Source organism: Paenibacillus sp. JDR-2, from assembly GCF_000023585.1.
Classification (GTDB): domain Bacteria; phylum Bacillota; class Bacilli; order Paenibacillales; family Paenibacillaceae; genus Pristimantibacillus.
This window is the reverse complement of record NC_012914.1, coordinates 6,778,185-6,893,087: the sequence shown is the minus strand read 5'-3', so window position 1 is coordinate 6,893,087 and position 114,903 is coordinate 6,778,185. Positions and strand designations below refer to the sequence as shown.

Genomic DNA, 114,903 nt, shown 5'->3' with positions numbered 1-114,903 from the left:
ATGGACGCAATGCGTGTATTGGCTTCGCGGCTTAAACGATACCTACCGCGTGCAAACCGAAAAAGGAACCTATATATTAAGAATCTACCGGCAGGAGGTCGGAGAGAGAGAAGCCGCGTATGAGATGGCGCTTCTTGGTCAATTGGAAGACCTGCTGACAGGAACGGAAGCTTCAATAGCATCCCCGGTTATGAAGGCGGGTGGCACCCGCTACTCGGTTATTGCCGCACCGGAAGGGGAGCGGATCGCCGTTCTTTTCGAATATGTGGAGGGAATTGAGAACCGGCTGCAGGACGAAGAGAGCTGTTACGCGTTTGGGCAGTCGGCCGCACAGCTCCATCTAGCGATGGATCAGGTCCGGCTTGAGCTTCCGCGCCGGGAGCTGGATGCGGATTTTTTGGTGGAGGAATCCTTGCAGCTCATTATTCGCCATATTGGCAAGGACCATCCGGCGGCGGGTTTTCTCCGCGAGTATGCCAATGCTTTGAAGGATAGAGTTGCTTCCGCCGCCGCGGCGGGGCTCGATTGGGGCATCTGCCACGGCGATATGCATGGCAACAATAATGCCGTTGAGACGGACGGGCGATACACCCATTTTGACTTTGAGTGGTCGGCACCCGGCTGGCGGGCTTACGATCTTGCCCAGGTCCGCAACAGAAAGCGGCAATCCGCCGAGAGCAAGGAGCAGCTATGGCAGGCATTACTGGCCGGATATCGCAGCGTAAGGTCCTTTTCGGAAAAGGATGAGCAGGCGGTGGAGCTGTTTATGCTTGTCCGGCGTTTTTGGATTATGAGTCTTGATGTCCATTTCGTCCCGACCCAGTCCGGCGCGCTTGATTACGGCGAGGACTGGCTGAACGAATTCCTGGAGGAATTCCGCTCGGCAGGATTGGTTCAGCATACTTCGCAAACATAAAGCAAGGAGGCAATCATGTATCCAAAAGTACGAACGGGCAGGCAAATATGGCTCATGAGAACGGCAATTGCTATAGCGGTATGTTTTGTTTTATTTATTGGATTCGTGTATGCCTATGACCGGCCTGGCGGTATCTCGGATTGGCGATATGCGCGTGCGTCGGGTATATCAGGAACAATAAAAATTCCGCTGGGAGCTACCCCGGAGGAAGCCGTTCGAAAATTCAGGAGCGAAGCAACGACGCATATCATTTATCGGGAGCCCGTTGCCGGAGGTGCCCTGCTGTTTACGAAACTGAATGAGCAGAAAGAAGGAAACAACCTGGGGATAGAATTTGTTCAGAAAACCTTGCTGGGTTGGAAATGGGTCTATGGAGGAACCTATAGTTATTCCGCCGCTGATCGGAATGAAGCGTTAAACTTCATGAGCATACCGAAGTATAAAGGGATAAAAGGCCCGTTTCCGATAATATTCGGGCAGATTACGAACAGCGCTATAACGAGTGTCAAAGTTACCGTTGGCGGTGATAAGGCAGGAGTGTATAACGCCAAGATTATTAGCGAAGGCGTTCTGCAGAGAATCTGGTATGTCATCCTTCCGGCTGCAGCGGATAAACCGTACAAGTTAGAAGCTCTCAATAGAGAGGGAAACGCTGTAGCCAGCAAAACCTCTGATGATCCAACCGATTTCGGTAGCATTATGTTGCTTAAAAAGTAGAGCTACGTTGGATTTGATGCAGCGTAATGCGCTTTTATGGCTAGTAACTCACTCTACATTGGATCGGGTCCAGTGTAATTCGCTCGTTTCGGCAACGGAAGACCAATTCGGCCGTTTTTACTGTAGAGAATCCAATGTAGCCTCCGACACCCTCCATTTTAGTCCATTTTTATTGTAGAGAATCCAATGTAGCGGTTTTGCGTAAGGTAGGGAGCCGGAAGCGAGGCAGCGCACCAGAAAGCAATAAGGCGGCTAAAAACGGAAAGAAGCGGTGCAGATTTAATCCCTGCACCGCTCTTTTCTATGCCAGATAGTGGCTCTGAAGCTTCGCCCGGCGCTCGGCGTTGATGCCGAACTCCTGCTCGAGGTAGGCTTCGAAGGTGCCGTAGCTTTCTTCGATTGCGTTAAATACCGCAACGAGGAATTCCTCGCGGAGGCGCATTTTCTCCATCAATTCTTCGATCTTCTCCTCGGGGAGATGCGGCTTCATACGTTCTCTCAGTTGATCGTTCATTGGAGCCAGCGTCTCGTTGGAGATCAGATAGTCCGCGATAATCGTCCCGCGGTCCACGCCAAGCGTCGTAAGGATCAAAGCTGCGCCAACGCCGGTACGGTCGCGGCCGCCCATGCAGTGATGAAGGAAAGCTGCGCCTTCCTGCTCTTCGAACAGCTGAATCAGCGCTTTGAACGAAGGGTTATTCAGCGGCATTACGCCGTACATCTTAGTCATTTGCTCGAGCGACATTTGGTCCATCAGCTTAACCATATCCTTCTCGAAATCGGCGGAGGTCATGGCCGGATTATTAATCGCCGGCACGCGGATGTTCTTAACCGAAGGGATAGCCGGGTCCGGCTGCTTCTCCGATTCATGGTCGTCGCGGTAATCGAAGATAGCCGTGATGTTCAGCTCCCGCAAAAGAGCGATATCCTTCTCCGTCATTGCGGATAAGTCTGCCGAACGGAAGATCAGGCCAGGCTTTACTTCGCGTCCGTCGTTTGTTTTATAGCCGCCCATATCGCGGAAATTAAGTACGCGCTCCATCGGAACGATACGTTCGAATTGATTAGTTGTCATGATTTTCTCACCTTTCATTAGTTGAATATAGTTGGGTTAGACGGCTTGCATGGCATTGTGCTGCTGAAACATTTGATGCTCTTTGCCTTCATAAATATGCTGGGTCATACGCTCGGTCAGCTCCTCCGGCTTGCCGTCGAAGACCACCTTGCCGCCTTTGATCCCCACGATGCGGGTTGCGTATTGCTTGGCGACTTCAACCTGATGCAGGTTAACGAGACAAGCAATTCCCTGTTCCATGCAGTTCGTATGAAGCGAATCCATGACAATCTTGGAGGAGTTCGGGTCAAGGGATGCGATTGGCTCATCGGCCAGAATAAGCGAAGGCTTCTGGGCCAGCGCGCGGCAAATGCCAACCCGCTGCTTCTGGCCGCCGGACAATTCGTCAGCGCGTTTGTACACCTGCTCCGCAAGGCCAAGCTTCTCAAGGAGAGTAATAGCCTGAAGCTTATCTGCTTCCGAGTAACGGCTGAATACGCCGTTAAAAGCACTCATTTGACCAAGGCGACCATGCAGCACGTTTTCCAGAACGCTTAGCCGGTCAACCAGGTTGTAATGCTGAAAGATCATCCCGATATGGGAGCGGATCTGGCGGAGCTGTTTTTTGCCGGCGCCAACGATCTCCTGACCTTGGAACGAAATCGATCCTTCCGTAGGATCAATCAGGCGGTTAATGCAGCGGAGCAAAGTAGACTTGCCGGCGCCGCTTGGGCCGATAACCGCGATGAATTCATTTGGATATACTTCCAGATCAATGCCGTTTAAGGCTAAGGTGCTGGAGCCGTATCGTTTTTTTAAGTTGTTGATTTGAAGCATTGGTTTCATGCTAGTTGCCTCCTAAAAAGAATTGTTGCCTAATGAGCAACTCAAGTGCGAAACTGTGACAATTCTTGCATCGAAAGCATTAACTTAAAGCTATTTGTGGCTGCGTCCCGATAAGCTATGGCGAATGAGGTTAGTCGTCATTTCCAGTAAGAACAACGTAATAAAGACAATGAGAATGCCAAGCGTCAGCGGCTTGAAGTCATAAAAGCTTATATATTCCTGCAGCAGGACACCAATCCCCCCGGCACCTACAATCCCGAGAATGACGGTTTCCGCAACGGTAATTTCGAAGTTGAAGGCGATGCTGGCCAAAAAGGCCGTCATCAGCTGCGGGGTTACGCCGTTAAATACAAGATTCCACCAGCCGCCGCCGACTGCTTTTACGGCTTCGATAATGTCTTTGCCGGCCTCATCGATCTGATCCGAGAAGACGCGCGTCAAAAAGGCGACAGTAGGGAAAATCAGTCCAAGCACGCCGGCCATCGAGCCAAAGCCGATGCTCGCAACGGCAAGCAGTACCCAGACCGTAACGGGGATTGTCCGGACGATAACGATAATTGCCCGGATGAGCTTCGCAAGAAACGGAATAGGCGCCGTGTTGGTTGCAATAACGAAAGCAAGAAAGAACGAGATGACAACGCTAATGACCACCGTTAAAAACGCTATGATAAGCGAGGTAAGGAGCCCGTCCATTAAGGCCGGGAATTCCGAAAAGGACATTTGCATCATCATGCTGGCGATATGCGGGATCTGATGCAAGCCTTGTTTGAATTGATTCAGGTCAAGCTTTAAATAGAAAAAGCAAGGGATGAACAGCAGCAGCATAATGCCAATGAACCAGCGCTGCTGGCGCTGCGTTGCTTTGTGGCCAATCCGGATTTTCTTCAAATTACTCGCTCCCTTATCCGTTTCGTCATGAACTCGATGACCAGAATCAAGACGATTAGAATGCAAATCACGGTGGAGGTCCGGTTGTATTGGAACAGGTCCATCGTTAATTTGATTTGCGAACCAATTCCGCCGGCACCAACCAGGCCGAGGATGGAGGACGCCCGGATGCTGAGTTCAAACATGAACAAGGTCCACGAAATATAGCCGGGAATAAAAGCGGGAATAATGGCATGCTTAATTTTTTGAAGGTAGCCTGCCCCCATGGCATCAAGAGCTTCAGTCGCATGATTGTCGATCTCCTCAATCGCTTCCGCGTAGACGCGGGCAAGGAAGCCGCTGCCGAACAGGATCAGGGAGAAGATGCCCGGCATGCTGCCGACGCCGAAAATAACAACAAGAATCGATGCCCATACCAGGAACGGAATGTTGCGCAGCAAGGAGATAAAGCCGCGGAGCACCGTCCGGATTGCGGGATGCGGAGTTGTTTGGCGGGCCATCAGGAAGCCGAAAAGAAGTCCAATGATCGATGCCAGCACCGTTGCCACTACACCGTAAGCCAGCGTATCCAGCACAGGTTGCAGATAAGACGGTAAGTCCGATGCCTTCGGCGGCAGGAAGTCGGTGAACAAGAAGCGCAAGAAGATCGGAATACCGCTGACAAACTCCGAAAAGCTGAATTTAATGTACCAGAGCGAGAACACGACAGCGGCCGCAAAAAAAGCGAGCGAAACATTCCGCTTGAGCTTTTTTTGCTTCACCGCAGCTGCAGTTTGCATGAAGACAAGCCTCCTTCATTAATACCGAATGACGAAAGCAGCAATGCATGAGCCTTCATCATTCGGTTTACACCGTGCGGGTTATTTCAAAAGATCGTCCGGGCTAAGGTTCAATTTTTTCGCAATGTCGCGCAGACCGTCGAAGTCGCTGTCTTTTGCTTCAATGAATTTCGCGTCTTTCGAGCCTACGATGCCTTCCAGGTATTCCGGATTGTCATAGGAGAGAAGGAATTCTTTTACTTTTGCTTTCAGATCCTCCGGCAGGTCTTTGCGGATGCCAAGTGCCGTGCCCGGGAGCGATTGGGACTGGCCGATGACGCGATAGGAATCCTTTTCGATAATGCCTTTTGCCTCAAGCATAGCCGGCATCATGGCTGCCGTGCCGATTGCGTCATATTGTCCGCGGAGCAGACCGAGAATCGCTTTGTCGTGTCCGCCTGCGAATTGAACATCCTTGAAGAAGCCTTTTTCAACCTCGTCAGGAGTAATGCCAAGCTGATCTACGAGAATGGATTTCGGCAGCAAATGGCCGGTTGTCGATACCGGATCTACATAACCAAACGTTTTGCCCTTCAGGTCGGCAAGCGTTTGGATCGGGGAATCTTTTTTAACGAGAATAACGGATGCCGGCTGGTTTGCCATTGCGGGAATGGAGATCTCCGCGACCGGTTCTACGTTCGCACGGTCAACCGCTACGATATAGGAGAAAGGTCCAAACAAAGCGTAGTCGGCTTTGCCGTTTTTCATTGCTTCAATCGCTGCGTTGTAGCTTGTTGCTTTATAAGATTCAACCGGGATGCCAAGCTTTTCGGATAGTTTCTTTTCGAAGTCGCCATTAAGCTTCTGGGCTTGATCGGAGTTTTCGCCCGGCAGGTACGCGATAACGAATTTCTTGGGCGCTCCGTCCTTGCTGGTCGAGCAGCCGGCAAGCAGCGTAAGCGCGACGACGAACAAAGTCATAATCAGTACGGCTTTTTTCATTGGTTGATTTCCTCCCTAAAAGTGAACGATATCCTGTATACAGGTTGTATAATACGTGTGTTTTGTTATCGCATGGTTAGAGAAAATACAACGTTATGTTAAAAGATTGTTGAGGTATTGTAGACGCCATACCGGTGGCCTACAATAGGGACAGAACAGGAGAGGATGCTTCCGATGTCGCTTATTCAGAAGGCTTACGCGTATATAAGAGAACGGATTTTGCAGGGCGAATTCATGCCGGGCGCGTTGCTCTCCGAGGTTGAGCTGGCTGAGCAATTAGGCATGAGCCGTACTCCGGTAAGATCCGCGATGTCCCAGCTGGAGTCGCAGGGCTATGTCAGCGCGATTCAGAATCGGGGAATATTTGTGAAAGAAGTCTCGTTAAAGGAAATACTAGATATGATGGAAGTCCAGCACGCCTTTCAGCGAATGAGCTTGAAGGCCATTATGGAGAGCGGAGAGAAGCCTGACCTGAACGCGATGCAGGCGCACTTGGACGGGCAGATTGAAGCGACGGAACGCGTTGATTATTTCAGCTACCTACAGCACTTCTATAAATTTAACCGCTGCTTAATCGAAGCTTCGCGCAATACGGTTGTGCTTCAGATGTTTGATGCGCTGCAGGATAAGATGCTGCGGTTCTCTATAGTCGGCTACAAGAAAACGCCGCATATTCCGCATTTCTCGGCCAGCAAGATCAGCAGAAGTATTCTCGATCACCTGATTGCGGGAGAGTACGAGGAAATCCGCGAGATTATGGACCGAATATTGATTCAGGGCAAGAAACGTATGATTGAATTAAATTTGATGAAGATTTAACCTTTAACCGGGGAAGATAAGAGTGACATTAAGCAACGTATGCGGAGGCAGCAGGATGAACAGCATGAAGGCATTGGTGTTTGAAACGTTTGGCGGGCCGGAGGTGCTCGAGTACAAGGAGATCCCCGCGCCGGAGGTTAAGCCGGGAACCGTATTGGTGCGGCTCAAGGCCGCAGGCCTGAACTACGCCGATATTTACCGCAGGCGGGGCAATTATCATCTGGCGGGGAATCCGCCTTATATATTGGGTTACGAGGGAGCGGGCATCGTGGAGGAAGCCGCAGCCGATGCGGCGGGCTTAGCGCCGGGCGACCGGATCGCTTTCTGCGATGTTCCGCATGCCAATGCGGAGCTGGTTCTGGTACCGGCGGAGAAGGCGATACCGCTCCCGGACGATATCAGCTTCGAGACTGCGGCAGCGGTGCTGCTCCAGGGAATGACCGCGCATTATTTGACGCAGGACAGCTACCGCGTTCAGGCGGGCGACGAAGTGCTTGTCCATGCGGCGGCCGGAGGCGTTGGACAGCTGCTGGTGCAGCTCGCGAAGCGGCAGGGAGCGCGCGTGCTGGGACTTGTCTCTTCCGAGTCGAAAAGGGAAGCGGCGCTAGCAGCAGGTGCCGACGCAGCGCTGCTTTACGACAGCAATTGGGTAGCTGCTGCGAAGAAGTGGTCAACCGGCGGAGAAGGAGTATCGGTTGCTTATGATTCCGTTGGTTCTACCTTAATGGACAGCTTTGCGGCCGTGAAGACGAAAGGGACGGTTGTTTTCTTCGGCATGGCGGGAGGCGATCCGGCCTTTGTAGATCCGCGGATGCTGATGGATACGTCGAAGACGCTGACCGGCGGGGATCTGTGGAATCATGTCACGTCCCGAGAAGACCGCATCCGCCGGGCGGAAGAATTGTTCGCCTGGCTTCGGGACGGAAGCCTGAAGCTGGAGACGCCAAAAGCATTCCCGCTTGCGGAAGGCGCGGACGCCCACCGGCTGCTCGAAAGCCGCCAAAGCACGGGCAAGATTATTTTTGTTCCATAACCTCCATAATCGCTCGGCTAAGCCGGGGACGCTAATCATTAGAGGCGTACCCCGGCTTTTTATATGGAATGAGTTCATGGTGCGAAGGGCAACTTAATCCTATCCGCAGAGGAAGATGGCACCAGCTCTGTCATTTTTCAAAAGTTAACGTTGACGTTAACATTAACTTGGGTGTAGAGTATTTAACAGAGAGAGTAAAGGAAAGAGGCGATGAAGATCTTTTACAAAATCGAGGATGTTGCGAAGATGGTTGGTTTAACGAAACGCACGCTTCGTTATTACGAGGAGCTTGGCTTGTTAACTCCGCCGGAGCGCAGCGAAGGCGGCTTCCGCTTATATACCGACTATCATGTCGAGCGGCTGAAGAAGCTGATTAACGCGCGCGATGTGCTGGGCTTCTCCTTGCAGGAGCTGCAGCAATACGTGGCGATGAGCGAGGAATTTATTAATCAGCGCGATGAAATCCGGCAGACGGAGGACGCCCGGCTGCGTCTTCGGAAGATTGACGAGCTTGAGCAGACGGTTGATAAGCAACTGGAGCTGATTGACCTGAAGCTGGAGAAGATGAAGAACATGCGGTCGGAAATTCACCAGCTCAAGGACAGAATCAACGAAGCCAAAAAGAAATATAAACGGGAGTGAGAATGAGCGTGGCAAATTCATCTCAACCGGCAGCCTCTGCTGCCAATAAACCATTATCCGTTGAAAAAGGCGGTTTCTTTAATCAGCCCCGTGCGGTCTGGGCCGTCTTTTTCGCAGGCATTATCGCTTTTATGGGGATTGGTCTTGTCGATCCGATCCTGAAGGCTATTGCGGAAGAAATGCATGCATCCGCCAGCGAAGTAAGCCTGCTGTTCACCAGCTACAACGCCGTTATGGCGGTTGCGATGCTGATTACCGGCGTAGTGACGTCAAGAATCGGGATCAAATGGACGCTTCTTCTTGGCGTCGTCATTATCGCGGTATTCTCGCTCCTTGGCGGGATGTCGAACGATATTTGGGCGCTTGTCGGCTACCGGGCCGGCTGGGGTCTAGGCAATGCGTTTTTCGTAGCGACGGCGTTAACCGCAATCGTATCCTTGTCCAAAAGCGGCGTGACAAAAGCCATCATTCTTTATGAAGCCGCGATTGGCATCGGGATTTCGGTAGGTCCGCTGCTTGGCGGCGAGCTGGGCTCCATCTCGTGGAGAGGGCCGTTTATCGGCGTTGCCGGTCTCATGGTCATTGCCTTCCTGGCGATTATCTTTATGATGCCCAAAACAGCGGGAGCTCCCAAGGCTTCGGCCGCACCGGCGAAGAAAACTTCCCTGCTTGATCCGTTCCGGGCTTTGCGGCATCGTCCGCTTGTCGTCTTTGGCCTGACGGCTTGCTTCTATAACTTCGGCTTCTTTACGCTGATGGCTTATGCGCCTTTCGTAATGGGGCTTGGCATCCATCAGCTCGGTTACGTGTTCCTCGGCTGGGGCATTCTGCTGGCCGTTACTTCCGTCTTTATGGCACCATGGCTGCAGCGCAGATTCGGCACGGTCAAATCGATGGCGGTTATGCTGACGCTGTTTGGTCTTACCTTGCTTGCGATGGCCATCTGGACGAATACCCAATGGGTCATTATCGCGAGCGTTATCTTCGCGGGGGCTTTGCTGGGCAACAATAATACGCTTATTACAACAGGCGTAATGAATGCCGCTCCGGTCGAACGTTCGACGGCGTCGGCGGCATACAGCTTCCTCCGGTTTATCGGCGGCGCGATTGCCCCTTATTTCGCCGGCAAGCTGGCGGAATGGTTTAACCCGCATATTCCTTTCTATGTGGGAGCAGGTTTTGTTATCGTATCGGTTCTGTTCATCTTAGCGAACCATAAGCATGTGAAGCATGTCGATCATGCGGGAGGCCATTAATCCATCCCTTTTCTTTAGAAGAGCTATCCTTTGCGGATCACGAATCCGGTGATAGCTCTTTTCTTTCCTTAAAGCAAGGAAGGGTTTTCACCCGTTCCCGGCAAATAGATGTATCAGGATGCTCAAGACTTCTATTTATCTCCGGGAAGGAAGTGCTATTCTTGTCTAATCGAAAATCGCATTACGCCAGTCCAGCCGATCTGCCGCTCGTGAAGGAGCTTCCGGATCCTTTTGTCTTTGAGGACGGTCGCCGCGTGCAGACGTTAGCAGACTGGGAGGAACGCTCGCAGGAATTGCAGGATCTATTTCATTATTATATGTACGGTTACATGCCGGATGCTTCCGGAGAGCAGGTAACTTATGAGAAAACAGAGCAGGGTCTACGGGTTCATGTTACCCGGGGTGACACGGAAGATTCTTTTACGGCCCGCATCAGCTTTCCTCCCGAGGACGGTGTCATAGGCGGAACCTATCCGGTAATCTTTACGATTGGTTCGCTGGAGGGCTGGCGGCCGGACGGGCAGGACGCAACCAATTACGTGGAGCAGGCGAATAAACGGGGCTACGCCGTTGTGACTCTTCTCCCGCAGGAGATTGCATCGGATAATGCCGAACGCACGGGCGCCTTTTTCAAGCTGTATCCTTATGCGCAGGCACCGGATCAGAATGATGTTGGCATATTTATCGCGCTAGGATGGGCAGCGAGCAAAGTACTGGATGCCTTTGAACAACAGCTATATCCCGAAATCGATGCTGCCCGCGCCGCCGTGACCGGATTCTCGAGATGGGGCAAAGCAAGCCTTGTCGCCGGGATGACCGACAAGCGGTTTGCCTTGGTTAACCCTCATGCTTCCGGCGCTGGCGGCATGGCCCCCTTCCGGTATTCCTTTGAAGGAAAAGGTTATCCCTGGGGTATAGCCGGACGAAGCGAGCCGCTTGAAGCGCTGCAAAGCGAAGGCGAGGCGCATTGGTTTAGTTCCGTCTTCCGCCAGTTCAGCGATCTTGCAGCGCTGCCGTTTGACCAGCATGAGCTTGCTGCGCTGATTGCGCCAAGGGCACTTCTTCTGACCTGCGGTTATTCCGATGATTGGATTAATCCCGAAGGGATGTATGTCTCTTATGCGGAAGCCGAGAAGGTGTACCGCTTCCTTGGTGCCGAGGATCAGATCGGAATAGCCTACCGGCATGGCGGTCATAACCGGACCCAGGAAGATATCGACCATCTGCTCGACTATTGCGATTGGCGTCTCAAAGGGATTCCTCCGGTGCATTCGGATTTTAAAAGCTGTCTGTATGAACCCTGGAAATAGAGGGGAGAGTAAGTTTAAGCCGCTTGCAGAGGCCAAATTCTGCAGGCGGCTTCCTTTTTGACTTAACAACGTAACAATGTTATGTTATATTGAAAGCAAAGGAGGCTGAATCATGGAGGAAGAACTGATATCCAAGAAGGATTTATTGGAGCTTACGGGTATTTCGTATGGGCAGCTGTACCGCTGGAAGCGAAAGAACCTGCTCCCGGAGGAATGGTTTATCCGCAAGTCGGCGTTTACCGGGCAAGAGACTTTTTTTCCAAAGCAGAAAATCCTGGACCGAATCGATAAAATCGTCAATATGAAGGATGATCTTTCCTTGGATGAGCTGGCAGATATGTTCTCGCCGGCCTCAAAGGCCATTTCGATTTCGATGAAGGAATTAATAGAACGAAACATTGTTTCACTAAGTGCTGCGAAAGCAGCCGAAACCTATATCGGACAATCGGAAATGTACACGTTTGAGCAGACCTTATGCGTTTACATTTTGGATTATTGCCTGCAGACGGGGGAGATCAGCCTGGAAGAGGGCAAAACGATGCTGCCAACCTTCCTTGAGCATTACAAGAAGTTCAAAGAGCAGCAATGCGATCTGATTTTGCTTCGAAAGATGGGCGTATCCGTGTTTCTTCTTGTTTCATCCGGCGGCGAAATTCATTTCGAGAGCGGAGTAAAGATCATCCTCAGAGTGGATGTGCCGGCTATGATCGAGCAATTAAAATTGAAGCTAATGGCGATATAACGGAGGTGTAAAACGTACAATGGGAGAAAAACAACGAAAAATACTCATTACCGGGATCGGCAGATCCGGCGGCGGAGATGTTCATCTGGCGAAGATCGAGGGAGTCGGCAAGATTGAAGGGGATGTCCGGTGCTATGAGTTATCGATTAACGGCAAGGGCGATGTACAGGGGCATGTGAGGGCTGTCACGGCTTCCATCAATGGCATGTCTTCCATCCGCGGGGGATTGCATGCCGACAAGCTTAACATTGAAGGTAAAGTAAGCTTTGGCGGACCCGTCACGGGCGAACAGATGCGCATGAACGGAATGGTGACGGTGAAAGGCAGCTGCGAGACCGAAACCTTCGAAGCAAACGGACGAATGGACATCGAGACGTTAAACGCAAGCCAAATAAAGCTGACGCTGCAGGGAAGCAGTCATATCAACGAGATTGGCGGCGAGAGCATTCATGTCGGCAAGCAGCCTGGCAAAGGGTTCGCTAAATGGCTGCAGTCCGTTCCGGGGCCATTCGCCAACAAGCTGAGCGCTGAAGTCATTGAAGGGGACAACATCTATCTGGAGTATACGACGGCGGATATGGTGCGCGGAGGGGTCGTTCGAATTGGACCGGGCTGTACCATTGGCACTGTGGAGTATAAGCAAAGCCTTGACGTGCATAGCAGTTCCAAAATCATTAAGCATGTCCAAAGATAATAGAGGAGGAGGAGATCTTATGAATCAGCATGCAGCCGGGAACGCAATCAGAAACTTAAGAATCACCGGAAGCTCCAGCGTTATGGGCGGTACCTACAACAGCGTCAAGATTGTCGGAGAAGGCTCGATTGAAGGAGATACGAGCTGCACCAGGCTCAGCTGCGTCGGCACGCTGGAGATAGACGGCACGGTAACGGCCGACAAAATGAACATTGTGGGTACTTGCGAGGTAACGGGCGGACTGCGCGGTGGAGAACTCAAGACGTCAGGCACGGTCAGCGTTGGCGGGATTACTCAGCTGAGGGAGCTGAATATAGCAGGCACGATAGAATCGAAGAATCATGTCTATAGCGAGCAGATCAAGCTGAAAGGCATGCTGCAAACGTTGGGAGACTGCGAGGCCGAGCAGTTTACGGCGCGGGGCATCTTTGAAATCGGCGGTTTACTGAATGCCGGGAAGCTTCAAATCCATCTGTACCGGGACTGTAAGGCACATGAAATCGGCGGCGGTCATATAATAGTTCGCAAAGCCAAATGGCTGCATCCGCTCAGCTTCTTTTTTAAACCTTCTTCCAGCGCTAGGTTAACGGTCTCAGTTATGGAAGGAGATCATATCTATTTGGAAAATACAATTGCTGATATAGTAAGAGGGAATCAGGTTGTGATCGGGCCCGGCTGCGAGATCGGACTTGTCGAATTTAAGGATCATTTCGAGAATAGAAAAGACTCCGTCGTAAGAGATAACCGAAAAGTTTAGGCGATTTTGTGATGTTTTGGCAGACCGATTGACATCACCTCGGCCTTGCGCTAAAATTTCGCTGTGCGATCGTTCAGTGAAATACGAAGTAAGGAGGTGGCGACGATGACTCGCAACATCCGAAAAGAGCAGGCCGCTGAAACACGAGAAAAAATATTGGAAGCAGCAAAATCATTATTTGCGGAAAAAGGATACCATGGCACCCCTGTTCGAGAAATTACGAGGAAGATCGGGATGGGAGACGGTATCCTTTATCATTATTTTCCGGGCGGCAAGCGAGAGATTATGGCGGTGTTGCTACGTGAGAGCTTCGAGCACCGTAGAAAAGGAATAAAGCAGATTCAACAGGTTATCGAGGATCTCGAGCTGCGTGACGCGATGATCACCATTAAGCGCCGGTTGTACGAACTATTTACGGCGGATATGGCTTTGACACGGATTCTGTTCCGGGAGAATGACCTGCTGGGCTTCGAGGAAGCCGAGCAATTAACGGCGCTGCTCCGCGAGCAGTGCGCCATCTTTGAACAGTTTTTAAAAGACCGGCACGAGAGAGGCGAGATTCGCGATCTCGATTTCCGGATAGCGTCTAGACAATTCTTGTCCACGACCTTGCATGCGATTATGAGCAAATCGGTTGGGATACAGCTCCTGAACGAACCGGATGTTTATAAACATATGGAAGAGAATGTGGATTTTACAATAGATCTATGGAGAAATCCTTCAGCTACAGAGATAAAGCCGAAGGTTCTTTTGTTTGATTCACAATGAAATACAATGAAAGGTGATGACAAGGGTGTCTTTAATAACTAGATTTTTAAATAGAAGATTCTATTATTTCGTTATTATTCTGCTGATCAAAAGTATCGTTGCCCGCGATGTCGTCTTCGGCAACGGGTTCTCGTGGCTGACCATTATGACGGAGATTCCGTTCTTTGTTGCGGTATTCTGCCTGATTGAGTTTTTTGCCGGCAAGCGCAAGATGCTTTACTACATGATCGTCAATTTGCTGTTTACGGCCTTATATTTCGCCATACTGATGTATTACAAGTATTACGGCATTATCGTCAATACGGATGCGTTAAGCCAGGCTAACAAAATGGCTGAGGTAGGGGAAAGCACCTACTCGCTGATGGATCCTTATTATCTGCTTATTTTCCTTGATATTATCGTTATTTCGGTCGTTCTTATTCTGCCAAGATTCAGGAAAGCCCGCCAGGATGCGCAGCTGCGTCCGGTAAGAAGCAAAGCATGGATGGCGGTATTCGCCTTGTCCGTTGTCGTCTGCCTGGTGAACGTATGGCCGAACCGCGCGAGCATGAACGAGAACAAGCAGGCCGAAGAGATGGGCCTTCTCGATTACGAAGTATACAACATCATTGATAAAATGATGGAGAAAGAACCGGTTACGCCGATCGACCAAATTACGCAAGCGAAAATCGATGAGCTTAAAGGCATCACCGAGCAAACATCGCCGAAATATTTTGGTGCCGGAAAAGGCAAAAACGTTATTATTCTTCAAATGGAATCGTACCAAGACTTCCTAATCGGCTTGAAAGTAGGCGGCGTGGAAATTACGCCTAACATGAACAAGCTGGTTCAAGAAGCTACCCACTACAAAAACTTCTATACGATGGTCGGTCAAGGCACAACTTCCGACGCGGAGTATGTAGTGAATACATCGTTGTACGTGCCTAAGCACAAAGCAGCGACAGACGTAAACGTCGACAAAGCACTGCCAAGCTTACCGAAGCTGATGAGCGCAAACGGCTATTCGACCGCTACGTTCCATACGAACGCGGTTGAGTTCTGGAATCGTACCGAGTTGTACTCGGCTCTTGGCTGGGATAAATATTACGATCAAGCCTTCTATGGCGACGAAGACCATGTAGCCTTCGGCGCTTCGGACGAAGTGTTGTACTCGAAGACTCTTCCTGAGCTTGTGAAGATGGATCAGGCAGATAAGCCGTTCTATGCACAGGTGATCTCAATGAGCGCGCATCATCCTTACAACATTCCGACTTCGAAATACCGGATTGAGCTTCCTGCGGAATTCAAGGACGACAGCCTTGTAACCCGTTATCTGAAAGCACAAAACTACGCAGACTATGCGCTCGGCCAATTTATCGACGGTCTTAAATCAAGCGGTCTGTGGGATGACAGCATTGTCCTCATGTACGGTGACCACCAAGGTCTGCCTCTGTACTCGCTGGATGATGACGAAAAAGCGTTGATGAAAGAAATGCTCGGTACCGATTACGGTCACACCGAAATGTTCAATATCCCTCTTATTATGCACGTTCCGGGCGTAACTCAACCGTCCGAAGTGGATAAAGTGGGCGGTCAAATCGATATTCTCCCAACCGTTGCTAACCTGGTAGGCGCATCGCTGTCGAACCAGATTCACTTTGGCGAAGATCTTCTGAACCAAAGCTCGGAGCTGATTCCAATGCGTCACTTCCTGCCTAGCGGTTCGGTTATCGACAACGAGAACCTGTTTATTCCGGGTATCGAATATAAAGACGGCACGAACCACAAAGTGGTCGACGGCACGGAAACAACGGAAGGCGGCGTAACCGAAGACGAGTACAACAGAGCACTTGAGCTTCTGCACTTATCGGACAGCTACGTTCAGCAGCTTCCTCATAAATAGGATCTAAAGTGAAAGGCAAAGGCCCCCTTAGGATAAGGGGGCCTTTGTTTGTTCTTTTTTGCTGTAACGCCAAGTAGAGAAGAGCTGAATGGCAGCCGCCAGGAAAAAAGGAAGCATATGCTCGCCTTCATCGATCATGCGGCCAAAGGCACCGGGCCACAAAACGGCTCCAAGCCGGATAAGGAAAGACGCTAATCGCGAGGACCAGGTGCGCTGCTTCCGTATTGGCTGTTCGTTCATCATAACGGCATACCGGGTGCCTCGCGTGCCAAGGTTGAACATGCTGCTTAACACATAGAGGCTGGCGGCGGTAACGAAGGAAGGCGTGAGCGGCAGCAGAAGCACGCATGCCGCGCCGGCCAGCTGCATGCCGACTACCGGCTTGATTGGCCCCATTCGTTCTGACGCATGCATCAGGGCATAAGATAAAGCCCCGGCTAGCAGGTAAGACAGAGCAATGACCAATCCTACTTCGCTGGCGGATACCTGAAACCGTTCGGAAAACCAATAAGCACTCATGGTGCTGGTCAACGTGACGGCGACCGTCTGCACCATGTTCATCATGCCGGCCATCTCTTCCGGCGAGCCGCCGGCTACCCGGATCAATGCAAGGGCAATGAGCAGCAGGAAGAGCAGTACGGGCATTAACGCGGAGAGAAGCGGCAGATCGGCTTTGCCTCTGACAAAGAGAATGAGGAAGCCCAGCAGAATAACTCCGCCAATCAGCAGCAAGGACTTACGTCTGCTTATGACCGGTTTGACGGAAGGAGATAGAGTAGCTGATGCTGAAGCTGCAAGATTGGACTCCTCGGCCGTGGCTGCACGGCGCCTTGCTCCGCCTTGAATAGAGAGTAACAGCGCTGCACCGGCTGCGGCACATAGGGCGGGAAGGATAAATAAAAGCCGGTAGGCTTTCTCATCCGGCAGCCAGGCCAGGAGCAGAGGAGTCAGGCAAGCGACAAGTGCTCCAATTCCCATCCCCGCATAGCCGAGCAGCGCATGCTTGCCAAAAAGGATGTTCAGCTTGCGGGAGAAGGCGCCAAGCCATCGCCTTTCTATAGGGGCCGCCGGACCGCCTGAGCCGCTGTGGCCCATGCCAAAGCCGGCAATGATAACGGCTAGGCATAGCGGCACCGTACCGCTTGATAGAATGACAAGTAAAGCAGCGGCTGCCGTTAAGCATTCATAGAGCAGCAAATATTTTTTTGGACCTAGAAGAGCGTTTATTTCCGCGGTAAAGGTTGTGATGAGAGTACGGAATAGACCGGCTGCCGCGAATAATCCTCCGATCGAGGCTCCGCTCCAGCCTAGATCCTTCAAATACAAGCTTGTCTCGACCGCCGCAAAGCCTTGTCCAATACTGCGAAGCAGGGCAATCAGCTGCAATCTTCTTAATGTGGGATGGTGACCAAGCCAATTGTTCCATTTCTGTATCTGTAACCGTATTAGTGCCGGTATCATAGGAATCAGAGGCTCCGTTCTTAGGGCAGGATTATACAGCTAGTGTACAACATCCTCCTTGACATCTATTGTCAGTGATTAATAATAAGAGCAAGATTAACTGTCGGAAGGAGGGCTGGACATGAGGGCTGACCGGCTCATATCCATATTGATGCTGCTTCAGCTGGAGGGGAAGAAGACGGCCGCGGAGCTGGCAGAGCGCCTTGAGGTATCGGAGCGTACGATTTACCGCGACATGGATGCGCTCAGCCTGTCGGGCGTTCCGGTCTACGCAGATTCCGGCGCCGGTGGCGGATTCTCGCTCCCGCCTAATTACAAAAGCCCGATAGACGGCTTAACGACGCCCGAAATTCAGGCCTTGTTCCTATATGCGGCTGAGGGATCAACGGATCAGCTTGGGATAGTCTCCGCCCTTCGTTCCGCGCTGCTCAAGCTGATGCAGGCGCTGCCGGAGCAAAGCCGCGAGGATGCCGCCTGGATCCGGCAGCGAATTCATATCGACCCGGATTCCTGGCAGCGGGAAGAGAAGGCTTTGCCGCATTTTGCCGCCGTTCAAGAGTCAATCATGCAGCATTACGCGGTAGAGATCAGCTATCGGAGTCGTGACGGCGCGGAAAAAAGCTTAACCGTTAAGCCTTACGGCCTTGTAGCCAAAGCCGGTATCTGGTTTCTGATAGGAGAAGGCGATCAAGGGGTGCAAGCGTACCGGTTATCCCGCATACAGGGCTTAAAGATTACCGAAGAGAAGTTCGAGCGGCCCGAGAGCTTTGACCTGCAGGGTTTTTGGAAAGAGTGGGTGACTCGTTACGAAGCAAGAATCATCACGAACAGCTGAACTTATTCAGTTTATGTGATTATTCTTTTTAGGAGGCTCTAAACATGAACTATGATGCGATCGTGATAGGCGCTGGTCTTGCGGGACTTGCGGGTGCGGCAGAGATAGCGGATGCCGGGAAGAAGGTGCTGCTGCTCGACCAGGAGCCGGAGGCTTCGCTTGGCGGCCAGGCATGGTGGTCGTTTGGCGGCTTGTTCCTGGTGGATTCGCCGGAGCAGCGCCGTCTTGGGATTAAGGACTCCCTGGAGCTGGCCTGGCAGGATTGGCTTGGAACGGCGGGTTTCGACCGGGAAGAGGACGAGGATTATTGGGGCAGGAAATGGGCGGAAGCCTATGTCGCCTTTGCAGCCGGAGAGAAGCGGGAATGGCTGCGGGGGATGGGCATCCGCTTCTTCCCGGTTGTAGGCTGGGCGGAACGCGGGGGTTATCTGGCCGAGGGGCATGGCAATTCGGTACCGCGGTTCCATATTGTCTGGGGAACCGGCCCTGCGATCGTGGAGGCCTTCGAGACACGCATCCGCAAGCATACGGCGGCAGGGACGTTGACCTATCTCCCCCGTCACCGGGTGGACCGCCTGCTTCAAAAGGACGGTGCTGTCACCGGAGTCAGCGGCTCCGTGCTTGAGCCAAGTGCGGCGGCGCGCGGCGAAGCAAGCTCAAGAACGGCCATTAGCGAGTTTGAATACGAAGCGGCTACCGTACTGGTGACAAGCGGCGGCATTGGCGGCAATCACGAGCTGGTACGAAAAAGCTGGCCAAGCCGGCTTGGAGAGCCGCCTGCCTCTATGCTTTCGGGTGTTCCGGCCCATGTGGACGGGCGAATGCTTGGCATAACGGAGGAAGCGGGCGGGCGGATCGTGAATCGGGACCGGATGTGGCATTACACGGAAGGGATAAAGAACTGGAATCCAGTCTGGGCGGGCCATGGCATCCGTATTTTGCCCGGCCCGTCCTCCATCTGGCTGGATGCAAAGGGCCAGCGGTTCCCGGCGCCTAACTTCCCGGGCTTCGATACGCTTGGAACGCTGGAAACGATCCGGAAAACCGGCTATGATTATTCGTGGTTTATTTTGACGCAGAAGATCATAGAGAAAGAGTTTGCCTTATCCGGCTCGGAGCAAAACCCGGACCTGACGGGCAAAAGTATCCGGCAGGTGCTGTCGCGGGCATTGCCCGGAGCTTCGGGTCCCGTTCAAGCGTTTATGGATAAAGGCGAGGACTTTATAGTAGCGAATGATCTCTCCGAGCTTGTGGCGGGAATGAACCGTCTGACCGGCGAAAATCTGCTGGATTACGAATCGATTAAACGGCAGCTTGTTGCGCGGGACCGCGAGATCGACAACAAATTTACGAAGGATCTTCAAATTACCGCGCTAAGAGGCGCCCGCCATTACATCGGCGACAAGCTGATCCGGGTAGCCGCTCCGCATAAGCTGCTGGATCCGAAGAGCGGCCCGCTTATTGCCGTCCGCCTGCATATTGTAAGCCGCAAGACGCTGGGCGGGTTGCAGACCGATCTCTCGGCGCGCGTGCTGAACGCGGCGGGCGAGCCTGTTCCCGGCCTTTACGCCGCGGGCGAGGCGGCGGGCTTTGGCGGCGGAGGCCTGCATGGCTACCGCGCGCTCGAGGGAACCTTCCTCGGCGGCTGCCTCTTTACGGGCCGGACTGCCGGCCGCGCCATCGCAGAGGTAGCGGCCCGAAGCTGAATCCTATAAAAAGGCTGCCCGTAAGCCATTGGCATACGGGCAGCCTTTAAATTATTTCTTGAGCAGCAGGAACAGGAAATACGGCGCGCCGATCAGCGATACAACGATACCGGCCGGCAATCCGCCCGCGATATCGATTTGACGGCCAATCGTATCGGCCAGAACCAGCAGCCATCCGCCGAACAGAATGGATATCGGAATAAACAATTGATTTCTCGGACCTACAAGAGCCTTCGCGATATGCGGAGCAAGCAGACCGATAAAGGCGATCCCGCCCGTGACGGATACGGCGGATGCCGCAAGCGCAACCGCGGAGAAGAGCAGCACCAGGCGCTCTCTGGTCAGCGAGATGCCCACCCCAACCGCGACGGGTTCGTTTAACGCCAGAATGTTAAGGCGGTTTGCTTTGTAAAGCGTAAACGGAATAAAGATGGCGAGCCATGGCCACATGGCATTAATAAATACCCAATCCGTTCCCCAAATGCCGCCCGCGATCCACTTGGCGATAAAATCCACTTTCTGGCGGTCAGCCGAGGACATGAGCACGATCATGACGCCGCTAAGCGCCATTTGGAAGCCGATACCCGTCAGCACCATGCTGACCGGCTGGATGCCGACATGCTTCTTCCAAGAGAAAAGAGCAATAAGGACCGCGGTTGCAAGACCGCCGAGAAAGGCAACAACCGGCAGGGCATACACGAACGGACCGGCTTCCGTCGGGAAGAACAGGAAGAAGACCGTAATGGCAACGCCAGCCCCCGAGTTAATGCCAACAATGCCGGGATCGGCCAGGTCATTGCGGGATACCCCTTGCAGAATGGAGCCGGATAAAGCAAGCGCCATGCCGGCGAGTAAAGTAATGATGACGCGCGGCATCCGTATGTCGAACAGGATAAAGTTTTCTTTTTTCGTGCCATCCCCAAAAAGTACCGGGATCAGCCTTTTAAAGGTCAAGGTGGAGTAACCGAGACTAAGGCTTGCAATGATAGTCGCAAGAATAAGCAGAAGCAGGATCCCGAGAATAATGCGTTGTTTTCGAACCATATGCGATAAAATCATTTCAGCGCTTTGCCTCCTCTTCTAACGATGATGAGGAAGAAGGGCAGACCTACAACCGCAATCACGGCTGCTACAGGTGTTTCGTACGGCGCATTGATGGTCCGGCCGATCAAATCCGCAAGAAGCATAAAGGAAGCACCTGCAATAACGGACATCGGAATGGAGTAACGATAGTCCTGGCCGACAATAGCCCGCACGATATGCGGAATCATCAGGCCCAGAAAAGCCAGGTTGCCGACCAGCGCAACGGAAGCGCCGGCGAGCAGAATCGTAACCGTAAACAGGATGACTTTGATCAGACCCGTCTTTTGACCGAGACTGGTCGCCACATCTTCGCTAAGACTAAGAATGGTGAGCTGCTTCGACATGACAATGGCAATAAGAATGCCGGCTACGATTACCGGAACAATCGTCTGAAGCTGTCCCCAAGACGTTCCGATCAGACCGCCGGCGGTCCACATGTTGACGTCCTTGGATACCTTGAAGGTGAGGCCGATGCCTTCGGCAACGGCGTACAGAAACGTAGAAACAGCCGCTCCCGCCAGTACGATCCGAATAGGGGAGAAGCCGCCTCTTTTTGCCGCGCCGATTCCGATAACAAGGATGGAGCCAAGGGCCGCGCCGATAAAGCAGGCAATCATAATACCGAAATAATTGATATGAGGGAACAGCGCAACCGTTGCTGCAAGGGCGGCATTCGCTCCGGCCGATAAGCCGAGAAGCCCCGGATCGGCTAAAGCATTCCGGGTCACGCCTTGCATAATGGCGCCGGATACGGCCAAGGCCGCACCAACAAAGATTGCCGCGATCTCGCGCGGCAGCCTAATTTCGCGCAAAAGCGTCACCTTCTCACTTGTATCGTGAGGTGACGTCAGCGCGAGCCATGTATCATGGACCGTGGTGTCGGCAGCGCCGAACACCATGGCCAAGAAGAAGATTGCGACAAAGAAAACGATCCCTGCAAACAGTTTATATACAAATGGAATTCTTCGTCTCGTTTCCTGTATCATCGGCTTATTTCCCCAGGAACTGCTCTTTGAAGAAGTTCAGCTGATAGTCAAGGGTAAGCGCATCGTTGAAATAGAAGCCTTTGGCATCCGCCGTATAGACATGGCCGTTCTTGACTGCCGGGATGTTTTTATAGGTTTCGGTTTCCGTGAACGAGCTTGCCGTGTCTTTCGTCTGGCTGAAGATCAGATAATCGCCGACGTATTCAGGCAGAACCTCGAGGGAGAGCGAATACCAGCCGTCTTTCATAGCCATTTCCTTTACTTTCTCCTGCATCTTCAGGCCCATTGCCTGATACAGAATCTCTGTGCCGCGGCCCCAGGCATCGCCGAATACGTAAAGATCCTTGTCGAAGTTCTCGATGACCGTAACGGTAGCGTCCTCGCCAATCTTCGCTTTAATCTCGCTGCCGATTTGAGCTGCGCGGGCTTTGAAATCTTCCACCCAAGCCGTTGCTTCTTTCTCCTTGTTGAGCGCCTTGCCAACCTCAATGAACTGCGTCAGATAGTCGACTTTATTGTAAGTAAAGATAACCGTTGGAGCGATTTGCTTCAATTTATCCACGTTTTTTGTCGTGTCGAGGCCGATAATCAGGTCCGGATCAAGCTCGAGAATTTTCTCGGGATCCTCTTCGGATACAACCGCGACGCCTTTCAGCTTGTCTGCGAAATTCGGGTTATCCATCGACCAAGAGTCAACGCCAACCAGAGGAACGCCAAGCTGCAGGACATCCCCTACGAAAGAGGACAGAACAACGACGCGCTGCGGGTTAGCGGGTACTTCGATAGGGCCGCTCTCCGATTGGAACGTAATCGTGCCTGTCGCATCGGAAGCCGTGTCCGCCGACGGAGATGCGTTTGCCGCCCCGGCATTGTTTGTTGGTGCGGTGTTCTCCGCTCCGGCATTATTGCCCGAGTTGTTGTTTCCGCATGCGCTCAGAATAATAACGAAGAGCATCATGAGGGAGATAAGTGCTTTTTTCATGGGTGTGTAAACTCCTTATAATAGAATGGAATACATAAACAACGAAGGCTATATACTAAATTTAACACTCATTCAATGATAATGATTATCACTATTAGTGCCATTTACTAAATTATAGTGATTCGGCCCAATTGTCAACCGCTTATTGAAAAATATTCTCAAAGGACTTATACTATTGATAATGATAATCAATTACGACGGTGCTTTTCCGAGGAGGAACGTTCATGACGCAAGAAGAGTTGTATGACGTAACGGTAATCGGGGGCGGTCCTGCGGGGCTTTACTCGACTTTTTATAGCGGACTTAGAGAATTGAAGACAAAGCTGATCGAATTCCAGCCGTTTCTGGGCGGCAAGGTTCATGTGTATCCGGAGAAAATGATCTGGGACATTGGGGGGTTAACGCCAACGCCAGGCGCGCAGCTGATCGAGCAATTGGTGAAGCAGGGACTTACTTTCGATCCGGAGGTTGTCCTGAACGAAAAAGTCGAATCCATTACCAAGAACGAAGACAATATCTTTGAGCTGCATGGCTCGTCCGGACGCATCCATTATTCGAAGACCGTTATCGTTGCGGTTGGCGGCGGCATTCTGAATCCGACTAAGCTTACGATTGAAGGCGCGGAGAAGTTTGAGGTAACCAACCTTCACTATACCGTAAAATCATTGAAGAGATTTAAAGACAAGAACGTCGTGATCTCCGGCGGCGGCAACTCGGCCGTTGACTGGGCGATGGAGCTTCTGCCATTCGCGAAGAAGATCTACATTACATATCGCAAAGAGGCCTTGTCCGGGCATGAAGCGAATGTAACGACATTGCTGAACAGCCCGAAAGTCGAGTGTTTGTTCCATACCGAAATTTCGAAGCTGCTGGCGAACTCCGGCGATGAGCTTGTTGAACACGTCGAGCTTACGAACAGCAAGTCCGGCGAAGTATCCCGTCTTTCTATTGACGAGGTTGTTATCAATCACGGTTACGACCGGGACTCCTCGCTGCTGGAGAACAGCAAGCTGAATATCGAGATGGTCGACAATTGGTATGTGAAGGGCGATGCAAGCGGCGAAACTTCCGTGCCGGGCATGTTTGCAGCGGGGGATATCCTGATGCATGACGGCAAGCTGCATCTCATTGCAGGCTGCTTCCAGGATGCGGCGAATGCGGTGAACAGAGCGAAGTCCTTCATTCAACCGGAAGCCAATAAATACGGAATGGTCTCATCCCATAATGAATTATTCAAAGAACGGAACCGCGAGCTCGTGAAGCAGCTGATGGTCTAATATAGAGCAAGGACGGAGCAGCCCGATAGCTGCTCCGTCCTTTTTTTGTGCCTGCTTATTGCCTGTGCGATAATGGCTGTAGTACCTGCAAATAAGGGAGAGATCCGAGAGATGGAAGAGAAGCCGGCGAAACAAAAAATTAAAGCGATTGTGACCGGAGCGACGGGCATGGTAGGAGAAGGCGTCCTGATGGAATGCCTGAAACATCCCGATGTTGAGCAAGTACTCGTTATTACGCGCCGGCCTAGCGGCGTTGCGCACCCGAAGCTGAAGGAAATCATACATAAGGATTTTCACGATCTGACCCCTATTCAGCATGAGTTAAAAGGCTACAACGCCTGCTACTTCTGCCTTGGCGTATCCTCCATCGGCATGTCGGAGGCCGACTATACCCGTGTCACCTACGATCTTACGATGCATGTCGCCCGTCTGCTCTCCAGCCTGAACCCGGATATGGTGTTCTGTTATGTAACGGGCGGCGGCACAGACAGCACGGAGCAGGGCAAAAGCATGTGGGCGAGAGTAAAGGGAAGAACCGAGAATCACCTGCTGCAGCTGCCGTTCCGACGGGCCTTTATGTTCCGTCCGGGCTACATGCACCCGAGCAAAGGACAGGTAAGGGTTCCGAAGTGGGCCAAAGCGTTAACCTGGCTGTATCCGATCCTAAGGCCGCTCTTCCCGAACCATCTCATTACGCTGCGTCAGGTAGGCCTCGCCATGATTCAGACTTCGTATACCGATTATGACCGTCCTATTCTCGATCCGAAAGATATTATTGCTCTTGCGAAGGAAGGCAGCTGACGACCATCACATCCATATTCCGGCCGCCCTGCAGCAGCTTCTTCATGATGGATGGCCGGAACAGCCGCGCAAGCCAGCTGCTTTTTTCCTGGGCAACGATCAACTGCGTGCTTTTCCGGGCGTTGGCATGGGTGAGCAGAAAAGCCGGGATATCACGCGTCTGCTTCATTTCTTTCCGGACAAACATTCCGCCAAGCTGTTCCGTTAACTGCTGCAGCTCCTTCATGCGGCGGTCTACCGCCGCTTGTTCCGTTTTGCCGTTATGCACGGCCATGACATGCCATTCCGCCTTCAGCCGGTAGGCGATACGGAAGCCCCTTCGGATCAGCCGCTCTCCCTGCGCAAGATCGGTTATGGCTACAAATATGACCTCCTGCCTGCGCCAAGGACCGCGTAATGCTCCTGTACGCTCCCATGATTCCAGCCGTTCATCCACGTCGTCGGCGATTTCGCGTAAAGCCAGCTCCCGTAGGGCAATCAGATTGCCTAGCTGAAAAAAGGCGCCAAGCGATTCCTCGACCTTGTTCATCGGATAGATTTTACCCTGCCGCATCCGCTCCTGCAGCGCTTTGGGCGATACATCAATAAGCTCAACCTCATCCGCCAGGCGAAGCATACGGTCCGGAACGGTTTCTCTCACCTTTACTCCGGTAATTTGCTCAACGGCATCGTTTAAGCTCTCGAGATGCTGGACGTTTACGGTTGAAATAACCGAAATGCCGGCATCCAGAATGGCAAGGACATCCTCATACCGCTTCTTATAATGACTTCCCGGCACATTCGTATGGGCCAGCTCGTCAATGAGCACAACCTCTGGAAAACGGCTCAATATCGCGGAAACATCCATTTCTTTAAGCTGCGTACCTTTATAAGGGATAGCGGCTTTAGGAATCTCCTCAAGATCGCCGATCTGCTCCAGGGTCTCCTTGCGGCCATGCGTCTCGAGGAGGCCAATGACAACATCAATGCCTTTGCGGAGGAGGACATTTCCTTCCCTCAGCATCGTGTAGGTTTTGCCGACACCTGGCGCGGCTCCGATGTAGACCTTGAAGGTGCCCCGTTTGAGCCGATCCGTGGTTTGCTGCTGCTGGGCGGGGCTAAGTCTTTTATAAATGGGTTCCGGAGTAGTCCGATGCTTGGCAGGCAGGATCCGCTCGCCTTCCGCTTCGGTACGGTCCGCTACGAAAAAGACGTCGATACGGCGCGCATAGCGCAATATTCCGTTAACAACCGAGCCGTGAAGCAGCTCCTGCAGCGGCGTATGCTTCGAATGGCCAAGCACGATGCGGGTCACTCCGTGATCCATCGCGTATCTGGCCATCTGTTCGGACAGATGGCGCCGGTGCAGATGGGGAACGGCGAGCTCCTCAAAGCCTGCCCCAATCTTCTGGGTAAGCTTGATTATGGACCGTTTGAACGCAGTCGCTTCCTTCGTCATTGCTTTGTCCGCTTTGACGAAGGAGACGACAAGCAGCTCTCCGTTCAGCCTCCTGGCGACCTGCTGGCCCCGCCGGATATGGATTGAGCCATTCCAGTGATATTGCGCGGCAACCAGAATCCGCTCGGCCGCGCCTGACGGACCTACTAAGCCCTGCTGTCTCCGGTGGTCCTCAAGCGAATCGTTCACATCCTCCGCCATCAGCCGCAGCGCAAGCTCTCGCAGCTTGCCAAGATTGCCCCTAAGCAGCAAATGGGGGGAGCTTGCGTTGCGTAAATGCCCTTCATTCAAGCGTGTCAGTATCGTTTCCGGCGATACGTCGATTAAGCGGACCTCATCGGCCAGCTCCAGAATATCATCGGGAACCGTATGCTCGGCCTCGATGCCGGTCAGTTGATAGGCCAGGTCCGATACGCCGTTCAGCTCATACACGTTAAGCGTTGTAATCACGCTGATGCCGCACTCCAGCAAATGACGAATATCGTCAAGGCGGGTAGGAAGGAGACTGTCAGGCCGGTTTCGGTGCGCAAGTCCGTCCACCAGCACAACCTCGGGATTGCGCGCTTTAATAGCGGCCAGATCAAGATCTTTGCGCTGGCTGCCGTCCTTCTCCCAACGAATGCTGGGAATCCGTTCCAGCTCGGCAAGCTGCTCCATCGTCTCCGGCCGTTGCATCGTGGAGACGGCGCAGGTGACTACATCAATGCCCTGCTTCCGCAGCTGCTGGCCTTCGCGCAGCATATGATACGTTTTGCCGGCACCGCTGACCGCCCCGATATAGATTTTGAGCCGTCCGTGGTGCAGCTTCGTTATGGCTTTCAGGAGCTCTTCGGGTGTTTTGCGGCGATAGCTGTCGTTCATGTCCTGTCATACCTCCTCTCCGTAAACCCCGAGAAAGCCCCGCCTGCGCTACTTGCGGCAGGCGGGGCTTAATCTTATTTGCGGAGCTTGCTTAATTCGATGTTCAGCTCCAGCACATTTACGCGGGGGTCGCCAAAGACGCCAAGATCCCGTCCGTCGGTATGTTTTTTCACCAGCTCTTTCAGTGTATCCGGCGATAGACCGGTCAGCTTGCTGATGCGTGGGATTTGGACTTCGGCCGATGCCGGCGTAATATCCGGATCAAGACCCGAGCCGGAATTGGTAATCAGCGCAAGCGGAAGCTGGCTGACCGGCACATCGGGATTGGCAGCCTGCCATGCGGCAATCGAGTCTTTGGTCCGCTGAAGCATGTCGGGATTCGAAGGCGCGTAGTTGTTAGAGCCGGATGCTTCCGATTTATAGTCGATGCTGGATACCCGTCCTTGGAAATAAGCGGGGTCGGTGAAGCTTTGCCCGATCAAGGAGGAGCCGATAATCCGGCCGTTCGAATCCTTGATCATGCTGCCGTTCGCCTGATGAGGGAAGAGCAGCTGGGCAAGACCCGTTGACACTAGCGGGTAAATAATGCCGCATAGCAGAATAAACGCGATACTGGCTCTTAGGGCAATCATAAAGAGAGAGCCGTTAGATCCCGATGAAGATGTGGAGTTCGTCATGATTATCTCTTCCTTTCAGATCGGTCTATATCCATACATGAACAAGCAGGTCGATCAGCTTAATGCCGATAAACGGGGCCAGGACGCCGCCAAATCCGTAGATCAGCAGGTTTTTGCTTAACAGCTTCGACGCGCTCATCGGTTTGTACTGCACCCCGCGCATAGCAAGCGGAATGAGCAGCGGAATGATGATCGCGTTAAAGATAAGCGCGGACAGAATGGCCGAAGAAGGCGAGCCCAGCTTCATAATGTTCAGGGCGTCCATCTGAGGGATAGCGATCATAAACATGGCCGGAATAATGGCGAAATATTTGGCGATATCGTTCGCGATACTAAAGGTCGTAAGCGCGCCGCGCGTCATTAGGAGCTGCTTGCCTATCGCAACCACCTCGATAATTTTTGACGGGTCCGAATCCAGGTCGATCATATTGGCCGCTTCCTTCGCGGCAACCGTACCGCTGTTCATGGCAAGACCAACGTCAGCTTGGGCAAGCGCTGGAGCGTCGTTCGTCCCGTCGCCCGTCATCGCAACAAGGCTGCCTTCCGCCTGCTCGCGGCGGATCAGCGCGATTTTATCCTCGGGCCTACTCTCCGCTACGAAATCGTCAACCCCGGCTTCGCGGGCAATCGTTGCGGCTGTCAGCGGATTGTCGCCGGTACACATAATCGTCTTGATCCCCATGCGGCGAAGCTGCTCGAATCTCTCCTGCATGCCCGGCTTCACGGTATCCTTTAAATAAATAATCCCGTAGATGCGGCTATCAACCGCCACGGCGAGCGGCGTACCGCCAAGCACGGCAACTCCTTCGCCGGTAGCGTCGAGATCGGACGGGACGGTGCCTCCTTGGGAAGCTACCCATTTCTTCACGGCGTCAACGGCGCCTTTGCGGACTTTCCGTCCGTCCGGAAGATCCAGGCCGCTCATCCGCGTCTCGGCCGTAAACGCAATAATCTGCGCGTTCTCGGCAAGCGGGGATTGATAACTCAGCTGTTTGGTCTTCATCAGCTCCAGGACGGAACGGCCCTCGGGCGTCTCGTCTTTGGACGAACTGAGCGCCGCCCACTCGCCAAGCTCTTGAACGTTTACGCCTTTGACAGGCAGGAAGTCGCTGGCCATCCGGTTGCCGTACGTGATTGTACCGGTCTTATCCAGAATCATCGTATTTATGTCGCCGGCTGCTTCTACCGCTTTACCGGACATGGCCAGCACGTTGAACTGCGTGACGCGGTCCATGCCGGCGATTCCGATGGCTGACAGCAGACCGCCGATGGTGGTCGGAATGAGACAGACCAGCAGGGCGATAAGCACCGGGATATCAAGCTCTACGCCAACGTATTTGGCGATTGGAGCAAGGGTAACCACAACAATCAGGAAGATCAGCGTCAGGCTGGTAAGCAGCGTGTTCAGCGCCAGCTCGTTAGGCGTCTTTTGGCGTTTCGCCCCTTCAACAAGGGAGATCATACGATCGATAAACGATTCGCCGGGATCGCTTATAATCCGGACCTTGATCCGGTCACTGACAACGCGGGTACCGCCCGTTACCGAGCTGAAGTCGCCTCCGGCTTCCTTGATCACCGGTGCAGATTCGCCGGTGATTGCCGACTCGTCGACAGAGGCAAGGCCTTCGATGATCTCGCCGTCGCCGGGAATCATTTCTCCTTCGGAGACGACGACGATATCGCCTTTGCGGAGCTCGGTTGACGACACTTGTTTTATTGTCTGGCCGGTTACTTTGTTTGCCGTAATATCCTTTTTGCTCTTCTTGAGCGAATCCGCCTGGGCTTTGCCCCGTCCTTCGGCCAGCGCTTCCGCGAAGTTGGCGAACAGGACGGTGAACAGCAGGATCAGAAAGACCGTCAGATTGAATCCGGTCCGGCCCTCCGTTCCGAAGTAGCCGGGGAAGACCGTCATCAGCAGGACGACAAGCGTGCCGACCTCTACGACAAACATGACGGGATTTCTCATCATGGTCAGCGGATTTAATTTCAGAAAGCTGTCCTTCACCGCGCGACTTATAATCGCCGAGGTCAGCATGGATTTACGTTGTGTGGTCACGGTTATTCACCTCATCCTTATCCGTTAGCGAATCGTTAAATGCTCTGCAATAGGTCCAAGCACGACGGCAGGCAGGAACGTAAGCGCGCCAACAATAACTACGGTTCCTACAAGAATTCCGCCAAACAGCACGTTGTCCGTCCGGAATGTGCCGATCGTCTCCGGTACGGGCTTTTTACGGACCAGGGATCCGGCTACAGCCAGCATGGCAATCATCGAAACATACCGTCCAAGCAGCATGACGAGTCCGGTTGTAATGTTCCAGAACGGCGTATTGTCGGCAAGACCTTCAAAACCGGAGCCGTTATTCGCCGCTGACGAGGTGTATTCATAGAGCACCTGCGAGATGCCGTGGAAGCCGGGATTCGTGATGGCTCCCTGGCCCAGATCCGTCAAGAAAGCAATAGCGGTTGGCGCCAGAATGATAAACGGATGGACGAGAATCGCGATCGCAATCAGCTTCATTTCCTTCGGCTCGATTTTCCGTCCGAGAAACTCCGGTGTCCGACCGACCATTAATCCGGCGATAAAGACGGCAAGAATGGCATACATCAGCATATTGACGAGGCCAACGCCTTTGCCGCCAAACACGACGTTCAGCATCATTTCCGCCAGCGGGACAAGACCGCCGATCGGGGTCAGCGTGTCATGCATATTGTTGACTGAGCCGGTAGTAGCCGCCGTAGTCACCGCCGTAAAGAGGGAGGATTGGGCAATGCCAAACCGGACTTCCTTGCCCTCCATGCTGCCTTGCGAGGCGTCTACGCCAAGGTTGTTCATTACCGGATTGCCATGCAGCTCAGCTGTGTAGACCGTCGCAAGGAAAACCAGGAACAGCGACATCATGGCGCCAAACACAACCCAGCCTTGCTTGCGGTTACCGGCAAAGCGGCCGTATACATAAGGAAGACTGGCAGGCAGCGCCCACATGGACAGAATCTCGATCACATTCGTGAGCGGGTTTGGATTCTCGAACGGATGCGCCGAGTTGACGCCAAAGAAACCGCCGCCGTTGGTTCCTAAATGTTTAATCGATTCAAGCGACGCAACCGGGCCGATGGCGATGCTTTGCGCTGCCCCTTCCAGCGTTGTTGCCGTTACGTTAGGCTGCAGCGTCTGCGGTACGTGAAGAGCCACAAGAACCAGCGTAATAAGCGTTGCGAGCGGCAGGAAAATCCGCGTATGGGATTTCACGAAATCGCTGAAGAAGTTGCCGATTGTGCTGCCCCTGCTCGTTAAGCCGCGAATAAAAGCAATCGCAACCGAGAAGCCGGTAGCCGCCGAGGTGAACATCATCATCATGATGACGGCCATCTGCGAAAAATAGGACAGCCCGGTCTCGCCGCTGTAGTGCTGCAGGTTCGTATTCGTAATAAAGCTGATAACGGTATTGAACGACAGCGTCTCTTCCATAGCGCCAATGCCGTTGGGGTTGCCCGAAAGGCTGCCTTGCAGACGCAGAATTAGATAACTGAGCGCGACAAGCACGATATTCGTAAGCAGAAAGCTTAGCGCGTACTTTTTCCAGGTCATGCCCTCGCGCGATTTCAGTCCTATCACTTTATAAATGAACCGTTCGATGCCGCCAAATAGGCGGTCGGTCCGGTTCGGTTGATCCGAGTACACGTGATATACATACGTTCCGAGCGGTTTGACGAGCAGAATAAGCACGCCAACCACGATGATGAGCTGTAAAATATCCATTGCGGCCTCCCAGCGATCGATTAGGGTTTAGAACTTCTCCGGATTTATCAAGGCGTAAACTAAATAAAGAAAGAGAAACAAGGCAAGCACCAACGTGACGATCATCGCTTATCCTCCTCTTGTGTAGCCAGGTCGCACCACTGCATAAAGCCGGCGAAGAGTAAAAATATCGCTGCGAGAAGCAGCACCATATAGATATCCTGCATAGCAAATTCCTCCTAAAAGAATTGCGAATAACTTCGACCCTTACCTATTATCTTGGCTTGCCATGAGATCGTTTATGATTAGAAATGAAGTATCCGCATGGCTGGAGTGAATCACATAATTGGCGCCCATCCCTTTGTAGATCAGGCGTGGATTCGCGCTGTCCGTAACGACGCAAATCGATTTGGATGTCCAGCTGCGGCAGATCTGGATGTAACGACAGCATAGATTCAGGCTTCTCTCGAATAAAAAGATCCGTCCCACCGGCAGCTCAGGGACACGCCAGGTGCCTTCATCCGTTGTATTAATGACGATAATCGTTGACACGCCAAGCTCCAGCATCCGCTCATACTCGGTCTTGTTGTTCACGATGGCTGCGAATGGGATATGCCGGTGCAGCAGCTGTTTAATAAAATCCTCGCCCTGCACGTTAGGTGCGGAGACGAGTATATAATCGTCCATGGTTTACGCTCCTCTTTTCGTTAGAGGAATCAACGACAAACAAAAAAGCCGCGGAAGAGGGACTCTTCACGCGGCTTATAAGCGCAGCAGAAAAAAAACCGCGCCTATATTCACGATCATCGTTGCCTCTCTTGGTACGCTGACGAAGTTAGCTGACGGATTCGGGCGTAAGAGTCGCCCTACGCCGACATGCTCAGATGGAGCTGAGCCGGCGATTCACCCCGTGGATTGGCTGGCTGCGCTTAACAGCCGGCTGTCCGATTGGTTCCCCCGTTCCCCCGTAAAAGGGATTAAGCGATAAAGACAGTTGATTAAAAATGGGCATAAGAAAAAGCCGCAGAGGAAAGTTCCCCGCGGCCTTGGAAGGTCACAAGATCACATCATCCTCTCTACTTGGAAAATGCCCTCGCCTAATGGGCAGTGCATTTTCATCGCTTACGAGGTTAGCTGACGGATTCGGACGGTGAGAGTCGCCCTACCGGGTCCGGCCGCGCGCAGCCTTTTCCCGGATTCACCCCGGATAAGCATGCCGCGCCGGCTCTCACACCGTTGCAATGCCGCTTATCGATTGGTTCCCCCGTTTCCCTTGACGGAAACTCAGCGATTGTTACATTTGCTGAATCGTATATTACGCCTGACGGCCGAAGTTGTAAATGAACCGTGGAGGCGGCATATTGTCTAATTCTGACAAGGAGTTTGGTTAGAGCGTTTACAATTGAAGGGAGCTCTATCATACTCTTTGTTACGCTCTATATCTCTCGAATGCGGCAATTCGGCGTGAAAGTTAGGTTTATGGCAAGCCTAAATTGGGTTGTCCGGGGGCGCCAAATAAGACGGAAAAACCGTCTTACAGCGTGTTGGGCATGCAGCCAAGGGCCGAGTAGGGCCGAATAAGACGGAAAAATCGTCTTACAGCGGGTTGAGCATGCAGCCAAGGGCCGAGTAGAGCCGAATAAGACGGAAAAACCGTCTTACAGCGGGTTGGGCATGCAGCCGAGGGCAGAGTAGGGCCGAATAAGACGGAAAAAACGTCTTACAGCGTATTGGGCAATTACGGCAAGCGCGCTTGCCGGCAGGAAGTTGGAGCAGTAAAATAAGCGCGCGGGTTAAGTGCGAGCAATGAAAGCCCCTTGTTTTCATGCGCTAATTTTGGGACAATAGGAACAGTATGCGGTTTTGGCCGCGTTTCACGAAAAGAGGAAAAACGATGAGTACAGCATCCATATATGGATTTACATTAGATCAATTAACGGCATGGCTGGGCGAGCGCGGGCATAAAAAGTTCCGGGCGACTCAGGTGTGGGAATACTTGTACCGGAAGCGGGTTACGAGCTTTGCGGATATGACGGATGTTCATCCGGACTGCGTGAAGCTGCTGGAGGAGAACTATGCGATCCAGACGCTGGTCGAGCATACGAAGCAAGTGTCGAAGGACGGCACCGTCAAGCTGCTGCTCAAGCTGGATGACGGCAACCTGATCGAGACGGTGATGATGCGCCATAAGTTCGGCTTGTCGGTCTGCGTAACCACGCAGGTCGGCTGCAACATCGGCTGCAGCTTCTGCGCGAGCGGCCTGCTCAAGAAGAGCAGGGATCTGACAAGCGGCGAGATTGTCGAGCAGATTATGAAGATTCAGCTTCATCTCGACGAATCCGGCCAAGGCGAGAAGGTTAGCCATATCGTTGTCATGGGTATCGGCGAGCCGTTCGATAACTTTATTCACCTGAACGACTTCCTTACAACGGTGAAGGATCATAAAGGTCTGGCTATCGGACCACGCCATATTACGGTATCGACAAGCGGCCTCGCGGACAAAATCAGAGAGTTTGCCGACAAGGATCAAGGGGTTAATCTCGCCGTATCTCTGCATGCGCCTAATAATGAGCTGCGGACGCGGATTATGAAGATCAACCGCGCGATTCCAATCGAGAAGCTGATGGATGCGATCGATTACTATCTGGAACGGACGAACCGCCGTATTACGCTGGAGTATATTTTGCTCAAGGACGTCAACGACCAGCCGGAGCATGCGCTTGAGCTTGCCGAGCTGGTGGGCGACCGCCGCCGCTCCCTCGTGAACGTGAACCTGATTCCTTACAACCCGGTTGACGAGCATAGCCAATACCAGCGCAGCGAGAACGACTCCATCAAGGGCTTCTACGATACGCTGAAAAAGCAAGACGTCAGCGTCAGCGTCCGCCTCGAGCATGGCGCCGACATCGACGCGGCTTGCGGCCAGCTGCGCAGCAAGCAGATGAACAAGGAAAAAGCCGGCTAACAACCTGGCGGCATAATCAAAGCCATGATCAGAGGATCATGGCTTTTTGCTTGGGAGCGCTGCGGCCCCGGTAGCCGATGCAGGTTGCTATGCAGAATTGCGCGGCATAATAAGTCGTCATAATAAGCACGTCTGACCCCGCAATATCCGAAATAAACTTATTCCAGGCGAGAATAGAGTCGGAAGCCATAAAGAGCAGGGCGCCCGCAACCGCCCATGCGTTGCCGGACATGATGGCCGACCAGCCCATCAGCGAAATGGCCGTTAAATAGACAAGAACGGGGATTTTCAGAGCATCGTCTCCCGATTTCGTAAGCGCATCGAGCAGCTCGTAGCCCATATAAACGGCGTACGCACCGATTGGAACGATGGTAACGAGCCGCCAGAAGGAATACCTCCACTGCCCGAAAAATCCGCTTAAATAAAACAAATGGCCGATTAAAAAGGCGGAGAGCCCTACGACAAAGTTACCCAGGGTGACATCGCCAACAACGCTGAAAACAAGACCGGTTAGCAGGATCCATTGAAACCGCTTACCATTTTGCGCGGACTGCATGTAAGCATAAGCGATAATCAACAGCATCGGAATCGCTTTGAAAATTAGCTTGACGGCATGCGGTTCAGCAGGAATGATAAAAATGTAAAGCAAGCCTGTGAGCAGAATAAGGGCAGGCAGCATTTTATTCAATCGGCATCGCTCCTTTTTCCTAACTATAGCATAGAATTTCATTTTTTAAGTCTGGATTTATAACGAAAAGGCGGGGTATGACATGAACGGATACGGATCTCAATTGCTGGAGAAGCAGCGGCATTATTACGGGACCGGGGCAACCCGGAGTCTCGAATTCAGGCAGGCTCAGCTGGCCAAGCTGCGCCAGGCCATTACGGAACGCGAGGATGCTATTATGCAGGCGCTTCGGCTCGACCTGAACCGGAGCGAGCAGGAGTCCTATATGCTCGAGATTGGACTTGTCCTGAAGGAAATCTCTTTTGCGCAAAAGCGGTTGAAGCGGTGGATGAAGCCCGCCAAGGTCAAAACGGCGCTTACCCATATGGGCAGTAAAGGGTACATCATGCCGGAACCGCTTGGCACCGCGCTTATTATCGCTCCGTGGAACTATCCGTTCCAGCTCGCAATGGCGCCGCTTGTCGGAGCTATAGCGGCGGGCAATACCGCAGTCCTTAAGCCGTCGGAACTATCGCCGGCGGTGTCGGAGGTCATGTCTTCGCTTGTTCAGGATACGTTTGATCCCTCTTACATAGCCGTTATGGAAGGCGGAGTTGAGGTAAGCCAAGAGCTGCTGGACCTGCCGTTCGATAAGATTTTCTTCACGGGCAGCGTTAATGTCGGCAAGTTGGTTATGGCGGCGGCAGCCAAGCATTTGACGCCGGTTACGCTGGAGCTTGGGGGTAAAAGCCCGGCTATCGTGCACCATGATGCCAATCTCAAGCTGGCTGCAAGACGTCTTGCCTTCGGCAAATTTATCAACGCCGGGCAGACCTGCATCGCGCCCGATTACGTACTCGTGCATCACAGCGTTCTGGAGGAGTTCCTGCAGCAGCTCCGCAAGTCGGTAACGAAGTTCTATGGCCAGAATCCGCTTGAGCATAAGGATTACGGCAAAATCATTTCGGAGCGGCACTTCCGGCGGCTTGCAGGCTTTCTTCGCGAAGGGGAGGCTGTCATGGGCGGAGGGGCTGACGAAATGGCGCTCCGGATCGAGCCTACCGTATTAACCCGCGTGGACTGGAATATGCCGGTCATGCAGGAGGAGATTTTTGGCCCGATTCTGCCGGTATTGGTCTACGATGAGCTTCAGGAAGCAATCGATCAGATCAATGCGCGTCCAAAGCCGCTTGCTCTCTATCTGTTCAGCGAGAATGCGGCTATTCAGAAGCGGGTGACCGAAGCCGTACCGTTCGGCGGCGGATGCATCAACGATACGCTTATGCATCTGGCGACGCCGTATTTGCCGTTTGGGGGAGTAGGCGAGAGCGGGATCGGGGCTTATCATGGCGAGTACAGCTTCAAGACCTTCTCCCATATGAAAAGCGTTCTGAAGCAAATAACGAGGTTCGATTTCGCTTTCCGTTATCCGTCGGCCAAGGGTGGACTTTCGATCATCCGGAGGCTGATGAAATAACGGAATGCAGCTGAAAACGGTTTATGTATTTTTTACCAAAAAATCGATTGACTTCGCCCAATTTGCTCAGTAACATGGGGTAGCACACTACCATTACAGACTGCCGTTGTCCCTCTCAGCCTTGGCGTAATGGGGTATTCCATGTAGGAGGTTATACGGATGGAACAACGGTTAACGGATAACCCGCAGGAGCAGGAATTCAGCATAAAAAGCATTCTGCTTCCGCTTGTCGCGATTATTCTCGGCTGTTTTATGGTTATTCTCGATACAACGGCGATGAACGTCGCTTTATCGAAGCTCGTAGAGGATTTTCATACGCAGCTTCCCACTCTTCAGTGGACCGTAACGGGTTATATGCTGGCACAAGCCGCCGTAATCCCGCTTGCGGGCTGGCTGTCCGACCGGTTCGGCGCCAAGACGGTTTTTCTGACTTCGGTTATTCTCTTTACGATTGGCTCGCTCCTATGCGCGCTGCCGAATGACCCGCAGACGCTGATTATGTTCCGCGTTATTCAAGGGCTTGGCGGCGGATTTGTGCTGCCCGTTGCGATGGCGTACGTTTACCGGCTGAGTCCGCCCAATAAAGTAGGGCAAGTCATGGGGATGCTTGGCGTTCCGATTCTGCTGGCTCCGGCCATTGGCCCCATTCTCTCCGGTTGGCTGGTCGAATACCATTCCTGGCGCTGGATCTTCCTGATCAATCTGCCGGTAGGAATCATCAGCGTATTGTTCGGGTTGTGGAGTCTGCCGAAGCTGGCGACCAAGAAGCTTGCCGGATTGGATATTCCGGGCATGATTCTGGGGCCGCTCGCTTTCGCCTCGTTATCCTATGGCGTCAACCAGGGTGCGGAGAGCTGGACTTCGGACAAAACGCTCGCCGGTCTTATCGTTGGGGGCGCAGCGCTGATCGTCTTTATCATCGTAGAGCTGCGCGCGAAGCATCCGCTGCTGGATCTTCGGGTGTTCCGCTCGATTGATTTCTCGTTCGGCATTGTGGTGCAGTGGATTGTCCAGTTCTCGCTGTTTGGCGCGATTTTCCTGCTGCCGCAATTTCTTCAGCAGGGCCGCGGCTACGGTGCGTTTGACACCGGCCTTACGTTGTTCCCGCAAGCGCTGGCTTCGGCCTGCATGATGCCGATCGGCGGTTATTTGTTCGACCGTATCGGGGTCCGCTGGCTGGTTGTTATCGGGCTCAGCCTTGTATCGGGCGCGATCTTCCAGTATTCGCATCTCGATATCCATACGGGCAGAGAGGATCTGCTCCTGCCTCTTATCATGGCCGGCTCGGGAATGGGGCTTATGATGATGCCTCTTAATTCCCATCTGATCAACAAGACGCCGCGCGAACTGGTAAGCCGTGTCACCTCGCTTACGAGCGCGATGCAGCAGGTGATCAGCTCGCTGGCGGTTGCGCTGCTCGTTACGGTTCTGACGAAGCGGATTGCAAAGCTGATGGCTGAAGCAAACGTTCCGCCCGAAGCGCTGGCGAATCAGACCGCGGGAAGCGGTGCCGCGCAGGCAAGTCCGGAGCAGCTTCAGCAGCTTCTCGCCTTGGCGGTCGATGCATTTGACTACACTTTTGGCATTATGGTGTTTGTCGCTATTACGGGTGCCTTGTTAGGGCTTCTGCTTCGAAGAGGCAAGAAAAATTCCGGAGAGAACACGCAGGTCGAAAAGCCGGAAGCGGCTCTCGAAGGGCTTCATATGGGGTAATGGAAATCAATTAACCGCGAATAGGGTCAGTTTCATTAGCCAACGCTAGTGGAACTGATCTTTTTGAATATGCGGGGAAAGGACAAACGCTTATGTTACAGCCTTATACGCAGAGAGTAGTCGATATTATTAAGCAGATTCCGGAAGGGAAAGTGATGACCTACGGGCAAATCGCGGGATTGGCAGGCAGCAGCCGCGGGGCAAGGCAGGTCGTACGAATTCTGCACTCTTTGAGCAGCGCCCATCAGCTGCCTTGGCATCGGGTGGTGAACGCCAAAGGAGAAATCGCTATCCAGGAAGACGAATCGCGGATGCTGCAAAGGCATATGCTGGAGTCCGAAGGCGTGTACATAGGGATTAACGGACTGATTGACCTGGAGGAATACAGGCACGAACCGGATATCCCGCCGGACAAATAAAGCTCCTCGTATGTTAACCGATGTGATAAAATCGGGTTAACATATAAAGGGAGGAGCAGTTCCCATGCAAAGCATCGCGTTGAGAGGGCATCATCTGTTTTGTTTGCTTGGATACCGCGGCAAGGGATATTCGGAAGGCTTCTGCACGAACATGACAGCCGTTTATGAAACGCTGCGGAACGACCCGAAGACGATCATTGAAATTATCGAAGGCCCTGATATGATCTGCGCGGCTTTTCCATCAGATCAGCCGAATCATTGCCACAATTCTAGCGTGTATCGGAAGGACAGCGAAATATTAGGCGAACTACAGCTTGAGACCGGAAACCGGTTAAGCTGGGATGAGCTAATCGGACGCGTTGCTGCCGCTATTCAACCCGATGACATTCACCGGCTCTGCTACGATTGTCCGTGGGAGCCATACGGTCTATGTCAGGAAGGGGTTGCCCATATACGGCAGGCGAAAGCGCTGCGGGCATTGCCGTAATCCGTATTTACGCCCAAAATAAAGCGGCAGCTTAAGGCTGCCGCTTTGCTAATTTCTCCTGCGCCATCCGGATCATTTCACGGATCATGGCACCGCCGATTTTTCCGCCGACATGACCGGCATCCTCGGTTTTCATATTCCCGTTGTCGCCATTGCGGTTCATGCGGATTCCCATTTCGCTGGCTACTTCGTATTTCACGTCATCCGGACTGTTCTCGTCTACCGCGTAGCCTTCCTGGCGCATCACGTTCGCCTTTAAGGTCTGCATGGCCGCCCCTGCTTCAGGAACAAGTAATCTTCTGCTGCGTCTTCCCATTGTGCCGCACCGCCTCATCTTAATTTTGACGGTATTACTTTTCCCTGCCGCCCCGGCATTTATGAAGGAGAAGGATTAAATAAACTTGCCTAGAATGGCATCTACTTTTGCCTTATTGGAGATAAAGGTATGTCTGTTCAAAAGTCTCTGATTCAGCGTGTTTTTGTTGTGCACGACAACCATATAGTTGCGTTTGCCTGACTTGGTCAGAACCTCATGCTTATGTTTAATGACTCCGCTGTGCCCATCCACCGTCTTATATCGAAAGCCGCCAAAGTATTGCTCGGAATTGTAAATCCACGTATAAAAAGGCGGGGAGGATTTGCTGACCGTGGCCATCCGGTGCCGCACGCTGTCATAAATGTAGCCTGCTTGGTTAATCAACGCCCGAGTGCCTTGCTTTGGCTTGTATTTATGAAGCTGATCGATCATGGTGCGGTGATAGGTGTCATCGCAGTCAAGGCGGACAAGGTAGAAAATAGAACTTGCGCCGACCGTTCTCCGCAGCTTTTCGCCGTATTTCTTGTCCGCCACGAAACGGATATTAGCCGGCAGCTTCGGATATTTCGCGAGCTCGGCCCGTATAATTCCCTCTGTCCGCTCCGTGTAACGAATAAAAGCGTGGAAGTTCTGGTTCGTCTGCTTGAGCAGGCTTTGAAGCGTATATTTCATAAAGATGGACATCCGGTACTTAATCCACTGAGGGGTCAGTCCAATCCGGTAAACGCCGCCCCTGTTCGAACGGTTGTTAAATTCGATTTCTACAATAATGGCTTTGATCATCTCGCCCTCGTCCCCTTCTAAGTCTTGTCTGATAAACTCTCATTTGCTTATGAGATTACTATATTCGGAAGGAATGGATTGGATATAGGCGTCATTCTCTCCAGCTAAAAATCTGGCAGAATATCAGCGCCTCCCGCTCAGCACACTTATGGATGTACCAAATATCCGAGGGAGGTCTTCGCCAATGAAAAAGACATTGTTCTCAACGCTGTGCGCCGCAACTATTGTGATGTCCGCCGCTTCCGTACCAGCCTTTGCCGCTTCCGCCAAAGATGAAGTTGCAACGGATAACTTCCGCAGCACGCATTACGGTTCCACGACTTACGGCACTTACGGTACGGACGGCAACAGCACAACGCCTAGCCGTACGAACAATTACAATGGAACATTAAACGGAACGAACGGCTTCGGCACAAACAGCTACGGTATGAACACTTATGGCACCAACCCGTACGGCACGAACAACTACAGCACCACCAATGGTTACGGATTAAACAATTACGGCACTTATAGTACAAACAATGGCTACAATCCTAACCGGAACAGCTTCATTGGCAATACAAACCGGATGAACAGCTATAGTACGACAGGTACTACAGGTACGGTTACAGGAACGCGTGCCCTAACAAATGGCAATTACCGTACTTTGGCAACCACGAATGACCGCACTAATAATTGGGGTTGGCTTGGCCTTCTTGGTCTAGTCGGATTGTTCGGCCTCAGAAGCCGCGATCGCGAACGCACCTAATCGCTAAAAGTTGATTATTGAACTCATAAAATTAAGCAAAGCCCTGCTCAGTGAGCAGGGCTTTTTGTAGGATTGACGAATACATCAGATACATATAGACTGGGAGGAATTTCTTTGTACACGAACCATATGGAAAGGAGGAGTCGTGATGTGGGAAAGATTGCTGCCTGGCGAGCAGGCTATGGATGCTTTAAGATCGCCGTTATTTGTCACAGACGAGGTAAAGATGAATTTGCTGCACCGGATATGCGAAATGAGCCAGTCGGTCATCTATAGAGCCGCAGGGGGCTCCGCGATTTTTGCCGGTTCGCCTGGTCATAATGCCTGGTTGTGGGTGGATGAGGCACTTCCGGAAGAGGCAAGACTCCTTCTCCTTAAAGCCCTGGTGAGGCTCACCGGACATTCGCTTCGAGGAATTACGGCGGAGCCTAGGCATGCCAAGCTGTTTGCGGAGCTGTACGCTGTCCGATACCGTGTGCGCCCCGAGTATAAAATGGGGATGGAAGCTTATTATTGTCCGGATATCCGGTACCCGTCGGCAGTGAAGGGGGAGCTGCGGCCAACCGTTGCCTCGGACGCTCCGCTAATCGCGGATTTTATGGCCGGCTTTGCGGAAAGCGCCTATGGCTACAAGGTTCATCCGGCAAGCCAATTGCCCACGGCGGAAAATACGATTGCAACAGGCAATCTATACATATGGATCGTTGATCAAATGCCGGTATCGATGGCGCATATCGCTCACCGTTCTCCAAGCCATGCCCGCATTAATTATGTCTACACGCCGCTGGAGCTGCGCAAGCAAGGGTTTGCAAGCGCGACGGTTGCCGCCTGCTGCGGCCTGATCGTGCAAGAAAACCGGATCCCCATGCTGTATGCGGATTTGACCAACCCCGATTCCAATAAGGTGTATCAGAATATCGGCTTTGTGGAAAGCGGCAAGGTAGCCGACGTCAAGTTCGTATCCTAAAGACAAAACCCTCTCCGGCTTAAGCGGAGAGGGTTTGCTGTTGCTACCGTGAACCACGGTAGCTTTCCGGCGGGCCAAGATAGCTGGGCTTTAAGCCGCCGGTATCGATCACGATTTTTTGCAGGACAACGATTGGATCAACCATCCATATTTTTAGCTTATGATAACCGGTCTCCGGGAGCGTATGCTTCGTTACGACCGAGCGGATATTCAGAATAACGCTTTGCTCCCAATCGGGCTCCGAATAGCCGCCTTCGTTGGTTAGGCCGATTGCGCTTGCCACTTGAACGGGGCCGTCGTCAAACGAAACGCCAAGCCGTAAGCCTTGTCCAGGAATAAAGTCGATCGTTGGAGCGATCAGGGCGGTTACGGTAAGCTCGCCCGGCGTAGTCAGGTATACTTCGTATTCCAAACAAGGAGATGCGTCTGGCTCGGGTATGGGGGTCGAAGGGACAGTTACCGGAAATACCGCCATGGAAGACAAGGTTCTGCCGTAATTCGGAATGACCTGCCAGCTTGCTCCGCCGCCTTCGTTGTTCGTGCTGTAATGCTCCGCCTCGATAGAGATATATCCGTTAGTCTCCATAAAACCGGTCAAGGCTTCGCGGGAAGGCGATGCCGGATTCATGACGTGAATCATGACGGAGAAAGCTTTGCTGGTTAGCAGATCAATTAAGGTGATGCTTCCGGTGATTTTATCGCTGAGCGGCACCTCGTTCCAATCGATCTCTATCCATAGTCGTTCTTCGATTTCAACGCTGCCAGTCGTGCGGCTTAACTTGATCCAAGGCAGATCGGCTCTCGCGCAGAAGTTGAACGCGTCCGTTCCCTGGTTGAACAGATCGATATAACGGCTTTCCCTCGTGTACGTGTCGAAGGAAAGGGCAGGAAGCTGCGGGTCACGCGGCCATGCCAGCTCCGAGCCTTCGACAGCAACGCCTAATCCCGATTTTTCGCGTGTCAGCTTAACCGTTCCAACCTCCGGCATAATGTGTTCCTCCGGCTGGTTCCAGTACGTATAGCCGATATGAAGCTGATCCATCATATGGTTCCATTTGCCGCTTGCGATCTCGTGATTATACATAAAGGTGAGCGAGGCATCAGCTTCGAATAGCTGCTTGGCGAGCTTAGCCTCAATGTTCGCTGAAGCCCGTCCCTGGGCGGCATACAGCTTGCTCCTCGCGACGCGGATATACATCTCGAGTACCTGGGCAGATGCTTTGGCCGGATAGAGCACCGTCTGGAAGAAGGCGTCTTTGGCTGCAGCAGGAATGTCCCGATACACCTGCTCGGCCAGCTTGACGGTCCCATGAAGCTCGGCCAGAAGGTTGTCCGCCTCTTTATAATGCACGGAGCTGTATAGCGAAACGGCGTTTAGCAGCTCCGGCTTCAGCCTTCCGTTCCATTTGGAATACCGGTTAATGATAAGCGCGGCCTCTTCCGCATAGATGGAGCCGAATTGCCGCTCCGCCCAACCGATGCTGTAGTCTCCGATGTTGTCCTTATTCCATTCGTCCATGTTCCATGCCATCCGAAGAAAGAACTCCAGCTGGCATTCCATCGGCTTCAAATCGCCGACGTTCAGTATCCAAATCCGGTCTGCGCCGTACTCGTAGGCTTTGTGCATCTGCTCCCAAATTTTCTCTAGCGGCACTGTATTAACCCATTTATAGGAACGCGGACCACCCATGTAGTCTAGATGGTAGTAGATGCCCGCCCCTCCGGAACGGCGCCGCTCCTCTTCGGCGGGTACTCTGCGCAGATTCCCATGATTGTCGTCGGACCACAAAAGCGTAATGTCATCCGGCACGCGCATGCCGTTCTCGTAATATTCCTGAACCTCTTTATACAATGCCCATAACTGCGGAACTTCCGAGGGATCGGTCTGCATCTGCTCGCCAATAATATGGCGCTGGTCCTGGACGATCCGCTGAAGCAGTTCGATTTTCTCCCGGAACGAGAGTTGACCTCCCATTGCCTCATCGCCGTCTCCCCGCATCCCAAGCGAAATGACATTCTCGTAGCCGGCGCTCCGGCGAATGCCTTCCTCCCAAAACTTGTAGAGCACTTCCTCATTAATGCAATAATCCCAAGGCCCTTGCTTATGTTTCTTCCAGTCGCCATGCGGACGCTGCATAGGCTCGTGGTGGGAGGTGCTGATTACGATGCCATACATATCCGCAACCGCGGGATTCAGCTCGTCATCTTCGTAAAAGGTATTATCCCACATGGCCGGCCACAGATAGTTAGCCTTGAGTCGGAGCAGCAGCTCGAATACGTGTTCATAAAAATTGTGCTTGAAGTCCCCGAAGTTCTCCCGGACCCAGGCCATAAGAGAAGGACCTTCGTCATTCAAGAAAATACCTCTGTATTTGACGGATGGCTCGCCTTGTTTGTAAATGCCGTTGCGGAACATTAATGCCGTTCGTTTGCGGACCGGAGCATCAGCCCAATAATACCAAGGCGATACGCCAATCTGCTCGCAAATATCGTAAATGCCGTAGATCGTGCCTCGTTTATCGCTTCCCGCGATGATAAGAGCTTCGTGCACGCCCGGCAGAGGATTAGCAACCGTCTGCAGCACAAAGGACTCCCATTTGCCCGTCAGACTGGCGGCATCCAGTTTTCCTTCCGCGATAAGCTTCTCGATCAGGGCGGACTTTCCGATTGTGCCTATAATAACCGTGCTGTACTTCAGCTCTTCTGCCTGACGAATGATTTGCGGTTTCGTTTGCGTGACTTTATAAATATCCTGTTGCAAGTCTGATACTGCCCGGATAACACCTGCGTAATCTTGTTCGGATACGTAAATATCGGCCGCCTTCCCATCATGGGAAAGCGGAAAATGGCCTTCGTGATAACTGAATGCGATATAGTTGTCGTTCAGCATGCCAAGACCCCCGTTCAATAAATGTAATGAAAGCGACATCATTATATAACAAGGGTTCCGGAGAAAAATCAGGGTTGGCGCAACATGTTTAATTTTCACGATAAACTCTTTAATTTTTTAAATCGAAAAGGCGCCGTATGAAATTTTGAATTGGGGAATAGTAAGGCGTGGAAATACAATTTAATGAGAATAGGAAGGTGTAGTAACAAATGAAATGGGATTGGATGTTGTCTTCCCGTGAGGGCGAGAATAAAGGGAAGGCTAAAAAGGCCGGAAAAATTCTGGGTGCGGTTGTTTTGTCTGCTGCACTTATGTTTGGCGGTGCCGGAACGACTCTTGCGGTCGGCAAAGGAGCCAAAGGACCGGACATCTATGTTATTCAAGGGATGCTTAAGGGAATCGGCAGCTATTCCGGCAAAATCAACGGTTATTATGACAATACAACCGTAAGAGGCGTCAAGCATTATCAAAAAACGCATGGCCTTCCAGTGACTGGCTCGGTAGATTCGAAAACATTCCAGTCGATTACTTACTCGTACAACACGGCAAAATACGGTAAGAAGGTAAGCGCTAAAGGCGTTGGCAAAGCTAGAGGTCTTGGCGTTGGTCAAGGCGGCGGCGCAGGAGCTGGCGGCGGCGCAGGAGCTGGTGGCGGCGCAGGAGCTGGCGGCGGCGCAGGAGCTGGCGGCGGCGCAGGAGCTGGTGGCGGCGCAGGAGCTGGTGGCGGCGGCGGAGCAGGCGGCGGCGCAGGAGCTGGCGGCGGCGGCGGAGCTGGCGGCGGCGCAGGAGCTGGTGGCGGCGCAGGAGCTGGCGGCGGCGCAGGAGCTGGTGGCGGCGGCGGAGCAGGCGGCGGCGCAGGTATCGGTGGTGGCGCAGGCGGCGGCAAAGGCTTTGGCGGCGGAGGCGGCCAAATGCAGGAAGGCGGCAAAGGCGGTAAAGGCTTTGGCGGCGGAGGCGGCCAAATGCAAGAAGGCGGCAAAGGCGGTAAAGGCTTTGGCGGCGGAGGCGGCCAAATGCAGGAAGGCGGCAAAGGCAACAAAGGCTTTGGCGGCGGTGGAACTGGCGGTACGGGCGGCGGCAAAGGAATCGGCGGTGGCGGTACCGGCGGCAGCAATGGCGGCGGCAACAACATCGCGCCTAACAATCAAGCGCCTAACGCAGCACCAAATCCGGCGCCTAACAAAGCGCCAAGCGAAAATTCCGCACCTAATATGCGTTAAACCTCGCATAGAGGAACCTAGAAATAAAGGGGTTGTCCGGCATGCTGGACAGCCCCTTCAAAAGTTTTTTTCAAAAACCTCTTTACATTTGCCTCGAAATAAAGTATCTTAAAATCAAGATAAACGAAAGCGAGGCGAGCAAATGGAAAAGGAAAAAGATGATTCGCTTGATCTTTACATCGCGCTTGCCAGAGCAAGCCAATGGGTGAACGCGCATGCCGACCGGGATATCCGCAAGCATGGCCTTAACCGGACCGAGTTCGGAGTGCTGGAGCTTCTGTATCACAAAGGGCCGCAGCCCTTGCAGCAAATCGGCGAGAAGGTGCTGATGAGCAGCGGCAATATCACTTACGTCATCGATAAGCTGGAGAAGAAAGGCTTCGTCAGCCGCAGAGCTTCAACCGAAGACCGGAGGCTGATTTACGCTGAAATTACCCAAGCAGGGACACGGTTTATAGAAGAAGTGTTCCCGCAGCATACCCTCGTAATTGAGGGAGCGGTTGGAGGACTGACAGCGGAAGAGAAGCAGGTTGCAAGCCTGCTGCTCAAGAAATTAGGCAAGTTCGCGCAGACGACCTTCAAATAGAGTTGGTCGTAGCATATACATCAAGTCAGGCCTTATATCTTAAATTAAAGATTCTTAAACTAACCCATTAGGAGAGTGGAAATAATGACAAATCAACGTACAGCAGGTATCCATCATATTACGGCTTTCGTAAAACATCCTCAGGTGACTACAGACTTTTACGCAGGGGTGCTTGGTCTGCGTCTCGTGAAAAAAACAATCAACTTTGATGCACCTGAAGTGTACCATCTGTACTTCGGCGACCAAGCCGGCAGCCCTGGCACAATTATCACGTTCTTCCCTTGGGAAAACTCCCGTAAAGGCGTTGTAGGCGGCGGTCAGGTAGGTTACACCACTTATGTCGTGCCTGAAGGTACCCTGGGCTTCTGGAAAGAACGCCTTGCGAAATTCCGGATCGAATTCAATGAGACCTCACGCTTTGGCGAGCAGTACCTGCAATTCGCCGATCCGGACGGCTTGCTTGTAGAGCTGGTAGCGCGCGAAGAAGGTCCAAGAAGCACATGGTCGTTTGGCGGCGTATCGGCCGATAATGCGATCAAAGGCTTTGGAGGCGCTATTCTGTACAGTACCAATCCGGCGGCAACCGCGCAATTGCTGGAGCATGTAATGGGTCTGTCGAAAGTGGATGAAGAGAACGGTCTGGCACGTTACCAATCGTTTGGCGAACTGGGCAACATCATCGACGTGAATACGGAGCCAATGGCAGCCGGTCATGGCGGTCACGGTACCGTTCACCATATCGCCTGGAGAGCAAAAGACGATGCCGAGCATCTCACTTGGCAGCAACATATAGCAGCGAACGGCTTCCAGCCAACCCCAATCGTCGACCGTCAGTACTTTAATGCGCTCTACTTCCGCGAGCAAGGCGGCATACTGTTCGAGATCGCTACGGATCCTCCGGGATTCGCCCGTGACGAAGATCCTGAACATCTTGGCGAACAGCTGATGCTGCCGGCATGGTACGAGCAACACCGTGCAACTCTGGAGCAGCTGCTCACACCGTTTGATGTACGGGTAATGGAACTGGATCGTTAATATTAGGCGACAATTCATCTTAGGAGGTTTATACCATGAAGCATATATTCAAACAGGGGACGAATCCGGCGGCGCCGGTCCTCGTCCTGTTCCACGGCACAGGCGGCACAGAGCATGACCTGCTGCCGCTTGCAGCAGCTTTTTCGCCGGAGTCGTCCGTACTCAGCATCCGGGGCAATGTATCCGAGAACGGAATGTCGCGTTATTTCCGCCGGATTGCGGAAGGCGTATTCGATCTGGAGGATCTAGTGTTCCGGACAAAAGAGCTGAATGATTTTCTTGACCGGGCGGCAGAGGAGTACGGGTTCGATCGCCGTAACCTGGTAGCCGTGGGTTACTCCAACGGCGCTAATATCGCGGGCAGCTTGCTGTTCCATTACAAAGACTCGCTGCGCGGGGCAATCCTGCATCATCCGATGGTACCGATCCGGGGTCTTGAATTGCCGGATCTGTCCGGAGTGCCGGTATTTATGGGGGCAGGGGAGAATGATCCGATCTGCTCGCCCGAGGAGACTAACGAGCTGGAAGCCTTGCTTGGCGGTGCGGGCGCAGCGGTAGACGTGCATTGGGAACGGTTCGGTCATCAGCTTACCCGTTCCGAGGTAGCTGCGGCGGCAGCTTGGTATAAAGACCATTTCTAAGACAGGGGAGGCGGCGGATTCATGATCCGGATTGATGCAGAAAACTTAAGCGAGCGGGAGAATTACAAGCTGCTTACGGGTACGGTTGTTCCAAGGCCGATTGCCCTGGTAACGACCTTATCCGAGGATGGCGTGCTGAACGCAGCGCCATTCAGTTATTTCAATATCGTGACGGCTGATCCGCCGCTGATCTCCGTATCCGTGCAACGCAAAAGAGGTATCCGGAAGGATACCTCTCGTCATGCCGTCGCAAGAGGTGAGTTTGTCGTTCACATTGCGGATGAATCGTATGTGGAAAAGCTGAATGCTACGGCAGCCAGCCTGCCGCCGGAAGAGAGCGAGGTTGCTCTCGCCGGACTGACGGCGGTTCCTAGCGAACGCATTTCCGTTCCCGGCATTGCGGATGCCAAGGTCCGGCTGGAATGCGTGCTGGAGCAGGCGATTCCGCTTGGCGGAACGGCCGATGCTCCAGCTGCCGACCTGTTGATCGGCCGTGTTATCCGCTACCATCTCCATGAATCCATCGCGGATGAACGGAACCATATCGATGCGTCGGTGCTTCAGCCGGTCAGCCGTCTTGCAGGCGCTTCGTATGCGAAGCTTGGCGAGCTGTTCGAAGTAGAGCGGCCTTCGTAATTACTCTTGTCCGCGTGCCTCGAAGCTTTTGATAACCTCGACAATCACCTGCACGGATTTAACCATGTTATCGATGGAGACATATTCAAATTTGCCGTGGTAGTTCTCGCCGCCGGTGAAAATATTCGGAGTCGGCAGGCCCATATACGACAGCTGTGAGCCATCGGTACCACCGCGAATCGGCTTGATAAGCGGCTTGATATCCAGGCTTTCCATCGCTTCGCGGGCGATTTCGACGATATGGAATACCGGCTCGATTTTGTCGCGCATGTTATAGTACTGATCTTTCAGCTCGAGTACGATGCTGTTGGGACCATGAATAGCTTTTAGCTCCTCAACGATCCGGGAGATATTCGCTTTCTTCGCTTCGAATTTCTCGCGGTTATGATCGCGGATGATGTAGGACATCTTAGTTTGTTCCACATCGCCCTGCAGTGTGTTCAGATGATAGAAGCCTTCATAGCCTTCGGTAAGCTCAGGCGCTTCGGCAGCCGGAAGACGGCTGTGAAGGTCCATGGCGATTTTCATCGAGTTGACCATTTTGCCTTTGGCCGTGCCCGGATGGACATTGGTGCCGTTGACGGTAATTTTGGCACCCGCCGCGTTAAAGCTCTCGTATTCCAGCTCGCCCAGCGGGCCGCCATCGACGGTATAGGCATATTTGGCGCCAAATGCAGCGACGTCAAAGCGATGCGGGCCGCGGCCGATCTCTTCATCCGGCGTGAAAGCAACGCGGATTTTGCCATGCTTGATGTCCGGATTCGCGATCAGATAGGCCATGGCTGTCATGATCTCGGCAATACCGGCCTTGTTATCGGCGCCAAGCAGCGTTGTGCCGTCCGTCGTCATAAGCGTATGGCCTTTGTATTGGCTTAACTCCGGGAAATCCTTCGTCGACAGCACGACGCCAAGCGCTTCGTTCAGCGTAATGTCGCCGCCTTCATATTCAACGAGCTGCGGCTTTACGTTTTTGCCGGTAAAGTCGGTTGCTGTATCTACGTGTGCCAGGAAGCCGATGGTGGGCACCTGTTTATCTGTGTTAGCCGGCAGAGTTGCCATTACGTAACCGTTCGGGTCGATTGTTACCTCTTGCATCCCGATCGAGTTGAGCTCTTCAACAAGCTGGTTCGCAAGCGTAAGCTGGCCCGGCGTAGATGGGCAGGTCTCGCTCTCGTCATTGGATTGGGTATCGACGATGACATACGAGGTCAGTCGTTTAATAATTTCTTCTTTCATTTGTTCCGGCTCCTTTCGGGTATCTTGCTTATGTTCCCATTATAAAGGAGTAGAAAGCAGAAATCGAATAACCGCAGACGGCAGCAAGGGCTGCTCCTTATGGTCATGGCGACCAGGGAGCAGCCCTTGCTGCGTGTGAACCGCTTATTCGCCGAGCAGCTGCTCGGTCAGCTGGTTGGCGGCTTTGGCCGTGGATACGCCATGCTTGTCGGACCAGTCGAATACGTTCGTCAGCGTGCGGGAGATCTGTTCGACGCGGCTTCTGGCGTAGGACGGGGAGTTGTCGTTCAACTCGGCGGCGGTCACGATGATTCCGCCGGCGTTGATCACATAGTCCGGCGCATACAGGATGCCCCGCTGATGCAGCACATCGCCATGGCGCTCCTCCGCCAGTTGATTGTTGGCCGCTCCGGCAACAATCCGGCATTGAAGCTGCGGGATACTCGCATCGTTAATGATGCCGCCAAGCGCGCAAGGGGCGTAGATATCGCACAGCTCATGCACGATTTGATCCACGCCGACGGCCCGGGCACCGTAATGCTGCACGGCCTTCCGGACGAGCTCGTCGTTCAGGTCGGTTACGACCAGCTTAGCTCCTGCAAGCGCCAGGTAACGACAGAGGAACATGCCGACTTTTCCGAGTCCCTGAACCGCAACGACTTTGCCGGACAGGCTTTCCGAGCCGTCCATTTTTTTCAGGGAGGCCTTCATTGCCAGAAAGACGCCGTAAGCGGTCATATCCGCCGTAAAGGTACCCGCTGCGCCTAGTGATCCTGAGATATCGGTGACGTACCGCGTCTCCTGGAACACCCAGTCCATATCGGCTGAAGTCGTTCCCACATCCATGCCGGTAATATACTCACCCTGCAGCCGATTAATAAACCGCCCGAAGGCACGGAACAGCCGTTCGTTTTTGTCTTTGCCCGGATCTCCGATAATAACCGCTTTGCCTCCGCCGAAGGGCAGCTCCGCCATCGCCGATTTATAAGTCATGCCGCGGGCCAGCCTGACGGCATCTATGATTGCATCCTCCACGGAAGGGTAGTTCCACATTCTGCAGCCCCCAAGCCCGGGGCCAAGCTTTGTGCTATGGATTGCGATAACTGCGGTAAGTCCGCTTCGCGCATCATGGATTACCTCAAGCCGTTCATAGTCATCAAGGTTTAACAAGCTCCGCAAATCCATATAAAAATCCCCCTTGTCTGGCAGTCCAGCAGCATTGGTATTACCGTTGTATTCAACAGCAACAGCCGATGACACTGGATACCCGGATAAGGGGGAGCAAAAATCAGACGGTCGATCTGCGGATCAGCGCGAACGAGACGATGGCGAAGATAAGAATGATCGGCAGGAACCATAGCGAAAGCTCGAAGGCCGTCAGATCTATAAACCAGTTCGCGATCTCATCCCACCAGTCTTTGGAGATAATGAGGACCATCATAATGGTTGTGGCCAGCAGGCAGGCCAATGTCAGGACGAATAAGCCAATCGCCCGGAATTTCCGGAACACGCTGCCGATCGTGAATCCCCAGAAGAAGAGCAGAGCAAGGGTCAGGAAGTTAAAGATAAACTGCTGAACAATATTGCCGTCCGTCAAAAAGGGAAGATGGAAGAAGTGTAGTCCCGTGCCCCAGAAGTTGGTCGCTTTCTCGATTGCGCTGAGCAGCAACAGGATAATTGCCATGAAACAGCTGGAGATCAACGCGTGTAAGACTGTGCCCGAGTAATAGTCGGTCCGCCGGACGCTAAAGCTGATCGCAAAAGGAAAGGTTTGCGGGAGAACGATGATGCCAAGCACAAGCATGTAGATAAAGATGGACATCAGGCCGCCGGTGTAAATCTCGACGCCGCTCAGGAACCCGACGATCAGATTGATCACAAAGCTGGAGCCAAGAATCATGAACGGGATGATCAGCCAAGCGAACTTGTCGCGTTGATGCATTTTCAGTACATTGCCAATTCGGTTCATTTACGGGAGCCTCCTTTAACATCCGTTTTTTTGCTCGTTAACTGAACGATCATCTGCTGCAAGGAAATCGGGGCTATCGCTAGGCCAAGAGCATCGGCTTTCTTCCGCTCCTGTTCGGACAACCTGCCGGTAATGCCCACTGTCAGAAGAGCACCGAAAGGTTCTCGCGAAATGACGGTTTTGCCGGCAATAAAGCTTTCCACCGCGGTTGACGTACCCGCCACGGAATAAGCGGAGCCGCGCAGCTCTTCAGCATCTTCATTAATAAGAACCTCGCCTCCGTCGATGACGATAATATGCTCGAGCAGACGGCTTACTTCATCGATCAGATGCGTCGACAGGATGATCGTCCGCGGCTTCTCGGAATAGTCCTCAATCAGCCGGTCATAGAACAAGGCTCTGGCAACGGCGTCGAGACCCAGGTACGGTTCGTCAAAAATCGTAAGCGGAGCGCGGCTGGCCAGCCCGACGATAATGCCGACGGAAGAGTGCATGCCGCGGGACAGCTTTTTCATCTTGCGCTTCAGCGGCAGCTGAAAGTCTTTGACCAGTTCCTTCGCAAACTCTCTATCCCAGTTCGGGAACAGGGAGGAGGACAACTCCAGCACATCGTTTACCGTGTAGTTATCCGGATACTTCTGGCTTTCCTTAATGAAGCAGATTTGGCTGAGCACGCGGGAGTTCTCGTACGGCTCTTCGCCGAATACCTTCAGCACGCCGCTTGTGGCGAACAGCTGAGCGGTAATCATATGCATAATCGTGGTTTTGCCGGCGCCGTTTCTTCCCAGCAGGCCGTAAATTTTGTCCGCCTCAAGCTTGAACGACACCTCGTTAACGGCCGTAACATTCCCGTACGATTTGGTTAAACGACTTACCTCAACAACGTTGCTCATTATTTGGCCTCCCCTCTCCGAATCATTTCCGTTAATTGATCCGCCGAAATGCCGAGCTTCTCGGCTTCCCGCATCATGGTTACGACGTATTGCTCGAAAAATTGCTCCTTGCGTTTCTCGACCAGTACGGCACGCGCGCCTGTGGCTACAAACATCCCAATCCCTCTTTTCTTATACAAGATTCCTTCGTCCACCAGCAGGTTGACGCCCTTCGCGGCTGTAGCGGGGTTAATCTGATAAAAGGAGGCGAATTCGTTCTTCGAAGGGACCTGCGATTCCTCCGGAAGCCTACCTTGAATGATGTCGTCTTCGATTCGTTCTGCAATTTGTACAAAGATAGGGCGACTATCGTCGATGATTATGGTCATATGGTTTTCCTCACCTCTTGGCTACCTGAGTGGTTGGTTACTCATGTAATCAACTATACAAGAAGCGTTATACGGAGTCAATAGGCATTACAAAAAAAGGAGAAGACTTCCTGTTCGTAACAGAAAGTCTTCTCCTATTAGGTTGCGTCGTTCATCTTGCTCATCAGCGTCTGTACCTGGCTTCGAAGCGCGAAGATCTCTTCCGGCTCAACCGCCGTGCCTTCGAATAACCGCAGGGGTACGCAGGATGCTTTATCCTTAAGCGCCTGACCTTGCTCGGTTAGGCGGACGATCAAATGCCGTTCATCGGATTTATCCCGCGCCCTTGTCAGAAGCCCCATGGATTCCAGCTTCTTAAGCAGCGGCGTGAGCGTTCCGGAATCGAGAAGGAGCTTCACTCCGAGCTCCTTCACGGATACATTGTCCTGCTCCCACAGGGCAAGCATCGTAATGTATTGCGTATACGTAAGTCCAAGCTCGGCGAGTAAAGGACGGTACAGCTTCGTAATTTCTCTCGAGCAGGAATAAAAAGCAAAGCACAGCTGATTCTCCAGCTTTAGCAGTTCGTTGGTGTCCATAACGGCAGCAGCCCCTTTATTGATTTATCTTCTCTATATAAATTGTATGCAAATTAATTGGGTGACTGTATTGTAGCACCGCCTCTAAAACGTGTCAAAAAAGAAAAATTCGGTATTTGACATTGCTATATAAATTGCATACAATTTAATTAATAACAATTCATCTTAAAGGAGTTGCATCAAAGATGTCCTTATACAATATTGAAGTCAACACGATTAAAGGCGAGAAACAAACGCTAGCTCCGTACGAAGGCCAAGTGCTGCTAATCGTAAATACGGCGACCAAGTGCGGATTTGCTCCGCAGTTCAAAGGACTGCAGAAGCTTCATGACACGTACAAAGAGAAGGGCTTTGCGGTATTAGGCTTCCCGAGCAGCCAGTTTATGAATCAAGAGCTCGAGAATAACGCGGAGATCGCGCAGTCCTGCGAGCTGAACTTTGGCGTGAATTTCCCGCTCTACGCGAGAATCGACGTTAACGGAGACACTGCGCATCCCCTGTTCCAGAAGCTGAAGAAGGATGCACGAGGTATCCTTGGTTCGAAGCGCATTAAATGGAACTTTACGAAATTCCTTGTGAACAAGGAAGGCAAAGTCGTGAAGCGGTTTGGTCCAAACGTGACGCCGGAGCGAATTGATTCCGAGATCCAAGCCTTGCTTAGCAAGTAATTTTCCTGGAAAAAAGCCGGGCTTTGCGTATGGAACGCGAAAGCCCGGCTTTTTCTTCTAATAGGCAATACCCGCCTTCATTCTTACATACTGGCTGCTAAACAGCTGAGCATAGGCGAATTCGGCCGTGTCGCCTGTCGTAATCCGGGTCCCATTCTCCGGCAGGTAGCCGCGCTCTGACCGGTAGCCTCCTTCGGCCGGACCGTCCGGCAAATAAGTCGGGCAGACCAGCGTCCAATCCAGCTCTGATTCCTCCAGCAGCCGGAGCACCGCATGATGCTCCTCGGCGGCCCGGGTGAGCGTTCTTCTTGATTCGCTGGATTGATACCGCAGCAAGCCCGGTTCAGTCCGGCTATCCAGTACTCCCGCCGTGCCAATGGCGACAATCCGTTTGATCTCAAGCCGTTTCATGGCTTCGAGGATAAGCGGGAAGCTGTCCGATAAGAGGGAGCCGCCGTCGGTGCTTAATGCGCTGATGACGGCATCTGCCCCGGATACGGTTTCGGCGAGGGCCTCGGCGGAAGCCGCATTCCCTTCCGCGAGTGTCAGTCCTGGTGAGCTGTCCGCCAGCCCCTTTAATTTATCCGGTGTCCGCACAAGAGCTTTCACCGTATGTCCGTCGCGGAGCGCAAGAGCCGTAACCATACGTCCGACCCGGCCGGTTGCCCCGAAAATAGCGATTTTCATTTCAATCCCCTCCCTATATAATGAATTGTACATTAAAAAATTATCATAATGGAGCAACATTCCAGTGATATGTTGCGTTTAATAGTTGTACTAGATCGCGGATATTTTTTTTGTCTAATGATGTCCAGTATTTGTAAAACTATGAAATGGATTGTTTATTTAGGGGGAAGTAAGTCAATGATTCGTGCCCGTGTAGCTCTTTGGACTAATGTTATTCTATTGCTCATTTGTTTAGGGCTCCTAGCTGTTGCTTGTTCCGTGCCGGAAAGCAATAAATCGGTCAGCTTCTATGTGAACGGCGAGAAGCTAAAGCAGCCGCCTGCCGTGGATCTGGTTGACGGCGAACCGATGGTGCCGGCCGCATTCCTGGAGTCGACCTTTAAATCCAAGCTGGAGTGGACGCTGGAGAATCCGGGAACAAACGGAACTTACTATTCGGACAAGGTTGCCGTACTGATGTATCATGATCTATCGGATAAGACGGCGAAGAAAACCAATAACGCGGAGGCCGAGTCGGCTATTTCGCTTGATGTGTTCAAGGAACAGATGGAACTGCTGAAGGCAGACGGATTCCATGTCATTTCCATCGATCAATATGCGGATTTTATCGCGAATAAAGGCAATGTGCCGGCTAATGCGGTACTGCTGACTTTTGACGACGGTTATGAGAGCTTCTATACGAAGGCCTTTCCGGTGCTGAAGCAGCATAACTATCCTGCGGTTAATTTCGTGATTGTCTCCGGTGCGGACAATGCGGATAAACCGAAGCAGGTCGGCCGTCCGAAAATGACCTGGACCCAAATGCGCGAGATGCAAAAGTCCGGCATGTCCTTCTATAACCATACTTATGACAGCCACAAATACGGCGTTATGCGCGCGGACGGCTTGACGAAGCCTGTGCTGACCCGCCACCAATATTTGAAGAAAGAACAGCGTGTCGAGACGGATGAGGAATATCATAACCGGGTGAAGACGGATCTCGAGAAAGCGGAACAGCACTTGAAAGCAGAGCTTGGCAATACAAAGGGCATTATCGCGTTTCCTTACGGGGCTTATAATGCGGAAGTACTGGATATTTTGAAGGAAGTAGGTATTTCGTTGTCCTTTACGGTTAAGGAAGGAATCAACGGCCGCGGGCAGACAAACGGCTTCCGCGTGAACGGAGCGAGGGAAGGGGAGTCGGCCAAACAGCTGATGGAGAAGCTGAAGGCGCTGGATCTGGAGAACGCTCCTGTTATGGTTCATATGGACGGCCAGACCGCGGCCTTTACGGAGCAGCCCTACAAAGGACCTAATGGCGTGATGATTCCGCTAAAGGAGTACTGCAAGATGAAAGGCATGAAGCTCAGCTGGAGCAAGCACAAGAAGCAATACAAAATTACAGCGGTTTAAAATAATCGATTCCCAATAGAATAGCTGCATCCCTTGGTCAACCGGACCCGGGATGCAGCTTTTTTTTTCCGTCAGCGCATAACCTGGAAATCCGTTCCGGAAGGGATTTCGAGGCAGGAAGCAACAAATAATAACCGCACGGTTCAGTAAAGTTCGACAGTATTCGAGTGGGCTATTTCAAGGTGGGGAATCTCAAGACCTAAAGAAAACCTACCTGATATCCTAAGTTCACACATTGTAAGGGTTTGCAGATTTCACGATAATAAAAGCATCACAAACAAGGGGGATAAACAAATGGCTAAAATGAATATGAAGAGCGTTCTTGGTCTTGTACTTGCAGGTTCCTTGGCAATCAGCTTGACAGCATGCGGCTCTAATAGCAATAACGGCGATAAAAATGCCAACTCCGGCGCTTCCAACAATGCGGGAGCGACTAACGCGGCTACAGAGAAGCCGGCAAGCAACGAGAAAGTTACGATTACTTTCCAAAACATTTATCCAGATCCAACGGATCCGAAAAACGGCATGATGAAAAAGATCGTAAAACAATACGAAACTGATCATCCAAACGTGAAGATCGAGCTGGACTCCTTGAATACCGACCAACAAAAGCAAAAGCTGAAAACGCAAGCAGCTTCGCATGAAGTGCCGGACATCACAATCGTTAACCCGGCAGCTCAAATGCAGCCGTACGTTGATGCAAAACTGTTTGCACCGCTGAACGACATGGTTGAGCAAAACGGCCTGAAGGATACATTCCAAGAAGGCGTTCTTGACTTCTATACATTCGACAATAACTTGTACGCATTGCCGGACGGCAACAACATCGGCGTTGTTTACTACAACAAAGATCTGTTCCAACAAGCTGGCATCGCTAACCCGCCGACAACATTCGAAGAAATGATCGCAGACGTTAAAACCCTGAAAGCTAAAGGCATCCAGCCAATGGCAATCGGTGAAAAAGATACTTGGACGGGTTCGTTCCTGTTCATGAACATCCTGCTTCGCACAAACGGCGGCCCTGGCTTCCTGTCTGATGTTGTAGCTGGAAAGAAAACATTCGAAGATCCAGCATTCGTTGAAGCTGTAGACGCTATGCAAAACCTGATTCAAGCAGGAGCGTTCCAAGAAGGCGTTACATCGTTCGACTATAACGCTGGCGAGAACATTTTCAAAACGGGTAAAGCTGCCATGTACTACATGGGTTCGTGGGCAACTGGCGGTATCGAAACATCCGAAGCTTTGAAGGATAAAGTAGGCGTATTCAAATTCCCTACTGTAAACGGCAAAGGCGACCCTAACCAATTCATGCTTGCTCCAGGTTCCGCATTCGCGATCTCTGCAGACAGCAAACACCTGCAAGAAACAAAAGATTTCCTGAACTACTTCATGCTGAACTTCCCTAAAGAAGCGTTTGCGGTTAAAGGCGCTGTAGGTCTTGCGCAAAAAGTTGACGGCGACTTCAAAGCTGCCGGATACTCCGACATGGCGATCAGTGTACTGGACCTGTTCAAAGATGTTAAAGGCGGCGACCTGTCGTTCGATAACACAATGAACCCTGGTACTTCTCAAGGCCACTTGACTTCTCTCCAAAACATCTTCGTTCAGAAGAAAGATTCGGCAGAAGTTGCAAAAGAGCACCAAACAGCTTACGAAAGCAATAAATAATTTTTAAACAAAAGATAGAAATATAAAAAGCTGCACACTGTGCGAAAGGGGTTCTCTCCCAGGAACCCCTTTTGTACGGATGTTAAAAAAATAGCTAAAAGATAGGAGGGCACACGAGATGAACGTACTGAAGGTTTCGAAGTTAACGATAGCGCTGTTCGTGCTGCCGTGTTTGATACTCTATGTCTGTCTGGTTTTTGTTCCAATCATCGTTTCCTTGTATACCAGCACGCTTGAATGGAACGGGATCGGCGCTTCAAAATTTATCGGTCTGGACAACTTCAACAAATTGTTATTCCATGATGCCGTATTTTGGCCAGCTGTACGCCATACCCTGATGTTTGCTGTATTTTCCATGCTTGAAATTCCAATCGCTTTGTTTGTCGCAATCTTGCTTAGCCGCTTCGTAAAGAAGCCGAATTTCCTTGTATCCAGTTATTTTATGCCGGTAATTTTGTCGGTTGTTATTATCGGACAACTTTGGAAAACAATCTACAACCCTGCGTCCATGGGCGGAATGCTTAACCAGGTACTTGACTGGGTAGGCCTGCACAGCTGGTCCCAGCAGTGGTTGACGGATCCAGATATCGCGATGTACAGCTTGTACTTCGTTGCTTTGTGGCAATACCTTGGTTATCACACTCTCATCCAGTTTACGGGTATTCAGAACATTCCGTCGGATATTTATGAGGCAGCCAAAATTGATGGCGCTGAAGGCTTGAAAGCTGACTGGTATATTACCTTGCCAATGAACGTTCCGATCTTCAAGATTTCGATTGTCCTTGCCTTTATCGGCTCGCTGCAATCGTTCGACATGATTATGGTTATGACAGGCGGCGGTCCTGGTAACGCAACGGACGTTATCGCGACCCATATGTACAGAATGTCAATCTTGTCGATGAAATACGGATACGGAAGTGCCATTGCAGCCATTCTGGTTGTAGTCTGTCTTGTAGCAACAGTGGTTATCAACTATGGATTCAACCGTCTGGAACGGAAATACACGTAACGAAGGAGGGATACGACTATGAGCCAAAGTACAACTACAGCAGCGCTGCCGAGAATAAAGCCGCAAAGAAAATTTTCGATCGGGAAAATATTGATGTGGGTTCTTCTGTCAGCTCTGATTGTCACCCAATTGTATCCGCTCTTGTGGCTGGCTATCTACTCGTTAAAGACTAACGAAGAAATTTTGTCCGGCCAATTCTTTGCTCTGCCGCATGCTCTGCAGTGGGGCAACTACAGTGCTGCGATGGAGTCGGGCAATTACGTTAAATATCTGCTTAACAGCTTGAAAGTTACATTGATTACAATGGTTGGCGTTTTGTTCCTCAGCTCGCTAGTATCGTTTGCCATCAGCCGCTTCAAGTGGAAATACGGTCAGGCGGTTATGGTTGTCTTCCTGATCGGGATGATGATTCCGATGCAGGCGACACTGCTGCCGCTGATGATTATCTTCAAGAACATGCATATTCTGAATACGCATTGGTCCCTTATCTTGCCTTACATTGCATTCCAGACGCCAATTGCCGTATTTATTCTTAGCGGATTCATGAAGTCGATTCCTAATGAAATTGAAGAATCGGCCATCGTGGACGGAGCAGGCGTCTTCCGGATATTCTGGAACATTATCCTGCCGGTATCGGTTCCGCCGATGATGACGGTATGTATTCTGACCTTCATCAACATCTGGAACGAGTACATCCTGGCAGCAACCTTTATCTCGTCCGAACGATTGAAAACATTGCCGTTCGGGGTATACAGCTTCGTCAGCCAGTATTCGGTTAACTACGGAGCGATCGGCGCATTCCTCGTGCTCGGGGCATTGCCGGTTATCATTATTTACTTCTTGCTCGCAGATAAGATCACAAAAGGTATGGTAGCAGGCGCGGTGAAGGGTTAATCCCCTTCTCCGCTTTTTTGAATTTTAAGCAATTTGTAAGTTTTTACTATACGAAACGGTTGCGCTGCCACGGGTCAGCGCAACCGTTTCGCCATGTGTTACAATGAGGGAATGAGCATTCGTGCTTACGAAGTAGAATTATCACAAAGAACGTGATAATTCTTTAAGTCGATGCTTACGAAGTAGAATTATCACAAAAAGCGTGATAATTCTTTAAGTCGATGCTTACGAAGTAGAATTATCACAAAAAGCGTGATAATTCTTTAAGGAGGATCCAAAGTTGGCGCGTTATCACGGAATGCACTCTATACAGAATCGGTTGTTTTTATTGCTGTTTTCATCGATGATGACGCTGCTCATCTTGGTCAGCTTCCTCTATTATCAGAAGACAGCCCAGATTATTCATTCAAAGATCAGTGATCTTGCGGAGAAGAACGTTTCCCAAACGGTAGGGTTATTTGATCTGCTTCTTGAGGGATATGACAGCGTGACCAAATCACTTAACAGTAACTATGAATTGACCAGACTGCTTAAGGAAGCAGACAATGAGAAGAATATAAGCGTCAGTGTCATGAATGAACGGGCGATTACGAATATTATTGGAGCCGCATACTTTTCGCGAGATGATATTATAGGCATCCATGTCATGACCAATGGCGGAAAGCTGTACAACTATGAACGGCGGTTCGCCGGCTTAGTCAATCAGGATTACACGTCTGCTGATTGGTACAGCAAGCTTAAAAATTCAAAAGGCGAGATGGTATGGCTTGGCTTGATGAAAGGCTCGGTTATTAACAGCATGCTGCCAGAGCCTGTATTTGTATTTGGACGTCAGCTGTTTGATCTTAATAATTATAAGCCAGTTGGCATTGTCTTGATCGAGTCGGATCCGAATCCGATTCTATCGGCCTTGTCTAACGCGTCGATCAGCCCAAACAGCCGGGTATTTATCGTTGATAAGAACAATGGCGTAATCGCATCGACGGATAAAAATCAGGATGATTTGTCGATGGAGCCAACCGGCGAGCCGCAGGCGGTACCTTCTTTTAATGGGCTGCCTAGACCTAAGGGTAATGAGATCGTTGTGGATAATAAGACCAGTCAATTAATTGTTGCTGCCAAAACAGCCGTGGCGGAATGGACGGTGTTTGGGCTGACGCCAAAGACGGACATCAGCGAAGAGCTTGTTCAGACGAGACTGTATCTGCTTGCCGTCATTATCGCGGTTATCTTGTTGTCGATTATGCTGGCAACCTTGATCTCGCGGAATATATCCTCTCCGCTGAAGCTCTTGATCAGGGAGATGAAGCAGGTGGAGCTGGGTAATTTCAGGGGTGCGGTGAATGTTAAATCTTTCGAGGAAATAAACAGCTTGGTCTCTTCCTTTAACCGGATGGTTCATCGGATCGACGAGCTGATTGAGCGAATCACTCTCTCCTCCATAAGCGAAAAAAACGCGGAGCTGCAGGCGCTTCAGTCGCAGGTGAACCCGCATTTCCTGTACAATACGCTGGATATGATTTATTGGATGCTGGACGAGCGGGAGAATGACCGGCTGGGACGCGTTATTTTGTCGCTGTCCCACATGTTCCGTTACAGCAGTGACTGGGAGGAAGCCTCGAAGACGACGCTCCGCCAGGAGCTGGAGCAAATGAGGCATTACATGACGATTATTGAAAACCGTCTGGTCGGACGCGTAAGCACCGAAATTCAGGTGGACAACATATGGCTCGATGCTATCGTTCCGAAGATGACGATTCAGCCCGTCATCGAGAACGCGGTGAAAAGCGGCCTTGAGCCTCTCGACCGTCCGGGACTGCTGAGAGTATCGACAATAGCCGACGAGGAAGCCAATGAGCTGCGTATCGTTATTGAAGATAATGGCGTTGGCATTGATGAAGAAGAACTGAAGAAGCTGCAAGCCATGCTTGAGGATTCCAGTCCCGGCCGAAATTACAATGCGGCGCAGCAAGGGCGGGGCAGAAGAGGGATTGGCCTTCCGAATGTGCACCGCCGTATTGTTCTAATGTACGGCGAACCGTACGGCTTGCGGATTACAAGTGAATTAGGAAAAGGGACGACGGTTATTATCGCAATTCCACTGCCTGCTAGAGGAGGTAAAACGGGCGATGAACATATTAATCGTGGATGACGAGAACGTCATACGAGAAGGTATCAAGCGGACATTAAACAACCGCTTTCCTGCTTACAGCACTTATCTGGCTGTCAATGCGGAAGAAGCGGTAGCCCAGCTGCGCAAGCACCGGATTGATATTGTGCTAACGGATATTTTAATGCCTGGCATGACGGGGCTGGAGATGATGAATTTGACGCGCAGCATGTATCCCCGGGTGAAGTGGGTTGTGATCTCCGCCTATTCGGAATTCAGCTACGCCCAGGAAGCTGTGCGCCTTGGAGCGAAGGACTATCTGCTTAAACCGATCGGCAAGGAAGTGCTGGCCGAGATGATCGAGAAGATCTGCGGGGAAATCGAGCAAGAGCGGGAGATGACGGAAGAAGCCGAGCTGCTGAAGCTGAACCGCAACTATTTGCGGGAAGCGGTTTTTCAGCGCTGGGCTCAAGGGCTCGATATCGGACGCTTCGATATGATGCCTTTCATGGACAGCCATCCGCATTTCAACCTGATTATGGTCAAGATGGAGAGCGACAAGGTTGTTCAGCTCGAGCATTTCATGATCGAGAACGTGCTGGGCGAGCTGATCGAGAAGTATGGTCAAGGGTTTGTCACGATTTACGACAGCAAGAGCCTTCTGGGACTTGTTACGCTTCCGGAGAGCGGAACGATCACAAGTCTACTGGAAGAGCTGCGCACGCATCTGATCAAGTATTTGCGCGTGCCGTTCCAGATCATGCATACCGACCGAATTGAAGATATCGATGCCGTACCGGGAGAAGTGCAGCGGATGAGACAGGCTTCGTCGACGCAGGTGTATGAGCATTACGCAAGCGGAAGCGATCAGTCCATTGAGGTTGCGCTGCAATATATCCGGACGCATTATCATGCCGATCTGTCACTTGAGAAGGTTGCGGCTATCGTATACCTGAATCCGGTATACTTCAGCCAGCTGTTCAAGCAGAAGACCGGATCGGGGTTTAAGGAATATGTTATCGGCTTGCGGCTTGAACAGGCCAAGCAGATGCTGCTGAATCCCAAGCTGAAGCTTGCGGATGTTGCCGAGCGGATCGGTTATCAGGACATGCGCCATTTCTCGCAGCTGTTCCGCAAGAAGTACGGGGAGACGCCGTCGGAGTTCCGTCAGCGTCACCGGATGGACGGTATTGAAAAACCGTTGTAATCTTATTGAAAACACACATTCGGGTAGATGAAGGAGTCCTATGTCCATTACCAAGACACCGGCCAATCTGGTCTATACCTACATCGCTCAGCGAGGTGTCGTATCGCGCGCTGAGCTGATCAAGGAATTCTCGATGCCAAGCAGCTCCATGACGCGGCTGCTGGATGAGATGATTGAAGGAAACAAGCTGCGCGAGCATGGGCGCGGCAGCTCTACCGGCGGGAGAAGACCCATTCTCTACGAGACGAATCCAACCTACGGCTATTTGTTTGGACTCGAGATCTCCCGCATCTACTCTTCCATTGGTCTATACGACATGCATATGAACCGGTTGTCGGCCATTCGCTGGAAGATGGATGAGAGCATGACGCCGGGCGTATTTCTGAACCGGGTGCAGGAGGCCGTCCAACGGTTCTTGCAGGAGAATGGCCTGCAGCCGTCCAGCGTTGTCGGAATGGGCGTTGGAGCAGTAGGTCCGCTTGACCGTGAACGGGGTCTCATTCTGGATCCCGTTTATTTTCCTGCCCAGGGCTGGCATAACCTGCCGATCTGCGAGCTGCTCGAGGAACGGCTGGGGTTCCCGGTTCTGCTCGATAACGGGGCGAATACGGCGCTTGTGGGAGAGCATTGGGCGCTGAGAAGCGAGCACTACCAGCATATGCTGTATGTGCATGTGGGTGCCGGTCTCCGGTCGGCGGTTATGTCGAACGGCCAGCTGGTATACGGAGCAACCGATATGGAAGGGGCGATTGGCCGAATGATTATTCAGGCCGGCGACCTCTCGCAGCCCGGCAGCGCGATTAACGGGTCGCTGGAGTCCTTTGTGTCGGTTCATGCTATCGAGAACGAAGTGCGCGAACTGGCCTTGGCGGGAACACTGACGCATGGCCGGGAAGTCCGTGGCAGCGGCAGCGATAGCGACAACGGCGAAATTTGGAGTTTCGAAAAACTGCTCCACGCCCTGACGGCCGGTGATATAATGGTGCAGGAGAAATTTAAGCAGGCTGCTGCTTATCTTGGAATCGGGTTAGCGAATTTGATTAACGTGCTGCATCCGGAGAAGGTCATTCTGGGGGGAGCGCTTATTAATGCGCACGAAAGCGTGTTTGAGACGGCGGTGGAGGTAGCAAGAAGCCATACGTATTATTATCCGCAGTATAAGCCGTTGTTCTCGAAAGGTTTGCTTAAGGAAGAAGCTGTTGCGGCCGGTGCGGCCGTAATGGTGCTGAAGCAGCTGCCGTAGAAGAATTTGACTTAAGAAGAGGTGTCATCATGACGGCCGCACAGGCGGGGAAGCCATCGAAGGAGTTTAATCTCTTATTTCTGACATGGCCGATATTTCTGGAATTATTGTTATTTATGCTGATGGGGCTTGCCGATACCTTTATGCTGAGCGCAATCTCGGATAATGCGGTGTCGGGCGTGGGTGCCTCCAATCAGTACCTGTTTATTGCTTTGCTGGTGCTCGAGGTTATCGGCAACGGTGCTTCGATCGTTGTTGCGCAATACATCGGATCGAGGCAGATGAAAGAAGCCGCCAAAATTTCGGCGCTTAGCATTACGCTGAACCTGATTGTTGGCCTTTTATTGAGTATCGTGTTTGTTATCTGTAACGGGCTGATCTTGCAGAGCCTGAACCTGCACGGCGAAGTGCTGGAGCATGCGAAGTCTTATTTGTCCTTCGTGGGCGGGTTTATTTTCCTGCAGGCTTTAATTAATTCCGTGTCGGCGATTATCCGGGTGCATGGCTTCACGAAGGAAGCGATGTTCGTCTCGCTGGGCATGAATATCGTCCATTTGATCGGCAATTACGCGCTGATTTTCGGGCATTTCGGATTTCCGCAGATGGGCGTTCACGGTGCGGCGGTTTCAACGGTCATCAGCCGGGCGCTGGCGTTGGTCGTTTTCTTCTGGATGCTGTATCGCATTATGGAAGTTCGCGTAAAGATTCGCTATTATTTCACATTATCCAAGACGTATATTGGCAAAATATTAAAAATCGGCATTCCGTCCGCTCTTGAGCAGGTGATGTATCAAGGCTGCCAGATGGTCTTCCTGTATTATGCGACCTTCCTTGGCGAAGAATCGCTTGCCGCCCGTCAGTATGCGGCTAACGTCTCGCAGTTCATTTATTTAATGGCCTTTTCGATTGGATTAGGTACATCCATTATTGTAGGCCGGATGATCGGCGCAGGCCGCCAGACGGATGCTTATTACCGGGTATGGTACAGCACGGGCTGGGCTTCGGCATCGACAGCGGTGATGATTGCGGTGGTGATGATTTTCCGCGAGCAATTGATGACCATGTTCACGAACGATCCGGAAATTATCCGCCTGGGCGCAAACGTACTGCTCTACAGCGTAATTTTGGAGACGGGCCGCACAATCAACATTATTCTCGTGAACTCGCTTCGCGCATCCGGGGACGCCAAGTTCCCGTTATGGGCGGGTACGGTGTCGATGGTGGGCATGAGCCTGCCGCTTGGTTACTTCTTCGTGTTCCAGCTTGATATGGGCCTTCCGGGAATCTGGCTTGCGATTGCGGCCGATGAATGGCTGCGGGCCTTTGCGATGTTCTTCCGCTGGCGGAGCCGGGCGTGGGAGAAGCATGCGCTGGTGAAGCGGGCTCCCGCGGAACAACCGGTGACGACCGCTACGTAACATTGGCATAAGGAGCATTAAGCCATGACTTCTACTGTAATGGAGCAGCCGATTAATACTTATCATCTAATCGCACAGACCTGCCTGCTTGCAGGCAAAATCATATTGCAGAACGGCGGCGAGACGTACCGTGTGGAGGATACCATGGTACGGATCGCCGCTGCTTACGGTATTTCGGATGCGCAGAGCTATGTCACGCCAACCGGCATTTTGTTTGCGATGGACGCTTCCGTGCCAACTACGAGGCTGATTCGCATCTCCGAGAGATCGACAAACCTGCGCAAAGTGACGCTGGTGAACGATATATCGCGGCGCATCAGCCAAGGGAAGCTGGAGGTGAGCGAGGCTCACCGCCTGCTGACGGAGATCGACGAGTTGTCCTTCGCCTATCCGACCTGGCTGCAGGTGCTTGTGGCCGCGGTATCGAGCGGCTGCTTCCTCGTTATGTTCGGCGGCCCGTGGCATGACTTTCTGGCGGCTGTCCTTGCGGGGGGATTAGGCTTCGGCAGCATGGTGCTGCTGCACCGGCTGGTGCCGGTTAAGCTGTTTGCGGAGTTTGTAGCCTCCTTGATCCTTGGCGGAGTAACGATTTTGCTTATAAAAAGCGGACTAGCTCTCAATATGGATACCGTCATTATCGGCTCGGTTATGCCGCTTGTGCCCGGTCTGCATATTACGAATGCCGTCCGGGACTTGATGGCGGGCCATCTTGTGTCGGGACTGTCCAAAGGGGTAGAAGCGTTTCTGACGGCGTTTGCGATCGGCGCGGGTATTGCGGCGGTGCTGTCATTTTATTAATGTCGAGGAGGGGACGGGCATGTCGGGAATGTTGTGGATCGAACAAGCGATTACAAGCTTTATTGCATCGGCCGCGTTTGGCCTTATCTTTAACGCGCCTAGACAGATGCTTCCCCAATGCGGCGTTGTTGGAATGGTAGGCTGGCTTTTGTATAGGTCCTGCGCGGAGATGGGGTTGGAGACGATTCCGGCCACGCTGATTGCCGTCATTATCGTAGCGGTGATCAGCCAGCTGTTCGCGAAGCTGTACAAGACGCCGGTTATCGTGTTTAGCGTTGCGGGCATTATTCCGCTTGTGCCGGGCGGCATTGCTTACGACGCGATGCGCAGGGTCGTGGAGAACGATTATGACGTCGCTGTTCAGCTAGGCGTCAAAGCATTTATGATCTCGGGCACGATAGCGATCGGTCTCGTCTTGTCCGAGGTGGTCAACCAGACGATCCGCCGTTTGGAGCGGTTATAGGGTTGTAAATAGGAGGGCGTGTCCGCGCATGAGGCGGAGGCGTTCTTTTCATTTTTTTCACATTAGGGAGGAGGAAGTTGGATGCAGTTTTATATGGTAGACGTGTTTGCGGAACGGAAATATCAGGGGAATCAATTGGCGGTGCTGCTGCCTGACGGAGAGCTCGAGACTTCCGGGATGCAGCAGATTGCGAAGGAGTTCAATTACTCCGAGATTACTTTCATTATGTCGGACAAGTTGGCTGACGGGGGTTATAACGTTCGTATCTTTACGCCAGACGCGGAAATCCCGTTTGCGGGACATCCTTCGCTAGGCACGGCCTATGTCATTCGGCATTTGTATGAGAAGGAAGGGAAGGAGCCTATCCTGTTGAATCTTGGCGTGGGGCAGATTCCCGTCTCGTTTGCGGAAGGGAAGAACCCCGTACTGTGGATGACCCAGAAGCAGCCGGCTTTTGGCGAAATTGTTGATCCGTCGGTTATCGCGGACATCCTCCAGATCAACGTGGAAGATATAGCTGCAGACTTGCCGATCCGGGTCGCATCAACGGGTTTGCCTTCCGTTATCGTACCCGTGAAGACGCTGGACGCGGTAAAGCGCTGCGTCATCCATCATCAGAAGTTCGGGCAGTTCCTTAAGGAGACGGCGGACGCCAACCTTCTAGTGTTTACGCGGGAAACGGTGCATGAAGCAAGCGATCTCCATGTCCGGGTGTTTGTGAATGATACCGGGTATTACGAGGATCCGGCTACGGGCAGCGCAAACGGCAATCTGGCCGGTTATCTGCTGGAGCATGAGGTGCTTGGCACAAGCGATATCCGGCTTCGGGTAGAGCAAGGCTACTCCGTCGGACGGGACTCCCTGCTGTTGATTGACGCCTCGAAGAAGAATGGGGAATTCGAGATTAAGATAGGCGGTAAGGTGTTCCTCGTGGCGAAGGGCGAGTGGATGTAAGGCGGTAAAATTGCGATTACGGCCTTGCGGGCGTTATACTGAATAGGAATACTACCGGTCATCACACAAAGAGGCGGCCGGAGCCAGGAGGCAAGAAGCATGAATCTTCTTAGCAGTGTATCGCAGTTCCAACAACTGAAACAACTGATTACTCGGTTTATGATGACGTATAAGTTTGCGCTGGATGAGATGGAGACCAAGATCGAAATTCTGAAAGAGGAATTTCAAATGCTCCATGACTATAACCCGATCGAGCATACCAAATCCCGGCTGAAATCCCCGGAGAGCATTATGAATAAGCTGGTCCGCAAAAACCTGGATATTTCGCTGCCAAGCATCAAGAACAATATTCGGGATATCGCGGGCTTGCGCATTACGTGCTCTTTTATCAAAGATATCTATCTTATATCCGAAATGCTGAAGAGACAGTCCGACCTGAAGGTGCTCGAGGTTAAGGACTATATCAAGAATCCGAAGCCTAACGGGTACAAAAGCCTGCATATGCTCATTGAAGTGCCGGTCTTCCTGTCCGACCGCGTGGAGCATGTCTGCATCGAGGTGCAGATCCGGACGATCGCGATGGATTTCTGGGCAAGCCTGGAGCATAAAATATTTTATAAATACAATGCCGCGGTGCCGGATGGCTTGCTGCAGGAGCTAAAGGCGGCTGCGGATTCGGTAACGGCTCTTGACCGTCAGATGGAGCGTCTGCACATGGAGATGGGCGAGATTAAGGGAGATAACGTGATTGATGCCGAGGAGCAGCTCCGAATGCTGCAAATCGACAATCAGCAGTTCAACATTCCAATCGCGCTGCTCGAGATGATCGGCGAGAAGCCGGAAAATTAATAAGTATAAGAGTGTCGATATATGCTTATCGGCACTTTTGTTGTTATAAGGAGGAAAATGCTTGAAGTTAATGATAGATTCGTTTCCTTATCGGCTGGAACAGGGCTATGAATTAGGTTATGGGCCTGCCGCTTTTGAGACCATGGCAAAGGTTATACTGGCTTTTCGCGAGCCGGATTCGGATGTCTTGTTTCAATACACGAATTGGGACCGGGATAAGGACCCGCATAAAGAGAGCTTGATGATGGACGCGGCGGAGACGTTTCATGCCGGCGCGATCCTTGACCCGGACCAGAAGATCAGTACGGCGGTGAAGGAGATTCTGCTTCGCCACTATGCACCCGAACGTGACCCGAAGGCGAGTCAGGCTGTGATGGACCAACTGCTGGCTTATTTCAAGGAAGTCCCGATGGATGAGCTGAATGAAGAGCTGCTGCGCAAAATCGGGTCCGCCGTGTACGAGGGATACGGAACTTACACGCTGGAAGATGAGAACGAAGCCACGCAAGCTTTCGTAAACAGCCGGTTGGCTGATACCAATACGGTCTGGCTGCTGCCTAACGATCGTCCCGTTTATTTGAAAAATATATTATGGTACCGGGTCAACGCGCAGGAGGAAATCGTACGTGCATTTGAGCTCACGGACTGGAGTTTTACCTGTGCAATTGCGGAACAGAACAAGCCGGTGGAGGAGTATCGTTATTTCCTCAACTATACGGAAGAGAATGACGGTATGGTCCTGTACGTCTCCGCTGCAGACCCTCAGCATTTCAAGGCAGTAGTCGTGCCAAGGCTGAAGGAGCTGTTGGGGGAAGAGCTGGAGATTACGGGTTGAGAGGACTTATAACGAGTTCTGTAAGGTTGGTGGGGTGATGTCCCCGCGGAGCTCGTTGTTTAGTGTCCCCCAGGGGCCTTAAGTGAGCTGACCGAGCTTGTCCGAAGCAGTTTAAGGTCCTTGAGGGACCTTAAGTTGACGCAAGGAGCTGAATGCGGCATCCTATTGGCGGGTTACCGTGGGTTAAGGTCCCTTAGGGACCCTAAGTGAAGTCTGAAAGCCTGTACGATGGTGTTTAAGATCCCTGGGGGACCTTAAGTTGGCTGAGGTTGCCCGATTGTAACAGCTAGTGATTTAAATAAGACCCTCGCAGGGTCTTATTTTCGTTTCAATGCTATATCGCGTAACGGTTATGCAGAGTCTCCGCCATTTCGCGGACCTGCTCGGCTGTCGGCAGGATCAGGCTGCCGACGGCGGGCAGGCCTTCCTGGGCGGCCATGATGACCTGCTTTACGGCTGCCGCGAAAGCAAGCGAGGCTTCCGGCCCAAGTCCGGCAAGCTCCTCCAGGCTGGCGGTGCTGTCCGCCGTTACGACGGGGAAGTCGGCCGCATCCGCGCCTGCTGCCGCGATATCATAGAACGAGCGGACCAGCCGGGCACGCTCCGCACCGGAGCCTTCCGCCACAATAAAGGCTTGAATGATGACCGCGTTGACCTGGCGCCGCTGGGCAATGCCGCAGAACTTGTAGCCGCCGATGCTTAAGTCGAAATCGCCTGGGCAATAAGCTCCGCCGATCTCGCCCTTGTCGACCTGTCGGCCCGATGCTTGCAGCGCCAGCCGAATAAGCTCGTACATCTGCTCGAAGTTGTCGTGAAAGTGGAAATCAAGCACGTCGCTTTTCGGCAAGATTAACGACAGGTTCACAACGCCGGTATCCAGCGGAACAGCGGCTCCGCCGGAATTGCGCACCGCGGTGTCCCAACCGGCCGTCTCCAGCAGATCACGGGCTGCTCCGGCGCTCGGCAAGCGGCTGTCGCGCAATCCCATGATGAAGGCGCGGGGATGGCGCCACAAATGGCATACAGCCGGTCCGCCTCTTCCGGTGCTTCTGCACAGCAGCTCGTCCAGGGCAAAGGCATAAAGCGGATCCTCCTCCGAGAAATCGTTCATCCGGTCCAGCAGGACAAGCCCCCGTTCCCCAAGCTGCTCGATAGCGCTCCATTTCATCTTTCGTACCTTCCTCTCCTACCAGTTCCAATACTCCCATCATACTGATCCCTTCCCGTCAAAACAAGGCATGCGGGCAGCCGCCATATATCCGCCGCTGCCTTCCGGGTAGCCTGTACGGAGCAAGCGCTCTATGAATATACTGCTCCTAAGCGAAGCAAGTTGATAGGTCGGAGGATGATTGAGCAGTGACTAATATGAAGACGATTTTGGAGGCGCTGCCTCCGCGGCAGGTTAACAATAAGCTATTTATCGGGCCGTTCACGATGGGTACGCCAATCGTGCTGTCATGGACGGAAAATACGATTGGGACAATCGGCAAATTTTGCTCGGTATCGAACACCGCGACGATATTTTTGGGAGGCAATCATCATTACGAGTGGATCAGCTCGTTCCCTTTTACCGCGTATATGACGCAGTATTTTACGGAGGGCGCCTATTCCAATGGCAATGTAACGATCGGCAATGACGTGTGGATCGGACATTATTCCACGATTTTGTCCGGCGTTACGATTGGTCACGGGGCGATTGTAGGAACGCATGCGCTGGTGACGAAGGACGTACCTCCCTATGCGATCGTTGGGGGCAATCCTGCCCGCATCATCAAGTACCGGTTTCCGCCCGATGTCATTGAGAGACTGCTTCAGGTGAAATGGTGGGACTGGGAGGTGCAGCAGATTGAAGCGGCCGTTCCGCTGCTTCAGCAGGCGAATCTGAGGCCGTTCTTCCGTTATTGCGCGAGACTAGGCAAATAGGGGAAAGAGAAGAGCATGCCGGGAGGTATGCTCTTTCTTACTGTTTATATGAGGATTGCTGCCAACCCTATAAAAATAGCATTTACACCTTCTGTAAGTTCCTGTAAAATCCAAGGAAACGACGGAATTTGACAGCGGTTACATTATAAACGGCATAATGATGCCTGAGGAAAAAGGGGTTGAGGAGAATGACGGATTCTGCTCACGATGTCAGGGATTACGCAGAAGAGCAGACCTTGCTTCGGGTGGATGGGTTGAAGCGTACATTCGGACGCGGTTCCGGCGCTGCGGTTGTCCTGCAGGGCGTTAATCTATCGATTGCGCGTGGACGTCTGGTTGCCTTGAAGGGGAGGTCGGGCTCGGGGAAAACAACGCTGCTTAATCTCCTTGGAGCACTGGATTCGCCTACGGAAGGGACTGTAGATTTCGACGGTATTGCGCTTAGCGGGCTATCCGACAAGGCGAGGGGGGATATCCGCAGGACGCAGATGGGACTGATCTTCCAATCGTTTGCGTTATTTCCCCTTATGTCCGCATACGAGAACGTGGAGTTCGCCATGCGGATAGCCGGCGTTCCGGCATCGGCTAGGAAGGAAGCGGCCTTGCAGGCGCTCGATTACGTAGGCCTGAAGCCGCGGATGCATCACCGCCCCTTCGAGATGTCCGGCGGCGAGCAGCAGCGGACGGCGATCGCCCGGGCGATTGCCCATAAGCCTAAGCTGCTCCTCGCCGACGAGCCTACGGCGGAGCTCGACAGCCGGACCGGTCTGCATATTTTAAGCGTGCTGCGCAATCTTGTTCGGGAAGAGGGCATGACGGTCGTCATGACGACGCATGACCCGGCGATAATGGAAATCGTGGATGAAGTCTATGAATTGGAGGATGGAACCATTGTTGAAGCTGCGAAATTATAGTTTAGCCTTTGTCTTGAGCGTTAGCTTGTCCTTGCTAGCGGGCTGCTCGCTTATCCCGAACGAGGAAGAGCCCCTGAAGCCGCCCCTCGTAAAGCCGGCGGAGCAGAATTACTCGACCGATGATGTGAAGACGGGCGATATCCGCCGTGAAGTGAAAGGCTCGGGCGTATTCGAATCTACGGCAAGCGAATATGCCCAGTTCAAATCGCAGGGCGGACGGCTGAAGAAGCTTTACGTTTCCTCCGGCGATACGGTCAAGAAAGGCGATTTGCTGGCCGAGCTTGTCGTAGACGGTCTGGATGTGCAGACGCTGGAGCAGAAGCTGGCGGCGGAGCGGGCCGAATTCGCCTTGAAGCAAGCGAAGCAGGGCGGCAATGCGCAGGAGATACATATCGCCCAGCTGCAGCTGGAGATTGAACAGCTGAAGGAGGACAAGCTGGAGCAGACGGCCGAACAGAGCAAACTGCGGGCAACGTTGGACGGCCAGGTCATATTTGTCGAGGAGCTGGCTGAGGGAGATTTCGTACAGCCGTACCAGACGCTTGTCCGGGTGGCGGATCCAACAAAGCTGCGGTTTTCTTATCGCTCTTCCGATGCCGGCAGCATCGGCGAAGTCCAGGTGGGAATGAATGCGGTTATTACCGCAGGCAATAATTTCGAATCGACGGGCAAAGTTGTGCAGACACCGTCCTCCGCTCCGCTGACAACCGATCCCGATCTGAAATCCAAATACAGCAGCACGCTGTATGTAAATGTAACCAAGCTTCCGGAAGGGGCGGAGATCGGCTCAAGCGCGAACGTATCCATCGTCCTCACCGAGCATAAGAATGTGGTCCTTATTCCGAAGAGCGGACTTCGTTCGTATCTGGGTCGTACGTTTGTCCGCGTGCTGGACGGAAAAGCTTTGCGGGAAGTTGATGTTGAGGTAGGCATTCAATCGGCAACAGAGGTGGAAATCGTCCGCGGGCTGAAGGAAGGCCAAACGATCGTTCTGAACTAATTCATTTTTTTCGCGAAGTGGAGGCTTACCTGTGGCTTTATTGTCCATGATTGTGCGTAAAATGACGCAAAACAAATGGCTGGAGCTCAGCCTTCTGATCGGACTTGTCCTGACAGTCGGCCTGGTCTCCAGTATTCCGACCTATACGGAGGCCATTCTGTCCCGCATGCTGGTGAAGGAGCTGGAGGCCTCGCAGCTGAGCTCTTACCCGGGCACGATGAATATGAAATTCACGTATATCGGCGTGAACAACGCGGAGCAGCGCATCAAGCAGATGCAGACGAATGAACAGTTTATGCGGAGCAAAGTGCTTCCGATGATCCCGGTGGATCTGATCGAGAAGACCTCCGACTTATACACATCCGCGTTTGATCTTAGTCTTGACCAGGCTCCCCCTCCGGGCGAGAAAAAGAAGATATACCGCACGAGCTTGACCAGCGTCAAAGACCTCGAGCAGCATATTAAGCTGATCGACGGACGGATGCCGGCGGATAAGCCGGTCGACGGCGTATACGAAGTGCTCGTTACGGAAAAAGGTCTGAACACGCTGCGTACGGTGCTCGGCACGGTGTTTGTCTTCGAGGATCTCAATAAAAACGAGGTCCGGGTAAAGCCGGTTGGCATTATGACGAAGAAAGAGGATGACGATCTTTTCTTCCTGTCCCCGGATCTGGGCGGATTCACGAGTTCCCTGATCATGAATAGCGACGTGCTGGATAAGGAGTTTATTCAGACGCACCGCCTGCTAGTCAATTCGAACGCCTGGCATATCGTACCGAAATATCAGGATCTGGAGCTTCGCAATATTGACGGGTATCTGAAGGCTGCCGAAACCTTGAGGGCCCAGGTAAAAGCCAATTACCACTACACGCTGGAAGCGCAGTATGTTGATGTTATCGATCGTTATTTCAAAAGCTCCGATAATTTGCGCATTCTGATGTGGTCGCTCAACGTACCCGTACTCGCGATGCTTGGCCTGTACGTCTTTATGGTATCGAATCTGATTACGAACCGGCAGAAGACCGAAATTGCCGTTCTCCGCAGCCGCGGTGCCGCCCGCTGGCAGATTATGCTGTCCTACCTGGCGGAATACACGCTGCTTGGCGCGGTAGCGGTTGCTGCGGGACCGCCGCTTGGAATGTTCCTGACCAAGGTGCTGGGCTCTTCGAACGGCTTTATGTCCTTCGTTCAGCGCTCCGGCATCCGCGTTCATCTGAACAGCGAGGTCTATTTGTATGCGGCGGCGGCAGCGGTTATCGCTCTGATCGTCATGCTGGTACCGGTCATCTTTGCGACCAAAACCACGATTGTTGGGCACAAGCAGCAGCTGGCCCGCATGCGGCAGACGCCATTCTGGCATAAGCTGTTCCTTGACGTAATTGCTCTTGCCGTTTCCCTGTACGGTCTTCGGGTCTTCCACGAACGGATGAAGACGCTGCAAACGCTTGGTCTCGATAATGAAGCGCTGCATATTGACCCTCTGCAGTTCGCGGTGCCTGCCTTGTTTATTTTGGGCGGGGGCATGCTGCTGCTAAGGGTTTACCCTTACTTCTTAAGATTAATTTATTGGATCGGACGCAAATGGTGGCCGCCTTCCATGTATGCGACGCTTATTCAGGTTGGACGGTCGAGCGCGGGTTATCAGTTCCTGATGGTATTCCTGATGATGACGATCGCCACCGGCATGTTTAGCGCAAGCGCCGCCCGCACCATCAATCATAACGGCGAAGACCGAATCCGGTATGCGAATGGGGCGGACGTTGTCCTTCAGGCGAACTGGCCAAACGACAAGCCGCCGGAAAATCCGGGAGGAGGGCCGCAGCAGCAACAGGCGGCCGTCACGCTGACGAAGCCGGTCATCCACTATTCGGAACCGCCTTTTGAGCCTTATACCCAGCTTGCCGGCGTCGAGAGCACGGCAAAAGTGCTGATTCATGACAATGCATCCTACAGTACCGAGGAAGGCTCCGGATCCGCCAAGCTGGTCGGTATCGATACGGATGAGTTCGGTCAGACGGCCTGGTTCCGCGACGGCTTGCTTGATTATCCGTTTTATGATTATTTGAACCTGATGGCTGCAGCGCCTAATGCGGTGCTGATCTCGAAAACCTTGGCCGACGAGAATAAGCTGAAGGCCGGAGATACGATCTGGGTTGGATGGGATGGCATCGATATGCAGCCGTTTGTCGTATATGCGGTGGTGGATTATTTCCCTACCTTTAATCCGAACCCGCGGGATGCGGAAACGCCGGCACCTAAGCTGATTGTGGGCAGCCGCCTGCAGATTCAGACCTATTTGTCGCTTGAGCCTTATCAGGTATGGCTGAAGATGAAGCCGGGCGCAAGCGTAAACGATTTGTACCGGGATATCGAAGACAAAAAACTAAGCATTGTTGATATATCCGATATGAAGAGCAAGCTGACTACGGCCAAATCGGATCCGTTCCTGATGGCGGTTAACGGCACTTTAACGCTTGGATTTATTATCTCGCTTGTCATTAGCTTTGCGGGGTTCCTGCTGTATTGGACGCTGGTGCTGCGCGGGCGGATGCTGCAAAACGGGATTATGCGGGCGATGGGCTTGTCTTTGCGCCAATTAATCGGGATGCTGACGGTCGAGCAGTTGCTGACGTCCGGGGCCGCGATAGTTATCGGCCTGGTCACGGGACTGACGGCCAGCCGTCTTTTTGTTCCTCTGTTCCAGAATGCCTTTGACGCGAAGCAGCTGGTACCGCCGTTTAAAGTGATGGTTGATCCGATTGACTCGATCCGGATCTACGTCTTCGTGGGATCCACCATTCTGATCGGCCTTATTATTCTGGGCTACATGCTCTCGCGCCTCAAAATCCATCAGGCTATTAAGCTGGGGGAGGATTAACCGTTGATACATTGCGAAGGTTTGGTCAAAATCTACAAGGCAAACGAACTGGAAGTATTTGCGCTGCAAGGCCTTGACCTCCATGTGGAGGCCGGAGAGCTGATGGCGATTATCGGCAACAGCGGCAGCGGCAAATCCACGCTTCTGAATATGCTGGGCGGGCTTGACCGCCCGACCGCAGGCAGTCTGACGGTGGACGGCAAGGATCTGATGAAGTTCAAGGAACGGGATTTCGTCAAATATAAGCGGGAAAGCGTAGGCTTCGTCTGGCAAAATAACGCCAGAAACCTGATTCCTTACCTGACCGCGCAGCAAAATGTCGAGCTGCCGATTCTATTGAACGGCCGCCGCAAGCAGCAACGGGCGCGCGAGCTACTCGAAGCGGTGGGGTTATCCCACCGTGCCCATCATAAGCTGCAGCAGCTGTCCGGTGGGGAGCAGCAGCGCGTGGCAATCGCCATCGCGCTGGCCAATCATCCGCGGCTGCTGCTTGCCGATGAGCCAACCGGCTCGGTCGATACGAGGATGGCGGCGCAAATCCTGGAGTTGTTCCGTACCTTGAACCGGGAGCTAGGGCTTACGGTCGTTATCGTTACCCATGATCCGGAGCTAGCCCGCCAGGTTGACCGCGTAGTAGCGATCCGGGACGGCAAAATCTCCTCGGAGATGCTTCGCCGCAAATCGTATATGGAGGAGCTTGCCGAGCTGGCAGAGGATGAGGCAGAGAGCGAGTCTCATGTCGAGTATGCGGTGCTGGACAGAGCAGGCCGCCTCCAAGTTCCGCATGGCTATTTGGAGGCAGCCGGATTTAAGGATCACCGCAAGGCGCGGGTCCAGCTGGAGAACGGAAGAATTATGCTCTCTCCGCCGGAAGAGGGTTAGCTCAGGGGAATGCGGATTTCTACGCAGGTTCCTTCCCCTGGCTTGCTGCTGTACTGGATCGTTCCTTTATGATGCTGGATAATTTGCTGACTGATCATAAGGCCGAGGCCGTTGCCCTCGGCCTTTCGCGTGAAGAAAGGCTCGCCTAGCCGCGCAAGATCCTCCTCGGGGATTCCTACACCCTGATCCTTGATCCGGATCAGAATGTTCTGCTCCGACTCCCTCGCAAGCTCCAGGGTCAGCTCACCGCCGTCTGGCATTGCTTCCATGCCGTTCTTCATCACATTCACAAGCACCTGCTTAAGCTGGTTGGATTCGCATCGAAGAGACGGAACACCGGGCTCCAGACAGGTGATCATCTGAACGTTATGGATATTGGCCTCGGAGTCCAGAAGGACGATAATATCATTCATGATCGCATACAGATCCGCTTCCTGATAACGGTCGGCCTGCGGCTTTGCGAACACCAGGAATTCGCTCACAATGAGGTTGATCCGATCGAGTTCGGAAAGCATGATATTCAAGTAAGACTTGTCCAGCCTGCTGTCCTTCTGCATCAGCTGAACGAAGCCGCGCAGGGTGGTAAGGGGATTGCGGACTTCATGAGCGACTCCCGCCGCAAGCTGACCGACAACCGACAGCTTCTCCGACCGGCGCAATATATCCTCCGTCCGTTTGCGTTCGGCAATATCCCTCGCAATGGATGCGTAAGCAACGAAATATCCCCGCTCGTCCCTTATGCCCGACAACGTAATGCTCACTTCAACGGGCAGCCCGTCCTTGCTGTACAGAACGGTCTCGTAGTCCGTTACTTGGCCGCCGTTCAGAATGATTTTTCCCTTTTCCGCAAGCTCGGCCAAAATCTCAGGCGTAAACATGGGCAGCTTCTGTCCGGAAGCCTCTGCCAGCGTCCAGCCGAACATGGTCTCAAAGGCTTTATTCGCATCAATGGTTCTGCCCTCAAGATCCACGACATGAATGGCATCGGAGGTGTTGTTGATGAAGGACTCCAAATACTGCTTCGTATGGAGAAGCTCCTTGGCCGCCGCGGTAAGCTGCGTCTGGTAGCTGTGCAGATTAGAACTCATGGCGTTGACCTGCGAGGCTAGCGCGCCAAACTCGTTATTGCTGTCGATCTCAATCTGTTCGCCAAAGTTGCCCCTCGAGATATCGTGGACCCGCTGCATAATCATCTCCAGCGTCCTGATCATAAATCCCGCAATGAGCGAGCTGCAGGCAATAGCGGCGCCAATCAGGCCAAGCGAGATCAGAATCTGAATAAGAAGCTGGTGATATAGAGGCTCCTTAATGGCGGCGTAATTAATATTTACAACAATAACGGATTTGCTTGTTCCGGACATGGGGATAAAGCTCTTCAGAACTTTATGACCATGAATCTGTGTTTTTGTTGTGACAATCCCGCCGGTCTGATCGGCTTTCATCAGATTGGTGTAATCATGGAGATCGATGTAATTGTACCGGCCGAATATCATGCTCTGGTTATCCAGCTTGTACGGCTGTACCTTTTCCTTCATGGAAACAACTTGGGGATCATTATAAAAAGCCGGGCTGAACCCGGATATTTCGAGAATCGAAGGGTTATCCGCAATAATTTGCTGTGCAATGGCATCGCTGCTCTTCAGGTTCTCCAGATTATAAAATGCTCCGGCATGAACAATCGGATTAATCAGGTAGTTGGTCTTGTCATTATAATAAAAGCCTAATTTGTTGACGTCATTCAGATCGGAAGGAATGATCGTAATCGGCGGAGACCAGAAATGATTAAGCTTCTGTCCTTGAGGAATGATGACCTGGCGCATTTCAAACAGCTGGCTGAAGGCGGTATACCAGTAGCCCAAAGCTTTGGAGCTTGCTCCTATCGCCTTTGAATTGGAGGATTTCTGAGCGGTTATGTCGTCCCCGTTCTTCGCCCAGAGGGTAATATAATCCACGCCCAGCTCCTGGCTTAACCTGACGAGCTGCTCGTTGCTGATATTGTTAATATCGGGATCAAGCTTATCTTGCGCGGAGATAGAGGCGATCCGAAGCTTCTCGCCGACGGAATCCTCGATAAGCTGCTTTGATCGCTGCGCGGAATCAAGGGTTTCGCCAATCTGCTTGGCAATGCCGATCATTTGCTGCTCGGCGCCTTTTTTTAATTGGGAAGAGGTCGAAAAATAGTAAATCGATAAGTTTAAGCTAAGGATGACAATGACGGTAAGCGATATGAACCAGGCCAGCTTGGTCTTGATAGACAAACGGTATTCCTCCTGAAGGTGCACAGCAATAGGATTATTTTACATATGGAATCTAGTATATCGCAGTTGGGAGAGCAGGAACATAGCAGATTGTGTCGAAACAATCGATTAATTGTTAAATAGAAAAAGAGCATCCTCCAACCCGAGGCTGCTCTTTCTATTTTGAAGCATAATACGGATTAATGCTCTTTGCGGCGCATAACCAGGGCGGCCGCCCCTACAATGATCAGCGCGATAGCGAGGAACGGACGTACAACCTCTACTTGATTGAGGAATGTTCCAAGCGAGAACACGGCGAAGAACAACAATCCCAGCACGAGCAGGATGTTGATCGGAATCAGCAGCCACTTGTTGCGGTTGCCGAACCAGTAGAACTCGAAGAGGCCGGCTGCGACCGCGACGATAAAGCCGGGCCACATGTACTCCCAATTATTGAAGAGCATGGCGATCTGCGACGTCACGCCGGACACCAGCAGGATACCGCCCGGGATCAGGACGCCGATCCCTTTTCTCCCCGTCATGGAGAAATACAGCCAGTGGAAGAACAAACCAAGCGGGATTACGAACAAGCTTGGCCAAAAGTATCCGAACAGGTTCCCCGGTCCGAAATGCATTCCCTTATTCAACAGTAAGTATGCTCCGAGAAGAATAAATACAGGGCCAAGAATGGTCCTTTTATTCATTGCGCTCATCTCCTTTAGGTACAGCATATCATGCGGGTTTTTATAAGTCCTCATTCTTTAGGTCACAACCGGAACCCGACTAAAGTCCAGTCCTGTAAAAAATTCGTCGTATTAGTCATAATCTCACAGAATACGACATTTTACACCTCTTGTAGGATTCTATGAAAGCGCTATTATTAAGATATAAAGAAACAGGAGGTGATTACGATGAGCCATGAAGAAGAAGTAGTTCAAGCAGCAGCTGAAGAAGCTGTTGAAGAAATCGCTGAAGAGGTTGTTGCGGCTGCCGAAGAAGAGGCAGTTGAAGCAGCTGAAGAAGAAGCGGCAGTAGCCGAAGAAGAGGCTGCTGTTTCCGAGGAAGAAGAGACTGATGCTGAAGAAGCATCCGATGACGAAGCAGAAGAACAATGATTACGGTCATTTTATAAAATATAAGCGGTTATCAATAATCCCCTTCGGATACGGAGGGGATTATTTCATATAGTATTTGCATGTAAGCTTGTCGCTTTGGTATGCTCATTATTGAACACCATACAAGGGAGAAGCACACATGATTATTATCAAGACGGAAGCGGAAATCAACCGCATGCATGAAGCCGGCAAGATTTTGGCCGAAATCCATAGACAAATCGCGAAGTTAATCGCACCGGGCATTACGACCCACGAGATTGATCAATTCGCCGAGAAGCTGATGAAGCAATACGGCGCGACACCGGAGCAGAAGGGCTATAAAGGCTACCAGTACGCAACCTGCGCATCGATCAACGATGTCATCTGCCACGGCTTTCCGAAGAAAGAGAAGCTGAAGGACGGCGACATCGTAACGATCGATATGGTCGTTAACCTGAACGGCTGGCTGGCAGACTCCGCATGGTCTTATCCGGTAGGCAATGTTACCGAAGAGGCGGATCGTTTGCTGCGCGTGACCAAAGAGTCCCTTTATAAAGGGATCGAGAAAGCCGTTGCCGGCAACCGGATCGGGGATGTGTCCCATGCGATCCAGGCCTATGCCGAAGCGGAAGGCTTCTCGGTTGTCCGCGATTTCATCGGACATGGCATCGGCCAAGAGATGCACGAGGATCCGCAGGTGCCGCATTACGGGCCGCCAAACAAAGGTCCGCGGATTAAGGAAGGGATGGTCTTCACCATTGAGCCAATGCTGAATGTGGGCACCTACCAAATGAAGATCGACGCGGACGGCTGGACGGCGCGTACAAGAGACGGCAAGCTGTCCGCCCAGTATGAGCATACGATTGCGATTACGGCGAACGGTCCGGTTATTCTTACCGAGCAATAAGCAGAAAGCTGTGAATAAGGGGATACGGGTTGAATGGCTAAAGCCTTCAGTCGGTATCCTCTTTTTTACATCTGTTCATGACCCGTTCCGAACAAAAGAAAACCTTACATAATTAGTAATAAAATTACAAAATAATTGCGTGACAATTCAGATTTCTTACACTAGAATCTTACAATAGAATGAGAAAAATGATGCCGCCGTCATCCTGTCTTTACATCTCTGTGTAAGGTGAGTGTCGACAAATAGGGATAGAGAGGGAGGATTTTGTTTGGTGAAATCAAGGAACCAGGCATGGAGACGGACTCTCGCGGTTGCTGTGGCAGCGGGCTTAACGGTGATGCCTTTGTCCGCGGTTGCTTCTGCGGCAGATAGCGGGACTACGGTTGAGCTGCGGATTATGGAGACCACTGATCTGCATGTGAACATTGTGAACTATGATTATTTTGCGGACAAGCCTACCGACGAGTACGGTTTTGCCAAGACGGCAACATTGATCAAGCAAGCTCGGGAGGAAGCGGCGAACAGTCTCCTGTTCGATAACGGGGACTTGATTCAAGGCAACCCGCTTGGCGACTATGTCGCTACGGTGGACCCTCTGAAGCAAGGGGAGACGCATCCGGTGTATAAGGCGCTTAATCTGCTTGATTACGATGCAGGGAATATCGGGAACCATGAGTTCAACTATGGGCTTGATTTTCTAAAGACGTCGCTTGGCGGAGCGGACTTTCCTTACGTAAATGCGAATGTTTATATCGATGACGGCGATAAAGACGAGTCCAACGACAAGAACTATTTTACCCCTTATCTAATTCTCGACAAGGAAGTGAAGGACGAGACCGGCGCCGTTCATAAGCTGAAGGTTGGCGTTATTGGTTTTGTGCCGCCGCAGATTCTGCAGTGGGATAAAGCAAAGCTGGAAGGCAAAGTTATTACGAAGGATATCGTGAAGACCGCCGAGAAATTCGTGCCGGAGATGAAAGCCAAGGGAGCCGATATTATTATCGCGATTCCGCATTCCGGCTTTGAGGATATTCCGCAGACGGAACAAATGGAAAATTCGGTGCTCTATTTAAGCAAGGTGAAGGATATTAACGCGATTCTGTTCGGCCATGCCCATAAAGTGTTTCCGGACAAGTCGTTCGAAGGCAAGACCGGCGTTGACCCGACAAAAGGGACGATTAACGGAGTGCCGGCTGTAGAACCGGGCTTCTGGGGCAATAACCTTGGTATTATTGATCTGACGCTGCAGCTTGCGGACGGCAAATGGACCGTTGCGGATTCGAAAACATCGGTGAAGCCGATCTTCGATACGGTGAACAAGAAGCCGCTGGTTGACGCGGATCAGGAGGTTCTGGATGCGGTAGCCGAGGATCATCAGCATACGCTGGATTACGTGCGTGGACCTGTTGGTACAACCACGGCGCCTATTAACAGCTTTTTTGCTCTGGTGCAGGATGACCCGTCCATTCAGATCGTGACCAATGCGCAGAAATGGTACGTGGAGAAACAGCTTCAAGGAACCGATTACGAAGGGATTCCGGTCTTGTCGGCAGGAGCGCCGTTTAAGGCTGGCGGACGGCAAGGCCCTGCTTATTACACCAACATTCCAGCGGGCAGCATCGCGATTAAGAATGTAGCCGACCTGTATTTGTACTCCAACACGGTGAATGCCGTCCTTGTAACCGGAGCAGAACTGAAGGAATGGCTGGAATGGTCGGCAGGCCAGTTCAATACGATTGACCCGGCTTCGACGGAGAAGCAGGAGCTGATCAACTATGACTTCCCTACTTATAACTTTGACGTTATTGACGGGGTGACGTATCGGATCGATGTGTCTAAGCCCGCGAAATATAAAGCTGACGGTACGGTATCAAACGCGAAGTCCAGCCGGATTGTGAGCCTGAAATTCGATGGAAAACCAATCGATCCGGCGAAGAAATTCGTTGTTGCATCAAACAACTACCGCGCTTCGTCGAACAAGTTCGCAAATCCGGACGGTAAGCGGATTATATTGTCTTCGCCGGACGAGAACCGCCAGGTCATCATTGACTACATCCGCTCGTTCAAGACCATTAACCCGACAGCAGACGGCAACTGGTCGCTTGCGCCGATCAATGACAAGGTGAATGTAGCCTTCAAGACTTCGCCGGACGCGAAAGCTGCGGCGAAAGCGGTCAAATCTCTTTCTTACGTAGGCCCAACGGAAGACGGCTATTCGGAATTCAAACTGAGCTTTGCGACCCCGGCAACAACCGTTCCCGAACCGCCTGCGAAGCCGGAACCGCCTGCAAAACCTGATCCGAAGCCGGAGGCTCCAGGCGATATCGTCTACACCGTGAAAAAGGGCGATACATTATGGGCGATTGCCGATAAATACGGCACAACCTGGCAGAAGCTTGCGAAATACAATAAGCTGAAAAATCCGGACCGGATTTACATCGGCCAGAAGCTGCTTATACCGGCGGTTAAATAAGAGGTAAATGAAAGATGGCTCCCGAATATGTTCGGGAGTCATTTCATTTATCTGCTTAAAAGGAGCGGTTATGATGCATGAATTGTATTTGCGCAAGGAAGGGACTTCCCATCGCGATTCCAGTTGGGACAGAATCGGCGGCAATCGGGATTTCATGGAGATTAAAGCCGGAACGACGGCAGTCATCTCCGATATTGAAGGCTCCGGGGTTATCAAGCATATCTGGATGACGATTGGCGCCCGGGATAAATACGCTTTCCGTAAAGTGCTGATCCGCATGTATTGGGATGGAGAGGCTGAACCTAGCGTGGATTCCCCTGTTGGCGATTTCTTTGGGGTTGGGCATGGCGTGGCCAGCCACTACGTGTCCATGCCGCTTAATATGATTACGACGCAAGGCGTTGTGGAGAATAAAGCGGCCATGAACTGCTTCTTCGAAATGCCCTTCCGTCAAAGCGCGCGGATCGAGATCGTAAACGAGTGCGAGAACGATACGGTGCTCTACTTCTATGTGGACTACGTGAAGCAGCCGGTGTCCGAGGACAGCTTCTATTTCCATGCCTCATGGAGAAGGGAGAATCCGACCAAGGGATCGGCGAATCTTGACCAGCTTAAGGCGGAGCAGGACCAGCAGCATAAACCGAATTACGCGCATGACGATAAGGTATGCGAGATTAAGAATCTGACGGGCGACGATAATTACGTCCTGCTGGATGCCGAAGGCGAAGGCCATTATGTAGGCTGCAATCTGAGCATTGATCACATCAATCCCGTTCCGGGCTTCAGCTGGCCGGGCGAAGGAGATGACATGTTCTTCATTGACGGCGAACCGTGGCCGCCGCGCCTGCATGGCACGGGGACGGAGGATTATTTTTGCGCCGCTTGGGGTTATCCGTCCGGCCAATACTACGCACCTTACCACGGCTTGTCGCTCTACGCGCCCATTCGGGAGAACGGCGATGCGTGGAAGGAAAGCAATACGATCTCGTTTAACGATTATTCCGGCAAAATGACGCAATACCGCTATCATATAACCGATCCGATTATTTTCAGAAAATCCATCCGCTTTAGTATTGAGCACGGGCATGGCAATTGTCAGGCCAACGACTATTCGTCCGTTGCGTATTGGTATCAGCGCGAGCCGCATAAGGCTTTCCCGGAAATGCTGCCGGTAGAGCTTCGTCTGCCGCTTGCCGAGAAGGAAAGCGCGAGACGGTTCTACCGGACATTCTAAATTTTATTAATGAACAGCTCATTCGAGGATGAGCTGTTTTTTTGGTATTGTCCATCCGTCCAGGTTGCGTTAGTCTGTAGAAAGAAACAGGTACAGCATGCCGTGACATGCGGCAAGAATGGGAGAACCAGGGCGATGACAGGCAGAAGCAGCGCCGGACGGCGCAACGTAGGCATCTTCGCGCATGTGGACGCGGGGAAAACAACAACGACCGAGCATATGCTGTTCGTCAGCGGACGGACGCGTGCGCTTGGCAGCGTGGACGCGGGGACGGCATTAACGGATTGGATGGATGTGGAGAGGGAGCGGGGCATCTCGGTACGGGCGGCAACGACATCCTTCGTATGGCGGGATACAACGATTAATCTTGTGGATACGCCGGGGCATGTCGATTTCCTGTCGGAGGTCGAGCGTTCGCTTCGGGTAATGGACGGTGCCGTGCTGATCGTATCCGCGGTTGAAGGCGTGCAGGCGCAGACGGAGATGATCTGGAGCGCGCTGCGCAAGCTGGGTATTCCAACGATTATTTATATCAATAAAATGGACCGGATCGGCGCTGACCGTGAAGCGGTATTGCGGGATATCCGCAGCTATCTGACGCCGGATTTCATAGAGGTGCAGCATCCGATCGGAAGCGAGCAGCAGTTCGCGGGCTCGACGGATTCGTGGGGAACGGATGCCGATGAGGAAGCAAGGACCGCATTGGCGGAAGCGGTTGCGGAACGAAACGAGGAGCTGCTTCAGCAATATATAAGCGGCGAAGCCGAGGATTGGAAAAGCCATGCTACCGGGATGACGAAACGGGCGGAGCTGTTCCCGGTGTTGTACGGCGCATCGGGCAAAGGAATTGGCGTCAACGAGCTGATGGATGCCGTCATCGATTATTTGCCTGAGTCTGGCGGGAATCGGGAAGCGCCGCTATCGGGCATAGTGTTCAAGATTGAACGCGACAAGACGATGGGGCGCATGGCGTTTGTCCGGCTGTATGAAGGGACAATGCGCAACCGGGACGTGATTCGGAATTATACGCAGAATATCGAAGAAAAGGTAACGCAAATCCGCAAGGTGGAGGGCAGCCGCTCAGAGGATCTGGGCATGCTGGAAGCAGGCGATATCGCGGCCGTATGCGGCATGTCGCATGTGAGGATCGGCGATATTATCGGCGTTCCGGGTGCCGTGCCGGAGGAAGTGCGGCTTGCGGTGCCGCTGCTTACGGTACAGGCGCATTGGGCCGATCAGCAGCAGTATCCCGCCGCTGTGGCGGCGCTTCAGGAGCTGTCGGACGAGGATCCGCTGCTCGATGTGCAGTGGCTGCAGGATGAGCGGGAGCTGCACGTGAAGGTGATGGGGCCGATTCAGCTCGAGATTCTGACAAGCGTGCTGGAGAACCGGTATGGTCTGCAGGTGAGCTTCGGCCAGCCATCGGTCATCTACAAGGAGACGCCAAGCCAGCCTGGCGAAGGCTATATTGCGTATCTGATGCCGAAGCCGTGCTGGGCAATACTTCGGTTCCGCATCGAACCTGGCGAGCGTGGCAGCGGACTGCTATACGAAGCGTTTGTTCGCTCGGAGGATCTGCTTCCGCAATACCAGAACGAGGTGGCAAGACGAGTGCCGGAGGCGCTGCAGCAGGGGCTGAAGGGCTGGGAGGTTGTTGACCTGAAGGTTACGCTGATCGAAGGCCAGCACCATGTGTGGCATACGCATCCGCTTGATTTTGTCGTGGCGACGCCAATGGCTATTATGAACGGGCTGGATTCGGTCGGCACAAAGCTGCTCGAGCCGGTGCTCCAATTCCGCATCGTTGTGCCGGAGGAAAACGGAGGCCGCGTCATGAACGATATTGTCCTCATGCGGGGGACGTTCGAGGCGCCGTCGCTGCAGGGTGACCGGCTTCTTATCGAAGGGCGCGTGCCGGCGGCAACGTCGCTCGAATACTCGATGGAGCTGAACTCGCTCACGAAGGGGCGCGGCACGATGGCGACCTTCTTCGCCGGGTATGAGGAATGCCCGCCGGATGCAGCGGCGGAACGGACGCGCCGCGGCGTGAATCCGCTGGACCAGTCCAAATATATATTAAGCGTCCGCAAGGCGCTGCAAGGATAAGAAAAGCTGGCCGTTTCCCGGTACAAGGGGGCGGTCAGCTTCTTTTTCAATAAACATAGTAGACAAGCAGGTAAGTCGCAGCCGAGAGCAGCACGGTAGCGGCTGCCATCGCGGCAAGCGGGCGCAGCGCTTTGTCTTTCAGGGCGCGTAAATCCACGTTCAGGCCAAGACCAACCATAGCCATCGCGAGCAGGAACGACGGGGCTTTCAGCAGCTGATCGGTTACGTGGGCCGGCAGCTCAAGAGGTGTACCGGGGGTCAGGCTTCCGAAGAGGCTCATAGCCGCAAAGCCAAGCAGGAACCACGGGAAGGCAATGGTTGTTCCGGAGGCGTTATTGCCCCTGTTCTTGCGCTTCATGATCAGCATCAGAATAAAGCTGACCGGCACGAGCAGCAGCACCCGGCTTAGCTTCGCAAGCAGACCGGCGTTAACGGCGTCCTGGCCTGCTGCGGCGGCAGCCAGGGGCACGTGGGCGATCTCATGAAGCGTAAGACCGCTCCATATCCCGTATTGCCCGGCAGTAAGCGGAAGCATCGGCTGAAGCACGGTATAGCCGATTGCGGCGGCCGTGCCGATCAAGGCGATTAGACCGGCGCTGACCGCGGTGTCTTCGTCGCGGGCTTTCACGATGGGGGATACGGCTGCAATAGCCGCCGCTCCGCATATGCCGGTGCCGATGCCAAGAAGCAGGGACAGCGGAGCATCGGCCTTCAGCAGACGGGCGATGCCGAGTGTTAGGCCAATCGCAAGGATGATCGTTACGGCACCTTGCAGCAGGAGGGCCGGACCTTGGTGGAGCAGCAGGCTGATGTTCAGCCGCAGTCCGCATAATACAATAGCGAGACGCAGGAGATGCTTCGAAGCGAATTGAATGCCTGCCCGGAGTCTCTCCGGGTATCCTAGAAATTGACGGGCGATAATGGTGCCCGTCAGCGCCAGGGCCATCTGACCGAGACGGTCAAGTCCCGGCACGCGGGCCAGCTCATAGGCGGCTGTTGCGACCGCGGCCGTCAGCAGAAGGCCGCACAGCCAGTTGAGCGGCTGGAGGAAACGTTTATTTTTAGGAGTAAAGGTAGAATGGGTTAACGTACTCATCTGTCATCACCTCGGCGTTTGATGTTGGTTGATGAGTTTAGTTTAACCAGATCTTTACGATAAGAAAAATAAATAGTTATAATAATTATAATAATAATTCACTTATGATGGAGGTTGATTGGCATCGTGGATCAGTCGTTGCTTGTCTTTATGGCGGTCGCAGAAATGCGTAATTTTACGCGTGCCGCAGAGGCGCTTCATATGACTCAGCCGGCAGTGAGCCAGCATATTCAAGCGCTGGAGAACAATATCGGAACCAAGCTGCTCGACCGCAGCAATAAGCATGTCCGGTTGAGCAAGGCAGGGGAGATTGTATATAGGCATGGCAAGGAGATAGAAGGGCTGTATACACGCATGCAGCGGCTGGTGGACGATCTGATGCATAACGCCAGCGGCTTGCTGTCCATTGGCGCCAGCTATACGTTTGGGGAATACGTGCTGCCGCATGCCATCGCGTACTTGCAGGCCAACTATCCGCTCATTAAACCGACCATTACAATCGGCAACACGAAGGAGATCAGCTCGCTTGTTGCCGGGGGGCAGCTGGATATCGGCATTGTGGAAGGCGAGCTGGAGCACGGGAAGCTGTACGCCGAGTCTTTGGCCAAGGACCGGATGTATGTGGTGACGGCTTTATCCCATCCTCTTGGCGCTGCTGACGATATTGATGCCGCAAGGCTGCAGCAGGAGATCTGGATCGTTAGGGAAGAGGGCTCGGGGACACGGGAAGTGACCGAGCGGATGTTCCTCGAGCAGGGGCTGAACCCGGAGAACCGCATGGTATTTGGCAGCACGCAGATTATTAAGGAGTCTGTTGAAGCGGGCCTTGGCATCTCGTTATTGTCCCATTGGGCAGTGCGCAAAGAGATTGCGCTTGGCACCATCAGCAAGCTGACCGTTGGCGGCAGACCGGTCGAACGCGATTTCTCGCTTTTGACCGGATTGCATCAGCAGCATACAAAAGCGGCAGAGGTGTTTATCGGGATTTTGCGGGAGCGAAAGGGCTGGCCGGAGCAGGCCTAAAAGAAAGAAGGCTGTCCGCCTCGTCATTAGATGCGAGGTGAACAGCCTTCGGTACGAATCTTAACCTTTAGCAGCGGCCTTCTCCGCAGCCACCTTGCGGCGGTACTCCAGAGCCGGCAGACCGCCCCAGCCCCAATTATCGGTATCGACTTCTTCAATAACAACAAAGGTTGATTCGAGCGGCTTATTCAGTACGTTAAGCAGTACTTCGCTGACGCCCTTAATAAGGGCGGCTTTCTCTTCCGCGGTGATCGAATCCCGCTCAGTTGACGTGCCTTCGCGCGTGACTTGAATATTTACGATTGGCATAATCCTCTTCTCCGTTCATTTTCGATTTTGTTTGCTATTGCTTACTGCTGCGTCAACGCATGGACCAAATCCGAAGGGGATTGCAGACCGGATAGGGCAAACTTTTCGTTAATCACATAGAAAGGAACGCCCCGGATACCCAGCTGCTGCGCATCGCGCTGTCCTTCTTCCACCTTCTCTAGCCCTTCTCCCTTAAGAAGTCGCACTTTAAGAGCATCGCGATCATCCGTGACCCCGCTTGCCTGCGCTATTTCCGTAAGCGTGTCCACATTGCCAAGGTCCAATCCTTGCTCAAAATAAGCCGTGTATAGATTCACAATTAAATTCGACTGCAGGCGCTCCGGCGTAATCGCGATCAGCTGATGCGACAATTCCGTATTTGGCGTTACTTTTACGAGATCCATATTGTAATTCAAGCCGAAACGAGCGCCGCTCTGGTTATACTGCTTCATTCTTGCTTCGAATTGCGCTTCACCGCCCAAACGGCCGATCATGACCTTCCGGTAGTCCTCGCCTTCCTTGCGAATGCCGGGGTTCAACTGGTACGCATGGTATCGAACCGTAGCGTTTATGCCTTCGGGAAGCTCCTTTAGCGCGGTTCTCAGGCTAGCATCCCCCATTCGGCACCAGGGACATACCGTATCCATAAAGACGTCGATCGTTACGTTTTTCATTTGGTCACCGCCAAAGGTTTCACGGTTCTAAGATGTTCGACGTAGGCTTTGCTGCTTTGAGCCAGACGCTCAGGCGTTACATCGGATGTGTCGTTCACCGTGAAATGCGGCAGGTAGACAGCGCTGATGAAACGCGCGCTCGCTTGAAGCGGCGCCAAAATTTGCTCCAGCGTAAATCCGTTGGAACCGGCTGGCTGATACGAATCCGCCGTGCCGTAAGTCGAGATCGCGGCTCCGATTTCTTTGCCTTTCGTTGCGGTAGCTTCAGGACCGTAAGCCCAATTGTACTGCAGCACGGAATCGAACCATCTTTTAAGAAGCGGCGGCGTGCTGTACCAGTAGAGCGGGTATTGGAAAATGATGCGGTCATGCGCTTCCACGAGCTGCTGCTCCCGCTGAACGTCGATGTTCTCGGTTGGATATTCCTTGTAAATATCGTGAATCGTGATGTCGCCTTGTTTCTTCAGCTCCTCGACCCATGCTTTGTTCCAGTTGGATGATTCCAAGTTAGGATGCGCTACGATTACGAGTGTTTTCATTTGATTTTCTCTCCATTCGTTTGTTGGTATAAAAGCTTTTATCTATCTACTAAAAGGTAGATAAAGTGGTGAAAAAATATCCGCTTTGCCCGTTAAGTTAAAGCGGATATGACTCCATCGGCAATAATCGTAAACCGGTTTACATCCCGAAAGCTTCTTGCCAGCAGCTGAGCCCCTTGAAGAGAGGCCAAAATGATATGAGCCTGCAAGCTTGCCGCGCCTTCAAAACGCAATTCCCCTTCACGGCGGCCTTCTTCCAGAACGCGCTCCACCCACGCTAAGTTGGCGGTAAAGAAATCCGCCAGCCTTGCCCCAACCTTCTCCGAAAGGGTAGCCAGATCCGAAGAGAGCATTACGCTCAGGCACGTGCAATAACTATCGACCGGAATACTGAAGATATTCACGTATTTGCGTATCTTATCCAGATTGTTCTGCGTATCGGCGTCAATTTGAGCAACGGTAGCCAGGAATCCCTTATGATACCGGGTAATCAACGCTTCCCCTAGATCCTCCTTATTCGGAAAATGGTAATGGATGCTTGCTGTGCGGATACCAACCTTCTCTGCGATGTGCGCATAGCTGAAGCCGTTAAAGCCAACTTCCTGCACAAGCGCTTGGGCGGTATCAAGAATCAAATCTGCCGTGTTTTTATTGTTGTTCATGTACGCATTCTACCTTTCAGTAGGTATAAAAGTCAATATCCTGTTCCATCCAGATTTTTGAATGTTTTTTTATTTCGGCCCGTGCGAATCCGTCTGCCTAAGGCAAACGGTATAGGGCAAACGGCTCGCCATGACGGAATGAACGGCTTAATGTATCCAGCTCGTCTAGTGCCGCCGCATCAAGCGGGAGCTCCACGCTGTCTAGATTATGCTCCAGCTGCTCCGTGCTGGTAGCGCCAACGATAACGGTGGAGACGGCAGGCTGCTTCATCAGCCAAGCCAGGGACAGGACGCTGGCGGAACAGCCAAGCTTACCAGACAGCTCGCTGACCTGGCTTCCCAGCGCAAGATTGTTCTCGCCGAAGAAACGGGTGAAGCCCGGGTTGGTCGCAGCGCGCGAACCGGCAGGAGCTTCTTCGCCCGCGCGGTATTTGCCGGTCAGGATTCCGCCGGCCAACGGGAAGTAAGGGATAATGCCTACGCCTTGATCGAGGCATAGGGGCACAAGCTCGCGCTCCGGCGTCCGGTCAGCCAGGGAATAGCTCGTCTGTGTGGAGACGAATCGGTTCAGGCCTAGGCGGTCGCTAAGCCCAAGAGCCTTCATCAGCTCCCAAGCGGCATAATTGGAGGCGCCGATATACCTGACTTTGCCGGACCGGATCATATCCTCGAGCGCCCGCAGCGTTTCCTCAAGGGGTGTCTCCGGGTCAAAGGTGTGGATTTGATACAGGTCAACGTAATCGGTCTTGAGCCGTTTCAGGCTGTCTTCCAGCTCCAGCATCAGATGGTAGCGGGAGGAGCCTTTCGCATTGGGACCTTCTCCTCTGACGAGCCCGGCTTTGGTTGCCAATACAACCTCATGGCGTCTGCCCGCAAGCGCTGCGCCGATGATGGCTTCCGAAGCCGTTGCCGAGTAAATATTAGCCGTATCGATAAAATTGATTCCGCGGTCGACGGCCGCGTGAAGAATACGCGCCGAAGCGGCTTCGTCTGCCCGCGAACCAAAGGAGTTCGTACCGAGGCCTAACGCGGATACCTTCAGTCCGCTTCCTCCCAGCCGGTTGTATAACATCGTTAAGGTCATCCCCTTTTCTTGAATCAAAAATAATGTTGCAGTTAGTATAGCAAAATGTGGGCATTACAAGCTATATGCGAATCAGGCTTGTCGTGCTATATTTGACATAAAAGTAAAGCGCTTACTTATACTTAAATTAAGGGGATTTTAAGCTGTATCGATTATAGTAGCAGTATAGAGCAACATTTTGTCCGAAGGGGATGGGGAAAATGACGCGTCTGCCAGTTACCTACTCGATTATCGTGCCGGTCTGCAATGACGAGGAATCGCTGTTTGGCGCATACAAGCGCCTGAAGCAAATCATGAAGCCTGCCGCCGCCAGCTACGAATTTATTTTTGTCGATAATTACAGCACAGATCGGTCGGCTGATATGCTGCGTGTCTTTTGCGCGGCGGATATCCGGGTGAGAGTTATCTATTTGTCGGCCCGCTGCGGCCATGCTGCCGCGATCGCGGCAGGCATTGACCATGCGGTAGGCTCGGGAACCGCCATTATGGAAGTGAAGCCGGTAGACCGCAAAGCAGATATGGCCGAGCTGGCAAGCCCGAATCCGGCCTATACGATCCGGACGATGGAAGGCTTTACTCACTCCCCGTTGTGGGAATCTATTCCTGCCGGCTAGAAGCTACAGCCAGGCGTTCAGCTGCTGCCGCAGCTTCTCCGAGACCGGAGTGAGCGGCAGGCGGATATGATCCGAGGCTATGATGCCCTGCCGGGCAAGAAGATATTTTAACGGAGCGGGATTTGGCTCCTGGAACAGCAGACGGATCAAGGAAAGCAGAGCACCGAAAGACTGCCTGCTTGCTTCAAGCTGGCCTTGCATGAGCTGCTCATACACCTCTACGAAAGCCGTTGTCCGCACGCTAGCGGATGCGAGCATGCCGCCGGCTGCGCCGCAGCACAACATGGCGTGGAGGTAAATATCTTCTCCGCATAATACCGGCTTGTGGTCACCGCTGCTTGCAAGCTCGATCATCAGCTCGATTCCGCCGGAGCTGTCTTTGATCCCGATGACGCCGTCCAGGTCCAGAATGGCACGGACCGTATCCGGAGCAAGGCGTATTCCAGTGCGCGAAGGAATCTCGTAAGCAACGATCGGCAGGCCCGTGCTTGCTGCCTGTCTGTAGTGCTCGATGATGCCCTCCTGGGAAGGACGGCTGTAATAGGGCACAACAACAAGGGCGGCATCTGCGCCAAGCTCTCCGGCAACAGCTGTTTTCCGCACGGTGGACGCCGTATCGTTAGTTCCTGTCCCAACAATGACGGGACGGTTCATTGGCTCGCAGACAGAGCGTGCGGCTGCCGTAAGCGCCGCCATTTCCTCTAGAGTTACCGTCGGGGATTCTCCCGTTGTTCCGTTTACCACAATACCGTTTACGCCATCCTCAACCAGCTGCTTCACATAGGATTCGAATGAACGGATATCCACTTCTCCGCCAGTCCCCATAGGCGTTACCACAGGTACGTAAATTCCTTTCAGATCTTGCTCCGTTAGCATTTCCAGCGCCTCCCGTTTGTAATTATGAATTCTGTCTTTACTGTAGCATGGCTGAAGTATTACAGTTATCTATAATGATTCATGACTGGCATCAATAATTTTAATAATTAGGCACAAGCCGAGGTGGAAGCATGGAGCTGGTTTATTTGCAGACCTTTTGCGAGGTAGCGAGAAGGCGGAGTATTACGCGCGCCGCGGAAGAGCTTGGTTATGCGCAGTCCAGCGTAACCATTCAGATTCAGAAGCTGGAGAAAGAATACGGAGCGCCGCTGCTGGAGCGGTTCGGCAGACAAATGCGCCTGACGCCGCCCGGCGAGAAGCTGTTTGCGCTAGCCGTTCAGATGCTGGAGCTGTACGAGCAATCGAAGGAAACGGTAGCGGGTTATGCGGGAGGTACGCTTGTGATCGGCGCTATCGATTCGCTGGCGGCTTATTTTCTGCCTCCTTACCTGCAGAAGCTGCGCCAGCTGTTCCCCGAACTGACCATCCAGCTTCAGCCGGACCGCGAATCGCGCATCATCGGCAAGGTGAAGGACGGCGAATATGATATCGGGCTGCTGCTAGACGCCAAGCCGGCCGATGCGTCGCTGGAATGCCGGCCGCTGCGGGAGGAACCGCTGGTATTAGCTGCGCCGGCAGGTCATACGTTTGCTAATCGCCCCCGGATTGAGCTGCAAGATTTGAGCGGCGTGGAGCTCATCATGTCGGAGGAAAGCTGCGTATACCGGGGCATGTTCGAGAAGGTGCTGCGGGAGAGCGGGATCGCCTTTACCGCCTTGTTCGAGCTCGGCAACCCGGAGGCGGTGAAGCAATGCGTCGTGAACGGTCTGGGTCTCGCGCTGCTGCCCCGCATGGTTGTCGCGGAAGATATTCGGCAGGGACGAATAGCCGCTCTTCCGTTCACCCATCCGGAAATCCGCTTTGACCTGCAGTATATGATTCATCCCCGCAAATGGATGTCCCAGCCGCTTCAGGCTTTTATAGCCCTGCTCCGCGAAGGCGGGGATCATAAATAAAAGGACGCGAGGCTGCTCCTCCACAGGTGCAGCCTCGCGTCCTTTCGTATTCACTTTTATTATTCCGGATGATTATGAGTAGCCGTACCAACCGTATAAGGCGATGTAATGCCTTCGTACATCAAATGCATCGTCATGCCTGCCGCCGCATGGGCGAGATTATGGCAGTGGTCCATCCACAGTCCCGGATTATCGGCCACAAAAGCGACTTCATAGATCTCTCCCGGAGCGGTATCAAGCGTATCGGTCCACCAGGGACTGCCGTCAACGGCTTCGCCGTTCCGCGACAGGACCAGCATATGATGCCCGTGAAGATGCATCGGATGCTCGACGGCACCGCGGTTAACAATCGTTGTTTTCACAAGCTCGCCCTCGCGCACCATAAACATCGGCGTATCCGGGAATACTTTGCCGTTAATCGTATAGTTGAGCGCAAACTTGCCGTTAAAGAAGCCTAGCTGGTTATCCAGCACCATCGTAAACTCGCGGTCGAAATGGCTGTTTGCATTAAAAGGCGTTGCAGCCGGCGTCCCGTAATGGGTCGGGTCGAAGATCGGCAGGTCAGCTATTTGCTTAGGCAAATCGCCTTGCCCGTCCGGACTCATCACGATGCCGAGCTTACCGCCCAACCCCACGTTTAAGGTAACCGGCGTGTCCGGCATGGTGAAGGTCACGTCGTATCGGCCGCCCGTAATCAGATCAAGTCTGATATTATTCAGATCCTGCGGTTCATGAAGCTCCGTCCCGTCAATGGCCGCTACTTTAAAAGAGGCTCCGAGCAGCGTGTAAGACTGCCGGACCCAGTCATCCGTATTGATCAGGCGAAGACGTACGGGAGTTCCCGGCGCGATCTTCGCATGCTGGATGCCTTCGTTATCTCCAATGGCAACGCCTCGGTGATCCCAGATATGGGTTATTACCGTGATATCCTTCGTACTGGGTGGCATTCCTTCCTCGGGCTCTACCACCAGCGGGCCAAACAGCCCTTTTTCTACGGCTTCCTGCGAATCCTGATGGGAATGGTACCAGAAGGTGCCGACCTGATTGGCTACGAACCGGTACGTATAGGTCTCGCCGGGCATGACGGCATTTTGCGTTGCTCCGGCTACGCCATCCTCCGCATTGGGGACATCAAGGCCATGCCAGTGCAGCGTTACGCCTTCCTCAATGTCTTTGTTAATCAGCTTGACCTCGACCAGCTGTCCCTTCTTGAAACGCAGCTCCGGTCCGGGAGATTGACCGTTATAGGTCCAGGCCTCTACCGTTCTTCCGGAAGCCAGCGTAATGGTCTTCTTCTCGGCAGTCAGCGTAAAAGATACATCGGCTTTTCCTTCCGCCGGTCCTGTCAGGCTGTCGACTGAGATCTCCTTCACGGGTTCGGCAGAAGCGATAACGGCAGTGCCGTGATGATTATGGGCAAGAGCCGTACCCGTACCGTTGTCCATCCGACCATCCGTCATGGAGATCGTCTCGGGCAGCTTGCTGTCCTTTAACCCTCCGTAGAACGGGATGCTGCCTATTGCCAAGACAACCGCCAGTACGGCCATCCTGCGCAGGAACCGCATCAGAGGACGGTTAACCGGCTTTGTTCCGGTCAGGCTTACTCTTGAGCTTCGGTTAAGATGGGTCAGCCACAGGATCATGCCGGCGATAAGAAGCAGTACCAGCGGAATTGTTCCGTTCATGACGTCGAACGGAATCGTGGTCGTGAACGTCCAATACATGCCGGTCAGGGAGCCAAGCGCTACGAATTGGTAAGGCGCAACAAGCGCGGGCTGCGAAGCCCGGCTCAGCAGTCTGACGTCAAGGGGCGCTTCCGTCTTGCGCATGGTCGCCTGCCGGATGCGGCGAAGGCGGGGGAGAGCGCCAAGCCATATCATTAGCATCGGAAGAATGAGGACGGGCGGAACGAGCAGGCGGTCCCGCCAGAAGACGGAATCCGTAACCGCCATAAGCCAGATGATGCCTGCAAGAACACCCGCGCAGGAGATGGACAAGAAGACGGCCCAGGTTATTAATTTGCGTGCTTTTCGGTGCAAATTCGCCTCTGATCCGCTGAATAGCAGGGCGGACGCCTTGTTGCCGGCAATCCAGGCGAGCAGCAGGGTAAGAAGCAGGAAGCCCCTTGCCACGCTAATAGCTGCAAAATACATACAATCGATTCCTCCGTCCCGGACATTGCCGCGGAAAATAGTGCATCGGATTCCAAGAAGCCAAACAAGCTATCCTGTCCGCGATGTGATAATATAGTCATAGTTCATTGTAGCGCGGGCGGACACCCGCCTTAACCGCCCTGAGAATGGACTCGAACTGGACTTTGGGCCGGGAGAAGAAACGTTGGCCGGCGGTTAGCCGTACAAGAATGAATAAATATACGCTTACGAAGCAAGAATTGCACGAATGGTTGAAGAACAACCATTTGAATATACAATTCTTTAGCTAATGCTTACGAAGTAAGAATTGCACGAATGGTTGAAGAACAACCATTTGAATATACAATTCTTTCAAGGAGGTGAATGCATTGTTAGAGCTGCAGGATTTAATCCCTTATTTTTTCTCGATCAGTATTTTATGTTCGATGGCTTATCTGGCGTATTTTGCCCATCAAAGCGTTGACGCGGAGTTTAATACCTTGCTGAAGCGGGTTGTATGGGAGCCGATTGTTCCGATTGTCGTGGTCATCAGCAGGCTGGAGAGGATCCAGCACTGGCTGGCCCGAAGGATTAAGCGTAAAGAAGCACCGGATGGTGAATCAGCGGATTGTTGCGCTTCGTTTGTGGAGATTACAGAGCACGCACACAAACGAGGAGGCTATTATGAGCAAAAACAATGCATTCACCGTTTTTACTAAAAAATACAGAATTCTCGCAGCCATCGCGATTCTTGTGATCGTCAGCGGCTGCGGCGCAAAAGGAACGATTGATTCCGATACGCCGGGCTTTTTTAACCACTACGTCGTTTTCCCGTTCTCGTATCTGATTCAGCACATTGCTTCCTTCTTTGGCGACAGCTACGGCATGGCCGTTATCGTGATGACGCTGCTCGTGCGGATCGTCCTCTTGCCTCTCATGCTGCGGCAGTATAAAGGCCAGCAAGGCATGAAGCAGAAGATGAGCGTCATTCAGCCGGAGCTGAACAAGCTGAAAGAGAAGTATAAAGAAAAGACGCCCGAGAATCAGGCCAAGCTGCAAAAAGAAACCATGGAGCTCTACAGCAAGCATCAGTTTAATCCGATGGCGATTGGCTGTCTGCCCATGCTCATTCAAATGCCGATCCTGACCGGTCTCTATTATGCGATCAAGATGACGCCGGAGCTTGCCCAGCATTCGTTCCTGTGGTTCCAGCTCGGCACGCCGGATCACATTCTGCCGTTCCTCGCCGCAGCGATTTATTACGTGCAGTTCCGCGTATCGCAGATTGGCATGGACTCTGCCCAGCAGAAGCAAATGGCGATGCTAGGCTTGCTCTCGCCGGTGATGATGGGGATTTTCTCCTTCAGCGCTCCGGCTGCGGTGCCGCTGTACTGGGTTGTCGGGGGAACGTTTATGATCATCCAGACGCTTGTGTCGAAGAAGCTTTACCCGACGCTGCCTGCAGCGGGAGTTAATGAAACACCAGCGGTTTCGGCAAAATAATTTGTATGAGATAAAAGCAGAAGGACGCATAACCTGTTTGTACAGGTTGATGCGTCCTTTTATTTTCCCGTATTTGGCTCTATTTCGCCGTAAGGGGCTGTTTACCTCACTCCGTAAATGCTATACTTGATATAGCTCCTTAACGCGAGCCGTCAGTCGGTCCGCTGGGAGGCGGCGCTGTTGCGCCATTTTTCGGATACCTATCGATCAGTTTACTTGTTGCATCCGGCAAGACGATTTGCGGCATCTCCTCTGTAAATAAGCCGAATTTCGGATCGATATCTCTCTCCGTAACGAGATCATCCTTGTTGTCCATCGCCCGTTCACACTCCCTTTTTTCAGCTCCTGCCGTTAGATTGCCCTATATTTTCACTTACCATTACGATTACATAAGGTCTTGCACGAGCCTGTCCGGTATATTTTTTGGTATACCTGCCTGCCCGAGGTTACAATAAAAGGAGGATATGGCTCGGAATATTGATTGAAAAAGGAGGCGTTTTTTCGATGATGAAACATTTTCCGGCAAGTGCCCGCCATTCTGTCGATTTGGGATGGCTCCGCAGCGCGATGAGCTTCTCGTTTGGGGAGTACTTCGATCCCGACAACTCGAGCTTTGGCGTCATGCGCGTATTAAACGATGATACGATCGCGCCGGGTCGCGGCTTTGGCGCGCATCCTCACAGCGAGATGGAGATCGTGACGATTCCTCTGACGGGAAGGCTGAAGCATGAAGATAACCTTGGCAATATCGAAGTAACATCGGCAGGCGAAGTTCAGCGCATGTCGGCGGGAACGGGAATTATTCACGCGGAATACAACGATTCAGATACAGAGGAAGGCACCTTCCTGCAATTGTGGTTTATGCCGAAAGAACGGGGGCTCGCTCCCTCCTACGAAATGGCCAGCTACGATGAAGCGAAGCTGCAGAATGCGCTGCTGCCGGTTGTGACGCCGGATGGCGCAGGAGATACGGCAAGCATCAATCAGGATATGACGATTTATCTGGGCCGGCTGCAGCCGGGCAGAAGGATCTTTTTTAATCAGAAAACCGGACGACGCGCTTTTGTCATGGTGTTGGAAGGAAATCTGAATGCGAATGGCATTGCGATGGGACCCAAAGATTCGATCCGCGCGGAATTCGAGCCCGATTTTGTGCTGTCCGCCGAAGAATCCGCCTTTGTGATGCTGATTGATCTGCCATAAGGCATGCTTGCGAAATGTGGCTGAAAGAGAGCTATATGCTTTTTAGGAGGGTTCAACCATGAAAGAACAGTTACTCATCAAACACGCCGTAGGCGGCCGGACTTTTCTGGATTCATCCAAGCAATCGGTGTCTTACGAAGTGACGCATGAAGCGGGGCAGTGGCAATTCGACGTGCATACTCCAAAGCATGACGGAATAGATGAGATCCTGAAGTGGAAGCAGGAGCTGAATGTTTTTATTTTCCGGACTTACGACGACGGTCGTCCTACTCTAAAGATCTGGTATTCGGTTGCGGCGGATACGGTTAAATACGATGCGGCAGGGGAAAAGCTGACCTTTATCGCGGTTTCCTGCATTGAATATATTCCGAATGAATTCGGCTATAAGCTATAAAGGAAGTACCTGGAAATTAATTCTACATATCACAAGCTCTTTCGCTTCCTGTTGGAGGCGGGGGAGCTTTTTTTGTGCCTGCTCGGCCGTTTAGAAATATTATGTATGAAATCGACGGTTATAGGCACTCTAAAGTGACGGGGCTCATGGAGTCCGTACCAGATTAATCTGTAGAAGGAGGCATACATACCTATGTATAATAGGAAAAAAATTCAGGAAGATATCCCGGAGGTCGTGACGAAAATTTGGTCATGCGCAAGCGAGGACTGCAATGGCTGGATGCGAGCCAACTTCTCTTTTGACCAGACGCCGACCTGCGTATTGTGCCAATCTCCCATGATCAGCGGGGAGCGGATGCTTCCTCTGATCGTGAATTTGAATGATTCCGTAAAGCTGAGTGCCGTCGTCAATACGGCCGAATAGTTGGATCGCGCGGGAGGATGCCTATAGAGGCATCCTCTTTTTTTGTTTCCTTGACAGGGATGGGAATCGTCATTAGAATGGTTGCGACAAAACGGTTCTGGAGTGGTTGTCTAATGGGAAATGATAAGGATTTCGCGCAGGCAAAGGCACCAAGAGCGGTCTTATGGATGGCTTTGCTGCTTGGTTCGTTGTCTGCTTTTGCTCCTCTCTCCATCGATATGTATTTACCGGCTTTGCCGGAGCTTGCGGATGATTTCGGCGCGGGGACGTCGATGTCCCAGCTTAGCTTAACGGCCTGCCTGCTGGGCATTTCGCTGGGTCAGCTGTTTATCGGACCGATCAGCGATGTCAGGGGCCGGCGGAAGCCCTTGTTAATTGGACTTATCGTTTATATGGCGGCTTCGATTCTATGCGTAGCGGCGCCTTCCATCGAGACCTTTGTCCTGCTGCGCTTCGTGCAGGGCTTTGGCGGCGCGGCGGGAATCGTTATCTCGCGCGCGGTCGTCCGGGATTTATTCGAGGGAGCGGGAATGACAAGGTTTTTCTCGATGCTGATGCTGGTGAACGGGGTAGCCCCAATCGCGGCTCCGATTGCCGGGGGACAGATCCTGAAATGGACGGAATGGCGGGGCGTGTTTATTGTTCTGACCGTGATTGGCGCGGTGATGTTTGCGGCGGTATGGTTCGGGATGAAGGAATCCCTTCAGGAGAAGAACCGCTCACAGGGCGGGGCTCGCAATATACTGACGAAATTCCGCGGATTGCTGACGGATCGCGTCTTTATGGGCTACGCGCTGACGCAGGGCTTTGTGGTAGCGGCGATGTTCGCCTACATCTCGGGCTCGCCGTTTGTGATTCAGAACCTGTTTGGCGTCTCGCCGCAAGGCTACAGCTTGTGCTTTGCCATTAACGGGCTTGGCATTATCGCGGCCAGCCAAATCGCCGGGCGTCTTGCCGGTAAGGTGAGCGCGCCGAAGCTGCTTGTTGCCGGACTTAGCCTGGCGTTTGCGGGCGGTCTGGCGTTGCTCGTTTCGATTATAGCCGGCTGGGGGTTGTTCGCCGTGCTTGTGCCTTTATTCTTCGTGGTGGCCAGCGTCGGGATTGTGCAGACGGCAAGCTTCTCGCTTGCGATGCAAAACCAGCAGCAGGCGGCAGGCAGCGCATCGGCGCTGCTTGGTTTGCTGTCCTTTGTTTTTGGCGCCTGCATGGCGCCGCTTGTTGGGCTTGGCGGCAGCGAAGCCGCGCTGCCGATGGGGATGGTTATCGCCGCGGCGGAGACGGCGGCTGTGCTCAGCTATGTGCTGCTCGTTCGCCGAGCGCGCTCGCGCTAGGGCAGCCGCCACGCTTATTAAGCACAGCTGCAGATGTAGGCGGCGATAAAGACCCCGCCGGGGTCTTATCGGCCCTGTTTCTGCCCTGATGAGGGCGTTTAACGACCTCGCAGGGTCTTATTCTCTCGCCCTGCGGCAGTTTATGCCGCTTCGGGCGGTCATAACGTTGAGTTAAGGCCCTTTAGGGGCTTTAACTATAAAAACCAGCTACTTCTCCCGGCCGTTAAGGTCCCTTAGAGGCCTTAAGCCGTCTTTAACGGCAGCTATCCGCAGCCTCTTGCGACTTCTCCAGTACGTTAAGGCCCTTAAGGGGCCTTAACCATCAAAACTAGCTGCTTCTCCTGACCTTTAAGTTCCCTTAGGGACCTTAACCCGTCATTAGCCTTAGCTTTGGGCTGCCTTGGACGTAGCTAAGGATATGGGAATACTCGCTCAAGAAAGAAAGTGGAAATAAAAAGAGCTTCTGCCGGCTGGGTGGTCAGCCTTCAGAAGCTTTTTTTATTGTGCAACGTAGGTGTCAGATTGGAGAGAAGGAATGCGGCTTCGCATGCCGCGAAGACTATGGCACAAGCTTCGTGTTATGTTACTTAACACCGCCGATTGGTGCGGGCGTTCCTTCGCTTAGCAAGCTGCTGCGCCAAGCCGTGTAACGCTCCCATGCAGCCCCGCTGTCGAGCAGCGCTTTGCATTGGTACAACGCTTCTTCGACGGATTCGGAGCGGTCTGCAAGACGGAGCCGGACGGCGGCGTTAAGCAGTACCTGGTTCACGTAGCCGATGTGAGCCTTTCCTTGCAGGACGGCCTGGGCGGTCTCGATCTGTTCGGCAGCGCTCCATTCGGTTTTCTCCGGCAGCGTTGCCTCCATGCCGAATTCTTCCGGATCGATGACATGCAGCCTTGCTTCGCCGTTCTCAACGATATAGGTGCGGGTAGGGCGCTCGATGAACAGATCCTCGGAGCCCTCCGTCCCTTGCACGATAAGGGCCCGGCGGTATTTCAAGTCAGTGAGCAGCTTGCTCATCCGGTCAAAGACGGTATTATGGAAAACGCCAAAGACGAGGTACGGCGAATGGGAGAAATCGATCAGCTTCTCCGCTGTGTTCAGCACCGTACGCATGCCAAGTTCCTCGCGGATGTCCCGGAGCTCACCCAGTGGCGGGCACCATTCCTCGGTGTCCACGAACAGCACGCCGGTTGCTTTGGCCGCGTGCACTACGCGGTCCCGCGTAAGCTGAGCTTTGCCGATGCCTAGCTCGGCGAGCATATCCAGCAGCGTCACGCCCCATTTCGGCGGCAGCGACTTGGCGCCGTGCAGCGTAACGGGAAGACCGGCCGAGGCAAGCAGGAAGGCCGTAGCGAAGGAAGCGAAGAAGGTTTTTACCCGCCCGTCGTAAGGTCCCGCGCAGTCCAGTCCTTCCTGAATGGGTGCGCGGTAGGCGCTGTTCCGGCATACGTTTACGAACGCTTCCAGCTCCTCGACGCTTTCCATCTTAATCCGTTCGGCAATAAAAAAGGCGCCCATCTGGGCAGGGGTTGCTTTCCGGTTCATGATCCAGTCGGCCGCTTCCAGCGCCTCTTCGTAGGTTAAGTCCCTGGCGCCTCTTTTTCCGCGGCCGACTTCTTTTAATAGTTTAGTAAACATCGTCAGCACCCCTTTATTTCTGCTCTTGCAGCAGCTGATAGACTTTCACGATGGATGTCGCCACATCCACAATCCGCTTCCGCTCATTCATGGCCTGCTTGCGCAGCAGGTCATAAGCTTCCGCCTCGGATACCTGCTTTATTTTACATAGGATACCCTTTGCCATGTCAATCCACTTCCGCTCTTCCAGCCGCGCCTCCAGCTGCTTCCTCTCGTTCAGCCAATGCTGCCTTTCGAAGCAGGCCTTCGAGCCGAAATGAAGCGCCCAGTGCAGCTCCTGTTCGCTCATTGAGGGCGTGAGAATACCGTCGATCGGCAGATCATCCTCGCAAAAGGCAGCGGACATCGTTGCCGTATCCGCGCTGCACCACCAGAGCATGGGCAGCCTCTTGCGCTGCAAGAGCCTGTTGCCCCATGCCTTCACCTCGCCTAGCGGCAAATGAAAAACGACGGCATCGGCTTTCGGCAGATGGTTCTTGGCCGTTTCGTCCGAGCTTGCATACAATACGGAATAACCGTATGTCTCCAACATTTGCTCCAGCGGCTGCGCTTCAGCTTTTCCCCCGGGATTGTCGATCACTAACAGAGAACGCATGTCATCCTCCTCTTCCCCTACGAACGAAATATCATTTGTTATTATATATAACATGTAATGTGTAAAACTGTCGATACGCACAAATGTTCATTTTTTATGTCAAGTATGTTGACATGGATGTCGCGGCATTGTATAGTAGCGGTAACACACCGACAAGGCTTCCGGCTTTGCGGTACTACAATTCAATCTTTCATGAATACAATGGCGTATTCATTTGAAGCGGCAATGAAGCCTGTCTTCGTCTTTTGCGGGAATGCACAAGTGCGTCCTCGCGGAATCCGAAGCCAGGCTTTTTTTATTTTTCCATACAGATCAAGAGCTAGAGAGAGTGGAGAGGAGAATGACAATGGCGGATCGGAAGAAATTGGTGCTGGTTGGCAACGGAATGGCGGGGGTACGGGCAATCGAGCATCTGATCAAGCTCGCTCCGGATGCATATAGCATTACGATCTTTGGCTCGGAGCCGTACCCGAATTACAACCGGATTATGTTATCCTCGGTGCTTGCCGGCGGGACGGACATGAAGGATATCATCATTAACGACTGGGACTGGTACGCGGACAATCATATTCAGCTGCATGCCGGACATACGGTCACCAAGATTGATACGAAGCGGAAAAAAGTGTACTCCCAGCAAGGGGTTGAAGCGGACTATGACGTGCTTGTTATGGCAACGGGCTCGAATCCGTTTATGCTGCCTCTGCCTGGCGCGAACAAAGAGGGCGTAATCGGCTTCCGGGATATCCGCGACACCGAGATTATGCAGGAGACTTCCCAAAAGTATAAAAAAGCAGCCGTGATCGGCGGCGGCCTGCTTGGGCTTGAGGCGGCGCGGGGGCTGCTGAATCTGGGGATGGACGTACACGTTGTCCATATTAACGGCATTCTAATGAACCGCGAGCTGGATGAGCCGGCGGCACGGATGCTGCAGCGCGAGCTTGAGGCGCAAGGGATGAAATTCCTGCTCAGCAAGCAATCGGCATCCATTACGGGCAGACGCCGCGTGAAGGCTTTGCAATTCGCGGACGGCAGCGAGGTTGAAGCGGATCTTATCGTGATGGCGGTGGGGATCCGCCCGAGCGTTGAATTAGCGAAGGCATCCGGCATCGAAGTAGGCCGCGGGATTATCGTTGACGACTTCATGAGGACGAATATTCCGGATGTGTACGCGGTTGGCGAATGCGCCGAGCACCGGGGGATCGCTTACGGCCTGGTTGCTCCGCTGTATGAGCAAGGCGCCGTTCTGGCGAAGCTGCTGGCCGGCGTAGAAACGGAAGGCTACCAAGGCTCCGTTACTTCAACCAAGCTGAAAGTATCCGGTGTCGACGTATTCTCGGCAGGCCAATTTAACGAAGGACCAGGCACTAGAGCCTTGCGTATTCAAGATGATGTAGCGGGCACATACAAGAAGATTGTGATAAAAAACGGAAAGCTTGTAGGAGCCGTACTGTTTGGCGATACAACCGACGGTGCCGAGCTGTTCTCGATTATGAAGAAGGGCGAATCGATTGAGGGCAAGGAGAAGGAGCTGCTGCTTGGCTTCTCGCCTGCGGCAGGTGGAGGCTCTTCGCCATTGGATCGGCTGGCTGCGATGCCAGGCGATGAAATTGTCTGTGGCTGTAACGGCGTATCGAAGGGAGCAATTGCCGATGCTGTTCAGAATAAAGGCTGCAATACGCTGGCCAGCCTTAAAGGCTGCACGAAAGCTTCCGCTTCCTGCGGCGGCTGCAAGCCTCAAGTGGAAGGCTTGCTGAAGCTATACGCCGGCGATGCGGCAGGCGTGCCGGTGAAGGAAGGCATCTGCGGATGTACCGAGCATTCCCGTGACGAGATCGTTGCGGCCATCAAGGAAATGCGCCTCATGACGGTCAAGGAAGTCATGAACGTGCTGGGATGGAAGAACGAAGGGGGCTGCACGAAATGCCGCCCATCGCTGAACTACTACCTCGGCATGCTGTGGCCGGGGGAATACGAGGATCAGAAGGAATCGCGCTTCACGAACGAGCGCTACCACGCGAATATTCAGAAGGACGGCACTTATTCGGTTGTGCCTCGCGTCTACGGCGGCGTAACTACGCCGGCCGACCTGATCAAAATCGCTACCGTCGCAGAGAAGTACGAGGTTCCGATGGTGAAGTTCACCGGCGGACAACGGCTTGACCTCCTGGGCGTGAAGAAAGAAGACCTGCCGAAGATCTGGGAAGAGCTTGATATGCCTTCCGGCCATGCTTACGGCAAAACGCTCCGCACGGTAAAAACCTGCGTAGGCAACACTTTCTGCCGCTTTGGCACACAAGATTCGATCGCCATGGGGATTCGGATGGAGAAAGCCTACGAGCGAATGACGGCTCCGGCGAAAGTAAAGCTAGCCGTATCCGGCTGTCCGCGCAACTGCGCGGAAGCAACGATTAAGGATCTTGGTATCGTCGCAATCGACGGTGCCTGGGAGCTTCACGTAGGCGGCAACGGCGGTATACATGTACGTGCGACTGAACTGCTATGTACGGTGAAGACGGAGGATGAAGTGATGGAATGGTCCTCGGCTTACCTGCAATATTACCGCGAGAATGCGACTTGGAACGAACGTACCGCGCAATGGATTGAACGCGTTGGTCTGGATCATGTCAAGAAGGCGCTCGAGAAACGGGAAGATCGTCTGGCCTTGGTTGAACGTCTTGAGAAGACGCTTAGCTATACTACAGATCCATGGAAAGAAATCATCGAGAACAAAGAGCTGCGCAAAAACTTCGAGCAATTATCCACTCCACAGCCGGTTCAAGGATAGGGGGCTTCTATATGGTGACAAAGGTGCTAGTAGCGAAAATATCGGAGATCGACGTATTAGGCTCTCGTACGGTAAAGATCGACAACACGGACGTTGCGATCTTCCGCCTGGCAGACGGCAGCGTGAAGGCAGTCGAGAACAAATGCCCGCATAAGGGCGGCAGGCTCTCGGAAGGGATGGTGTGCGGCACGGCCGTACACTGCCCGCTGCATGACTGGAAGATTGACCTGAAGAGCGGACGCGTGCATGAGCCGGACGACGGCTGCATCAAGACGTTTGAGACAGAGATTGATCCGGGCAGCGGAGAGATCTATATCACCTTGTAGAGCAGAGTAGAGACAACAAGGTGAATGCTTTCGAAGTATGAATCATCACAATAGCCCGTACATGGGCTATTGTGGTGATGATTCATTTAACGTGAATGCTTTCGAAGTATGAATCATCACAATAGTCCGTACATGGGCTATTGTGGTGATGATTCATTTAAGGTGAACGCTTTCGAAGTATGAATCATCACGATAGCCCGTACATGGGCTATTGTGATGATGATTCATTTAAGGTGAATGCTTTCGAAGTATGAATCATCACAATAGCCCGTACATGGGCTATTGTGGTGATGATTCATTTAACGTGAATGCTTTCGAAGTATGAATCATCACAATAGTCCGTACATGGGCTATTGTGGTGATGATTCATTTAAGGTGAACGCTTTCGAAGTATGAATCATCACGATAGCCCGTACATGGGCTATTGTGATGATGATTCATTTAAGGTGAATGCTTTCGAAGTATGAATCATCACGATAGCCCGTACATGCGCTATTGTGGTGATGATTCATTTAAGGAGGAATGGAACATGGACTACGTGAAACCGGCTGAAGTACTGGAATCGATGGTAGAAGCAGGGACGGCGAAAGCGGAGATGAGCGCCTCGCAAATGCTGATGAGAGGATTTCTAGGAGGCGGCATCCTGGCTTTTGCAACAACACTCGCCTATACGGCAACAACGCAAACGTCACTTGCTCTAACCGGAGCTATTATTTTCCCGATCGGCTTTGTGATCATCGTTCTTCTGGGACTCGAGCTTGTGACAGGCAGCTTTGCGCTTATTCCTCTATCGGTTTTCAAACGGAAAACCTCCCTATCCCGCATGATGGTCAATTACGGGCTTGTCATTATCGGTCACTTGATCGGCTGTGCGGTATATGCGGCTTTATATGGCATGGCGATTACGAAGATGGGGACGGATATGTCGAATCCGCTCGCCCAAATGCTCATTCAAGTCAGTGAGACAAAGACATTGGGTTATCAAAAAATGGGCTTCGACGGCATTATTCTTGTGTTCATCAAGGCGATTCTGTGCAACTGGATGGTAACGCTTGGCGTTGTGATGGCGATGACCTCGAAATCGACCTTGGGCAAAATCGTTGCGATGTGGCTGCCGATTCTGATGTTCTTCGAGCAAGGCTTCGAGCATGCGGTCGTTAATATGTTTGTCATCCCTGCCGGCATGATGCTTGGCGCTGACGTATCGGTTGCGGACTGGTGGCTGTGGAACCAAATTCCGGTGCTGCTTGGCAACTTTGTAGGCGGTGCTTTGTTTACCGGCTTTATGTTCTACTGGTCGCATAACAAGAAGGCAAAGGACTACGAAAGCTCTTCCTCTTCCGCAAAGTCGGGTCTCCCGGCCAAACCGGCACTTGCTGCCGAGAAAAGCGGCCTGTGATGCGGGCGGCGGCAACGGGGAAGGTATACATTGTTGGAGCGGGCCCCGGTGACCCGGAGCTGATCACGGTGAAGGCGATGCGGCGAATCGGGCTGGCGGATGTGATCCTGTACGACCGACTCGTGAACGAAGAGCTGCTCGCATACGCCCGCCCGAATGCGGAGCTGGTGTACTGCGGCAAAGCGCCTAATGCACATGCGATGCCGCAGGAGGAAATTAATGCAGCGCTTGTTTCTTACGCCAAGCAAGGGAAGACGGTCGTCCGCCTGAAAGGGGGCGACCCCTTCGTCTTCGGGCGCGGCGGCGAGGAGGCGCTGGAGCTGGCGGAGCACGGCATCGAGTGGGAGATCGTGCCGGGCGTCACGTCTGCCATAGGGGCTGCGGCCTCGGCGGCAATTCCGCTGACGCATCGCGGGAAGGCAGCGTCCTTTGCCTGCGTGACCGGCAATCGCTGCCACGGCGACCAGGAGCCTGTGCGCTGGGATTTGCTTGCGCATAGCGTGGATACGCTGGCTATCTACATGGGCGTCAGCCAGCTCGCCGTCATCCGCGAGGAGCTGCTGAAGCACGGCAAGGCAGCAGCTACGCCGGTTGCGATTATTGAGCGCGGCACAACAAGCAAGCAGCGCGTTATTACGGGAACGCTTGCCGACATTCATAAGCTGGCGGTATCTTTTAAAGTGGTCAACCCGGCGCTGATCATTGTGGGCGAAGTGGTCAGGGTTCGCGAGCAGCTCCTGCTGGCAGAGCAGCAGGCGGAAGCCTGGGTCATGTGATCATTCTCCAAAATAGGCGTGGTTTTACAAAAAAAACGGATTGACAGTTATTTCTTCGGATGGTAAAGTGACAAATATCTTAAACAAATCGAAAGGAGGATTACGGCATGAATCCAATTGTAGGCGTTCATCAACTGTTTAACCAAATGCATACTAAATTTATGAGCGTAATCCATCCGCGCGTCGAATCTCTTTGATCTTTAGGGGTATCCCATTAGAATCAAAGGCGCATGGTTACGTAACCGTAACCGTGCGCCTTTTTTGATGCAGCGGGCCAACTTGTGCCCGATTGCTGCCAAAGGAAGCGTATCGTTATCTAACGGTGCGCTTCCTTTTTTTGCGGTTTTGTGGGGGAAGATGCTTGGATGGAAACGGGAGGTGTCTAACAGAAACTATGTTTATCGTACTTAAGAAGCTTCGATGGTTTTTCGCAATGAATTGGAAAAGATATACGCTAGCCTGCGTACTGCTGATCATCACGGGCTTTCTCGACGTGATTCCGCCATGGCTGATCGGCCATACGATTGACGGGATTCATCAGGGCAGGCTGGACGCTACGGGCTTTATGCAGGTCGTGGCGGGCTGGATCGCCGTAACGGTGGTCGGCTACGCCATCACTTACGTGTGGCATTATAAGCTGTTTGGAGGTGCCTTCGTTCTGGAGCGGCTGCTCCGGTCGAGGCTGATGCGTCACTTCCTCAAGATGTCGCCAACCTTCTATGAACGGAACCGGACGGGCGACCTGATGGCCCGTTCCACGAATGACTTGAATGCGGTTGCTACAACAGCCGGGTTCGGCATTCTGACGCTGATTGACTCCACTTTCTTCATGCTGACGATTCTTGGCATTATGGCGGCACTGATCAGCGTTAAGCTGACGCTGGCGGCGCTTCTGCCGCTGCCGTTCATCGCGCTTGCGATGAAGCATTTCGGAGGTAAAATCCATGAGCGCTTTATGCAGTCGCAGGACGCTTTCGGCGAATTAAATGACCAGGTGCTGGAATCGGTATCGGGGGTGCGGGTTATCCGCGCTTTCGTGCAGGAGGAAGCAAACCAGGATCAATTCCGCAAGAAAACCGATGAGGTCTTTCAGAAAAATATCGAGGTGGCCAAGATCGATGCGCTCTTCGAGCCAACGATCAAAATACTGGTCGGCCTCAGCTATCTGATCGGCTTATGCTACGGCGGCTATCTCGTGTTCCACAGCGAGATTACGCTTGGCGAGCTGGTCTCCTTCAACGTCTACCTCGGGATGCTGATCTGGCCGATGTTCGCGATCGGCGAGCTGATCAACATTATGCAGCGGGGCAACGCTTCGCTTGACCGGGTAGAAGAAACGCTTGGTTACAAGCCCGATGTGCAGGATGCGGAGAACACCATTGACGTGACCGCGCCGGCAACGATTGCATTTGGCGATGTGACGTTCCGTTATCCGTCGTCGGTGGTAGACAACTTGAGCGACGTGAACATCAGTCTGCGCCAAGGACAGACGCTGGGTATCGTCGGCCGTACGGGCAGCGGCAAAACAACGCTGCTCAAGCAGCTGCTGCGCGAATATCCGGTTGGTGCCGGCGAAATCAAGATTACCGGCCAGCCGCTGGAGAAGCTGCCGATGGATCGGCTCCTTGGCTGGATCGGCTACGTGCCGCAGCAGCCGATTCTGTTCTCGAAGACGATTCGCGAGAATATTATGTTCGGCAAGAAAGGCGAAACGACGGAAGAGGATATGCAGCGTGCCCTTGCAAGGGCATCCTTCGCCAAGGATATTCAATTCCTGCCGGATGGGCTGGAAACGATGGTAGGCGAGAAGGGCGTTGCGCTCTCCGGCGGTCAGAAGCAGCGGGTCAGCATCGCCCGTGCGCTTATCGCCGATCCGGAAATATTGATGCTGGACGACGCGTTGTCCGCGGTAGACGGACGGACGGAAGCCGAGATTATCGAAGGCATCCGGACGGAACGCGCCGGCAAAACGACACTGATTACGACTCACCGGCTGTCCGCGGTGCAGCATGCTGACCACATCATCGTGCTGGATGAAGGACGTATTGTTCAGCAGGGTACCCACGATCATCTTGTGAAGCAGGATGGCTGGTACAGAGAGCAGTACGAGCGGCAGCAGCTGGAGTCGCTCATTGAATCATAGGAAAGAGAGGCGTTTACGAACAATGGGTCAAACAGGTAAACGATTGTTTCAATACGCCATGCTTTATAAAAAACCGATCATTGGAGCGTTAGTTCTGCTCCTGCTGGCCGTATGCGCGGAGCTCGCGGGGCCGTTTATCGCAAAGCGGATGATCGATCAGAATATTCTCGGCATCGAGAAGAGCTGGTACGAGGTTGCGGCGGATGAGCCGTACGCAGTCTCTTATAAAGATAAATGGTATAAGCGCGAAGACCACTTCGCAGCCGGCGAAGCCAAAGGCGCCGAGGTGCATCTGCTTCAAGCCGGCAGAAAATTTTACTGGTATGAAGGTGCCCTTCCCGCAGTGCAAGGCGTACGCAAGGTAACGGATGGCCAGATGACCGTCACCGACAAAACAACCGGAGAGAATGCCGCATTCCCGGTTGCCCTGATTTCTGCTAAGGAGCTGTATCAGTTCTACAAGCCGGAAATTCCAAGCCTGATGAAGCTTGCCGGACTCTATGTCGGACTTCTTGTGCTTGGCGCGGTATTCACTTACGGCCAGCGGCTCTTGCTGCAGACATCCGCGAACCGGATTGTCCGGCGCATGCGCAATGACGTATTCGCCCATACGCAGCGGCTTCCGGTGAACTACTTCGATACGCTCGCCGCCGGGCAGGTCGTTTCCCGGATTACGAATGATACGGAGGCCATCCGTGAGCTGTACGTCGCGGTACTCGCGAACTTCTTTTCCGCGATCGTATACATGACGGCGATCTATGGAGCGTTGTTCCTGCTGGATCCAAGACTTGCGCTGTTTGCGCTGCCGCTGGTACCGATCCTGCTCGTATGGATTAATCTGTACCGTCGCTTTGCGGCCCGTTACAACCGGATTATCCGGACGAAGCTAAGCGAGATTAACGCGATGATCAACGAATCCATCCAAGGGATGGCGATTATCCAGGCGTTCCGCCGTCAGAAAGAGACCTTTAAAGAATTCGACGAGCTGAACGAGCATTATTTTACGTATCAGAACAAGCTGCTCAGCTTGAACTCGATTACGTCGCATAACCTGGTCAACGTCGTTCGTAACATCATCTTCCTTATCGTGATCTGGTTCTTCTGGGGCGACTGGTTTGGCGCTGCCATCGGGGTTGGCGTACTGTATGCGTTCGTTGATCTGATGAACCGGATGTTCCAGCCGATTGTTGGCGTCGTGAACCAGCTGTCCAATCTGGAGACGGCAAGGGTATCCGCGGAGCGGGTATTTACCCTAATGGATCAACCGGGCGTTGAGGTTGAACCGGGCACGATGGAGCGTTACAAGGGCGAAGTGAAATTCGATAACGTTTCGTTTGCCTACAAGAAGGATGAATACGTACTCAAAAATATCTCCTTCACCGCCCGCCAAGGCGATACGGTGGCTTTGGTTGGCCATACGGGCTCCGGTAAAAGCTCGATTATGAACCTGCTGTTCCGGTTCTACGATTCGAATGAAGGCAGCATCGTTATCGACGGCAAGGATGTGCTGAATATTCCGAAGCAGCATCTGCGCCAGCATATGGGCATCGTTCTGCAGGACCCGTTCCTGTTCACCGGTACCATTGCCTCGAACATCAGCCTGAACAATCCGGCGATCAGCCGGGAGCGGGTGGAGCAGGCGCTCCGCGACGTTGGCGCCTACGACATGTTCGCGCAGCTTCCGGGCGGCATCGATGCGGAAGTGATCGAGAAGGGCAGCACGCTGTCCGCCGGTCAACGCCAGCTGATCTCATTCGCACGGGCACTCGCTTATGACCCCGCGATTCTGATTCTTGACGAAGCAACGGCAAGCATCGATACAGAGACGGAGGCCATCATTCAAGAAGCGCTGGATGTGCTGAAGAAGGGCCGTACGACGTTTGTTATTGCTCACCGTTTATCAACAATCCGCCAGGCGAATCAGATTCTGGTGCTGGACCGCGGCAGAATCGTCGAACGCGGCAACCACGATGAACTGATGGATCACCGCG

107 protein-coding genes and 2 riboswitches (2 of these 109 running past the window's edge) are annotated in these 114,903 nt (G+C 52.7%); of the genes, 67 read left to right on the top strand and 40 right to left on the bottom strand.

Going from position 1 to position 114,903, the window contains the following annotated elements; all coding sequences use genetic code 11:
* Both PJDR2_RS30265 and PJDR2_RS30260 read left to right on the top strand, forming a co-directional pair.
* Positions 1-916, top strand: the 3' portion of a protein-coding gene (locus tag PJDR2_RS30265) for a phosphotransferase (RefSeq protein WP_015847558.1). The gene continues 86 nt to the left of window position 1, outside the view; the window shows 916 of its 1,002 coding nt (coding positions 87-1,002); the start codon falls outside the window, past its left edge; it ends in the stop codon at positions 914-916.
* A 15-nt stretch (positions 917-931) separates the two neighbouring features.
* Positions 932-1,633, top strand: coding sequence for a hypothetical protein (locus PJDR2_RS30260; protein WP_015847557.1), 702 nt, complete (start codon positions 932-934; stop codon positions 1,631-1,633).
* Positions 1,634-1,934: 301 nt separating this feature from the next.
* Here PJDR2_RS30260 and PJDR2_RS30255 read toward each other — a convergent pair whose 3' ends face one another.
* The 5 genes from PJDR2_RS30255 to PJDR2_RS30235 all read right to left on the bottom strand — a co-directional run bounded on the left by PJDR2_RS30255 (position 1,935) and on the right by PJDR2_RS30235 (position 6,181).
* On the bottom strand, positions 1,935-2,708 hold the full coding sequence (locus PJDR2_RS30255; RefSeq protein ID WP_015847556.1) for a tyrosine-protein phosphatase: 774 nt from the start codon (positions 2,706-2,708) through the stop codon (positions 1,935-1,937).
* Between the two features lie 36 nt (positions 2,709-2,744).
* Positions 2,745-3,533 (bottom strand): phosphonate ABC transporter ATP-binding protein, encoded by a 789-nt coding sequence (gene phnC, locus PJDR2_RS30250; RefSeq protein ID WP_015847555.1) that lies wholly within the window; start codon positions 3,531-3,533, stop codon positions 2,745-2,747.
* A 90-nt stretch (positions 3,534-3,623) separates the two neighbouring features.
* On the bottom strand, positions 3,624-4,421 hold the full coding sequence (locus PJDR2_RS30245; RefSeq protein ID WP_015847554.1) for a PhnE/PtxC family ABC transporter permease: 798 nt from the start codon (positions 4,419-4,421) through the stop codon (positions 3,624-3,626).
* Positions 4,418-5,200, bottom strand: a complete 783-nt coding sequence (phnE, locus tag PJDR2_RS30240) for a phosphonate ABC transporter, permease protein PhnE (protein ID WP_015847553.1) — start codon at positions 5,198-5,200, stop codon at positions 4,418-4,420. Before phnE ends, PJDR2_RS30245 begins: the two co-directional genes overlap by 4 nt.
* A gap of 81 nt (positions 5,201-5,281) precedes the next feature.
* On the bottom strand, positions 5,282-6,181 hold the full coding sequence (locus tag PJDR2_RS30235; protein ID WP_015847552.1) for a phosphate/phosphite/phosphonate ABC transporter substrate-binding protein: 900 nt from the start codon (positions 6,179-6,181) through the stop codon (positions 5,282-5,284).
* A 174-nt stretch (positions 6,182-6,355) separates the two neighbouring features.
* On the opposite strand from PJDR2_RS30235, the gene PJDR2_RS30230 reads away from it, so the two are divergent.
* The 10 genes from PJDR2_RS30230 to PJDR2_RS30185 all read left to right on the top strand — a co-directional run bounded on the left by PJDR2_RS30230 (position 6,356) and on the right by PJDR2_RS30185 (position 16,084).
* Positions 6,356-7,000, top strand: coding sequence for a GntR family transcriptional regulator (locus PJDR2_RS30230; protein ID WP_015847551.1), 645 nt, complete (start codon positions 6,356-6,358; stop codon positions 6,998-7,000).
* Between the two features lie 64 nt (positions 7,001-7,064).
* Complete coding sequence (locus PJDR2_RS30225; RefSeq protein ID WP_041614821.1) at positions 7,065-8,033, top strand: quinone oxidoreductase family protein; 969 nt, start codon at positions 7,065-7,067, stop codon at positions 8,031-8,033.
* A 210-nt stretch (positions 8,034-8,243) separates the two neighbouring features.
* Complete coding sequence (locus tag PJDR2_RS30220) at positions 8,244-8,675, top strand: MerR family transcriptional regulator (RefSeq protein WP_015847549.1); 432 nt, start codon at positions 8,244-8,246, stop codon at positions 8,673-8,675.
* 2 nt (positions 8,676-8,677) lie between these two features.
* The gene (locus PJDR2_RS30215) at positions 8,678-9,931 is read left to right on the top strand and encodes an MFS transporter (protein WP_015847548.1); all 1,254 of its coding nucleotides are present in this window, start codon (positions 8,678-8,680) and stop codon (positions 9,929-9,931) included.
* Between the two features lie 161 nt (positions 9,932-10,092).
* The gene (locus PJDR2_RS30210) at positions 10,093-11,241 is read left to right on the top strand and encodes a hypothetical protein (RefSeq protein ID WP_015847547.1); all 1,149 of its coding nucleotides are present in this window, start codon (positions 10,093-10,095) and stop codon (positions 11,239-11,241) included.
* Positions 11,242-11,353: 112 nt separating this feature from the next.
* The gene (locus tag PJDR2_RS30205; RefSeq protein WP_015847546.1) at positions 11,354-11,983 is read left to right on the top strand and encodes a YhbD family protein; all 630 of its coding nucleotides are present in this window, start codon (positions 11,354-11,356) and stop codon (positions 11,981-11,983) included.
* A 19-nt stretch (positions 11,984-12,002) separates the two neighbouring features.
* On the top strand, positions 12,003-12,677 hold the full coding sequence (locus PJDR2_RS30200; RefSeq protein ID WP_015847545.1) for a polymer-forming cytoskeletal protein: 675 nt from the start codon (positions 12,003-12,005) through the stop codon (positions 12,675-12,677).
* A 19-nt stretch (positions 12,678-12,696) separates the two neighbouring features.
* The gene (locus PJDR2_RS30195) at positions 12,697-13,434 is read left to right on the top strand and encodes a hypothetical protein (protein WP_015847544.1); all 738 of its coding nucleotides are present in this window, start codon (positions 12,697-12,699) and stop codon (positions 13,432-13,434) included.
* 105 nt (positions 13,435-13,539) lie between these two features.
* A complete protein-coding gene (locus PJDR2_RS32225) occupies positions 13,540-14,202 on the top strand; it encodes a TetR/AcrR family transcriptional regulator (RefSeq protein WP_015847543.1) in 663 nt (220 codons plus the stop codon).
* Between the two features lie 25 nt (positions 14,203-14,227).
* The gene (locus PJDR2_RS30185; protein ID WP_015847542.1) at positions 14,228-16,084 is read left to right on the top strand and encodes an LTA synthase family protein; all 1,857 of its coding nucleotides are present in this window, start codon (positions 14,228-14,230) and stop codon (positions 16,082-16,084) included.
* Between the two features lie 27 nt (positions 16,085-16,111).
* On the opposite strand, the gene PJDR2_RS30180 is transcribed toward PJDR2_RS30185, so the two are convergent.
* Positions 16,112-17,545 carry a hypothetical protein gene (locus tag PJDR2_RS30180; protein WP_015847541.1) on the bottom strand — a complete coding sequence of 478 codons (1,434 nt, stop codon included), beginning with the start codon at positions 17,543-17,545 and terminating at the stop codon, positions 16,112-16,114.
* Between the two features lie 121 nt (positions 17,546-17,666).
* Here PJDR2_RS30180 and PJDR2_RS30175 point away from each other — a divergent pair, with 121 nt between their 5' ends.
* Entirely contained in the window at positions 17,667-18,380 is a 714-nt protein-coding gene (locus PJDR2_RS30175) for a helix-turn-helix transcriptional regulator (RefSeq protein WP_015847540.1), read from the top strand.
* 44 nt (positions 18,381-18,424) lie between these two features.
* Positions 18,425-20,086, top strand: a complete 1,662-nt coding sequence (locus tag PJDR2_RS30170) for an FAD-binding dehydrogenase (protein WP_015847539.1) — start codon at positions 18,425-18,427, stop codon at positions 20,084-20,086.
* Positions 20,087-20,137: 51 nt separating this feature from the next.
* Here PJDR2_RS30170 and PJDR2_RS30165 read toward each other — a convergent pair whose 3' ends face one another.
* The 3 genes from PJDR2_RS30165 to PJDR2_RS30155 are packed head-to-tail and all read right to left on the bottom strand — an operon-like array spanning position 20,138 to position 23,137.
* The gene (locus PJDR2_RS30165) at positions 20,138-21,145 is read right to left on the bottom strand and encodes a FecCD family ABC transporter permease (protein ID WP_015847538.1); all 1,008 of its coding nucleotides are present in this window, start codon (positions 21,143-21,145) and stop codon (positions 20,138-20,140) included.
* Positions 21,142-22,155: a FecCD family ABC transporter permease gene (locus PJDR2_RS30160; protein WP_015847537.1), complete on the bottom strand. Its 1,014-nt coding sequence runs from the start codon at positions 22,153-22,155 to the stop codon at positions 21,142-21,144. The genes PJDR2_RS30165 and PJDR2_RS30160 overlap by 4 nt, the downstream gene beginning before the upstream one ends.
* Positions 22,156-22,159: 4 nt before the next feature.
* Positions 22,160-23,137: an iron-hydroxamate ABC transporter substrate-binding protein gene (locus PJDR2_RS30155; protein ID WP_015847536.1), complete on the bottom strand. Its 978-nt coding sequence runs from the start codon at positions 23,135-23,137 to the stop codon at positions 22,160-22,162.
* Between the two features lie 224 nt (positions 23,138-23,361).
* Between PJDR2_RS30155 and PJDR2_RS30150 the strand changes: the two genes are divergently transcribed.
* Both PJDR2_RS30150 and PJDR2_RS30145 read left to right on the top strand, forming a co-directional pair.
* On the top strand, positions 23,362-24,414 hold the full coding sequence (locus PJDR2_RS30150) for an NAD(P)/FAD-dependent oxidoreductase (protein ID WP_015847535.1): 1,053 nt from the start codon (positions 23,362-23,364) through the stop codon (positions 24,412-24,414).
* Between the two features lie 111 nt (positions 24,415-24,525).
* Complete coding sequence (locus tag PJDR2_RS30145; RefSeq protein WP_015847534.1) at positions 24,526-25,215, top strand: NAD-dependent epimerase/dehydratase family protein; 690 nt, start codon at positions 24,526-24,528, stop codon at positions 25,213-25,215.
* On the opposite strand, the gene PJDR2_RS30140 is transcribed toward PJDR2_RS30145, so the two are convergent.
* The 6 genes from PJDR2_RS30140 to PJDR2_RS30120 form a co-directional block, all read right to left on the bottom strand.
* Positions 25,187-27,514, bottom strand: a complete 2,328-nt coding sequence (locus PJDR2_RS30140; RefSeq protein WP_015847533.1) for a histidine kinase — start codon at positions 27,512-27,514, stop codon at positions 25,187-25,189. The two genes, PJDR2_RS30145 and PJDR2_RS30140, sit on opposite strands and share 29 nt — an antisense overlap.
* Positions 27,515-27,588: 74 nt before the next feature.
* Positions 27,589-28,191 carry a potassium-transporting ATPase subunit KdpC gene (kdpC, locus tag PJDR2_RS30135; RefSeq protein WP_015847532.1) on the bottom strand — a complete coding sequence of 201 codons (603 nt, stop codon included), beginning with the start codon at positions 28,189-28,191 and terminating at the stop codon, positions 27,589-27,591.
* A gap of 25 nt (positions 28,192-28,216) precedes the next feature.
* Positions 28,217-30,226 carry a potassium-transporting ATPase subunit KdpB gene (kdpB, locus tag PJDR2_RS30130; RefSeq protein WP_041613710.1) on the bottom strand — a complete coding sequence of 670 codons (2,010 nt, stop codon included), beginning with the start codon at positions 30,224-30,226 and terminating at the stop codon, positions 28,217-28,219.
* Positions 30,227-30,271: 45 nt separating this feature from the next.
* Positions 30,272-31,951 carry a potassium-transporting ATPase subunit KdpA gene (kdpA, locus tag PJDR2_RS30125; RefSeq protein ID WP_015847530.1) on the bottom strand — a complete coding sequence of 560 codons (1,680 nt, stop codon included), beginning with the start codon at positions 31,949-31,951 and terminating at the stop codon, positions 30,272-30,274.
* Positions 31,952-31,978: 27 nt separating this feature from the next.
* Positions 31,979-32,056: a K(+)-transporting ATPase subunit F gene (gene kdpF, locus PJDR2_RS33885; protein WP_083778284.1), complete on the bottom strand. Its 78-nt coding sequence runs from the start codon at positions 32,054-32,056 to the stop codon at positions 31,979-31,981.
* A gap of 141 nt (positions 32,057-32,197) precedes the next feature.
* Entirely contained in the window at positions 32,198-32,617 is a 420-nt protein-coding gene (locus PJDR2_RS30120) for a hypothetical protein (RefSeq protein ID WP_015847528.1), read from the bottom strand.
* Between the two features lie 121 nt (positions 32,618-32,738).
* Positions 32,739-32,924: riboswitch (cyclic di-AMP (ydaO/yuaA leader) on the bottom strand.
* A 111-nt stretch (positions 32,925-33,035) separates the two neighbouring features.
* Positions 33,036-33,230: riboswitch (cyclic di-AMP (ydaO/yuaA leader) on the bottom strand.
* Between the two features lie 594 nt (positions 33,231-33,824).
* Between PJDR2_RS30120 and rlmN the strand changes: the two genes are divergently transcribed.
* Complete coding sequence (gene rlmN / locus PJDR2_RS30110; RefSeq protein ID WP_015847527.1) at positions 33,825-34,895, top strand: 23S rRNA (adenine(2503)-C(2))-methyltransferase RlmN; 1,071 nt, start codon at positions 33,825-33,827, stop codon at positions 34,893-34,895.
* Positions 34,896-34,923: 28 nt separating this feature from the next.
* On the opposite strand, the gene PJDR2_RS30105 is transcribed toward rlmN, so the two are convergent.
* On the bottom strand, positions 34,924-35,574 hold the full coding sequence (locus tag PJDR2_RS30105) for a lysoplasmalogenase (protein WP_041614818.1): 651 nt from the start codon (positions 35,572-35,574) through the stop codon (positions 34,924-34,926).
* A 91-nt stretch (positions 35,575-35,665) separates the two neighbouring features.
* Here PJDR2_RS30105 and PJDR2_RS30100 point away from each other — a divergent pair, with 91 nt between their 5' ends.
* The 4 genes from PJDR2_RS30100 to PJDR2_RS30085 all read left to right on the top strand — a co-directional run bounded on the left by PJDR2_RS30100 (position 35,666) and on the right by PJDR2_RS30085 (position 39,658).
* The gene (locus PJDR2_RS30100; RefSeq protein WP_015847525.1) at positions 35,666-37,039 is read left to right on the top strand and encodes an aldehyde dehydrogenase; all 1,374 of its coding nucleotides are present in this window, start codon (positions 35,666-35,668) and stop codon (positions 37,037-37,039) included.
* A gap of 159 nt (positions 37,040-37,198) precedes the next feature.
* A complete protein-coding gene (locus PJDR2_RS30095; protein ID WP_015847524.1) occupies positions 37,199-38,752 on the top strand; it encodes a DHA2 family efflux MFS transporter permease subunit in 1,554 nt (517 codons plus the stop codon).
* A gap of 92 nt (positions 38,753-38,844) precedes the next feature.
* A complete protein-coding gene (locus PJDR2_RS30090; protein ID WP_015847523.1) occupies positions 38,845-39,171 on the top strand; it encodes an MGMT family protein in 327 nt (108 codons plus the stop codon).
* Between the two features lie 64 nt (positions 39,172-39,235).
* Positions 39,236-39,658, top strand: coding sequence for a DUF1284 domain-containing protein (locus PJDR2_RS30085; RefSeq protein WP_015847522.1), 423 nt, complete (start codon positions 39,236-39,238; stop codon positions 39,656-39,658).
* Between the two features lie 31 nt (positions 39,659-39,689).
* Here PJDR2_RS30085 and PJDR2_RS30080 read toward each other — a convergent pair whose 3' ends face one another.
* Both PJDR2_RS30080 and PJDR2_RS30075 read right to left on the bottom strand, forming a co-directional pair.
* Complete coding sequence (locus tag PJDR2_RS30080) at positions 39,690-39,974, bottom strand: alpha/beta-type small acid-soluble spore protein (RefSeq protein WP_041613706.1); 285 nt, start codon at positions 39,972-39,974, stop codon at positions 39,690-39,692.
* A gap of 75 nt (positions 39,975-40,049) precedes the next feature.
* Positions 40,050-40,757: a glycosyltransferase family A protein gene (locus tag PJDR2_RS30075; protein ID WP_015847520.1), complete on the bottom strand. Its 708-nt coding sequence runs from the start codon at positions 40,755-40,757 to the stop codon at positions 40,050-40,052.
* 184 nt (positions 40,758-40,941) lie between these two features.
* Between PJDR2_RS30075 and PJDR2_RS33020 the strand changes: the two genes are divergently transcribed.
* Both PJDR2_RS33020 and PJDR2_RS30065 read left to right on the top strand, forming a co-directional pair.
* Positions 40,942-41,505, top strand: coding sequence for a WGxxGxxG-CTERM domain-containing protein (locus tag PJDR2_RS33020; protein ID WP_015847519.1), 564 nt, complete (start codon positions 40,942-40,944; stop codon positions 41,503-41,505).
* Between the two features lie 148 nt (positions 41,506-41,653).
* Positions 41,654-42,472, top strand: coding sequence for a GNAT family N-acetyltransferase (locus tag PJDR2_RS30065; protein WP_015847518.1), 819 nt, complete (start codon positions 41,654-41,656; stop codon positions 42,470-42,472).
* Between the two features lie 43 nt (positions 42,473-42,515).
* Here PJDR2_RS30065 and PJDR2_RS30060 read toward each other — a convergent pair whose 3' ends face one another.
* A complete protein-coding gene (locus PJDR2_RS30060; protein WP_015847517.1) occupies positions 42,516-45,362 on the bottom strand; it encodes a glycosyl hydrolase 115 family protein in 2,847 nt (948 codons plus the stop codon).
* Positions 45,363-45,571: 209 nt separating this feature from the next.
* Here PJDR2_RS30060 and PJDR2_RS32215 point away from each other — a divergent pair, with 209 nt between their 5' ends.
* The 5 genes from PJDR2_RS32215 (at position 45,572) to PJDR2_RS30035 (ending at position 49,480) form a co-directional block, all read left to right on the top strand.
* Positions 45,572-46,582 carry a peptidoglycan-binding domain-containing protein gene (locus PJDR2_RS32215; protein WP_015847516.1) on the top strand — a complete coding sequence of 337 codons (1,011 nt, stop codon included), beginning with the start codon at positions 45,572-45,574 and terminating at the stop codon, positions 46,580-46,582.
* 142 nt (positions 46,583-46,724) lie between these two features.
* Positions 46,725-47,168, top strand: a complete 444-nt coding sequence (locus PJDR2_RS30050) for a MarR family winged helix-turn-helix transcriptional regulator (protein ID WP_015847515.1) — start codon at positions 46,725-46,727, stop codon at positions 47,166-47,168.
* 84 nt (positions 47,169-47,252) lie between these two features.
* Positions 47,253-48,203, top strand: a complete 951-nt coding sequence (locus tag PJDR2_RS30045; RefSeq protein ID WP_015847514.1) for a VOC family protein — start codon at positions 47,253-47,255, stop codon at positions 48,201-48,203.
* A gap of 35 nt (positions 48,204-48,238) precedes the next feature.
* The gene (locus PJDR2_RS30040; protein ID WP_015847513.1) at positions 48,239-48,844 is read left to right on the top strand and encodes an alpha/beta hydrolase; all 606 of its coding nucleotides are present in this window, start codon (positions 48,239-48,241) and stop codon (positions 48,842-48,844) included.
* 21 nt (positions 48,845-48,865) lie between these two features.
* Positions 48,866-49,480 (top strand): flavin reductase family protein, encoded by a 615-nt coding sequence (locus tag PJDR2_RS30035; RefSeq protein WP_015847512.1) that lies wholly within the window; start codon positions 48,866-48,868, stop codon positions 49,478-49,480.
* Here the strand turns inward: PJDR2_RS30035 and pepT are convergent, their stop codons facing one another.
* The 6 genes from pepT to PJDR2_RS30005 all read right to left on the bottom strand — a co-directional run bounded on the left by pepT (position 49,481) and on the right by PJDR2_RS30005 (position 54,524).
* A complete protein-coding gene (gene pepT, locus PJDR2_RS30030; protein ID WP_015847511.1) occupies positions 49,481-50,716 on the bottom strand; it encodes a peptidase T in 1,236 nt (411 codons plus the stop codon).
* Between the two features lie 144 nt (positions 50,717-50,860).
* Positions 50,861-51,901, bottom strand: a complete 1,041-nt coding sequence (locus tag PJDR2_RS30025; RefSeq protein ID WP_015847510.1) for a Glu/Leu/Phe/Val family dehydrogenase — start codon at positions 51,899-51,901, stop codon at positions 50,861-50,863.
* A 103-nt stretch (positions 51,902-52,004) separates the two neighbouring features.
* On the bottom strand, positions 52,005-52,685 hold the full coding sequence (locus PJDR2_RS30020; protein WP_015847509.1) for a hypothetical protein: 681 nt from the start codon (positions 52,683-52,685) through the stop codon (positions 52,005-52,007).
* Positions 52,682-53,578 (bottom strand): ABC transporter ATP-binding protein, encoded by an 897-nt coding sequence (locus PJDR2_RS30015; protein WP_015847508.1) that lies wholly within the window; start codon positions 53,576-53,578, stop codon positions 52,682-52,684. Before PJDR2_RS30015 ends, PJDR2_RS30020 begins: the two co-directional genes overlap by 4 nt.
* The gene (locus PJDR2_RS30010) at positions 53,578-53,946 is read right to left on the bottom strand and encodes a GntR family transcriptional regulator (RefSeq protein WP_015847507.1); all 369 of its coding nucleotides are present in this window, start codon (positions 53,944-53,946) and stop codon (positions 53,578-53,580) included. The genes PJDR2_RS30015 and PJDR2_RS30010 overlap by 1 nt, the downstream gene beginning before the upstream one ends.
* 137 nt (positions 53,947-54,083) lie before the next feature.
* Positions 54,084-54,524: a MarR family winged helix-turn-helix transcriptional regulator gene (locus PJDR2_RS30005; protein ID WP_015847506.1), complete on the bottom strand. Its 441-nt coding sequence runs from the start codon at positions 54,522-54,524 to the stop codon at positions 54,084-54,086.
* A gap of 185 nt (positions 54,525-54,709) precedes the next feature.
* Here PJDR2_RS30005 and PJDR2_RS30000 point away from each other — a divergent pair, with 185 nt between their 5' ends.
* Positions 54,710-55,192: a glutathione peroxidase gene (locus PJDR2_RS30000; RefSeq protein ID WP_015847505.1), complete on the top strand. Its 483-nt coding sequence runs from the start codon at positions 54,710-54,712 to the stop codon at positions 55,190-55,192.
* Positions 55,193-55,249: 57 nt separating this feature from the next.
* Here the strand turns inward: PJDR2_RS30000 and PJDR2_RS29995 are convergent, their stop codons facing one another.
* Positions 55,250-55,879: an NAD(P)-dependent oxidoreductase gene (locus tag PJDR2_RS29995; RefSeq protein ID WP_015847504.1), complete on the bottom strand. Its 630-nt coding sequence runs from the start codon at positions 55,877-55,879 to the stop codon at positions 55,250-55,252.
* A gap of 177 nt (positions 55,880-56,056) precedes the next feature.
* Between PJDR2_RS29995 and PJDR2_RS29990 the strand changes: the two genes are divergently transcribed.
* The 13 genes from PJDR2_RS29990 to PJDR2_RS29930 all read left to right on the top strand — a co-directional run bounded on the left by PJDR2_RS29990 (position 56,057) and on the right by PJDR2_RS29930 (position 70,719).
* Positions 56,057-57,271, top strand: coding sequence for a polysaccharide deacetylase family protein (locus tag PJDR2_RS29990; RefSeq protein WP_015847503.1), 1,215 nt, complete (start codon positions 56,057-56,059; stop codon positions 57,269-57,271).
* A gap of 294 nt (positions 57,272-57,565) precedes the next feature.
* Entirely contained in the window at positions 57,566-58,939 is a 1,374-nt protein-coding gene (locus PJDR2_RS29985) for an extracellular solute-binding protein (protein ID WP_015847502.1), read from the top strand.
* 118 nt (positions 58,940-59,057) lie between these two features.
* Complete coding sequence (locus PJDR2_RS29980; RefSeq protein WP_015847501.1) at positions 59,058-59,948, top strand: carbohydrate ABC transporter permease; 891 nt, start codon at positions 59,058-59,060, stop codon at positions 59,946-59,948.
* Positions 59,949-60,041: 93 nt separating this feature from the next.
* The gene (locus PJDR2_RS29975) at positions 60,042-60,842 is read left to right on the top strand and encodes an ABC transporter permease subunit (RefSeq protein ID WP_041614813.1); all 801 of its coding nucleotides are present in this window, start codon (positions 60,042-60,044) and stop codon (positions 60,840-60,842) included.
* A 298-nt stretch (positions 60,843-61,140) separates the two neighbouring features.
* Positions 61,141-62,994, top strand: a complete 1,854-nt coding sequence (locus PJDR2_RS29970) for a cache domain-containing sensor histidine kinase (RefSeq protein ID WP_041614812.1) — start codon at positions 61,141-61,143, stop codon at positions 62,992-62,994.
* The gene (locus tag PJDR2_RS29965; protein ID WP_015847498.1) at positions 62,972-64,159 is read left to right on the top strand and encodes a response regulator transcription factor; all 1,188 of its coding nucleotides are present in this window, start codon (positions 62,972-62,974) and stop codon (positions 64,157-64,159) included. The genes PJDR2_RS29970 and PJDR2_RS29965 overlap by 23 nt, the downstream gene beginning before the upstream one ends.
* Positions 64,160-64,199: 40 nt before the next feature.
* A complete protein-coding gene (locus PJDR2_RS29960) occupies positions 64,200-65,402 on the top strand; it encodes an ROK family protein (protein WP_015847497.1) in 1,203 nt (400 codons plus the stop codon).
* Between the two features lie 29 nt (positions 65,403-65,431).
* Entirely contained in the window at positions 65,432-66,820 is a 1,389-nt protein-coding gene (locus PJDR2_RS29955) for an MATE family efflux transporter (protein ID WP_015847496.1), read from the top strand.
* Between the two features lie 39 nt (positions 66,821-66,859).
* Complete coding sequence (locus PJDR2_RS29950; RefSeq protein WP_041614810.1) at positions 66,860-67,618, top strand: threonine/serine exporter family protein; 759 nt, start codon at positions 66,860-66,862, stop codon at positions 67,616-67,618.
* A gap of 28 nt (positions 67,619-67,646) precedes the next feature.
* Positions 67,647-68,081: a threonine/serine exporter family protein gene (locus PJDR2_RS29945; RefSeq protein ID WP_041614809.1), complete on the top strand. Its 435-nt coding sequence runs from the start codon at positions 67,647-67,649 to the stop codon at positions 68,079-68,081.
* Positions 68,082-68,162: 81 nt separating this feature from the next.
* Positions 68,163-69,035: a PhzF family phenazine biosynthesis protein gene (locus PJDR2_RS29940; RefSeq protein ID WP_015847493.1), complete on the top strand. Its 873-nt coding sequence runs from the start codon at positions 68,163-68,165 to the stop codon at positions 69,033-69,035.
* A 99-nt stretch (positions 69,036-69,134) separates the two neighbouring features.
* Entirely contained in the window at positions 69,135-69,884 is a 750-nt protein-coding gene (locus PJDR2_RS29935) for a GTP pyrophosphokinase (protein ID WP_015847492.1), read from the top strand.
* A gap of 61 nt (positions 69,885-69,945) precedes the next feature.
* The gene (locus PJDR2_RS29930; protein ID WP_015847491.1) at positions 69,946-70,719 is read left to right on the top strand and encodes a hypothetical protein; all 774 of its coding nucleotides are present in this window, start codon (positions 69,946-69,948) and stop codon (positions 70,717-70,719) included.
* A gap of 334 nt (positions 70,720-71,053) precedes the next feature.
* On the opposite strand, the gene PJDR2_RS29925 is transcribed toward PJDR2_RS29930, so the two are convergent.
* On the bottom strand, positions 71,054-71,887 hold the full coding sequence (locus PJDR2_RS29925) for a lipoate--protein ligase family protein (RefSeq protein ID WP_015847490.1): 834 nt from the start codon (positions 71,885-71,887) through the stop codon (positions 71,054-71,056).
* Positions 71,888-72,084: 197 nt separating this feature from the next.
* On the opposite strand from PJDR2_RS29925, the gene PJDR2_RS29920 reads away from it, so the two are divergent.
* From PJDR2_RS29920 to PJDR2_RS29900, 5 genes are all read left to right on the top strand, one after another.
* The gene (locus PJDR2_RS29920; protein ID WP_049790193.1) at positions 72,085-72,642 is read left to right on the top strand and encodes a CatB-related O-acetyltransferase; all 558 of its coding nucleotides are present in this window, start codon (positions 72,085-72,087) and stop codon (positions 72,640-72,642) included.
* A gap of 188 nt (positions 72,643-72,830) precedes the next feature.
* A complete protein-coding gene (locus PJDR2_RS29915; protein ID WP_015847488.1) occupies positions 72,831-73,556 on the top strand; it encodes an ABC transporter ATP-binding protein in 726 nt (241 codons plus the stop codon).
* Positions 73,534-74,556: an efflux RND transporter periplasmic adaptor subunit gene (locus tag PJDR2_RS29910; RefSeq protein WP_015847487.1), complete on the top strand. Its 1,023-nt coding sequence runs from the start codon at positions 73,534-73,536 to the stop codon at positions 74,554-74,556. Before PJDR2_RS29915 ends, PJDR2_RS29910 begins: the two co-directional genes overlap by 23 nt.
* A gap of 31 nt (positions 74,557-74,587) precedes the next feature.
* Entirely contained in the window at positions 74,588-77,434 is a 2,847-nt protein-coding gene (locus PJDR2_RS29905; RefSeq protein WP_015847486.1) for an ABC transporter permease, read from the top strand.
* A 3-nt stretch (positions 77,435-77,437) separates the two neighbouring features.
* Complete coding sequence (locus PJDR2_RS29900; protein WP_015847485.1) at positions 77,438-78,316, top strand: ABC transporter ATP-binding protein; 879 nt, start codon at positions 77,438-77,440, stop codon at positions 78,314-78,316.
* On the opposite strand, the gene PJDR2_RS29895 is transcribed toward PJDR2_RS29900, so the two are convergent.
* The gene (locus PJDR2_RS29895) at positions 78,313-80,574 is read right to left on the bottom strand and encodes an ATP-binding protein (RefSeq protein WP_015847484.1); all 2,262 of its coding nucleotides are present in this window, start codon (positions 80,572-80,574) and stop codon (positions 78,313-78,315) included. The two genes, PJDR2_RS29900 and PJDR2_RS29895, sit on opposite strands and share 4 nt — an antisense overlap.
* 179 nt (positions 80,575-80,753) lie before the next feature.
* Positions 80,754-81,257: a hypothetical protein gene (locus tag PJDR2_RS29890; protein ID WP_015847483.1), complete on the bottom strand. Its 504-nt coding sequence runs from the start codon at positions 81,255-81,257 to the stop codon at positions 80,754-80,756.
* A gap of 207 nt (positions 81,258-81,464) precedes the next feature.
* Here PJDR2_RS29890 and PJDR2_RS29885 point away from each other — a divergent pair, with 207 nt between their 5' ends.
* The 5 genes from PJDR2_RS29885 (at position 81,465) to PJDR2_RS29865 (ending at position 88,367) form a co-directional block, all read left to right on the top strand.
* Positions 81,465-81,668: a hypothetical protein gene (locus tag PJDR2_RS29885; RefSeq protein WP_015847482.1), complete on the top strand. Its 204-nt coding sequence runs from the start codon at positions 81,465-81,467 to the stop codon at positions 81,666-81,668.
* A gap of 139 nt (positions 81,669-81,807) precedes the next feature.
* Positions 81,808-82,554, top strand: a complete 747-nt coding sequence (gene map, locus PJDR2_RS29880; RefSeq protein ID WP_015847481.1) for a type I methionyl aminopeptidase — start codon at positions 81,808-81,810, stop codon at positions 82,552-82,554.
* A gap of 271 nt (positions 82,555-82,825) precedes the next feature.
* Positions 82,826-85,027, top strand: a complete 2,202-nt coding sequence (locus PJDR2_RS29875) for a bifunctional 2',3'-cyclic-nucleotide 2'-phosphodiesterase/3'-nucleotidase (protein ID WP_015847480.1) — start codon at positions 82,826-82,828, stop codon at positions 85,025-85,027.
* 70 nt (positions 85,028-85,097) lie between these two features.
* Positions 85,098-86,261, top strand: a complete 1,164-nt coding sequence (locus PJDR2_RS29870; protein ID WP_015847479.1) for a glycoside hydrolase family 172 protein — start codon at positions 85,098-85,100, stop codon at positions 86,259-86,261.
* Between the two features lie 135 nt (positions 86,262-86,396).
* Positions 86,397-88,367, top strand: coding sequence for a GTP-binding protein (locus PJDR2_RS29865; RefSeq protein WP_015847478.1), 1,971 nt, complete (start codon positions 86,397-86,399; stop codon positions 88,365-88,367).
* A gap of 46 nt (positions 88,368-88,413) precedes the next feature.
* On the opposite strand, the gene PJDR2_RS29860 is transcribed toward PJDR2_RS29865, so the two are convergent.
* Positions 88,414-89,463 carry a YeiH family protein gene (locus tag PJDR2_RS29860; RefSeq protein ID WP_015847477.1) on the bottom strand — a complete coding sequence of 350 codons (1,050 nt, stop codon included), beginning with the start codon at positions 89,461-89,463 and terminating at the stop codon, positions 88,414-88,416.
* Positions 89,464-89,589: 126 nt separating this feature from the next.
* On the opposite strand from PJDR2_RS29860, the gene PJDR2_RS29855 reads away from it, so the two are divergent.
* A complete protein-coding gene (locus tag PJDR2_RS29855; RefSeq protein WP_015847476.1) occupies positions 89,590-90,486 on the top strand; it encodes a LysR family transcriptional regulator in 897 nt (298 codons plus the stop codon).
* Positions 90,487-90,546: 60 nt separating this feature from the next.
* Here the strand turns inward: PJDR2_RS29855 and PJDR2_RS29850 are convergent, their stop codons facing one another.
* From PJDR2_RS29850 to PJDR2_RS29830, 5 genes are all read right to left on the bottom strand, one after another.
* Positions 90,547-90,795, bottom strand: coding sequence for a tautomerase family protein (locus PJDR2_RS29850; protein WP_015847475.1), 249 nt, complete (start codon positions 90,793-90,795; stop codon positions 90,547-90,549).
* A gap of 41 nt (positions 90,796-90,836) precedes the next feature.
* Complete coding sequence (locus tag PJDR2_RS29845; RefSeq protein WP_015847474.1) at positions 90,837-91,469, bottom strand: DsbA family oxidoreductase; 633 nt, start codon at positions 91,467-91,469, stop codon at positions 90,837-90,839.
* Complete coding sequence (locus PJDR2_RS29840) at positions 91,466-92,008, bottom strand: NAD(P)H-dependent oxidoreductase (protein ID WP_015847473.1); 543 nt, start codon at positions 92,006-92,008, stop codon at positions 91,466-91,468. The genes PJDR2_RS29845 and PJDR2_RS29840 overlap by 4 nt, the downstream gene beginning before the upstream one ends.
* Positions 92,009-92,100: 92 nt before the next feature.
* The gene (locus PJDR2_RS29835; RefSeq protein ID WP_015847472.1) at positions 92,101-92,670 is read right to left on the bottom strand and encodes a TetR/AcrR family transcriptional regulator; all 570 of its coding nucleotides are present in this window, start codon (positions 92,668-92,670) and stop codon (positions 92,101-92,103) included.
* Between the two features lie 97 nt (positions 92,671-92,767).
* Positions 92,768-93,742 carry an aldo/keto reductase gene (locus PJDR2_RS29830; protein WP_015847471.1) on the bottom strand — a complete coding sequence of 325 codons (975 nt, stop codon included), beginning with the start codon at positions 93,740-93,742 and terminating at the stop codon, positions 92,768-92,770.
* A gap of 212 nt (positions 93,743-93,954) precedes the next feature.
* Here PJDR2_RS29830 and PJDR2_RS29825 point away from each other — a divergent pair, with 212 nt between their 5' ends.
* Positions 93,955-94,368, top strand: a complete 414-nt coding sequence (locus PJDR2_RS29825; RefSeq protein WP_015847470.1) for a glycosyltransferase — start codon at positions 93,955-93,957, stop codon at positions 94,366-94,368.
* A gap of 3 nt (positions 94,369-94,371) precedes the next feature.
* Here the strand turns inward: PJDR2_RS29825 and dapA are convergent, their stop codons facing one another.
* On the bottom strand, positions 94,372-95,244 hold the full coding sequence (dapA, locus tag PJDR2_RS29820) for a 4-hydroxy-tetrahydrodipicolinate synthase (RefSeq protein ID WP_015847469.1): 873 nt from the start codon (positions 95,242-95,244) through the stop codon (positions 94,372-94,374).
* 131 nt (positions 95,245-95,375) lie between these two features.
* On the opposite strand from dapA, the gene PJDR2_RS29815 reads away from it, so the two are divergent.
* On the top strand, positions 95,376-96,260 hold the full coding sequence (locus PJDR2_RS29815; protein WP_015847468.1) for a LysR family transcriptional regulator: 885 nt from the start codon (positions 95,376-95,378) through the stop codon (positions 96,258-96,260).
* A 59-nt stretch (positions 96,261-96,319) separates the two neighbouring features.
* Here PJDR2_RS29815 and PJDR2_RS29810 read toward each other — a convergent pair whose 3' ends face one another.
* On the bottom strand, positions 96,320-98,413 hold the full coding sequence (locus PJDR2_RS29810; protein ID WP_015847467.1) for a multicopper oxidase family protein: 2,094 nt from the start codon (positions 98,411-98,413) through the stop codon (positions 96,320-96,322).
* Between the two features lie 368 nt (positions 98,414-98,781).
* Here PJDR2_RS29810 and PJDR2_RS29805 point away from each other — a divergent pair, with 368 nt between their 5' ends.
* Together PJDR2_RS29805 and yidC are read left to right on the top strand one after the other, a co-directional pair.
* A complete protein-coding gene (locus PJDR2_RS29805) occupies positions 98,782-99,111 on the top strand; it encodes a hypothetical protein (protein ID WP_015847466.1) in 330 nt (109 codons plus the stop codon).
* Positions 99,077-99,895 (top strand): membrane protein insertase YidC, encoded by an 819-nt coding sequence (gene yidC, locus PJDR2_RS29800; RefSeq protein WP_015847465.1) that lies wholly within the window; start codon positions 99,077-99,079, stop codon positions 99,893-99,895. The genes PJDR2_RS29805 and yidC overlap by 35 nt, the downstream gene beginning before the upstream one ends.
* A gap of 139 nt (positions 99,896-100,034) precedes the next feature.
* Here yidC and PJDR2_RS33345 read toward each other — a convergent pair whose 3' ends face one another.
* The gene (locus PJDR2_RS33345; protein ID WP_015847464.1) at positions 100,035-100,211 is read right to left on the bottom strand and encodes a hypothetical protein; all 177 of its coding nucleotides are present in this window, start codon (positions 100,209-100,211) and stop codon (positions 100,035-100,037) included.
* Positions 100,212-100,399: 188 nt separating this feature from the next.
* Here PJDR2_RS33345 and PJDR2_RS29795 point away from each other — a divergent pair, with 188 nt between their 5' ends.
* The 4 genes from PJDR2_RS29795 (at position 100,400) to PJDR2_RS29780 (ending at position 103,246) form a co-directional block, all read left to right on the top strand.
* Complete coding sequence (locus PJDR2_RS29795) at positions 100,400-101,098, top strand: pirin family protein (RefSeq protein WP_015847463.1); 699 nt, start codon at positions 100,400-100,402, stop codon at positions 101,096-101,098.
* 58 nt (positions 101,099-101,156) lie between these two features.
* The gene (locus tag PJDR2_RS29790; protein ID WP_015847462.1) at positions 101,157-101,492 is read left to right on the top strand and encodes a hypothetical protein; all 336 of its coding nucleotides are present in this window, start codon (positions 101,157-101,159) and stop codon (positions 101,490-101,492) included.
* Between the two features lie 192 nt (positions 101,493-101,684).
* The gene (locus PJDR2_RS29785) at positions 101,685-101,915 is read left to right on the top strand and encodes a cold-shock protein (RefSeq protein WP_015847461.1); all 231 of its coding nucleotides are present in this window, start codon (positions 101,685-101,687) and stop codon (positions 101,913-101,915) included.
* A 113-nt stretch (positions 101,916-102,028) separates the two neighbouring features.
* Positions 102,029-103,246: a multidrug effflux MFS transporter gene (locus PJDR2_RS29780; protein ID WP_015847460.1), complete on the top strand. Its 1,218-nt coding sequence runs from the start codon at positions 102,029-102,031 to the stop codon at positions 103,244-103,246.
* Positions 103,247-103,829: 583 nt separating this feature from the next.
* Here PJDR2_RS29780 and PJDR2_RS29775 read toward each other — a convergent pair.
* Positions 103,830-104,888, bottom strand: coding sequence for an anthranilate phosphoribosyltransferase (locus PJDR2_RS29775; RefSeq protein ID WP_015847459.1), 1,059 nt, complete (start codon positions 104,886-104,888; stop codon positions 103,830-103,832).
* Between the two features lie 13 nt (positions 104,889-104,901).
* Complete coding sequence (locus tag PJDR2_RS29770) at positions 104,902-105,483, bottom strand: ANTAR domain-containing response regulator (protein WP_015847458.1); 582 nt, start codon at positions 105,481-105,483, stop codon at positions 104,902-104,904.
* Positions 105,484-105,829: 346 nt separating this feature from the next.
* On the opposite strand from PJDR2_RS29770, the gene nirB reads away from it, so the two are divergent.
* The 6 genes from nirB to PJDR2_RS29740 form a co-directional block, all read left to right on the top strand.
* On the top strand, positions 105,830-108,268 hold the full coding sequence (gene nirB / locus PJDR2_RS29765) for a nitrite reductase large subunit NirB (RefSeq protein WP_015847457.1): 2,439 nt from the start codon (positions 105,830-105,832) through the stop codon (positions 108,266-108,268).
* 11 nt (positions 108,269-108,279) lie between these two features.
* Positions 108,280-108,594, top strand: a complete 315-nt coding sequence (nirD, locus tag PJDR2_RS29760) for a nitrite reductase small subunit NirD (protein WP_015847456.1) — start codon at positions 108,280-108,282, stop codon at positions 108,592-108,594.
* A gap of 529 nt (positions 108,595-109,123) precedes the next feature.
* The gene (locus PJDR2_RS29755) at positions 109,124-109,993 is read left to right on the top strand and encodes a formate/nitrite transporter family protein (protein WP_015847455.1); all 870 of its coding nucleotides are present in this window, start codon (positions 109,124-109,126) and stop codon (positions 109,991-109,993) included.
* Positions 109,993-110,769 carry a uroporphyrinogen-III C-methyltransferase gene (gene cobA / locus PJDR2_RS29750; protein ID WP_015847454.1) on the top strand — a complete coding sequence of 259 codons (777 nt, stop codon included), beginning with the start codon at positions 109,993-109,995 and terminating at the stop codon, positions 110,767-110,769. The genes PJDR2_RS29755 and cobA overlap by 1 nt, the downstream gene beginning before the upstream one ends.
* Before the next feature lie 394 nt (positions 110,770-111,163).
* Positions 111,164-112,912, top strand: a complete 1,749-nt coding sequence (locus tag PJDR2_RS29745) for an ABC transporter ATP-binding protein (protein ID WP_015847453.1) — start codon at positions 111,164-111,166, stop codon at positions 112,910-112,912.
* Between the two features lie 22 nt (positions 112,913-112,934).
* Positions 112,935-114,903, top strand: the 5' portion of a protein-coding gene (locus tag PJDR2_RS29740) for an ABC transporter ATP-binding protein (protein WP_015847452.1). Its footprint extends 56 nt past the window's final position; the window shows 1,969 of its 2,025 coding nt (coding positions 1-1,969); its start codon is at positions 112,935-112,937; the stop codon falls past the right edge of the window.

Excerpts from the sequence above, each read along its gene's own strand:
- PJDR2_RS29840 (WP_015847473.1), bottom strand. The coding sequence starts at position 92,008 with ATGAAAACACTCGTAATCGTAGCGCATCCTAACTTGGAATCATCCAAC.
- PJDR2_RS29865 (WP_015847478.1), top strand. The coding sequence starts at position 86,397 with ATGACAGGCAGAAGCAGCGCCGGACGGCGCAACGTAGGCATCTTCGCG.
- PJDR2_RS30230 (WP_015847551.1), top strand. The coding sequence starts at position 6,356 with ATGTCGCTTATTCAGAAGGCTTACGCGTATATAAGAGAACGGATTTTG.
- PJDR2_RS29915 (WP_015847488.1), top strand. The coding sequence starts at position 72,831 with ATGACGGATTCTGCTCACGATGTCAGGGATTACGCAGAAGAGCAGACC.
- PJDR2_RS29830 (WP_015847471.1), bottom strand. The coding sequence starts at position 93,742 with ATGTTATACAACCGGCTGGGAGGAAGCGGACTGAAGGTATCCGCGTTA.
- PJDR2_RS30090 (WP_015847523.1), top strand. The coding sequence starts at position 38,845 with ATGTTACAGCCTTATACGCAGAGAGTAGTCGATATTATTAAGCAGATT.
- PJDR2_RS29745 (WP_015847453.1), top strand. The coding sequence starts at position 111,164 with ATGTTTATCGTACTTAAGAAGCTTCGATGGTTTTTCGCAATGAATTGG.
- PJDR2_RS29825 (WP_015847470.1), top strand. The coding sequence starts at position 93,955 with ATGACGCGTCTGCCAGTTACCTACTCGATTATCGTGCCGGTCTGCAAT.
- PJDR2_RS30150 (WP_015847535.1), top strand. The coding sequence starts at position 23,362 with ATGACGCAAGAAGAGTTGTATGACGTAACGGTAATCGGGGGCGGTCCT.
- PJDR2_RS30180 (WP_015847541.1), bottom strand. The coding sequence starts at position 17,545 with ATGATACCGGCACTAATACGGTTACAGATACAGAAATGGAACAATTGG.
- PJDR2_RS29960 (WP_015847497.1), top strand. The coding sequence starts at position 64,200 with ATGTCCATTACCAAGACACCGGCCAATCTGGTCTATACCTACATCGCT.
- PJDR2_RS30160 (WP_015847537.1), bottom strand. The coding sequence starts at position 22,155 with ATGATACAGGAAACGAGACGAAGAATTCCATTTGTATATAAACTGTTT.
- PJDR2_RS30215 (WP_015847548.1), top strand. The coding sequence starts at position 8,678 with ATGAGCGTGGCAAATTCATCTCAACCGGCAGCCTCTGCTGCCAATAAA.
- PJDR2_RS29980 (WP_015847501.1), top strand. The coding sequence starts at position 59,058 with ATGAACGTACTGAAGGTTTCGAAGTTAACGATAGCGCTGTTCGTGCTG.
- PJDR2_RS32225 (WP_015847543.1), top strand. The coding sequence starts at position 13,540 with ATGACTCGCAACATCCGAAAAGAGCAGGCCGCTGAAACACGAGAAAAA.
- PJDR2_RS29795 (WP_015847463.1), top strand. The coding sequence starts at position 100,400 with ATGATGAAACATTTTCCGGCAAGTGCCCGCCATTCTGTCGATTTGGGA.
- kdpC (WP_015847532.1), bottom strand. The coding sequence starts at position 28,191 with ATGACGAACTCCACATCTTCATCGGGATCTAACGGCTCTCTCTTTATG.
- PJDR2_RS30045 (WP_015847514.1), top strand. The coding sequence starts at position 47,253 with ATGACAAATCAACGTACAGCAGGTATCCATCATATTACGGCTTTCGTA.
- PJDR2_RS29935 (WP_015847492.1), top strand. The coding sequence starts at position 69,135 with ATGAATCTTCTTAGCAGTGTATCGCAGTTCCAACAACTGAAACAACTG.
- PJDR2_RS29775 (WP_015847459.1), bottom strand. The coding sequence starts at position 104,888 with ATGTTTACTAAACTATTAAAAGAAGTCGGCCGCGGAAAAAGAGGCGCC.
- PJDR2_RS30025 (WP_015847510.1), bottom strand. The coding sequence starts at position 51,901 with ATGGATTTGCGGAGCTTGTTAAACCTTGATGACTATGAACGGCTTGAG.
- PJDR2_RS30005 (WP_015847506.1), bottom strand. The coding sequence starts at position 54,524 with ATGGACACCAACGAACTGCTAAAGCTGGAGAATCAGCTGTGCTTTGCT.
- PJDR2_RS29850 (WP_015847475.1), bottom strand. The coding sequence starts at position 90,795 with ATGCCAATCGTAAATATTCAAGTCACGCGCGAAGGCACGTCAACTGAG.
- PJDR2_RS29835 (WP_015847472.1), bottom strand. The coding sequence starts at position 92,670 with ATGAACAACAATAAAAACACGGCAGATTTGATTCTTGATACCGCCCAA.
- PJDR2_RS30050 (WP_015847515.1), top strand. The coding sequence starts at position 46,725 with ATGGAAAAGGAAAAAGATGATTCGCTTGATCTTTACATCGCGCTTGCC.
- PJDR2_RS30145 (WP_015847534.1), top strand. The coding sequence starts at position 24,526 with ATGGAAGAGAAGCCGGCGAAACAAAAAATTAAAGCGATTGTGACCGGA.
- PJDR2_RS29970 (WP_041614812.1), top strand. The coding sequence starts at position 61,141 with ATGCACTCTATACAGAATCGGTTGTTTTTATTGCTGTTTTCATCGATG.
- PJDR2_RS30085 (WP_015847522.1), top strand. The coding sequence starts at position 39,236 with ATGCAAAGCATCGCGTTGAGAGGGCATCATCTGTTTTGTTTGCTTGGA.
- PJDR2_RS30100 (WP_015847525.1), top strand. The coding sequence starts at position 35,666 with ATGAACGGATACGGATCTCAATTGCTGGAGAAGCAGCGGCATTATTAC.
- PJDR2_RS30040 (WP_015847513.1), top strand. The coding sequence starts at position 48,239 with ATGAAGCATATATTCAAACAGGGGACGAATCCGGCGGCGCCGGTCCTC.
- kdpB (WP_041613710.1), bottom strand. The coding sequence starts at position 30,226 with ATGCTGACCTCGGCGATTATAAGTCGCGCGGTGAAGGACAGCTTTCTG.
- PJDR2_RS30105 (WP_041614818.1), bottom strand. The coding sequence starts at position 35,574 with ATGCTGCCTGCCCTTATTCTGCTCACAGGCTTGCTTTACATTTTTATC.
- cobA (WP_015847454.1), top strand. The coding sequence starts at position 109,993 with ATGCGGGCGGCGGCAACGGGGAAGGTATACATTGTTGGAGCGGGCCCC.
- yidC (WP_015847465.1), top strand. The coding sequence starts at position 99,077 with ATGAGCAAAAACAATGCATTCACCGTTTTTACTAAAAAATACAGAATT.
- PJDR2_RS30235 (WP_015847552.1), bottom strand. The coding sequence starts at position 6,181 with ATGAAAAAAGCCGTACTGATTATGACTTTGTTCGTCGTCGCGCTTACG.
- PJDR2_RS29785 (WP_015847461.1), top strand. The coding sequence starts at position 101,685 with ATGTATAATAGGAAAAAAATTCAGGAAGATATCCCGGAGGTCGTGACG.
- PJDR2_RS30225 (WP_041614821.1), top strand. The coding sequence starts at position 7,065 with ATGAAGGCATTGGTGTTTGAAACGTTTGGCGGGCCGGAGGTGCTCGAG.
- PJDR2_RS29755 (WP_015847455.1), top strand. The coding sequence starts at position 109,124 with ATGGACTACGTGAAACCGGCTGAAGTACTGGAATCGATGGTAGAAGCA.
- PJDR2_RS29995 (WP_015847504.1), bottom strand. The coding sequence starts at position 55,879 with ATGAAAATCGCTATTTTCGGGGCAACCGGCCGGGTCGGACGTATGGTT.
- PJDR2_RS30095 (WP_015847524.1), top strand. The coding sequence starts at position 37,199 with ATGGAACAACGGTTAACGGATAACCCGCAGGAGCAGGAATTCAGCATA.
- PJDR2_RS29870 (WP_015847479.1), top strand. The coding sequence starts at position 85,098 with ATGATGCATGAATTGTATTTGCGCAAGGAAGGGACTTCCCATCGCGAT.
- PJDR2_RS30020 (WP_015847509.1), bottom strand. The coding sequence starts at position 52,685 with ATGAACCGAATTGGCAATGTACTGAAAATGCATCAACGCGACAAGTTC.
- PJDR2_RS30010 (WP_015847507.1), bottom strand. The coding sequence starts at position 53,946 with ATGACCATAATCATCGACGATAGTCGCCCTATCTTTGTACAAATTGCA.
- PJDR2_RS29955 (WP_015847496.1), top strand. The coding sequence starts at position 65,432 with ATGACGGCCGCACAGGCGGGGAAGCCATCGAAGGAGTTTAATCTCTTA.
- PJDR2_RS30260 (WP_015847557.1), top strand. The coding sequence starts at position 932 with ATGTATCCAAAAGTACGAACGGGCAGGCAAATATGGCTCATGAGAACG.
- PJDR2_RS29925 (WP_015847490.1), bottom strand. The coding sequence starts at position 71,887 with ATGAAATGGAGCGCTATCGAGCAGCTTGGGGAACGGGGGCTTGTCCTG.
- PJDR2_RS30120 (WP_015847528.1), bottom strand. The coding sequence starts at position 32,617 with ATGGACGATTATATACTCGTCTCCGCACCTAACGTGCAGGGCGAGGAT.
- PJDR2_RS30255 (WP_015847556.1), bottom strand. The coding sequence starts at position 2,708 with ATGACAACTAATCAATTCGAACGTATCGTTCCGATGGAGCGCGTACTT.
- PJDR2_RS30075 (WP_015847520.1), bottom strand. The coding sequence starts at position 40,757 with ATGATCAAAGCCATTATTGTAGAAATCGAATTTAACAACCGTTCGAAC.
- PJDR2_RS30170 (WP_015847539.1), top strand. The coding sequence starts at position 18,425 with ATGAACTATGATGCGATCGTGATAGGCGCTGGTCTTGCGGGACTTGCG.
- PJDR2_RS29790 (WP_015847462.1), top strand. The coding sequence starts at position 101,157 with ATGAAAGAACAGTTACTCATCAAACACGCCGTAGGCGGCCGGACTTTT.
- PJDR2_RS30000 (WP_015847505.1), top strand. The coding sequence starts at position 54,710 with ATGTCCTTATACAATATTGAAGTCAACACGATTAAAGGCGAGAAACAA.
- PJDR2_RS29860 (WP_015847477.1), bottom strand. The coding sequence starts at position 89,463 with ATGAGTACGTTAACCCATTCTACCTTTACTCCTAAAAATAAACGTTTC.
- PJDR2_RS30035 (WP_015847512.1), top strand. The coding sequence starts at position 48,866 with ATGATCCGGATTGATGCAGAAAACTTAAGCGAGCGGGAGAATTACAAG.
- nirB (WP_015847457.1), top strand. The coding sequence starts at position 105,830 with ATGGCGGATCGGAAGAAATTGGTGCTGGTTGGCAACGGAATGGCGGGG.
- PJDR2_RS30205 (WP_015847546.1), top strand. The coding sequence starts at position 11,354 with ATGGAGGAAGAACTGATATCCAAGAAGGATTTATTGGAGCTTACGGGT.
- kdpF (WP_083778284.1), bottom strand. The coding sequence starts at position 32,056 with ATGATCGTCACGTTGGTGCTTGCCTTGTTTCTCTTTCTTTATTTAGTT.
- PJDR2_RS29940 (WP_015847493.1), top strand. The coding sequence starts at position 68,163 with ATGCAGTTTTATATGGTAGACGTGTTTGCGGAACGGAAATATCAGGGG.
- PJDR2_RS30080 (WP_041613706.1), bottom strand. The coding sequence starts at position 39,974 with ATGGGAAGACGCAGCAGAAGATTACTTGTTCCTGAAGCAGGGGCGGCC.
- PJDR2_RS30060 (WP_015847517.1), bottom strand. The coding sequence starts at position 45,362 with ATGCTGAACGACAACTATATCGCATTCAGTTATCACGAAGGCCATTTT.
- PJDR2_RS29845 (WP_015847474.1), bottom strand. The coding sequence starts at position 91,469 with ATGAAAAACGTAACGATCGACGTCTTTATGGATACGGTATGTCCCTGG.
- dapA (WP_015847469.1), bottom strand. The coding sequence starts at position 95,244 with ATGCTAACGGAGCAAGATCTGAAAGGAATTTACGTACCTGTGGTAACG.
- rlmN (WP_015847527.1), top strand. The coding sequence starts at position 33,825 with ATGAGTACAGCATCCATATATGGATTTACATTAGATCAATTAACGGCA.
- PJDR2_RS30195 (WP_015847544.1), top strand. The coding sequence starts at position 12,697 with ATGAATCAGCATGCAGCCGGGAACGCAATCAGAAACTTAAGAATCACC.
- PJDR2_RS33345 (WP_015847464.1), bottom strand. The coding sequence starts at position 100,211 with ATGGACAACAAGGATGATCTCGTTACGGAGAGAGATATCGATCCGAAA.
- map (WP_015847481.1), top strand. The coding sequence starts at position 81,808 with ATGATTATTATCAAGACGGAAGCGGAAATCAACCGCATGCATGAAGCC.
- PJDR2_RS29985 (WP_015847502.1), top strand. The coding sequence starts at position 57,566 with ATGGCTAAAATGAATATGAAGAGCGTTCTTGGTCTTGTACTTGCAGGT.
- pepT (WP_015847511.1), bottom strand. The coding sequence starts at position 50,716 with ATGAAAGAAGAAATTATTAAACGACTGACCTCGTATGTCATCGTCGAT.
- PJDR2_RS30165 (WP_015847538.1), bottom strand. The coding sequence starts at position 21,145 with ATGATTTTATCGCATATGGTTCGAAAACAACGCATTATTCTCGGGATC.
- PJDR2_RS29975 (WP_041614813.1), top strand. The coding sequence starts at position 60,042 with ATGTGGGTTCTTCTGTCAGCTCTGATTGTCACCCAATTGTATCCGCTC.
- PJDR2_RS30065 (WP_015847518.1), top strand. The coding sequence starts at position 41,654 with ATGTGGGAAAGATTGCTGCCTGGCGAGCAGGCTATGGATGCTTTAAGA.
- PJDR2_RS29890 (WP_015847483.1), bottom strand. The coding sequence starts at position 81,257 with ATGAATAAAAGGACCATTCTTGGCCCTGTATTTATTCTTCTCGGAGCA.
- PJDR2_RS29885 (WP_015847482.1), top strand. The coding sequence starts at position 81,465 with ATGAGCCATGAAGAAGAAGTAGTTCAAGCAGCAGCTGAAGAAGCTGTT.
- PJDR2_RS30200 (WP_015847545.1), top strand. The coding sequence starts at position 12,003 with ATGGGAGAAAAACAACGAAAAATACTCATTACCGGGATCGGCAGATCC.
- PJDR2_RS29920 (WP_049790193.1), top strand. The coding sequence starts at position 72,085 with ATGAAGACGATTTTGGAGGCGCTGCCTCCGCGGCAGGTTAACAATAAG.
- PJDR2_RS29990 (WP_015847503.1), top strand. The coding sequence starts at position 56,057 with ATGATTCGTGCCCGTGTAGCTCTTTGGACTAATGTTATTCTATTGCTC.
- PJDR2_RS29965 (WP_015847498.1), top strand. The coding sequence starts at position 62,972 with ATGAACATATTAATCGTGGATGACGAGAACGTCATACGAGAAGGTATC.
- phnC (WP_015847555.1), bottom strand. The coding sequence starts at position 3,533 with ATGAAACCAATGCTTCAAATCAACAACTTAAAAAAACGATACGGCTCC.
- PJDR2_RS30220 (WP_015847549.1), top strand. The coding sequence starts at position 8,244 with ATGAAGATCTTTTACAAAATCGAGGATGTTGCGAAGATGGTTGGTTTA.
- PJDR2_RS29815 (WP_015847468.1), top strand. The coding sequence starts at position 95,376 with ATGGAGCTGGTTTATTTGCAGACCTTTTGCGAGGTAGCGAGAAGGCGG.
- PJDR2_RS33020 (WP_015847519.1), top strand. The coding sequence starts at position 40,942 with ATGAAAAAGACATTGTTCTCAACGCTGTGCGCCGCAACTATTGTGATG.
- PJDR2_RS30140 (WP_015847533.1), bottom strand. The coding sequence starts at position 27,514 with ATGAACGACAGCTATCGCCGCAAAACACCCGAAGAGCTCCTGAAAGCC.
- PJDR2_RS32215 (WP_015847516.1), top strand. The coding sequence starts at position 45,572 with ATGAAATGGGATTGGATGTTGTCTTCCCGTGAGGGCGAGAATAAAGGG.
- phnE (WP_015847553.1), bottom strand. The coding sequence starts at position 5,200 with ATGCAAACTGCAGCTGCGGTGAAGCAAAAAAAGCTCAAGCGGAATGTT.
- nirD (WP_015847456.1), top strand. The coding sequence starts at position 108,280 with ATGGTGACAAAGGTGCTAGTAGCGAAAATATCGGAGATCGACGTATTA.
- PJDR2_RS29945 (WP_041614809.1), top strand. The coding sequence starts at position 67,647 with ATGTTGTGGATCGAACAAGCGATTACAAGCTTTATTGCATCGGCCGCG.
- kdpA (WP_015847530.1), bottom strand. The coding sequence starts at position 31,951 with ATGGATATTTTACAGCTCATCATCGTGGTTGGCGTGCTTATTCTGCTC.
- PJDR2_RS29950 (WP_041614810.1), top strand. The coding sequence starts at position 66,860 with ATGGAGCAGCCGATTAATACTTATCATCTAATCGCACAGACCTGCCTG.
- PJDR2_RS30175 (WP_015847540.1), top strand. The coding sequence starts at position 17,667 with ATGAGGGCTGACCGGCTCATATCCATATTGATGCTGCTTCAGCTGGAG.
- PJDR2_RS30015 (WP_015847508.1), bottom strand. The coding sequence starts at position 53,578 with ATGAGCAACGTTGTTGAGGTAAGTCGTTTAACCAAATCGTACGGGAAT.
- PJDR2_RS30155 (WP_015847536.1), bottom strand. The coding sequence starts at position 23,137 with ATGAAAAAAGCACTTATCTCCCTCATGATGCTCTTCGTTATTATTCTG.
- PJDR2_RS29780 (WP_015847460.1), top strand. The coding sequence starts at position 102,029 with ATGGGAAATGATAAGGATTTCGCGCAGGCAAAGGCACCAAGAGCGGTC.
- PJDR2_RS29810 (WP_015847467.1), bottom strand. The coding sequence starts at position 98,413 with ATGTATTTTGCAGCTATTAGCGTGGCAAGGGGCTTCCTGCTTCTTACC.
- PJDR2_RS29770 (WP_015847458.1), bottom strand. The coding sequence starts at position 105,483 with ATGCGTTCTCTGTTAGTGATCGACAATCCCGGGGGAAAAGCTGAAGCG.